The sequence below is a fragment of the Caballeronia sp. INDeC2 genome, assembly GCF_023631325.1.
Lineage (GTDB): Bacteria > Pseudomonadota > Gammaproteobacteria > Burkholderiales > Burkholderiaceae > Caballeronia.
This window is the reverse complement of the sequence record NZ_JALQDG010000021.1, coordinates 110,193-225,535: the sequence shown is the minus strand read 5'-3', so window position 1 is coordinate 225,535 and position 115,343 is coordinate 110,193. Positions and strand designations below refer to the sequence as shown.

Genomic DNA, 115,343 nt, shown 5'->3' with positions numbered 1-115,343 from the left:
GGCGCAGTGGCTCGGCGCGGCGAACTCGGCATCGGCGACGGTTCCGCCAGACGACGGCCCGCCCGATACCGACCGCAAGATCGAATCCGTGTCGTTGATCGCGCTGCGCGATCCGCAAGCCGGACCGGATGCGCCGAGCTTCGGCCTGCTCGTGATGGGCTCGCCCGATCCGCGCCGTTTCCACGACGGCATGGCGACGGACTTCCTCACGCAGATCGGCGCGCTCGCGAGCGCCGCGCTGTCCCGCTTGCTGCCGCACTGACCGTGAACGCCGCCGACGCCCCGAAGGAAGTCCCCTTGGGGGACGCCCCGAAGGAAGTCCCCTTGGGGGACGCCCCGAAGGAAGTCCCCTCGGGGGATTGCGCGCAGGAAGCCACCGAAGGCGGCGTAATCGCCGACTATCTTGCGATGCTGGAGCATCAGCGGCATCTGTCCGAGCACACGCTGCGCGGCTACACGCACGAGTTGAGCGAGCTGCGCGCGCTCGCCAAGGGCCGTCCGCTCGAATCGCTGACCGCCGCCGATATTCGCGGCGCGGTCGTGCGTGCGCACGCGGGCGGGCTGTCGTCGCGCTCGATCGCGCATCGGCTGTCGGCGTGGCGCGCGTTTTATCGATGGCTCGCCGAGCGTGTCGACATGCCCGCGAATCCCGTTGCGACCGTGCGCGCGCCGAAACGCGAAAAGACGCTGCCAAAAGCGCTTTCCGTCGATGACGCCAGCCGCCTCATGGACGCGCCGCAAGCCGGCACGACCGAAGCGCTGCGCGATCACGCGATCCTCGAACTCTTCTACTCGTCGGGCCTGCGGCTCGCGGAACTCGTCGGATTGGACGTGCGCCACGTCGATACGAAGGAACATACGTCGCAGGGCTGGATCGATCTGGAGAGCGCGGAAGTCACGGTGCTGGGCAAGGGAAAGCGCATGCGCAAGGTGCCCGTCGGCAGAAAGGCGATCGAAGCATTGCGCGCCTGGATCGATGTGCGCGGCGAGTTCGTCAAGCTCGATCCGCACGCGCTCTTTCTCTCCGTTCGTGGCAATCGCATGTCGCCCGGCGTGGTGCGCGAGCGAGTGAAGCGGCTCGCGCTGCTGGCTGGCATTCCGTCGAACGTGCATCCGCACGTACTGCGGCATTCGTTCGCCACGCATGTCCTGCAATCGAGCGGCGATCTGCGCGCGGTGCAGGAACTGCTCGGCCACGCGAGCATCACGGCCACGCAGGTTTATACGTCGCTCGATTTTCAGCATCTCGCCCGCGTCTACGATGCGGCGCACCCGCGCGCAAAGAAGCGCGATTGATCCCGACAGCGCCTTGCGCGCTGCACTCGTCACTGCAATGAACACCATTACGCTCAAACCGGCGAAGGACAAATCGCTCGTCCGCCGCCATCCGTGGATTTACGCGAACGCCATCGCGCGCATCGACGGCAATCCCGCGCCTGGCGCCACCGTCACCGTGCGCGCCGCCGATGGGCGCTTTCTCGCGCGCGCGTCGTACAGCCCGCACTCGCAGATCCGCGCGCGCGTCTGGACCTTCGACGAGAGCGAGCCCGTCGATCACGCGTTCTTCAAGCGCCGCGTGCAGCGCGCAGTCGCGCATCGGCAGACGATGGTGAAGGACACCGGCGCCACGCGCCTCATCTTCGGTGAAGCGGACGGCTTGCCGGGACTCATCGTCGATTACTACGTCGCGGATGTTGGCACGCACGCGCAGCTCGTCTGCCAGTTCATGGCGACGGGCGTCGAGGCGTGGAAGGAAGCGATTGTGCAGGCGCTGATCGCCGCGACCGGCTGCCCGAACGTCTACGAGCGCTCGGACGTGTCGATCCGCCAGAAGGAAGGCCTCGAACAGACGACCGGCGTGCTCGCCGGCGACGCGCCGCCCGAGACGCTCATCACGAACGAATGCGGCGTGCGCTATCACGTCGACGTGCGCAATGGCCACAAGACGGGCTTCTATGTCGATCAGCGCGACAACCGCGTGCTCGTCGCGCAGAACGCGCAAGGCCGCGAAGTGCTGAACTGTTTTTGCTACACCGGCGGCTTTTCTCTTGCCGCGTTGCGAGGCGGGGCGACGCGCGTGGTGTCCGTCGATTCGTCCGGCGAAGCGCTCGCGCTCGCGCGCGCAAACGTCGAGGCAAACGGCTTCGACGCGGAAAAAGCCGAATGGCTCGACGCCGACGCGTTCAAGACGCTGCGCCGTCTCTACGACGAAGGCCAGCGCTTCGATCTGATCGTGCTCGATCCGCCGAAGTTCGCGCCGTCGAAGGAAACCGTCGATCGCGCCGCGCGCGCGTACAAGGACATCAACCTGAGCGGATTCAAGCTGCTGCGTCCGGGCGGGCTGCTCTTCACGTATTCGTGCTCCGGTGCGATCGATTCGGACCTCTTCCAGAAGATCGTCGCGGGCGCGGCCGCCGACGCGCGTGTCGATGCGCGGATCCTGAAACGTCTGGGCGCGGGCGTCGATCATCCGCTTTTGACGGCGTTCCCGGAAGGCGAATACCTGAAAGGGCTGCTGTTGCAAATCGCCTGATCGACCTAATCTAGGCGCGATCCATTGCGGCACGAAGCACGGAAGCGTCGGCTCGGCAAATATGTTTCAATAGTCGATTCAGTGCGATCTACGTATTACAGACAAGGACACAGGCGACACCATGATCCCCGTAACCATCCTGACCGGCTTTCTGGGCAGCGGCAAAACCACGCTGCTCAAGCGCATCCTGAACGAGAAGCACGGCATGAAGATCGCCGTGATCGAGAACGAATTCGGCGAAGAGAACATCGACAACGAAATTCTCGTGCAGGAAACGAACGAGCAGATCATCCAGATGAGCAACGGCTGCATCTGTTGCACGATTCGCGGCGATCTGGCGCGCGCGCTCGAAGATCTCGCGAACCGTAAGAAGGCGGGCACGCTCGACTTCGACCGCGTCGTGATCGAGACCACCGGTCTCGCAAATCCGGGTCCGGTCGCGCAGACTTTCTTCATGGATAACACCGTCGCCGACGAATTCCTGCTCGACGCGATCATCACGCTCGTCGACGCGAAGCACGCGAATTCGCAGCTCGATCAGCACGAAGTGGTGCAGCGTCAGGTCGGTTTCGCGGATCGCCTCTTCATCACGAAGTCCGATCTCGTCTCCGCCGACGAACTCGAAGCGCTGAAGCATCGCCTGCTGCACATGAATCCGCGCGCGGCCATCAAGGTTGTGAATTTCGGCGATGCCGACATCAAGGAAATCTTCGACCTGCGCGGCTTCAATCTGAATTCGAAGCTCGAAATCGATCCGGATTTCCTCGCGGAAGACGATCATGATCACGCGCACGACCACGCGCATGACGACGATCACGATCATTCGACCTGCGGTCATGATCACGAGCACGGACATCATCATCACCATCACGCGCACCACGACGACAAGATCAAGTCGTTCGTGTATCGCAGCGACAAGCCGTTCGATCCGAACCGCCTCGAAGATTTCCTCGGCGGCATTCTGCAGATTTATGGCGAGCGCCTGCTGCGCTATAAAGGCGTGCTCTATATGAAGGGCGTCGATCGCAAGGTCGTCTTCCAGGGCGTGCATCAGATGATGGGCAGCGACCTCGCCGGCAAGTGGATGCCGATCGAGAAGAAGAACAGCAAGATGGTGTTCATCGGCATCGAGCTGCCGAAGGATTTGATCACCGACGGCCTAGACGCCTGCCTCGTGAAGTGATCTGGCACGCATCTCGCTCAGATCGTGCAATTCACGCGAGGCGAGAACATGCGCCGAAATTGAAACGCCGCACGCGAATGCCTCGCGCGCGGCGTTTTTCCTGATCGACTTTCGATGCGCGTATGTATTCGCGGGCACGAACCGACATCGCTTTTTGCACGTCCAAGCGTTATATTTTTGAAATTCCGGCGCGAATTGACAAGGTTTTCCGTAGGTTTAGCCGGAATTTGCGGTTCAGTTACAATACAGCCCCACTGGAGAAGGGCAATTTCGCTGGCTGCGCGTCTACAGGCGCTCGCCGGCGGAAGTCAGGAGAAGGGATGTCCCGTCGGGACGATGCCTCGATTTGCCGGGGGAAGGCAAATCAAGACAAAGCACCGGGGCCGGAAATCCCGGGCCATGCGAATGCGCCCGGTCATCCGGAGCATCATCCAAGATCGGTTTCCAGAGGAGTTCGGCCCCGCATCGGCGTGTCGCGCAACCCAGGCGTCCTGATGCGCTTCATGCGGGTAACGCAAGTGCGGGCGTTGCGAAGACATCGCCTTACATTGAAGAAGCAAGCAGATGACAACGAAACTCTTGACCGAAGCCGAAATCCTGAAGATGAGCGAGAAGGACTACATGAACGAGGATCAACTCGCCTTCTTCAAGAACCGGCTCGAGCAGTTGCAAGCGGACATTCTGAAGAATGCCGGCCAGACGACCGAAAATCTGCGGGAAACGGTTATCGTGCCGGACCCGGCGGATCGCGCGACCATCGAGGAAGAACATGCACTGGAACTGCGCACGCGTGATCGCGAGCGCAAGCTTCTGAAGAAGGTGCAGCAATCGCTCGCGCGCATCGATTCGGGCGACTACGGCTGGTGCGAAGAGACCGGCGAACCGATCGGCATTCCGCGCCTGCTCGCGCGCCCGACGGCCACGCTCTCGCTCGAAGCTCAGGAACGCCGCGAACTGCGCCAGAAGCTTTTCGGCGACTGAAATCGCCGCTGGCAGGCGAGCGTCGCGGGACCGGCCCGCCACGGGGAAGACGCCGCCGCAAAAAGTTGCACACAAGCATTCGCATCAGGAAAAGGGCACCCATCGGACGGGTGCCTTTTTGCTTTCCGACAGGTAAAAGGCGGCGGGCGCCGGCACCGCACGCCTTGATAAATCTCCCACCGCCCTAAAATGGACTCGACGCGCCCCGCAAAAGCTTGATCGCGGCCGGCGCGAGCGCGGCGCCGTCCGCCCGGGGCCTCGAGCCCAGACGGAACCCCGCGCCGTGCACTCCATCGAATTCTCGACTGCGTGGTGGCCGGTCGCTCGACGACGAAGCCGCCCGCGTCCTTCTGGTTTTCACAAGGAACGCACATGGAACAATTTCACGGCACGACCATCGTCTCCGTGCGCCGCGACGGCAAGGTCGCGCTGGGCGGCGATGGTCAGGTGACGCTCGGCAACATCGTCATGAAAGGGGGCGCGAAGAAAGTGCGCCGCATCTATGGCGGCAAGGTGCTGGTCGGCTTCGCCGGCGGCACCGCCGACGCGTTCTCGCTGCTCGATCGATTCGAAGCGAAGCTCGAGAAACATCAGGGCAATCTGACGCGCGCCGCCGTCGAACTGGCGAAGGACTGGCGCACGGACCGCATGCTGCGCCGGCTCGAAGCAATGCTGATCACCGCCGACAAGGATACGACGCTCGTCATCACCGGCAACGGCGACGTGCTCGATCCCGAACACGGCATCGCCGCGATCGGCTCCGGCGGCGCATACGCGCAAGCCGCGGCGCAGGCGCTCGTCGAGAATACGGATCTCGCGCCGCGCGATGTCGTCGAGAAGGCGCTCACCATCGCCGGCGACATGTGCATCTACACCAATCACAATCGCGTCATCGAGACGATCGAATAAAGGACCCAAGCGATGACCACCATGACTCCCTCCGAAATCGTCTCCGAACTCGACAAGCACATCATCGGCCAAGGGCGCGCGAAGAAGGCGGTTGCCGTCGCGTTGCGCAACCGCTGGCGCCGCCAGCAGGTCGCCGAGCCGCTGCGCCAGGAAATCACGCCGAAGAACATTCTGATGATCGGGCCGACGGGCGTCGGCAAGACCGAGATCGCTCGCCGTCTCGCCAAGCTCGCGGATGCGCCGTTCATCAAGATCGAGGCGACCAAGTTCACCGAAGTGGGCTATGTCGGGCGCGATGTGGACAGCATCGTGCGCGATCTGATCGAAATCTCCGTCAAGCAGACGCGCGAATCCGAGATGAAGAAGGTGCGCACCAAGGCGGAAGATCGCGCCGAAGACCGCATTCTCGACATTCTGTTGCCGAGCGCGCGCCCGGTCGGTTTCGGCGCGGCCGAGTCGAGCAGCGAAGGCGATAACGCCACGCGTCAGACCTTCCGCAAGCGCCTGCGCGAAGGCGCGCTCGATGACAAGGAAATCGAACTCGACGTGGAAATGCCGCAGGTCGGCATGGACATCATGGGGCCGCCGGGCATGGAAGACATGACCGAGCAGATCCGTTCGATGTTCGCGAACATCGGCGGGGGCAAAAAGACGCGGCGCAAGGTGAAGGTGAAGGAAGCGCTCAAGCTGCTGACGGATGAAGAAGCCGGCAAGATGCTGAACGACGAAGAGGTCAAGAGCAAGGCGGTGCAGAACGTTGAGCAGAACGGCATCGTGTTCCTCGACGAGATCGACAAGATCGCGTCGCGCAGCGAGGCGGGCGGCGCCGAAGTATCGCGCGCGGGCGTGCAGCGCGACCTGCTGCCGCTCGTCGAAGGCACGACCATCAATACGAAGTACGGGATGATCAAGACCGATCACATCCTGTTCATCGCGAGCGGCGCGTTCCATCTGGCCAAGCCGAGCGATCTGATTCCGGAACTGCAAGGGCGTTTTCCGATTCGCGTCGAGCTGGATTCGCTCTCAGTCGGCGACTTCGAATCGATCCTGAATTCGACCGACGCGAGCCTCGTCAAGCAATACAAGGCGCTGCTCGCAACCGAAGACGTCGAGCTCGATTTCACCGACGAAGGCATCCGGCGTCTCGCGGAAATCGCCTTTTCGGTGAACGAAAAAACCGAGAACATCGGCGCGCGCCGGCTTTATACCGTCATCGAAAAGCTGCTGGAAGAAGTGTCGTTCGCGGCTGGAAATCATGCGGGCCAGCCGGTGCGGATCGACGCGGCATATGTTGACCGCGCGCTCGGCGATGTGGCGCAGGACGAGGATTTGTCGCGCTACGTGCTGTAACGTGTGCTGTGTTGTGCAGGAACGAACCGGGCTCACGAGCCCGGTTTTTTCGTCTGATGCAAAAGCAACAGGCGAAAAAAAGCCCGCCTAGGTTGGCGGGCTGAATCCATATCAGGAGGAGACATGGAGGAGACAGTTCCAATCATACACAGACAGTTGATGCGACGCAATAGATTTTTCGGTACAAACCCCTATAGCTTCCGTGTGTGGTATCTGCGCGTCACTTCTCGAACTTCGGCCGCCGATGACAGAGCAAGAAACGGCGCGTAACCTCGTCGGCGTGGCTCTACAGTGGTTCCGTACCAACGAGCCATCGAGGTCCGCCATGAAACCCATAGCCGATTCTGTTTTTTCATCCGACGACAACCGCTGGCAAGCGGTCGTCGATCGCAACGAGCGCGCCGACGGCGCCTTCTTCTTTGCCGTGCGCACGACCGGCGTATTCTGCCGGCCGTCGTGCGCATCGCGTGCGCCGCGTCGCGAAAACGTCGAGTTCTTCCCGACGACCGACGCCGCCGTCGCAGCCGGTTATCGCGCGTGCAAGCGCTGCCAGCCGACGAGCCTGCCGCGCGAACTGGCGATCGTCGAGCGCGCGTGCAAAGTGCTCGACGCCGATCCGCAGCAGCGCATGACGCTCGCGCAATTGAGCGACGCCGTCCACATCAGCCCGTTCCATCTGCAACGCCTGTTTTCGCGGATCGTCGGCATTTCGCCGCGGCAGTATCAGGCGGCGCAACGCGCGGGCGTGCTGCGCGACGCGTTGCAGCGCGGCCGCGACGTCACGCGCGCGACGCACGACGCCGGCTTCGGCTCGCCGTCGCGCATGTACGAAGTCGTGCCCGCGGAACTGGGCATGACGCCGTCGGCGTACAAGCGTCGGGGCGCGGGACTGACCGTGCGTTTCGCGACCGCCGCGACGCAACTCGGCACGGTGCTCGTCGCCGCCACGGACAAAGGCGTCTGCAAGATCGCGTTCGGCGACGATGCGAACATGCTCGCCGGCCAGCTCGCCATCGATTTCGCGCAGGCCGAACGCGTCGAGGATGCCGCGAAGATGGAGCCGTTCATCGCGCAGATTCGCGCGTATCTGCAAGGCACGCGCGAGCGTTTCGACTTGCCGCTCGACATCGGCGCGACCGCGTTTCAGCGGCGCGTGTGGGACGCATTGCGCCGCATCCCGTACGGGCAGACGCGCAGTTATGCCGATATCGCCGAATCGCTCGGATCGCCGCGCGCGGTGCGGGCGGTCGCGAATGCGTGTGCGTCGAATCCGGTGGCGCTTGCGATTCCGTGCCATCGCGTGATCGGCAAGGACGGCGCGATCTCGGGTTATCGCTGGGGTAAGCCGCGCAAGGAAGCGCTGCTCGATACCGAGCGCGCGCGCAACGAAGCCGACAAAGTCGCTTGATGCAAGGGCGCTCGCCGTCGATATGACGCGCGAGCGCTTCAATTTCCCCTCGCGAGCCGCCCGAACCGGCTCCATCACGCGCCGCCATGCGCGCAGCGAATCTCCTGAAAACCCCGCAATCCCTTTCCAGGCTTGGGCGCAAGCACGCCTTGTATCGAAATGTTAAAGTGCCCGCTACCCTAAAAATACGACCGGGCGCACGCCGCTCGCGCTCCTCGCAGATCGCTTCAATGGCAAACAAGAATTCCGCTCACACCAAAGCCGGCGCTTTCGAGCGCAGGCTCGCAGCGCTCGCGTCTGGCCCGCATGCCGACGCGTTGCGTCGAGGCTTGCGCGGCATCGAGAAAGAAAGCCTGCGCGTGACGCCGCAAGGCAAGCTCGCGATGACGCCGCATCCGCGCGCGTTCGGCTCGGCGCTGACGCATCCGCTCATCACCACCGATTACTCCGAGGCGCTGGTCGAACTCATCACGCCCGCCGAATCCGACGTGTCGATCACGCTCGATCGGCTCTACGCGCTGCATCGCTTTGCCTACGCGCACATGGGCGACGAGCTGCTGTGGAACGACTCGATGCCCAACTCGCTGCCGCCCGAGGACGAGATTCCGTTCGGGTATTACGGCACGTCGAATATCGGCAAACTGAAGACCGTGTACCGGCGCGGGCTCGCGCTGCGTTATGGCCGCACGATGCAATGCATCGCAGGCATCCATTACAACTATTCGCTCGATGAAGGCGTGTGGCGCGCATGGCAGGCGCTCGACAACGCGAACGGGCTGTCCGCGAAAGATTTCCAGTCCGAACGCTATTTCGCGCTGATCCGCAATTTCCGCCGCACGAACTGGCTGTTGATGTATCTGTTCGGCGCGTCGCCGGCGCTGAACAAGCGCTTCGTCGAGGGCAAGGCGCATCATCTCGAACCATTCGACGCCGACACGTTCTATCTGCCGCACGCGACCAGCCTGCGCATGAGCGATCTCGGCTACGCGAACAATCCCGCGCAGGCCGATCTGCTGCCGAGCTACGACAATCTCGACGCCTATCTCGACGTCCTCGCCAAAGCCGTGAGTCAGCCGTATGCGCCGTATGAAGCCATCGGCACGCGGCGCGACGGCGAATGGGTTCAGATCAACGCCAACGTCCTGCAGATCGAAAACGAGTTCTACTCGACGATCCGCCCGAAACGCGTTGCGCATTCGGGCGAGCGTCCGCTGCACGCGTTGGCCGAGCGCGGCGTGCAGTACATCGAGGTGCGTTGCCTCGACATCGATCCGTTCGAGCCGACCGGCATCTCGCTCGAAACCGCGCGCTTCCTCGACGCCTACCTCCTCTACTGCGCATTGGAGGACAGCCCCCTGCTGCCGTACGACGCGAACATCGAGGCGAATGGCAATTTCAGCACGGTGGCGAAGGAAGGGCGCAAGCCCGGCCTCACGCTGCAACGCGACGGCGCGAGCGTGCCGATGCAGCACTGGGCCGACGAGCTTTTCGATGCGATCGCGCCCGTCGCGAAGACGCTCGACGCGCTCAACGGCAACGGCGAGCACACGCGCGCGCTCGAAGCGTTGCGCCCGCGTGTCGCCGATGCATCGCTCACGCCGTCCGCCCGCGTGTTGCAAACGATGCGCGACAAGCAGCAAACCTTCGACGAATTCGCGCTCGACATCAGCGCACGCCACGCGGAAGATTTCCGCGCACGGCCGCTTTCCATCGACGAAGAACGTGCGATGGAAGAGCTTGCTGCAAAGTCGCTCGTGGAACAGGCGGTGGTCGAAAGTACTGACACCGAATCGTTCGACGCATTCATCGCGGCGTATCAGGTCTACACGCTAAACGCCGCGAGCGCATAAGCATATTTTTCCGCATCGACGCCCTCGCGTGCCGGCAACGCTTACCGGCTTATGCAACAGAGGGAAACGCGTCATCACGTCATCCGATTTGACGGGTCAAAATATGGCCGACTTTTCGACGATCGGGGGAGCAATGAAAAAGAAGTTCTTCGGCGCTGGCGCGCTGGGGGTGATGTCGCTCGCGCTCCTGAGCGGCTGCGCGGTGCAGGATCAGGTCAGCAGCACCGTCATGGAACAAGCTACCCAGCCGCTCACTTGCATGAGCAAGGCCGAATGCGACGCGTGGTGGGCGCGCGCGCAAGTGTGGGTGACGAACCATTCGGAGTACAAGCTGCAGACCGTCACGGATTCGATCATCCAGACGGCCGGTCCGTCGAGCGGCAAGCGCGCACTCGCGTATCAGATCACCAAGACGCCGACCAACGAAGGAACCGCGACCATCGGTTTCGCCGCGCATTGCGACAATCCGCTCGGCTGTCAGCCGAATCCGTGGGAAGCGGGCGCCGACTTCAAGCAGTTCATTCGGAACGGTCCTGGACTGCGCAAAACGGCGACGCCGCAGGCAGGCGCAATGCCGCCGGTTGCACCCGCGCCCGCACCGGCACCGAGCGGGGTGCAGGTCAGCCCCCTGGAACAACCGGCCCCGCTCAATCTCGAAAGCCAGCCGGGCCAGTCGGTGACGCCGCTCACGCCGCAGTAATTCAATGTCCCATCGAGGCTGACGCGCCCTTCTTCGGCCGCGTCAGCCAGACCATTGCGGCCAGCACGAGAAACGCATAGAACGAGATGCGGAAGAAGTCGTTGGTCGACATCATGTACGCCTGCGCCGACACCACGCGATCCAGTTGCGCCGTCAGCGCCTGCCCCGACAAGCCGAGCCCCGAAAGCAGATCCGAGTAAGCCGTCGTGCCCGCCGAATACGGCGTGACCGATTCGGCGAGCCGCGCGTGATGGCGGATCATGTCGTTCTCCCAGAAGGTCGTGCTGACCGCCGTGCCGATCGCGCCCGACAACGTCCGCAGAAAGTTCGACAAGCCCGCCGCGCCCGCCAGCCGTTCGTCGGAGACGCTGGAAAGCGTGATCGTCGTCATCGGAACGAAAAAGCAGGCAACGCCGATGCCCTGAATCAGCCGCGGATAGATGATCTGATGGAACGGCGTATCGAGCGTGAAGGTCGAGTTCCAGTGCGACACGAAAGCGAACGTGAGAAACGCAAAACTCGCGACCACGCGCAGATTCAGCCGATGCATGTTCTGCCCGATCATCGGGGACAGCACCAGCGCGAGAACGCCGACCGGCGCGGTCGCGAGACCGGCGAGCCACGGCGTGTAGCCGAGCACGGTTTGCAGCCACAGCGGGAGCACCACGACCGAGCCGAAGAACGCAAGAAAGCCGAGCGACGTGATGAGCACGCCCATCGCGAAATTGCGGTCGCGGAAAAGCGAAAGGTCGATCACCGGCTCCTTTTCGGTCAGCTCCCACGCGAACATGAGCGCGAGCGACACCGCCGACACGATCGCCAGCGACACAATGAAGCTGGAACTGAACCAGTCGCGGTCCTTGCCGAGGTCGAGCATCATTTGCAGGCTCGCGACGCCGATCACGAGCAGCGCCAGCCCGACGCCGTCGATGCGCTGCTGCGTCGTCTTCGTCTCGTGACCGCGCAACAGGAAGAACGCGATGGCCGCCGAAAACACGCCGATCGGCACGTTGATATAGAAGATCCACGGCCAAGTGAAGTTATCGGTAATGTAGCCGCCCATCACCGGGCCGAAGATCGGCGCGACGATCACGGTCATCGCCCAGAGACCGAGCGCGAGGCCGCGCTTTTCCGGCGGGTAGCTGCGCATGAGGATGGTTTGCGACAGCGGAACCATCGGACCGGAGACGAGCCCTTGCAGCAGCCGGAACGCGATCAGCGATTCGAAGTTATGCGCGAGGCCGCACAGCGCCGACGCGATCGAAAACAGCAGCACGGAAATCGTGAACAGCTTCACTTCGCCGACGCGCCGCGCGAGCCAGCCGGTCAGCGGCACCGCGATCGCGGACGCGACGGAGTACGACGAAATCACCCACGTGCCTTCGCTCGTTGCGACGCCCAGGTTGCCGGAGATGGTCGGGACCGCGACGTTCGCGATCGACGTGTCGAGCACTTCCATGAACGTACCGAGCGCAAGGCCCATCGTCAGAAGGGCGAGAATGCCGCCTGTGAGCGGCATGGGCGCGGGCGGCGTGGCGGGCGTGCTGGTCGCGGATGTGGACATCTTCTTGGGTTCTCCGGCGCGTGGATGGCATTCAAAGTGCGCGTCGCACGCAAGTTATTTCTTGTCTCGGCATTCTCTGCCCAGACAGTGATATCCGCGCAAGTAAAAACCGTGTTCGTCGGATTAATCAGGGTAAATCGTCATCGAGCGCGCATGGCGCGCAATCTCCCGCCGGCGTGTTGCCGATGATGCGCGCGAGCATCCCGATCAACAGATCTAGCTCCTCGCGGCTGAAACCGCGCAACTGCTCGTTGAGCACGGCCGCGCCGATCACAGGCAAGCGTCCGGCCGCGTCGCGTCCGCGCTCCGTCAAACTGAGCTCGACGATTCTCCGGTCCGCCTCGCTGCGCGCGCGGCTCACGAACCCTTTCTTTTCGAGCCTGTCGAGCATACGCGTCATCGAGCCGCTGTCGTAGGCCATTTCGCGCGACAGTTCCAGCGGCGTGCGCGCCCGTCCGGACGCCAGCAGCAGCATCACGCCGATTTGCTGCGATGTGAGGTCGAGCGGCTTCAGCGCCTGATCGGTTCGCATGACGAGCGCGTTGCGCGCCTTGGCCAAGTAATAGCCGAGGCTCGTTTCGAGCTGAATCGTGGCGGGATCGTAAAGCGGTTCGCTGTTCATGCGACATGGGTCACGGCTGGTGCGGGTCTGCGACGCTACGTCGCGTCTCGATAAGGCAACACATCCAAAAAAGCAATCAGCAGTATCTTGAAAAGTAGTTGCACAGTCAATATTATTCTATGCAACGAGTTACGCGCTTGATGCGCCGCCCGAGACTATGTTCTGACCGCCAGCCGTCGTTCGCCGACGCCCGAGAGACCTTTCCAATGACCCGCTTTGTTCGCACCGCCCGCCGACGCTTCGGCCCCATCAGCAGCATGATCGCCAATGCTTCCCGTCACTTCGTCCCGCCGAAGCTGAGTTCGTGGAAACTTGCGCTGTATCTGATCGTGTTCCTGCTGCCGGGCGGTTCGTTCGTCGTGCTCGGCATGGGATGGTTCGAGAACAGGCATCGGCGCAAGGCGGCGGCGTCCGCGCCGAAGAAGACGACTTCGCGCTCTCTGCTCGGCGCGCCGTGCCCCGGCGGCGGCGCTGGCGGCGCGTGACTTCACCTTCACCGTAACGCGTCGTAACCGATTCCCGCTGCGGCGTAACACCCGCCTTACGGCGAACCCGTTACGCTAACGTCTGCCTGACGAGCGCGCATGACAAGCGCCCGTCGCGTTCCTTTACCATTTCGGCTTGCCGCGTCCGTCGCATCGAACGGAGCGGCGCCGACAGGAATTTCGACAAGCAGATGCCGCATCGCCCCGCCTTCTCCGCTTTCTCCGTCACGCGCCCGCTGACCGCCACGGCGCTCGCCGCCGCGCTTGCGATGTTCATCGCCGGTTGCGCGGTCGGCCCCGATTATCAGCGCCCCACGACGACGATCCCGGCCAGTTACAAGGAAGCGCCCGAGGGCTGGAAGGTCGCGCAACCCGCCGACCAGACCGATCGCGGCACCTGGTGGACCGTCTATAACGACGAGCGCCTCAACGAACTCGAAGCGCGTCTGAATCAGTCGAATCAGAGTATTGCGCAGTTCGCGGCCGCGTACCGGCAGGCGCGTGCGCTCGTCGGCGAAGCGCGCGCGGCCTATTTCCCGACGATCGGCGCGTCGGCTTCCGCATCGCGCTCCGGAACGGGCACCGGCAACCGGTCGACCAACAGTTCCAGTTTCGGCCAGCAGGGTTCGGTGAATAACCAGTTCAACGTCGCGCTCGACGCATCGTGGGAACCGGACCTTTGGGGCAGCGTGTCGCGCACCGTCTCCGCGCAGAAGGCGGGGCAGCAAGGCGCCGCCGCCGATCTCGCCAACGCGCGGCTGTCCGCGCAGGCCACGCTAGCGCAAGACTATTTCCAGTTGCGCGCGCTCGACGCGCAGCAGAAGCTTCTCGACGAGACCGTCGCGGCCTACGAGCAATCGCTCAAGCTCACGCAGAATCAGTACGCGCAGGGCATCGTCGCGCGTTCGGACGTGATTCAGGCGCAGACGCAATTGCAATCCGCGCAGGCATCCGCCATCGATAACGGCGTCTCGCGCGCGCAGTTCGAACATGCGATCGCGGTGCTCGTCGGCGAGCCGGCTTCGACCTTCTCCGTTCCGCCGATTCCGCTCGACGCGACGCCGCCAACCGTGCCCGTGCAAATGCCGTCCGCGATTCTCGAACGGCGGCCGGATATCGCGTCGGCCGAGCGCAAGGCGGCCGCGGCGAACGAGCAGATCGGCATAGAAATGGCCGCCTATTTCCCGACGCTCACGCTCTCCGCGCAAGGCGGCTTCGAAAGCTCGGTGCTGTCGCAATTGCTGCGCGCGCCGTCGCGTTTCTGGACGCTCGGGCCGGACATCGCCGCCACCATTTTCGACGGCGGCCTGCGTTCCGCGCGCACCGAAGCCGCGCGCGCCGCCTACGATCAGAACGTCGCGACGTATCGGCAGACGGTGCTGACCGCGTTTCAGGACGTCGAGGACAATCTCGCGTCGCTGCGCATTCTGGAAAGGGAAATCGTCGTGCAGCAGCAGGCCGTCGAATCGGCGCAGCAGGCGCTCGCGATCATCAACAATCAGTACAAGGCGGGAACGGTCGCGTTCATCAACGTGCTGACCGCACAGACGACCGCGTTCACCGCGCAGCAGAAGCTCGCGAACATCGCGGGTCAGCGGATGGTGTCGTCCGTGGGACTGGTGAAAGCGCTCGGCGGCGGCTGGGATGTAGCGCAGATGGATCGCGAGACGGGCGGCGTGGAAGCGCCCGCCGCCAGCGCCGTGAGCGCGACGCAAACCGCCACTCGTTAGCGCATGAAGGTCAGCGCGACCGTGTCCGGGTCGGTATGGCGGCCGAGCAGGTTCAGAAGTCCGGCAAGGTTTTCACGCTGATCCGGCGCGGCCGTTGCAGTGCCTTGGAACGATGTCGATTCCTGCGAGATCGAGCCGCTGCCGTTGAGCATGAGCGGACCTTTGCTCGTCGAAAGATCGATCGTCGCGGATGCGCCCTGCGCCTGCAACGCCACGCGATACGAGCCGAGCGGCTTCACGCGCGAAACGCGCGAAGCCATATCGTCTAGCGTGACGACCACTTGCCCGTACGCGTTGCGGTTCAGCAGGCGGAACTCGGTCCACGAAAGCCGCACGCTGCCGTCGAAGTCCAGCGTGTTGAACGGCGCGCCCAAGCCCGCGAGCAGCGTCGCGGGCACGGCGATCTGGCCTGACGTGACGGTTGCGCCGCGCGTGCTGGCGTCGACGGTCACGGCATCGGGCATCGCGTCGGTCTGGCGCATCGTCATGTGCACGCGGCCCGTGAAAAGCGGCAGGAAGGATGTCGTCCATTCGATGCACCCAGGCAGGAGCGTCGCGCCCGCGCCATCGGTGCCCGCCGCGAGCATCAGCGTGGCCGAGCCGCTCCACAGCGATCCCGCCGGATCGACCAGATTCACGTGTCCGCCCGTCGCCTTCGAGAACTGCGGCACGATCCACGCGGCGGGCATCATCGCGAGCAGCGTGCCGCCGACCGATATCACGATCACGAAAAGCGCCGGCAAGGCGAGCCGCAAACGTCGCGTCCAGTAGCTCATTTCACGCCGGCCGGTTGCAGCGATGCCGTCAGATCCACCTGGCCATCGGGTTTAAGCGCGGTGACGTGCGCCTCCGACACCTGCACCTTGAACTGCTTGCGCGCGTCGTCGAGCCACATCGTCCAGTTGGGGAACGACGCATTCTTCAATTGAATCTGCACCGCGGCGCCGATCACCTGGATCTGCGTCGGCTGCATGCCGTTGTCGGCGAGCGACTTCGCGAGCGCGTCGCGCAACGCGCCGCCCGTGGGCATCACGCCTTCGGCGGCGGGTGCGAGCGAGCGCGCGTCGTTGGCCTGCGCTGTCATCGTCGCGAGTTGGCGCTGCATCGCGGGCAAGCTCTCGCGCAACCGCGCGCGGCCTTCGTAAGCAGGCGCCCAAAGCAGCAGATACACGAGCGCGAGCCCGAGCGCGAGGCCGCCCCACATCAGGAGCGTCTTTTCGCGCGGCGTGCGCGCTTCCCAGAAATCCGACAGTGAACGTGCGATTTCCGCTTTCATTGGCCGCTCCTGATCGTCCATTTGCCGGTGTTGCTATCGATCGAACCGTTCAGGCCGTTTGCGGCGAGGCGCTTCGTAAGATCGGGATCGACCTTCGTTTCCGGCTTGAACGTCACTTCGAGATGACGATCGCGATAATCGAGCCCCGCAACGCCGTTCACCGGCACGGGCCCGAGCGAGCGCGCGAGTCCGTCCGCGAGCGACAGAAAATCCGACGGCGACAGCTCGCCCGACGCCACGCGCAGGCGATCGAGATTGCGCGTCATCTGATCGGGCGCATCGAGCACGACGGTCGTCTTCGGAAACGCGTTGAGCAGCAGCTCGGTTTCCTGCGCGCTGATGGCGTCGCGTTGACGCGCGAGTTGCAGCCACTGCACGTTGATGCCGATGATCGACACGACGATCGACGCCGCCACGAGCGCGATCGGCACGCGCAGCCGCCGCATCGTCGCCCGGTCGAGCCGCCACGGCTGCGCGGCGAATTCGAACTGGCACAGGTCGAATCGGCTCGCCACCGCATTGCGCGCGAGCGCCTCGAACGTGACCGGCTGCGCGCCGGCTACCGCGGCCGCGGCATTGCGCGAGCCCGACAGGCGCGGCTCGTCGCCGGGAAGATCGGAGAGCGAATAGAGCGTCGCGGGATGATCGCCCGCGAGCGCCGCGAGTGTCGCGGAAATGGAATCGGCGGGCAGCGCGAGACCTTCGCCGAGCGCCGCGCGTTCGCCGCGCGCAATCGCGATTTCGATGCGCGGCGCGCCGAGCGCCGCCGGCGAAGGCGCGGCCAGCTCGCCGATCAGCGCGGGCGCGGTCGACACGACCTGACCGAGGAGACCCGCGATGAACGGCGTCGGCCGCACTTCCGCGGCTTCATCGACGGACACCGCTGCCGGAACCGGCAGACAACGCATTGCGGGCACGGCCTTCACATTGCGATGCCCCACGCCCGAAAACGCGCCCAGCACGAAGCGGAACCAGCCGCGATCGATGACGGCGAGCACGCGCTTGCCGTCGGCGAGTGCGACCGGATCGACCGCGATGTGGCACGTCTGCGGATCCTGAATCAGCTGATCTTCGACGACGTTCGGCAGCGCCTGCCGCAGACGCGGCCCCTTGAGCGGCGGCACGGAAGCGGCGAGCAGCAGCGTGTCGCGCGCGGCGACGATCAGCACGGTCGCGCTTGCACGCGGCAGAAGCCCGAGCGCCGCACGGCCGGCGCGTTGCGGCTCGCCGCGCTTGTCGAGCAGCAGAAACGGCATATCCGGCAGATGCCACTCTTCCGAGCGCACCGCCGGATCGCGCGGCGGTAATAAAACGATCAGTGTGCTCAATGGCCACTTCCTCTCATCAATGACTGCGGCACCTATCTACAGCGAGTCGCGCGTGTAGACGATGCGCGTCGTATGCGTCGTCGGATCGCGATACACGAGCGTCGTGCGCTCCAGTTGCGCGCGTTCGTGTTCGACGCGCCCGTGGATCACGAAATACTTCGTGGTGACGTCCATCTCGTTCGGATCGATCGACACCGTCTTGACGCCCGCGCCCGTCAGCGCAAGCTGCACGTTGCCGACATCGTGGAAGAACACCGTCTCCCGGCGCGCGACGAACGCCTGTCCCTGCGACAGGTTCATCCCCGGCACCACGGCCGCCACCACTTCGGCGGGCGCGGTGTTCATGTTCACGGCGGTCGTCGTCGGCAACACGGTGATGAACGGGCGCAGCTTCGCGACCGCTTCCGGCGAGAAGCCCGGCACGTCGAGCAGCGAATCGACGGTGATCATCTGCAAAGGCGCGACGGGCGCGTTGCTGTCCGCGTCCTTCAGGCCGGGATCGTCGGTGAAATTGCCGCCGCCCGTGCCGCCGCCTTGCGCGATCGCCGCGAGCGTCGTCGCTTCGTTGTTCGTGCCGGCCGCCGTGGTCGCGCTGTTGCCCGTCTGCGTCTGGAAGCGCGTCGCCGAGCGCGCGAGGCCCGCGCGCATCTGCAGCGCCACCGTCTTCGCGAGCGAGCCGTTGATGCCGAGCATCGCGAGCAGCCGCTGGAACGCCTGAATCTGCGCGACGTTGATGGTCAGCACGCCGGGCGTCGGCGTCGAGACCAGATTGCGCAGATTGAACTTCGCCTGCGCGTCCTCGATCGAGCCGGACAAATACGTCGATGCGCCCTGCTGCGCGCGCACTTCGCCGATCTGCCCGAGGAAATCCGACAGCTTCGTCTTCGCGATCGGCACGCCCCATACGCCGCCGAGATACGTGACCGTGGGCGAGGTATCGGCTTCCGAGCGCAGGATGAGGCGCGTCCAGTCGAGCGCGCTGCGCGAAATCCACTGCGCTTGCGCGAGCAGCCGCTGATTCTCGATGCGGCGAATCTGCACCTGCTGACGCCACAGCATGCCCGACACGAGAATCGCCGCGAGCGACACGACCAGCAGCGCGCTGATGATCGCGACGCCGCGTTGCCTTTTCGGATGCCGGGCGCGCATGTTCATTCTCCGACCAGGAACACGCGCGTGAGCGGCGTCGCGAGCGTGCGCGCGCCGACCGCGACCTGAATGCCCGACACCGCGCGCGCGAGCGGCGCGTTGCCGAGTTGCGGCACCTTCAGGTTGTTGTCGTTCTGGTTGATCTGCGCGAACACGTCGCCCATGCGCGTCGTCCAGCCTTTTTCGGGAATGTAGACGCGCGTCGCGAGCGATGCGACGCCGCCCATCAACGGAATCGAGCTCCAGCCGTCGCCCGTATCGCCGGACTGGAGCGCGCGCCGCACTTCGCCGACATTCGACAGCGGCGGCGACGCAAAGCGCACGATGCGCCCGTTCGACAGGCGGTAGCGGACGACCTGAAGCCGGGGCGGCGTGCCCGGTGCGAACACGCCGCGCACGATCTGCAGCGAGCCGTTGCCGATCTGCACGGCGGGCTGGCCGGCTTCGTCGTCGGTGGCGGCCCGGCGCGCGTCGATGCGCATCTGGTCGAACAACTGCGCGACGACGCGCTCGTCTTCCATCGCGTTCTCGATCGTCGCGCGGCCGCGGATCACCGAGTCGAGTCCGCGCCAGGACAGCACCGCGAGCACCGCGAGAATCGCGATGGCGATCAGCATTTCCAGCAGCGTAAAGCCGCGCTGCCTTCTGCCGCGGTCAGAGCGAGCGGTTCGTTTCATTCGCCACCACCGTGACCATTTGCGCCAGATTGCCGGAGCGGCCCGGCGTCGAGACGAACATCTCGACGCGCCGGAAAATAGGATTGGGCGTCTGGCTCACGCGCTGCGTGCACAGGAGCTTCAGATTGCCCTGCGAGCAGTCGAAGCTGCGCGAGCCGATCGGCGGAAACTGACGCGAGAGCCGCAGTTGCGCGAGCTCGTTGTCCGCGCTCCAGCCCGCGAGCAGCCGCCGATGCAGGTCCGCTTCGCCCGTCGCGAGCGAGCCGACCGCGCGCACCGATGCGGCGAGCGCCACCGCGATGATCGCCAGTGCGACGAGCACTTCGATCATCGTGAAGCCGCGCTGATGTCGACGACGTTGATGCATCACCGCACCTGATAGCGGCCGTTGCCGCTCCCGACGATCGTCACGCGGCCTACCGCCGAGAACAATGTAATTTCCATCGGCGCGTCGATGGCTTCGGTGCCGAACACGAGCCGGTTCACCGATTTGTCCGAGTCGAGGAACTGAATCGACACGCCGGTCACGCCGCCTTCCCAGCGCCGCTGGCGCAGGAGATCGTCGCGCAGCGGGCGCCAGCCGTCTTCCGTGCGGATGTCGAAGCGAAAACCGCCGTCGAGCGGCTGCCACGCGATCGGCCGCGCGCGCACCTGCGCCTCGTCGCCCGCCGATTCGAACAGCAGCGCGAGACGCTGCGCTTCCTCGTTGAGATCGGTGCGCGGGTTGCGCGTGAGTTGCAGCGACGCGAGCGACACCAGCAAGCCCGCGATCACCAGCACGACGAGCATTTCGAGCAGCGTGAAGCCCGCGTTCCGTCGCGTATGTCGGTGCCTGTTCACGCCGCGTTCCTTCTTCTACCGTCCGATAGTCATTGCCACGAGCCGACATCGGCATCGTTGCCTTCGCCGCCGGCCTTGTTGTCCGCGCCGTAGCTGAACACGTCGATTTCGCCGTGCACGCCCGGATTCAGATACTGATACTGACCGCCCCACGGATCGGCCGGCAGGCGTTCCAGATAGCCGCCGTCCTTCCAGTTGTTCGGCACCGGCTCGGTCGTCGGCTTTTCGACCAGCGCGCGCAGTCCTTGCTCCTGCGTCGGATAGCGGCCGTTATCGAGGCGATACAGCTTCATCGCCTGCATGATAGTGCCGATGTCCTGCTTCGCGGCGACGCGGCGCGCCTCGTCCGGGCGGCTCATGATCTTCGGCACGATCAGCGCGGCGAGAATGCCGAGAATCGCGATCACGACCATGATTTCGATCAGCGTGAAGCCGCGCTGACGGCGTCCTTGCGCCTGAGCCTGCTGAATTCGCACGCTGCGTTGTGTCCACAATTGCATGACTGCTACCTCTTGAATTGAAAATATCGTTTCCAGGCCTCATGCCCGGTGATGATTGGAAAAACCGTGCGGCTTCCTGTCGGCGGAAGCCGCCGGTCATTCTATCGATCCGCTTTCGTCGCGTGATTTATGCGCGAACGAGGCATCGCGTCGCGCTCAGCGCACCCAGATCGTCGGCCCGGGCGGATTCTGCGGCAGGAAGATCTCCGATTTCACGCCGTTGCGATCGATGATGATCGAACGCGCGCGCACTTCCGAGAGCTTCACGCCCTGCGTGAGCGGCCCGCCCAGCGACACGGCTTTCGCCGCTTCGCCGCCGTAGCTCACGATGGCCGCCGCGCCGCCCTGCAACGCGAGAATCCCGAACAGATGCACATCCGAATTGGCCTGACGCTCCAGCCGTCCACCGAAAATGGTTGCGGCCTGTTCGACCGACGGCGCGCGCGTCGCGGCTGCGGCGGGCAGCGGCGCGGTCTGCCGCGAAGTCAGCGTGACGACCCAGTACGTCACCGTCACGCAGAAGAGCGCGAGCGCGGCGAGCGTCAGTAAGCGAGTTTGAAGGGCGTTCATCACTGCACCAGATTATTCAGTTCGATGATCGGCAACATCACGGCGAGCACGATCACGAGCACGACGCCGCCCATCGCGAGAATCAGCAGCGGTTCGAGCAGGCTCGTGAGGAACATCGTGCGCCGTTCGAGTTCGCGCGCTTCGCCTTCGGAGGCGCGGTCGAGCATCGTGGTGACGTCGCCGGTCGCTTCGCCCGAGCGGATCAGGTGAACCAGCACGGGCGGAAACGTCTTCGTGTTGCCGAGCGCGCGCGACAGCGACGAGCCTTCGCGCACGCGCACGATGGCGTCGTCGACGTTCTCGCGCATCGCCGTGTTGCTGAGCGTTTCGCCGGCAGCTTGCAGCGCGCGCAGGATCGGCACGCCCGCGGCGGTCAGGATCGCGAGCGTGCTGGCGAAGCGCACCGTGTTATAGCCGCGCACCAGCTTGCCGATGAGCGGCGCGCCGAGCAGCCAGCGATCGAACGACATGCGCGGGCCGGGCCGCGCGAGGATGCTCTTCACCAGCCACGCGAAAATCACGACGCCGATCAGCACCGCCCACCAGTAACTTCGGACGAAGGAGGAAAGCGCCATCATCATGACGGTCAAGAATGGCAGCGCCTGCTTCGTGCTCGCAAACACGTTCACGACCTGCGGCACGACATAGCTCAACAGGAAGGTGACGATGCCGAACGCGATGATCGTCACGATGCCCGGATACGTGAACGCCAGAATGATCTTCTGCTTCAACGCATTACGCTGTTCGATGTAGTCCGCGAGACGCGACAGCACGAGGCCGAGCTTGCCGGTGTGCTCGCCCGCCGCGACGAGCGCGCGATAGATCTCCGGAAAGTCCTTCGGATGCTGCGCGAGCGCGTTGGCGAAGGAATGGCCGCCGAGCACCTCGGCGCGTATCGCGGCCATCAGTTCGCGGATGTAGTCGCGCTCCGACTGCTCCGTCAGCACCGCGAGCGTCTCGCCGAGCGGCAGACCCGCGATCAGGAGACTCGCGAGTTGCCGCGTGAGAATGGCTTGCTCACGCTGCGACAGACGCCGCCCGAGCGACAGCCGCTGCTGGCGCTCGCCGCGCGTTCGCGTACCCGCCGCCTCGACGACGAGCGGCGTCAGCCCCTGCGTGCGCAAATGGCTGCGCGCGGCGCGGGCGCTGTCGGCATCGAGCACGCCTTTCTGCGTCTTGCCCGCGTGGTCGATCGCTTCGAAACGAAAAGCCGGCATACCGTTACTCTCCGCCCGTCACGCGCAGCACTTCTTCCAGCGACGTCACGCCGGCGGCGAGCCAGCGGTCGCCGTCCTCCCGCAGTGTGCGCATGCCAAGCTTACGGCCCGCGTCGAGAATCTCGGCATCCGCCGCGTTGCGATGGATGAGCGGGCGGATTTCGTCGTCGATCAGCAGCAGCTCATAGACACCGCGACGGCCGACGTAACCCGACTGGCCGCATCGCTCGCAGCCGACCGGATGGTAACGCTTCGTGCCGTCTTCCTCGACGCGCTCTTCCTTGCAGACCGGGCAAAGCTGGCGCACGAGCCGCTGCGCGAGAACGCCGAGCAGCGACGACGCCAGCAGATACGGCTCCACGCCCATGTCGGTGAGACGCGTGACGGCCGATGCGGCGTCGTTCGTGTGCAGCGTCGCGAGCACGAGGTGACCGGTGAGCGATGCCTGCACCGCGATCTGCGCGGTTTCGAGATCGCGGATTTCACCGATCATGATGATGTCCGGATCCTGGCGAAGAATCGAACGCAACGCGCGCGCGAAGGTCATGCCGATGCGCTCGTTCACCTGCGTCTGTCCGATCCCCGACAGGTCGTATTCGATCGGATCTTCCACCGTCATGATGTTGGTGGTCGTGGTCTCCAGCCGCGACATCGCCGCATAGAGCGTGGTCGTCTTGCCGGAGCCGGTCGGGCCGGTCACGAGCACGATGCCGTGCGGACGGCCGATCAGCTTGTCGAAGTGGACGAGCGTGTCGCGCGCCATGCCGAGCTTTTCGAGATTCAGGCGTTGCGCGTCCTTTTCCAAGAGACGCAGCACCGCGCGCTCGCCGTGGCCGGTCGGCAGCGTGGAAACCCGCACGTCGACGGGGCGTCCGCCCACGCGCAACGTGATGCGGCCGTCCTGCGGCAAGCGTTTTTCGGCGATATCGAGCTGCGCCATGATCTTGATACGCGAGATCAGCGCGCCGTGCAGCGCCTTCTTCGGACGAACGACATCGCGCAGCGTGCCGTCGACGCGAAAGCGCACCACCGACGCATTTTCGAACGGCTCGATGTGAATATCCGATGCCTGCTCGCGCGCCGCCTGCGTGAGGAGCGCGTTGATCATGCGGATGATCGGCGCATCGTCTTCCGACTCGAGCAGATCCTCGACTTCGGGAATGTCCTGCATCAACCGCGACAGATCGACTTCGCCTTCCACTTCGCCGACCACCTGCGCCGCGCTGCCGTCGTTGCGCGCGTACGCCGAATTGATCGCGGCGGCGAGTTCATCGGCAGGCTTGCGCACGATCGACAGCGCGCCGAAATTACGCGCGACTTCGGCGAGCGCCGCGTCGGTCGTGCGCTCGCTGATCCATACCTCGATGCTGTCGGCGTGCTGGTGCGCGAGCAGAATCTGCCCGCTGCGCGCGAAGCCGTAGGGCACGAGCCGGGCCGCCAGCGGCGACGCCGCGCTGCTCGCGCTCTCGACTGCATCGTTGACCGTACTCACGGTCGGACTCCTTGTTGGCCGTTCGTCGCCGCGTTACCCGGCAGGGTGTTGGTCGCGGCGTTGCCCGGCATGGCGTTGGTCGCGCCGTTCGCAGGAAGCGGATAACCCTGCGGCGGCATCGTCGATTGCGGCGCGGATTGCATCGGCTGCGGCGCCGGACCTGCATCCGGGTTCTGCGGCAGCGTCGTGCTCGGGCCGGGGCCGCGCGTCGTATTGCTCCAGTCCAGCAGATTTTGCGCCGGCGCGCCGCCGCCTTCGCTCGGACCGAGCGGCTTCGGCGGCATCACCGGCACGTTCTGATCCTTGATGAGACGGTTGTCCGTCGTCGAGCCGTACTGCTGCTGGCGCAGATACTCATAGCGCGTGTTGGCGATCTGCGTGGACGTCGCCTGATCTCGCACGATCACCGGTCGCAGGAACACCATGAGGTTGGTCTTCGTGCGCGTCTTGCTTTCGCTTCTGAACAGGCTTCCGATGAACGGAATGTCGCCGAGCAGCGGGATCTTGCTGTTGTTGTTGTTGTACTGATCCTGCATCAGGCCGCCGAGCACGACGATCTCGCCGTCGTCCGCGAGGATGGTCGACTGCACCGAGCGCGTGTTGATCGTCACGCCGCCCGGATCGTTCTTCGTGGTGGTATCGACGCTCGAATCTTCCTGATAGATCTGCATCTTGAGCACGCCGCCGTCGGTGATCTGCGGCTTCACGTGCAGCGTCACGCCGACATCGCGGCGGTCGAACGTGTTGAACGCGGTGACCGAGGTCGCGGCGTTCGCGGTCGGCGTAGCATACGAGCCGGTCACGACCGGCACGTTCTGGCCGACGACGATCTTCGCTTCCTCGTTGTCGAGCGTGATCAGGTTCGGCGTCGAGAGGATGTTCGCATCCGCGGATGTCGACAACGCCTGCAACAGTCCGCCGAGCCCGAACAGATTGCCGAAGCGGTGCAGCAAGCCGATGTTGAGGCCCTGCGCGAGCAGGCCCGTGGTCGATGTGATGGCCGACGGATTCTGCGCGATCGCGTTGCCCTGCAAGGTCAGATCGACGATGTTCGTGTTGCCCTGACCGAAGCTCGTGCCGCCGTAAAGCGCGTTGTTGCCGCCGTTCGAGAGCAGGAGGCCCTGCCACTGGATGCCGAGGTTCGCGCCGGTAGTCGCGGACAATTCGACGATCAGCGCCTCGATGTAGACCTGCGCGCGGCGGGCGTCGAGCTGGTCGATCACGGCGCGCAAGTTCCGATAGACCGGGTCCGCGGCGGTGATGATCAGCGAGTTCGTGGCGGCGTCGGCCTGGATCATGCCGCCGCCCTGGTCGCTGCCGGAATCGTTGTCCTTGTTCGACGAGAAGCTCGAGTCGCGGTTGCCCGCGCCGCCCGTCATCGGATTATTGCTGCTGCCCGTACTGCCGCCCAGACCGCCGGGCAGAGGCGGCGTGCCGGACGTGCCGGTGGACATCGACGAATTGCCGAGGCCGCCGCCGCTCTGGCCGAACGAGTTCGCGTTCGAGTTGGAACCCGACGTGTTGTCCGAGTTGTTGTTGCCCTTGCCCATCATCGCGCGCAGCGTCTTGGCGAGGCGCGTCGCGTCGGCATTGCGCAGCGCGACGACGTGCATGTTACCCGGCTGCGACGTGGGCGAATCGAGCTTCTGCGCCAGTTGCTTCGCCGCGGCGAGGCGCGAGGCGCTGGATGCGCGGAACATCAGCGAATTGGTGCGCGCATCGGGCGTGACGGTGACTTTGAGCGTCGCGTCGGTGCTGCCGATCGCGCCGGGATCGAGCAGCTTGTTCATCTGCTCGGCGACGTCGATGGCGTTCGCGTTCTTCAGCGTGACGAGATCGACGGAGCGGCCCGCCGCCGTATCGACGCCCGCGATGATGCCCGCGATGCGGCGCACGTTGTCGGCGTAATCCGTGACGACGAGCGTGTTGTTCGCCGGATAGGCCGCGATCGTGTTGTTCGGCGAGATCAGCGGGCGCAGCACCGGCAGGAGATTGTTCGCCGATTCGTTACGCAACTGAAAGACCTGCGTGATCACCTGATCGCCGCGCGCGGCCGGCGTGTTGCCGACATACGTGGGGACGCCCTGCAGCTTGGCGTCGGCTTCGGGCACGACCTTCAGGACGCCGTGATCTTGCACGAGCGCGAAGCCCTGCATGCGCAGCGACGACTGGAGCGTCTTCAGCGCCTGGTCCTCGGGAACCGAGTTCTCCGAGACCAGGTTGAGTTGCCCCTTCACGCGGGGATCGACGATGATCGTTTTGCCGGTAGCGGCGCCAATCGCTTTCGCGACCTGGTCGATGTCCGCGTTGACGAAATTCAACGTCACTTGCGCGTGCGCGGCTTGCGCGACGATAAGTCCCGCCGCCAGCAGTGCCGTCGCGATACGACGCAGTGCCATAGGTTGTCTTCTCATGAATGTGATGTCAGAGCCGGGTCTCTGGGGAGCCAGCTAAGGCAGCACCGCTCGTCAGCCGAGAGCGCTGCCGACCGCGACGTGGCACGAACAGGGCCGGCCCTTCGCGGACATTTTTTAAAAAATATGACGATAACAGCTCAATGTAACGAAATTGTGCCAATTCGTTCCGGGTCAGGCGACCCCCGGCTATCAATTTCGATACGGCCCAGCGCTCTCAAGTCTTTCGAATAACTTGCCGATAAACCGTACCTGGGGCGGTCCCGAAGGTCGGCCGATGCACGCGGGAGCCGAATTGTACCCCGTCCAGAAGTCTTATTATTCATACATTTAGAACACGTCCGATTGACGGTCCGGCGGTTTCCTGTTCTTGCGGCCTTCCGGCCGTCAACCGGGCGTATGTCTGATAGCCAACTTATGGTCTGAATCGTCAGCCGGTATGATACGGTCGGTTCCGCATTCCGGGCGGTTGCGAAATGGGCGGGTTTTCCCCATGCAGTCCGGCCGCGGGCGTTGATTTGTTGGCGTTGGCGCCAAGGCGCCGCAACGGCGGCATGACGTTCCGCGTGTGCGGATGGAGTAGAGGGAAGATGAAGAGAATACTGCGACTACTTGCGATTTGCGGGCCGCTCATGGCGGCCGCCTCCGCACACGCAGACTGCTTCGACGAAGCGGCGAAGTACCAGAAGGTCAATCCACTCATCCTGCGCGCCATCGCGTGGCAGGAATCGCACAACAAGCCCGACGCCATCAACAAGAACGCCAATGGCTCGGTCGACTACGGGCTGATGCAGATCAACTCGATCCATCTCAATACGCTGGCCCAGTACGGCATTTCCAGCGGCACGCTGATGGAGCCGTGCAAGAGCGTGTATGTCGCCGCCTGGCATCTGCGGCAGAAGATGAACAAGTACGGCAACTCGTGGCAGGCAGTCGGTGCTTACCATTCCGAAACACCCGCGCTGCGCGACAAGTACTCGGCGCAGATCATCGAGATCCTGCGTCGCTGGAAGCTGCTCCAGGCCGCGCGCTGAGCTTCGGCGCGCTCATCATGCGCGCCGCGTCCCGCGCGCATTTGATGCAAAATCCCCTATTCGATCGCTCGCGCCGCCGAACGGCAGCGCCGGCTCGCGCTCGCGCGCTCCCCTTCCTCCGTCACGCTCCACTGCGATGAACCAGACGCCATTGCCCATTACCGTGCTATCGGGATTCACCGGCGCGGGTAAGACCACGCTCGTCGATGCCTTGCTCGCCAACGCCGATGGATTACGCATCGGCGCCGTGACATGCGGCAAGGCCGCGTCGAACGCGGATCGCGAAACCACCGAACTGCCCAACGGCTGCCTCGTGCTGACGCTCGGCGACCAGTCGATGGAAGCGCTCGAAAGCGCGATCACGTGGATCGCGCAACAGCAGCGCTTCGATGCGATCGTCGTCGAATCGCCGGGCGTCGCGCATCCGATGACGATCGCCGAGCATCTAGCGTTCGGCGATGACGACGACGCGACGCTCGCGGGCCGCGCGCATCTCGATACGTTCGTCACCGTGATCGATGCCGCGACTTTCCTGCGCGACTATGCGTCTTCGGATTCGCTCTCCGAGCGCGGTCTCTCGCAAACAGGCCACGACGATGAAGACGATCAGACGGTCGTCGAAACGCTCATCGAACAGATCGAGTTCTGCGATGTCGTCGTCATCAACAAGATCGACCTCGCCAGCGTGGAGGACGTGGAAAGGATCGCGCGCATCTTGCACGGCCTCAATCCGCGCGCGCTTCAGGTGCGGGCGCAATCGGGCGACGTGTCTTCCGGCGACGTGCTGAACACCGGCCGCTTCGACTTCGATGCGACCGCGAGCGCGCCCGGCTGGCTCGCGATTCTCAACGGCGAGCATCCGTCGAGCGACGAACCCGATGCATCCGGCGTCGGCCATGTCGTGTATCGGGCGCGGCGGCCGTTCCATCCCGAACGCCTGTGGAACCTGCTGCATCAGGAATGGCCCGGCGTGCTGCGCGCGAAGGGCTTCTTCTGGCTCGCGACGCGAAGCGATGTCGGCGGCTCGCTATCGCAAGCGGGCGGAACGGTCCGGCATGGTCCGGCGGGTTTGTGGTGGGCGGCGCAGGAGCGCAGCGAATGGCCGACAGACGACCCCGAGCTCGAAGCGGAGATCGTCGCGGAATGGTATGGCGATCCGGATGACAACAGCATCGGCGATCGACGGCAGGAGCTGGTGCTGATCGGCGAGAATCTCGATCCCGACGCGTGGCAGACCCGGTTCGACGCATGCCTTCTGACCGACGACGAATGGGCGCTCGGCCCCGATGGCTGGCATCGCTTCGCCGATCCGTTCCCTGCGTGGGAAGTCGAAGAGCACGACCACGATCATGACCACGACCACGACCACGATCATGGTCCCGATTGCGGTTGCGAGGATCATCGGCATTGATGGTCCCAACGGCTCGATGCAACGTCGAGCCGTCAAGCAAAACGCGCAGCCGAAAAAAAACCCGCCGAAGGCGGGTTATGTACAACTGGCTACTTCGAGTAGCCGCACAATCGGCAAGATGCTTACCGCTTGTTCACTGCGTCCTTGAATGCCTTGCCAGCCGTAAACTTGACCGTCTTTGCGGCCGGAATCTTGATGGACTCGCCAGTCTTCGGGTTGCGGCCGGTGCGCGCTGCGCGCTTTCCCGAGCCGAAGCTGCCGAAGCCGATCAACTGAACCGCGTCACCTTTCGATACAGCCTTCTTGATCACTTCGAGCAACGTGTCCAGCGTTTCGCCGGTTTGAGCCTTGCTGGCGCCGGTCTGAGCGGCTACGGCGTCGATCAATTCCTGTTTGTTCATTAAGGTTCCTTTATCAGTTTAGGTTGACACGAACAGCGCGAACGCGCCGATTATACGTGCGCAAGCCGTGCAGTCGAGTAGGGACGGCCTTCTGGCGCGCCCGCCCGACGAATCGGCGTGGTCATGCGCCATCTCACCGGCATTGCTCCACTCCGTCGCCTTCGCGCCGCCTCTATACGCGGCGCTTGGTATGATAGCGCAGCGCAAACCCAATCAGGATAAGGGTTTCAAAGATTTACCCTTATATTTTTTGGGCTCCCGGCGGTTTTTCTGACGCAGAACAACTGGGTCCGATCCATGCTACGCGAGCTGATCATCGAATACGGCCTGCCGTTGGTTTTTGCCAACGTTCTGCTCGAATGCCTCGGCTTGCCGCTGCCAGCCTTGCCCACATTGGTTTTGACCGGCGCGATCACCGTCTCCGCGAGCTTCGCATCGGGCCTGCCGTCGAGCTTTCCATCGGCGGCATGGGGACCGCTCGCGGCGATCGTCGTCACGGCCAGCATTGCCGCGCTCATCGGCGACACGCTCTGGTTCTGCCTCGGACGACGCTACGGCAGCCGCGTGCTCGCCTTCATGTGCAAGGTCTCGATCTCGCGCGATACCTGCGTGAACCGCAGCCTCGACTTCTTCGGGCGCTTCGGCGTGCGCATTCTCGCCTTGTCGAAATTCATCCCCGGCTTGTCGACGCTCGCGATTCCCGTCGCGGGCGCGACCGGAATCGGCTTTGGCAGCTTTCTGTTTTATGACGCGCTCGGCGCGTTGCTGTGGTCAGGCATTGGCGTCGCGTTCGGCGCGATGTTCGCCGATCTCGTCGATCGCATGCTCGCCTGGCTCGACCTCTTCGGGCGCGGCGTGATCGCGCTCGCGATCATCGCGCTCGCGCTCTATCTCGCGATGCGCTGGTGGCAGCGCGTGTCGCTGTTGCGCAGGCTGCGCATGGCGCGCATCGATATCGCGATGCTGCGCGCGCTACTCGATCGCGAACCGCCGCCGCTCGTCATCGACGTGCGCCGCCGCGAACGGCGCGCGATGGATCCGTTCGCCATTCCCGGCGCGCTGCTGCTGCACGACGACGCCGCGGCGCAACTCGCCGGCATCGCGCGCGATCGCAAGCTCGTGACGTATTGCGATTGCCCGAGCGAAGTGTCGGCCGCGCTCGCCGTCAAGGACCTGGTCGCGCATGGTTTCACCGATGTCGCGCCGCTGCTCGGCGGCCTCGCGGCGTGGCGGGCCGCGGGCTACGCGCTCGAGCCGCTGATGATCGAAGACGCCGTGAACGGCGCCACACACGGCATGGCCAAGTCGTCTTCCGCTTGATGTCTTTTCCTCCTATCGCATGACCGAATCTGAGCTTTTCGCGCCGCACGATCTTCCCGCGCGCTGGCGGCGCACGCGCGTTTTCACGTTCGTCGATACGACCTTCAGCGCCTTCCTTCCGCTCTGGCAGCGCTGGCGCGACGATGAAGAACGTTGCGACCGGCTGCATGTCGTGGCAGTTGCGACGCGCAAGGCGCTGGACGATCCACCTTCGACCGACGACGCATCGCCGCTCGCGTCCGAGCTCGCGCGCGCATGGCCAATGCGCGTGGCGGGCGTGCATCGCCTCGAGTTCGACAATGGCCGCGTGGTGCTGACGCTCGCCATCGGCGACGACGCGCAAGAGATGCTGTCCAAGCTCTGGCTGCGTGCCGATGCGTTTCATCTCGATCCCGCGGACGATCCGCGCAAGCTGTGCAAATCGCTCGCGCGCTTCGCCGGCGACGGCGCGACGGTCTGCGCGAACGCATCGGGTCCGCTTCATTCGGCGATGCGCCGCGCGCTGGAATCGTCGGGCTTCGAGTGCTTGTCGGAGGCGTCGGACACGCGGCTCGTTGCACGCTTCGCGCCGCGCTGGCGCGTGCGCCGCCACGAACCGCCGCTTCCCTGCGCCGCGACGATGCGCGAAGCCATCGTCATCGGCGCGGGCCTCGCGGGTTGCGCGGTGAGCGAGCGGCTCGCCGGGCGCGGCTGGCACGTCACGCTGATCGATCGTCACGCGTTGCCCGCGCGCGATGCATCGGGCAATCCGGCGGGCGTGTTTCATCCGATCGTCTGGCGCGACGACAGCGTCGCCGCACGCCTCACGCGCGCGGGCTTTCTCTACGCCTTGCGCCGATGGCAGGCGCTCGAAGAGGCCGATCACGACTTGCAGCGCAGCGGCGCGGGCCTGCTTCAGATCGCCGATACGCCCGGCGACGCCGATGCGCTCGCCGCCGCCATCGCGCGCTTCGCGTATCCATCCGACTACGTGCAGCCGATGACGCGCGAGGATGCATTGCGCATCGCGGGCGCCGATGTCGCGCGCGGCGGCTGGTTCTTTCCGCGCGGCGGTGCGATCTCGCCCGCGTCCGTTTGCGCGGCCCAAATCGCCGACGCCGCCGCCCGGATCACGCCGCGCATGAATACCGAAGTGACGTGCATCGCGCACGACGGACGCAACTGGAAAGCGTTCGATTCGAGCGGCGGCGAGATCGCCAGCGCACCGGTGATGGTGCTCGCCAATGCGCACGATGCCGCGCCGCTCGCCGGTCTATACGGCGCGCCGACGCGCAGCGTGCGCGGCCAGCTCACCGTGCTTCATCCATCCGCGCTCGATGACTTGCGTGTGCCGATTGTCGGCGAAGGTTATGCGGTGCCGCTCGGTGCCGATGGCACGCTCGTCGGCGCGACCTATGACATCGACGATCCCGACGGCGGCATCCGCGAAGACGGGCATATGGAAAACATCGAACGCGTCGCGGGCATGTTGCCGGAACTCGCGTGCGCGCCGAAACGAATCCGCGCGGGCCGCGTCGCGTTCCGCTGCGTGACGAGCGATCGCATGCCGATGATCGGCCAGCTCGCCGACGAAAACGCCGCGCGCCGCGATGCGCGTCACCTTTCGGGCGCGTGGCCGCTCGATCTGCCGCGCATGCCCGGTCTTTATGGCGCATTCGCATTCGGCTCGCGCGGGCTCGTCTGGGCGACGCTCGCGGCCGAACTGATCGCATCGCAGATCGAAGGCGAGCCGTGGCTCATCGAGCGCGAACTCGCCGATGCCATCGACCCAGCCCGCTTTTTGCTCAGGGCACTCCGTCATGGAGAGATGGGCGCGGCGTAGTTGTCCCCGGCGTGCTGTGGATAACCGGTTGAACAGCGGGCGAAAGTCTTGTGAACGCGATGTGCACGTAAACGGGACAAGTCAGCGATCACGTTTACGCGGCCAGAAGTTGTTCCGGGTTCACCGCATGGCGCCAACATGTTTACGGCCCGCTTCTGCTTTATCCAAATGATTGAATGAAAAGACGAAAGCCGGGTTATCCACAGAAGAGGCAGCTTCTTGTTAACTACTACTACGTTTATATACAGTAAACCTGTAAACACCTGACGGCGAGGCCATCGATCGGACGTAAACCGAAAAGCCGCAATGCCGCGAGAACGGCAACCGGTCAGCTTTTCCATCCGTGTTCTAGCTCGGCAGTCGCTTTTACTTCATAAGAATCATGAGCTTGGACTTTCTGTCAGGCGAACCGAGGTATGGCACAATCGCGCTTCTTCCTGCGTCGCGCCGTTCGGACGGCGACCGCTTCAATGGAACGATGGTTGCGCGCCAAGAATCTGATCAACGAAGCCGCGCCGTCGTTTGCTGTGTTCGGCCCGGCATTCGAGCGGGCGCCGCATGCGTTACCCGTGCCGCACGGATCCGAAATCTCCGGTGCGACATCGAGGGCATGCAAGGCGCATCGCAGTCAGCCGAACGCGTCGTCTAATCCGTGCACGTCCTGACCGTGACGCCGTGTTCGTTCGCATTTTCGTTTCGCCTGAATGAACCCACGCTCGCATAGCCGGGCAGATGCGCCTCGTCCGCGAGCGCGCGCCGTCGATGCGAGTCACGCAACGGAACGTGCACGCTCTGCTGCAGCAACGAAGGAGAAGCCAATACGATGAATTCGGCATTTTCATTTTTGCCCGCCTGGCCGCTCGAACCCGACGCCATTTTCTGGGCCGGTCTCGCGCTCGTCACGGCGGGACTCGCCGGAGAGCTGTTATGGCGCGCGTGGCGCTTGCCGCGCATCACCGGTTTTGCGGTGATCGGGCTGATCGCGGGCAACGCGGGCCTCGGCGTGATCGATGCAAGCGCGGGCGGCCTGTCGCGGCCGCTGCTCGATGTCGCGCTCGGGCTACTGCTCTTCGAACTCGGCGGACGGCTCGATCTGCGCTGGATCCGTCGCAATCCGTATCTGATTCTGTCGAGCATCGCCGAGTCGACGCTCACGTTCGGCCTCGTGCTGATCGCGCTGACGCTGCTCAACGTGCCGACGATGCCATCGATCGTAGTCGCCGCCATCGCAATGGCCACGTCGCCCGCAATGGTCATTCAGTTGAAGACCGAACTGCGCGCGGAAGGCCAGGTCACGCAACGTCTTCTCACGCTGACCGCGCTGAACAGCATGTACGCGGTGATCGTCGAGAAGCTCGCGGCGGGCGTGCTGCATCAGGAAATCTACGGCAACGCACTCGCGACCGTGTTGCAGCCGCTCTATCTGCTGATCGGCTCGCTCGTGCTCGCGTTCCTGCTCGCGCGTGCCTGCAATCTGCTGGTGCGGCGTCTGCCCGCGAACGACGAGCATTCGTTCGTCGCGCTCTTCGGGCTCGTGCTGCTGGCGATCGCGGTCGCGCACATCTTCAAGCTGTCGACGATTCTCGCGCTGCTCGCCGCGGGCATCATCGTGAAGAACGCCGACGAACGTCCGCAACTCTGGCCGTCGCACTTCGGCTCCGCCGGGTGGCTCCTGACTGTCATTCTTTTCGCGCTGACGCTCACGTCGTTCCACTGGCGCGATATCGCGCTCGGCGGCGTCGCGGCGCTCGGGCTGATCGTCGCGCGTTTCATCGGCAAGCTCGTCGGCGTGCTGATCTTCGCGAAGCCGAGCGGACTCGACTGGAAGCAGGGCGCGGCGCTCGGTTTCGCGTTGTCGCCGATGTCGGCGCTGGCGTACGTGCTCGTCGACGACATGTACGTGCTTTATCCGGACTACGATCCGACGCTGCGCGCGATCATCATGTGCTCGATCGTCGTACTGCAGATCGTCTCGCCCTTCGTGGTGTACCGTAGCCTGTCGGCCGTCGGCGAGCGGCGCGAGTAATCGCGCCCGCCCGGCTCAAGCATTGATCTTTCAAGAGGCGCCATGGCACTCGAACCTTTCATCAACTCCGAACCGTTCACGTTCGGCGTCGAGCTGGAGATCCAGGTCGTCAATACGCACGACTACGATCTGACCCGCGCCGCGTCGGACCTCATGCGTCTCATCAAGGACGAAAAAATTCCGGGCAACATCACGCCGGAAATCACCGAAAGCATGATCGAGCTTTCTACGGGCATCTGCACGACGCACGAGCAGGCCGTGACGGACCTTCGCAAGATCCGCGACACGCTCGTCGCCGCGGCGGACCAGTTGAACGTCGGGCTCGCGGGCGGCGGCACGCACGCGTTCCAGCAATGGAGCGATCGACAGATCTACGACGCGCCGCGCTTCCAGTACATTTCCGAACTGTACGGATACCTCGCCAAGCAGTTCACAGTGTTCGGGCAGCACGTGCATATAGGTTGTCCCGATCCGAATAGCGCGCTCTTCCTGCTGCACTCGATGTCGCGGTATATCCCCCATTTCATCGCGCTTTCAGCGTCGTCGCCGTACATTCAGGGCGTCGATACGGGCTTCCACTCGGCGCGTCTGAATTCGGTATTCGCGTTTCCGCTGTCGGGGCGCGCGCCCTTCGTGCTGACGTGGGACGGCTTCGAGGAATACTTCTCGAAGATGGTCAATACGGGCGTCGTCAACAGCATGAAGGACTTCTACTGGGATATTCGGCCGAAGCCCGGCTTCGGGACGATCGAAGTGCGCGTGATGGACACGCCGCTTTCGGTCGACAAGGCCGCCGCGATCGCCTGCTATATCCAGACGCTGTCGCGCTATCTGCTGCTCGACAAGCCGCTCACGCCGCGCGAGGACGACTACCTCGTCTACACGTTCAACCGCTTCGAGGCGTGCCGCTTCGGACTGGAAGGCACGTGCATCCATCCGCAAACGGGCGAGCGGCGCACCATCGGCGAAGACATTCTCGCGACGCTCGACGTGCTCGCGCCGCATGCCGAAGCGCTCGGCTCACAAGCCGCGCTCGCGGAAGTGGCGGACATCGCGCGCGGCGTGAATGACGCGACGTGGTTGCGCGGCGTAGTCGACAAGGAAAAATCGCTGCACGAGGCGGTCAGGCAGCAATGCCTTCAATGGCGCCGATGACGCCGCGCTTACGCTGACACGACAAGCGAATCACGACGAAAGGCCGCTTCGAGAAGGTTTCGAAGCGGCCTTTGTCTTTGGTCCGTATGAAACACGTGCATGACGCGCAAGGGGAATAAAGCGCTTGCGGCGGCGTTTGAAGAAGAACCGATTCGGCGTCTCTAAGGTTTACTTCAAGAAATCCGTATACATCCGTAATAGTGGTTAACAAGCCTTGCCCGACGCTGTGGAAAACGTCAAAAAGAGGTGCGGAGTCAATGTGCTAGCGAAGTGATAACCATGCGATCCGCGCGTGCGTCTCGACAAGGAATTCTGGACAACGGAAAGGTGCCTGGCGCGACGGCCAGTGTTATCAAGAATACGTACACGTCAAAGAAGACGCTTTTCCACGGGTTATCCACAGTTCTGCGTGGATAATTAAGGTGTACGTTTGTTCTATGTCGCTTAGAATGGCGACTTTGCTGGCATAGCGTTATAGTCGGCAGGAAAACAGCGCCACGAGCAGGACCATAAGAAGGCGCATAACGAAGAGGGTTGCAAAGTCCCCATTCAGGCATCGCTAATTGGCTTGGCACGCCTGAATTTTGAGACGGCGGGGACCTGGAACGAAGAGCAGTTCGCAAGGGGTTCGGAGTACATTCTGCGGGCGGCGTTTCGAACGAGGTGTTCGCGGTGGTTGCCGTGAACGTGCCGTCAGAACACATAAGCGGAACAACAAGCGAAAGACTATGAGTGAAGGCGTTTACGGAGAGCAGGCGACGGGGCGGGTGACCCACGGCCTGCTGAGGCTGAGCACCGCGATGCGCAGCCAGGCATGGGAATGGGCGGAAGGCGCGGGGCTGACGCCGACCCAAGGTGAAATTCTCGTTCTGCTGATGCAGCGCAAGGGGCCGATGCGCCTCGGCGAGATCGCACGTGAAACGGCGCTGACCGCCGCCACGACGAGCGATGCGGTGAGCACGCTCGAAGGTAAGGGTCTCGTCGAGAAGCGGCGCGCGATCGACGACGGCCGCGCACTCGCGGTGCGTCTGACCGCGCGTGGCCGCACGGCTGCGAAGAAGGCGCTGCAATGGCCGGACTTCCTCGCGAAGGCGGTCGGCACGCTGCGCGAGGACGAGCAAGTGGCGTTCTATCGCACGCTGCTCAAGACGATCCGTCAGCTCGAATCGCAGCAGCAGATTCCGGCGCACCGCATGTGCCTTTCCTGTTCGCACTTCGAGGCGAGCAAGAATCCGAAGAAGACGCCGCATCACTGCGCGCTTCTGCAGATCGACATGGCGGACACGGATCTGCGTCTCGACTGTTCGGTATACGAAGAAGCCGATCTCGCGACGCAGAAGAAGAGCTGGAAGGTCTTCGCCCAGGTCGCTTAATCGGGCGGACAGGCTGGAAAGCCATCTGGCGTCATCCGGCGCTGTGAGGCCGTGGCGAGTCGGTTAGACTGTGCCCGTCGCGTCTCGCCGCGAGGCGCGGCTCGTCACTACTTCGTTCCGAGAATGCCGCCGATGAAACATGAAGTCCTGGCGATTCGCCACGTCTATTTCGAAGATCTGGGCAGCCTCGAACACGTGCTCGGCGATCGCGGCCATCTCGTGCGCTATCTGGACGTCGGACGCGGCCGCATCGATGCGCCCAATCCGCTGGATCCTTCCTTGCTCGTCGTGCTCGGCGGGCCGATCGGCGCTCATGAGGACGCGCATTATCCGCATCTCGCGCCGCTGCTTTCGATGCTCGAAAAGCGCATCGCGGCGGGCTTGCCGACGATCGGCATCTGCCTCGGCTCGCAACTGATTGCGCGTGCGCTCGGCGCGCGCGTGTATCCGTCGGGCAAGCTGGAACTCGGCTGGTCGCCGCTCGAACTGACCGACGCGGGACGCGCGTCCGCGCTGCGGCATCTCGAAGCCGACGGCGCGCCCGTGCCGATGTTCCACTGGCACGGCGATACCTTCGATCTCCCCAAGGACGCGACGCTGCTCGCATCCACCGATCTCTGTGCGCATCAGGCATTTTCGTGGGGCGAGCACGTCCTCGCGCTGCAATGTCATCCGGAAGTGCTCGTCGAGCGTTTCGAGAGCTGGCTCGTCACGTATCCGGGCGATATCGCGCGCAGCGGCACGACCGTCGCCGCATTGCGCGAGGACACCGCGCGTCACGGCGCGAAACTCGAGCGCGCCGCCCGCGCGATGTTCGGCGAGTGGCTCGACCGCTTCGCCGTGGCGGACGCGCGCTGAACGTGTGATGGTATGAACCGTCGCGCCGCGTTTGGTGCGGTCTGCGTCCCTGCACGAAAGAAATCGCGGTGCTATTCTCGATCGCTCCTTCTAGCGACGAGTCACCGTCATGAGCGCGCTGTTCACTCCCACGACCCTACGCAGCCTCCATCTCCCGAACCGCATTTTCGTGTCGCCGATGTGCCAGTACTCCGCCGAGCGCGGCGAGGCGACGGCGTGGCACATGATCCATCTTGGCCAGCTCGCGTTGTCGGGCGCGGGCATGCTGTTCATCGAGGCGACCGCCGTCGAACCGGACGGCCGCATCACGCCGGGCGATCTCGGTCTTTGGGACGACGCCACCGAAGCCGCGCTGCGTCCGGTGCTCGCCGCGATCCGCGAATATTCGAAGATCGCGGTGACGATGCAGTTGTCGCACGCGGGCCGCAAGGCGTCGAGCCGCAAGCCGTGGGAAGGCGGGCAACTGATTTCCGTCGCCGATGGCGGCTGGATGACCTTCGCGCCATCGGCCATTCCGCATAAGCCGGAAGAAACGCCGCCGCTCGCGCTCGACGCCGCCGGCCTCATCCGCGTGAAGGAAGCGTTCGTCGCATCGGCGAAACGCGCGGCACGACTCGGTATCGACGGAATCGAAGTGCACTGCGCGCACGGCTATCTGCTGCATCAGTTCCTGTCGCCGATCGCCAATCAGCGCACCGATGAATACGGCGGCTCGCTCGAAAATCGCATGCGCTATCCGCTCGAAATCTTCGATGCCGTGCGCGCCGCGTTCCCCGCCGACAAGCCGGTCGGCGTGCGCGTTTCCGCAACCGATTGGGTCGAAGGCGGATGGAGCATCGAAGATACGATCGCGTTCGCGTCGGAGTTGAAGAAGCGCGGCGTCGACTGGATCGACGTGTCGTCGGGCGGCGTCTCGCCGTTGCAGAAGATCCCGTTGTCATCGGGCTATCAGGTGCCGTTCGCGCAAGCCGTAAAAGAAGCGACGGGCGTGAACACCGTTGCCGTCGGGCTGATCACCGAGGCGAAGGAAGCGGAAGAGATCGTCGCGAGCGGAAAGGCGGACTACGTCGCGATCGCGCGCGCGATGCTCTACGATCCCCGCTGGCCGTGGCACGCCGCCGCCGAACTCGGCGCGACCGTCGCCGCGCCGCCGCAGTACTGGCGCTCGCAGCCGCGCGAACAGAAGAATCTCTTCGGCGAGATCACCATCGGGCAACGCTGAAGCCCCGAACATCGTCCAGACGGTTGAGCATTCACGCACCGGGAGTGTAGGATACCGGTGTGTTGAGCGCGAGCGTTCAACCGAGCGAACGCGGCGCCTTCGAGGCCACCGCGTTTTTTTTCATCCCGATGTTCATCTCGAGCGCGCGGGAGCGAAGCGTTATTTAAGGATTCGTTCGATGAGTTCACGCAGGGTCACCGTTCGCCGCTCCGGCGTCCATGGCAAGGGCGTGTTTGCCGTGAAGCGGATTGCCGCGGGCGAGCAGGTGATGGAATACAAGGGCGAGCGCATTTCGTGGAAGGAAGCGCTGCGCCGCCATCCGCACAACCCCGAAGAGCCGAACCACACGTTCTACTTCGCACTCGACGACGGCCGCGTGATCGACGGCAAGATCGAAGGGAATAGCGCGAAGTACATCAACCATTCGTGCGCGCCGAATTGCGAGGCCGAGGAAGTCGAAGGGCGCGTGTTCATTCACGCGTTGCGCGACATCGAGCCGGATGAAGAGCTGAACTACGACTACGGGCTCGTCATCGACGGCCGTATCACGAAGAAGCTCAAGCAGGAATACGAGTGCCGATGCGGCGCAAGGAAATGCCGCGGCACGATGCTCGCGGTGAAGAAGGAGAAGAAGAAAAAGTAGGTCGCGCGCCCGCTGATTCGATTCGTAAGAGCCACGCGAGAACGTGGCTCTTTTTCATTGCTCGGCGGGCTTCGCTTCCTTGAGCGGCATGCGCACGATGAAGCGCGCGCCGCCGTCGGGCGCGTCCTCGTAATGCACGGTGCCGCCGTGCAGCACCATGATGTCGTGAACGATCGCGAGCCCGAGTCCCGCGCCGCCTTCCACGCTTTGCCCGTCGCCGCGGAAGAAGCGCTTGAAGAGATCCGGCTGCTGATCCGGCGGCACGCCGGGACCGTTGTCCTCCACGACGACTTCGCCAAAGCGGCGGCCGTTCGCGTCGGTCCATTCCGTGACCGTCATGGTCATGCGGGCGCCTTCGATGCGGAACGGCGGAATGTACTTGAGCGCGTTGTCGATCAGATTCGCAAGCACTTCGCGCGCAAGCACGACGTTGCCGCGCACGATCATCGGATGCTCGTTCTCGGGATCGTCGAGACGCTGGAAGCCGAGATCGACGTGCGCCGCGAGTGCGCGCGGCACCCACTCCGCGCCGGTTTCGAAGGCGAGCGCGGCGAGATCGAAATCGGCGAAGCGCGCCGCCTGTTCGCCCGGCTCGGCGCGCGCGAGAGACAGCAGTTGATTCGACAGACGCACCGCGCGATCCGCCGATGCGCGCAACTCCTTCACCGCCTCGACGGCCTTGTTGGGATCGCGCGAACTGAGTGCCTGCTCCGCGTGGAGCTTGACCGCGGTCAGCGGCGTACGAAGCTGATGCGCGGCATCGGCGATGAACTTGCGTTGCGCATCGAGCGCGGTCTGCAGGCGCACGAGCAGGCCGTTCATCGCGCTCGTGAGCGGACGGATTTCGCCGGGAACGTAGGTCTCGTCGACGGGCTCGAGCGAGATGTGCGTCTGCTGATTGAGCGCGTCGGCGAGATCGGTGAGCGGGTTCAATTGCTGATTCACGACGCGCCACACGATCACCCAGCCGGCGAGCAGCAGCAGCGCGAGCGGCATCATGATCGCGATCAGGAACTCCACGGCGATCCGATAGCGCGAGCCGACGCGCTGCGCCACTTCGACGACGATCGGGTTGCCCGTCGGCTGCGGCACGCGCACTTGCGCCGCGCGCACGGACACGCCCTGGAAGTGCGTCTCGAAGACATAGGCGTAATGGATGCGCCGCACGTTGGTGCCGGTGAGCGGCAGATCGGGTTCGCCGGCGATTTCCTCGTCGCCCGTGCTGATGCGGTAGATGAGCTGCTCGACGGGATCGGAGAACATCGCCTGCGCGAGCGGCGGCACGGTGACGGGCGCATCGACGCCCGCGAGCTGAATCTGCTTGGAAATGGCGGTCGCGAGATCCGCAAGCGAGCGGTCAACGACGTGTTGCGTGTACTGCCAGGCGAGCCAATAGGCCATGAGACCGCTCATCAGCGCGAGCAGGGACAGCGGCGCGGCGAGGCGGCGCAGCAGGGTGCGCCGCAGACTCGGGGGCGCCGGCGTCCGGGTGGCTTTCGATCGCGCCAGATCGAGCCAGTCTTCGCGGGCGAAACGCTGATCGCCCGCGCGGCGTGTGGGGAGTCGCAAGGCGGTCTACGGCAGAGGCGTCACGCCGCTTGCCGGATCTCCTGAAGCAGATAGCCGAAGCCCCGAACCGTCACGATCTCGACGCGCGTGTTCTCGAGTTTTTTGCGCACGCGATGCACATAGACTTCGATGGCCGTATCGCCGAGATCGCCGCCGAAGTGCGTGAGGTGATCCTGCAACTGCGCCTTGCTCACGACGCGGCCGTGGCGCAGCAACAGCATTTCGAGCACAGCGAATTCGCGCGGCGAGAGTTCGAGCGGACGCTCGTCGTTGAAGATGCGGCGATCGACGCCCGACAGACGCAAGCCGCCCAGCGTCACTTCGGGGCGCGGCACGTCGCCGTGCGGGCCGCTGCGACGCATCACCGCGCGGATGCGCGCTTCGAGCTCCTGCGGCTCGAAAGGCTTCAGCATGTAGTCGTCGGCGCCGCTGTTCAGGCCTTGAACGCGGTCGTGCAGCTCGTCGCGCGCGGTGAGGATGATCACCGGCGTGTGGCGGTTACTCTGGCGAAAACGCGAGAGCAGCGTCATGCCGTCGATGCCGGGCAAGCCGAGATCGAGGATGACGAGTTCATGGCGGTTTTGCGCGAGCGCCTGCTCGGCGAAGATGCCGTCATGCACCATGTCGACCGTGAAGCCGGATTGTTCGAGGCTGCTTTGGATGCCGCGCGCGATGGGGCGGTCGTCTTCGATCAGAAGGATTCGCATGGAGTCGCTCAAGTACAATGGGTTGAGTTCAAGCGGGCGGGGCGGTCGGTGACATGCTCACATGCACGACGGGGCGGCGCGGGCTCGAGCCGGTTAAATCTCATATCTCATGCGGCGTCGCGACCGTATCCCGGAAGCCGCGAGCGGCCGTACACCGAATGTATTTCTGCCCGGACATGGCTGTCATCCCGATCTACGAACTCGAAGCCGCGATCAACTACTGGCGCGGCCGCTCCCCGTCTAGCGGCGACGAACTCAGCCTCTGCAAGGAAGCGAGCGCGCTGTCCAGGCCCTATGCGCTGCTGATTGTACAGCGTCAGTCCGGCGTGCCGCCCGAGCAACTGGACGACGACGCGCGCGCCGCGTGGGAAGCTTACGAGCGCTTCAGGAATGGTATCCGAGACTGAAAGCTAGCTGACGGCCGAGCTTTCTTTTTCCTGTTCGAATGCTTGCATTTATCCCGTTTTCGCGGATTTCCGCGCGATTTTCGCCTTTTCGAGTGTCATGGTTGGTAACACGTGCGTTACCTTGTTTGCTTCCGTAAGCATTTCGTCAATTGCGCGCGAAACGGCCTTTTCGCGCAAGGGGCTTGTGAGCGGCGCGGCGTCGATGCGATAAAGTCGCATACACCAACGCTCTCGCGCACATCTGCCTCATGCTCGAACTCGACCATTTCGACCTCGCCCTGCTCGACGTGCTTCAACGCTTCGGCCGCGCCACGCATCAGCAGTTGGGCGAGCAAGTGCCGCTGTCGCCGTCGCAGATCGGGCGGCGGCTGCAACGGCTGGAATCGACGGGCGTGATCGAAGGGTATCGCGTCGTCTTGCGGCCGGAGAAGCTCGGTCTCGGCGTGACGGCGTTCACGAGCCTTAAGCTGAAACATCACGGCGATTCGATCATCGAGCAGTTTCAGCAACAGATCGAGATGTTGCCCGAAGTGCTCGAATGCCACGCGACCGTGGGTGATGCCGATTATCTGCTGCGCATCGTAGCGCCCGATCTGAACGCGCTGTCAGGCTTCGTGATGAAAAAGCTGATGCGCGTGCCGGGCGTCGACAGCGTGCGCTCGAACATCGTGCTCACGACGTTCAAGCGCAACGGCCCGTTGCCGCTCTCTCATCTGGCCGACGACGATTCCGGGCTGAGCAGATCCACGTAGGCGAGCGGCACGAGGTCCGTCTGCGCGACTCCGAGGCGCGCGAACATCGCGTGCGCTTCCTGTTCGCCGCCGGCTTCGTCGTCGTCCTGACCGAGCACCACTTCGAGCTCGATGAAATCGCCCAGGCCGTCCACGCGATCCAGATGAATGCGCGTCCGACCGACGAGATACACGTGCCGCTCCTTCGAGACGATGCCGCGCGTCGTCAGCGCCTGCGCGAGCAGCGCGTGCATCGCTTCCGGATTCGTCACCGGGCTGCGCGAGTAATACGAGACTTTCGGGCCGTCGCGGTCGTCGCGCTGATAGAAGATCAGCTCGGACGGCGTGCCGTCGTCGAACTGGCGCAGCTTGAGGCGTCCGGTCGGCACGTCGTAGAAGAAGTCCTGCTGGCGGAAAACCAGCGGCGCGTCGGTGGCGAGCGCGGCTGCCCGCTCGCGCAGCTGGTCGAACTGATGCGCGCGCGCCTTGATTTCGATGTTGCGTGCCATGAAGGCTCCTCGAACACGGTTGGATGGATGAGCGAGGGCCCAGCCTAGCAAACAATCGATGAAGGTCGCTTGAATGCACTTACGCGCGGACTCGGTATTTCCACCGAGATGTCATGTCAAACAGCCCATTGCGCGTCGATCAGCCGCAGCGCAGCCGCGATCGCCGGTTCCTCGCGGCGCTCCGCGAGCGCAACGAACGAAAGCTGCGTCGGCACGGTGACGCCTTCGACGATCGTCAGCGCGTGCGCATGCGCTTGCGCCAGCGCGATCGAATCCCGCACGAGAGAAAGACCAACGCCTGACTTCACGAGATCGAGCATCGACGGCTCCTGATCCACTTCCGCGACGATCACCGGCATCGCGCCCGCCTCGCGGAAGATGCGCGACAGAAGCCGGTTGTGCGCCGACTCGGGCGGCGTCCAGATCCACGGCAGCTTGGCGAGCGCCGCCCAGTTGCGCTTGCCCTTGTTCACGCGGTTGTGCCAGCCCGCCGGCGCAAGCACGCGATACAGAAACGGCGTGAGTCTGACGACGTGAAAGCGCTCACCGTCGCGCGTGCCGTCGATGGCCGGATCGCCGATGTAATAGCCGACGTCCAGATCGCGCGCCCTCACGCGCTCCAGAACCCAGCCCGACATGCCGTGCCGCAACGACGTTTCGATGCGCGGATGCGTCTCCACCAGTTGCCGCAGAAAGCCGCCGAGCCGCAGGAAGTCGGGATCGAGGATCGTGCCGATGCGAAGCGTGCCGCTCACTTCGTGACGCAGCGCGGCAGCGGCGCGTTGGACATCGGCTGCGGCGGCGAGCGCGCGTTCGGCGTGCGGCAGGAGCGCTTCGCCGTCGCGCGTGAGCAGCAAGCCGTGCGACGTTCGCGAGAACAGCACGACGCCCAGCATTTCCTGCAGATTCTTGATTTGCAGGCTGACGGCCGGCTGCGTGAGATGCAATTGCGCCGCCGCGCGCGTGAGATTGCCTTCGCGTGCGACGGTGAGAAAAGCGCGCAGGAGAACGTAGTCCATCGGCTGATATTAGCGCGTCTTATATCGCGGTTGAACATATCTGATTGGATTCGCGGCCGCGTGCGGAAGTACTCTCGGTCTAATCGCGAAAGAAAGCGACGTCACGACGCCTTTCGCGAACTCAATCGAATCATCGAAGCCGCGCAAGACGGCATCGACTGGAGACACGTCATGAAGCAAAACGCACGCAAGCTGGAAGGCGAATTCGACTACATCATCGTAGGGGCGGGCACGGCCGGATGCGTGCTCGCGAATCGCCTCACCGAAGATCCGAACGTGAGCGTGCTGCTGCTCGAAGCGGGCGGCAAGGACGACTATCACTGGATTCACATTCCAGTCGGCTATCTTTACTGCATCGGCAATCCGCGCACGGACTGGCTCTACAAGACGCAGGCGGAACCAGGTCTCGACGGCCGCGCGCTCGCTTATCCGCGCGGGCGCGTGCTCGGCGGATGCTCGTCGATCAACGGCATGATCTACATGCGCGGCCAGCGCGAGGATTACGACGACTGGGCGCACATCAGCGGCGATCCGAACTGGTCGTGGGATTCGGTGCTGCCCGTTTTCATGCGCAGCGAGGATCATCACGGCGGCGGCAATTCATGGCATGGCGCGGGCGGCGAGTGGCGCGTCGAAAAGCAGCGCCTGAAGTGGAAAATTCTCGAGACCTTCGCGCAAGCCGCGCAGCAAAGCGGCATTCCGGCGACGGACGACTTCAATCGCGGCGACAACACGGGCGTAGGCTATTTCGAAGTGAACCAGCGCGGCGGCATTCGCTGGAACGCTGCGAAAGCATTCCTGCGCGAAGCGATGAGGCGCCCCAATCTCACGACGATCACCGGCGCGCATACGCAACGCCTCGTGTTCGAAGGCGCGCGCTGCGTCGGCGTGGAATATCGCGGCGGCGATGTCGATTACATCGCGCGTGCGCGCTTCGAAGTGATTCTCAGCGCGGGCGCGGTGAATTCACCGCAGATTCTCGAACTCTCCGGCATTGGCAATGGCGCACGTCTGCGACGTCTCGGTATCGATGTCGTGAAGAGCTTGCGCGGCGTCGGCGAAAATCTGCAGGACCACTTGCAATTGCGCATGGCGTACAAGGTCAACGGCGTGCGCACGCTCAACACGTTGTCGGCGCATTGGTGGGGCAAGCTTTTCATCGGCATGCAATACGCGCTGATGCGAAGCGGACCGATGTCCATGGCGCCATCGCAACTCGGCGCGTTCGCCAAGTCCAATCCCGACGATGCATCGATCAAGCGCGCCGATGTCGAATATCACGTTCAGCCCTTGTCGCTCGAACGCTTCGGCGAGCCGCTGCATGCGTTCAATGCGTTCACCGCGTCGGTGTGCAACTTGCGGCCGACATCGCGCGGCAGCGTGCATATCGAATCGCCGGATGCGCACGCGGCGCCGTTGATCGCGCCGAATTATCTGTCGACCGAGCGAGATCGCGAAGTCGCCGCGAATTCGCTGCGCCTCACGCGACGCATCGTCAGCGCGCCCGCGCTGGCTCGATACGCGCCCGAGGAAATTCTGCCGGGCATCCAGTTCCAGACGCAGGAAGAACTCGTCGAAGCGGCGGGCAAGGTCGGCACGACGATCTTCCATCCGGTCGGCACCTGCCGCATGGGCACGGACAACGATCCGGGCGCAGTCGTCGACAGCCGTCTGCGCGTGATCGGCGTGCGCGGCCTGCGCGTCGTCGATGCGTCGATTATGCCGACGATCACGTCGGGCAACACGAATTCACCGACCTTGATGATCGCCGAGCGCGCGAGCGAGATGATCCGCGAGGACAGACGCGGCATCGAAGCGGAAGAAGTGATCGCGACGGCGCTTGCATGACGGATCGGTGACGCGTGAATGGCGCGTGCATGACGCCGCGCCATTGAATGCTTATACGCACGGCGCATAAGCAGCCGCCGTGCCCCTATTGCGTGCATGCGTCGAAACTCCAAGCAAATCGTTAGTAAGTGCAAATCCCAATGATTGCGCTGCATCATTGGCGCGACAATGGCCCCGGAATTAGTGATGCTCGGCATACCTCGTGCACACTTTGTGCGGGCGCAACAGCGATGCATGAAGCGAAGCAGTACCGGGATGGAGACAACGTTCGGGTGCGCGCGCGGAAAGAAAAAATAAGGCGCAGGCGAATACGGATTTGCCCAGCGCTTCACTTCGCATGGAAGGGGACATGATTCTCGGCGACACCATTCTTGAAACGCGAGGGCTCACGAAGGAATTCAAAGGCTTCACGGCCGTGAATGGCGTGAACCTGCGCGTTCGCCGCGGTTCGATCCATGCGCTGATCGGACCGAACGGCGCAGGCAAGACGACCTGCTTCAATCTCCTTACCAAGTTTCTCGAACCCACCGCGGGCCAGATCGTTTTCAACGGCACGGACATCACGCGCGAACGTCCGGCGCACATCGCGCGGCGCGGGATCATTCGCTCGTTCCAGATTTCCGCCGTGTTTCCGCACTTGACGGTGCTGCAGAACGTGCGCATCGGCTTGCAGCGGCAACTGGGCACGTCGTTCCATTTCTGGCGCAGCGAGCGTTCCCTCGATGCGCTCAACGATCGCGCGATGGATCTGCTCACGCAAGTCGGCCTCACCGATTTCGCCGATACGAAGACCGTCGAGCTTTCGTACGGCCGCAAGCGCGCGCTTGAGATCGCGACCACGTTGTCGATGGAGCCCGAACTGATGCTGCTCGACGAGCCGACGCAAGGCATGGGTCATGAGGACGTCGATCGCGTGACGGCGCTGATCAAGAAGGTGTCGGCGGGCCGCACCATCCTGATGGTCGAACACAACATGAACGTGATCGCGGGCATCTCCGACACCATCACCGTGCTTCAGCGCGGCGAGGTGCTCGCCGAAGGCAGCTACGCGGAAGTGTCGAAAAATCCGCTCGTGATGGAAGCCTACATGGGCAGCGCCGATGCGGCGCTCACCGGAGCGCATGCATGAGTACGATCGTGGAGGAGCGCCGCTCGCGCGAGGCGAACGGCGCGGCGGGCAATGTGCCCGCGCTGGAAATCTCGGGTCTGCAGGCGTGGTACGGGGAATCGCACATCCTGCACGGCGTGGACCTCAAAGTGAATCGCGGCGAAGTGGTCACGCTGCTCGGCCGCAACGGCGCGGGCCGCACGACCACGTTGCGCGCCATCATGGGTTTGACCGGGCGAAGGACGGGTTCGATCCGCGTGAGCGGACATGAAACCATCGGTCTCGCCACACACAAGATCGCGCATTACGGGGTCGGCTATTGTCCGGAGGAGCGCGGCATTTTTTCGAGCTTGTCCTGCGAGGAAAACCTTCTCTTGCCGCCGATGATCGGCAACCCGAGAGAGGCGATGCCGCTCGACGAGATTTATTCGATGTTCCCGAACCTGAAGGAACGCCGCGCGAGCCAGGGCACGCGTCTTTCGGGCGGCGAGCAGCAAATGCTGGCCGTCGCGCGCATTCTGCGCACGGGCGCGAATCTGCTTCTGCTCGATGAAATCTCGGAAGGGCTCGCGCCGGTCATCGTGCAGACACTCGCGCGCATGATCCTCATGCTGAAGTCGCGCGGCTACACGATCGTCATGGTCGAACAGAATTTTCGTTTCGCGGCGCCGCTCGCGGATCGCTTTTACGTGATGGAGCACGGGAATATCGTCGAGCATTTCGGCGCGGGGGAACTCGAAGCGAAGATGCCGGTGCTGCACGAATTGCTCGGGGTGTAATCGATCCCCGGGCGCGGCACATCGGAAGGGCAAGACCAGTAATACCGCATCAAATCAAAACTCATGGAGACTGGAATGAAAAAGAAGACCCTCGCGCGCCTCTCTACTCTGTGCTTTGCGGCTGCGGCGGCGAGTGTGGCGGTGATGAGCACGAGCGCCAATGCCGCCGACAGCAACACGGTGAAGATCGGCTTCGTCACCGACATGTCGGGCCTCTACGCGGATATCGACGGACAAGGCGGCCTCGAAGCCATTCGCATGGCGATCGCGGATTTCGGCGGCAAGGTGAACGGCAAGCCGATCGAGCTCGTGTATGCGGATCACCAGAACAAGGCGGATATCGCGGCGTCGCGTGCGCGCGAATGGATCGACCGCGACGGCGTGAACGTGATCATCGGCGGAACGAATTCGGCGACGGCGCTCTCGAGCGCGCAGGTAGCGGCGGAGAAGAAGACACCGTACATCAACATCGGCGCGGGCGCGGACAACCTGACCAACGAGCAATGCTCGCCCTACACGGTCCACTACGCCTACGACACCATGGCGCTCGCGAAGGGCACCGGTTCCGCGGTGACCAAGCAGGGCGGCAAGTCGTGGTACTTCCTGACGGCCGACTATGCATTCGGCAAGGCGCTGGAAAAGAACACGGCCGACGTCGTGAAGGCGAACGGCGGCCAGGTGCTCGGCGAAGTGCGTCATCCGCTGTCGGCGTCGGACTTCTCGTCGTTCCTGTTGCAGGCGCAGGGCTCGAAGGCGCAGGTGCTCGGCCTCGCTAACGCGGGCGGCGACACCATCAACTCGATCAAGGCCGCGAAGGAATTCGGCATCACCAAGTCGATGAAGATCGCCGCGCTGCTGATCTTCATCTCCGATATTCACAGCCTCGGCCTCGAAACCACGCAAGGTCTCGTCGCGACGGATAGCTGGTACTGGAACAAGGACGACAAGACGCGCGCCTGGGCGAAGCGCTACTTCGACAAGATGAAGAAGATGCCGGGCAGCCTGCAAGCGGCGGATTACTCGGCCGTCACGACTTACCTGAACGCGGTGAAGGCGGCGGGCACGACCGACAGCGACAAGGTGATGGCGCAGCTCAAGAAGGCGAAGATCGACGACTTCTACGCGAAGGGCTACATCCGCGAAGACGGTTCGATGATCCACGACATGTACCTGATGGAAGTGAAGAAGCCGTCGGAATCGAAAGAGCCGTGGGACTACTACAAGATCACCGCGACGATTCCGGGCGATCAGGCGTTCGGCACCAAGGCGGAATCGCGCTGCAAGCTCTGGAAGTAAGCGTTCGGTAGTGCGCAAGCGTCGCGCGGCGGGCGGCCGGAAGGGTCGCTTCGCCGTCGCGGCCGCGTCAACACGTTTCTGACGGCAGGTTCAATGGAAATATTCGGCATCCCGCTCGCCGCAATGATGAGCCAGCTACTGCTCGGGCTGGTGAACGGCTCGTTCTACGCGATCCTTAGCCTCGGGCTCGCGGTGATCTTCGGCTTGCTCAACGTCATCAACTTCGCGCACGGCGCGCTCTTCATGCTGGGCGCGATGCTCGCGTGGATGGGCTATTCCTATTTCAACATCCCCTATTGGGCGATGCTGCTGCTCGCGCCCATCGTGGTCGGCCTGTTCGGCGTGGTCGTCGAGCGCTCGATGCTGCGCTGGCTCTACAAGCTCGATCATCTCTACGGGCTTCTGCTCACGTTCGGCCTTACCCTCGTGATCGAAGGCGTGTTTCGCTCCATCTACGGTTCTTCCGGGCAGCCGTACGACGTGCCTTCGCTGCTTCAGGGCGCGACCAATCTCGGCTTCATGTTCCTGCCGAACTATCGCGCGTGGGTGGTGGTCGCGTCGCTCGCCGTGTGCTTCGCAACGTGGTTCGTGATCGAGAAGACGCGCATCGGCGCGTATCTGCGCGCGGGCACGGAGAATCCGAAGCTCGTCGAGGCATTCGGCGTCAATGTGCCGATGATGATCACGCTCACCTACGGCTTCGGCGTCGCGCTCGCGGCGTTCGCGGGCGTGCTGGCGGCGCCCGTGATCCAGGTGTCGCCGCTGATGGGCCAGTCGATGATCATCACCGTGTTCGCGGTCGTCGTGATCGGCGGAATGGGCTCGGTCATGGGCTCGATCCTGACGGGCCTGCTGCTCGGCGTGATCGAGGGCTTCACGCGCGTGTTCTATCCGGAAGCGTCCGCGACGGTCGTCTTCGTCATCATGGCGATCGTGTTGATGATTCGCCCGGCAGGACTCTTCGGCAAGGAAAAATGATGCAGAGAAAAGCGCTCTATGGCCTGTTGCTCGTCGGCCTGATCGTGGCGCCGTTCGTCGGCGTGTATCCGCTCTTCATGATGAAGGTGCTGTGCTTCGCTCTGTTCGCGGCGGCGTTCAACCTGCTGATCGGCTATACCGGGCTGCTGTCCTTCGGTCACGCGATGTTTCTCGCGACCGCCGGCTATGTCGCCGGGTATTCGATCCAGACGCTGAACGTCACGCCGGAGCTCGGCGTGATCGCGGGCACGGCGGCGGCGACGCTGCTCGGGCTCGTCGCCGGTCTGCTCGCGATCCGGCGCCAGGGCATCTACTTCGCGATGGTCACGCTCGCGCTCGCGCAGATGGTGTACTTCGTGTTCCTGCAGGCGCCCTTCACGCACGGCGAAGACGGTCTGCAAGGCGTGCCGCGCGGCAGGCTCTTCAACGTCGTCGATCTGGGTAACGACATCACGCTCTACTACGTCGTGCTCGTCGTGATGCTGCTCGCGTTCGCGCTGATCGTGCGCATCGTGCATTCGCCGTTCGGGCAAGTGCTGATCGCGATCAAGGAGAACGAGCCGCGCGCGATTTCGCTCGGCTACGACACGTCGCGCTACAAGCTGCTCGCGTTCGTGCTGTCGGCGGGACTCGCGGGCTTCGCGGGCGCGATGAAGACGCTCGTGCTCGGCTTCGAAACGCTCGGCGACGCCTACTGGACGATGTCCGGCCTCGTCGTGCTGATGACGCTCGTCGGCGGCATGAGCACCATGTTCGGGCCGTTGCTCGGCGCGGCGATCATCGTCGCGCTGGAAGACCGGCTCGGCGATATCGGCAGCGGCATTGCACGGGTGACGGGCGTCGCGTGGTTCAACTCGCTCGGCGAATCGGTGACGATCGTGACAGGCGTCATCTTCATCGCGTGCGTGCTGGCGTTTCGTCGCGGGATCGTCGGGGAGATCATCGCACGGGTTCGGCCGCTGCAAGGGTAAGCCGATTTAGTTCGAAATGCGAAATAACCGACAATTCAAAGAAGCACGCTGTATTGCAAGAAATACGCCCCGTTGAGGTGCTTTTATGCACCACTAGGGTAAATGCTAGGTTGTCGTGCAGTGTTGCGTTCTTTAACATGCGTTCTAGTTCTGTTGCACCCAGATTTTTGAGGTGGAGAACGAGGAGACATGAGGCACAAAGTGCCCGACCGAAAAGCGCTGTTGGATGAGTCCAACAGCGCTTTTTTTATTGCCGTCGATAATACGAATAAAATCCCCACGAGGGTAGTCAGGCGGGTTTTCCCGGGCACTCAAAACCCTTCAAAACGCTTGCTGGACGGCGGTTTCGTCCGCTAAACTGCATTTCCCGACCCGGTGGTCGGCGATTCAAAGCAGGCGCGACTCGGCGGCATATTCGCAGGCAAGTACTTCACGCATAAACACGATTTACGGGGCGCAAATCAATGAAGTTGGCTTTACGCGGCAAGGCGGTCGCAGCAGTTTTCATTAGTTTCTCGGCGGTATTCAGCAATCAGGTTTTGGCTGACGTGAAAATCGGCGTGACGGTCTCGGCGACGGGTCCGGCGGCCTCGCTCGGCATTCCCGAGAAAAACACAGTCGCATTGCTGCCCAAGGAAGTCGCCGGGCAAAAGGTGGAATACATCGTTCTCGACGACGCCACCGATTCCACCCAGGCCGTTAAGAACGCACGCAAGCTGACGAGCGAAGATCACGTCGACGCACTCGTCGGTTCGACCGTCGTTCCCAATTCGCTCGCGATGATCGACATCGCCGCTGAAACGCACACGCCGATGATTTCGATGGCCGCGGCCGCGAGCATCGTCGAACCGATGGACAGCAAGCGCGCGTGGGTCTTCAAGACGCCGCAGAACGACATTCTGATGGCCACCGCGATCGCGCAGCACATGTCGAATCACGGCGTAAAGACCGTCGCGTTCATCGGCTTTTCCGACGCTTACGGCGAGAGCTGGTTCAAGGAATTCTCGAAGGCCGCCGATCTGGCGAAGGTGAAGATCGTTGCGAACGAGCGCTTTGCGCGCAACGATGCGTCGGTGACGGGTCAGGTGCTCAAGATGATGTCGCAGAACGCGGATGCGGTGCTGATCGCGGGCGCGGGCACGCCGGCCGCGCTGCCGCAGAAGACGCTCAAGGAGCGCGGCTACAAGGGCAAGCTCTATCAGACGCACGGCGTCGCCAATAACGACTTCCTGCGCGTGTGCGGCAAGGATTGCGAAGGGACGTTCCTGCCCGCGGGACCGTTGCTCGTCGCGGAGCAGTTGCCCGACAGCAATCCCGTGAAGCAGGCCGCGCTCACGTACAAGAAGGCCTATGAAGGCGCATACGGCGCGGGTTCCGTGTCGACGTTCGGCGGTCATGCATGGGACGCGGGCCTCATTCTGCAGCGCGCGATTCCCGTCGCGCTGAAGAAGGGCCAGCCGGGCACGCCGGCGTTTCGCGAAGCGTTGCGCGCGGCCATCGAAGAGACGAAGAATCTGGCTGCGTCGCACGGCATCTTCAACATGAGCCCCAACGATCACTCCGGACTGGACCAGCGCGCGCGCGTGATGGTGGAGATCGTCGGCGGCAAGTGGAAGCTCTCGGGCAACTGACGGATTCGCACGTGAACTGATTCGAAGAAAAAAAGGCGCGTTAGCAAGACAACGCGCCTTTTTTTTCTGCGCTGCGCAGCAAGAACCCGACGCGAAGGAGAGGGCTCAAAGCCTCGATCGCGGCGGCGCAACGGTCAGGGAAAACCAGCCTTGGCACGCATTAACGCGGTAAATAGATTGGGGCGGCTCTTTGGCTGGCGCCAGGGAAGCGGCATCGATAACAACTCGCAGCAGCGCACCGCCGGGGTGCGTGAACCGCAAGTCGCGTTTGGAGACAAGCAATGAAGACGAAGAAAGCATGGATCATGACGGGCATCGCGCTCGCTATCGCGGGCAGCGTGCTCGCAGCGTCGGGCGCGGCGTTCGCCCAGGTGAAGATCGGCGTCACGCTCTCGGCGACGGGACCTGCCGCATCGCTCGGGATTCCCGAGAAAAATACCGTTGCGCTATTGCCGAAGGAAATCGGCGGGAAGTCGGTCGAATGGATCGTGCTCGACGACGGTTCCGACACGAGCCGCGCCGTGCAGAACACGCGCAAGCTGATCGATGAAGATCACGTCGATGCGATCGTCGGCTCGACCGTGACGCCGAACTCGCTCGCGATGATCGATGCAGCCTCCGCGGGCAAGACGCCGATGATCTCGATGGCCGCGTCCGCCGCCATCATCGCGCCGATGGATGCGAAGAAGGCGTGGGTCTTCAAGACGCCGCAAAACGACGCGCTGATGGCCGACGCGATCGCGAGCTACATGGAGAAGCACGGCGTGAAGACGGTGGGCTTCATCGGCTTCGCGGATGCCTACGGCGACGGCTGGTACAACGTGTTCAACACGGCGGCGGCGGGGCACAACTTGAAGATCGTCACGAACGAGCGCTATAACCGCACGGACACGTCCGTGACCGGCCAAGTCTTGAAGACGATGGGCGCGAACCCGGACGCGGTGCTGATCGCGGGCGCGGGCACGCCGTCCGCGCTGCCTGCGAAAGCGCTGAAGGAGCGCGGCTACAAGGGCAAGGTCTATCAGACGCACGGCGTCGCCAACAACGACTTCCTGCGCGTGTGCGGCAAGGACTGCGAGGGCGAGATCCTGCCCGCCGGTCCGGTGCTCGTGACCGAGCAACTGCCGCAGAGCAATCCGGTGAAGAAGTCGTCGGCCGCCTACAAGGACGCGTATGAGAAGGCGTATGGCGCGGGCACGCTGTCGACCTTCGGCGGACATGCGTGGGACGCGGGCCAGATGCTTCAGCGCGCAATTCCCGAGGCGCTCAAGAAGGGCCAGCCGGGCACGCCGGAATTCCGCGAAGCGCTGCGCGCCGCACTGGAAAACCTGAGGGACCTTCCGGTGTCGCACGGCATCATGAACATGACGCCGACCGATCACAACGGCTTCGACAATCGCGCGCGCGTGATGGTGCAGATTGTCGACGGCAAGTGGAAATTGCTGAACGACTGAGCTCGACAGGACGCGCTTCATTGCGCGTTCTTGTTTCTTAATTTCGAGACGAACGGGCGGCGCACCGGCAACGGCGCGCCGCTTTGACCATGTTCCGGCGGCTGTTCTCGCGTCGCCTGTTTGAAAGAAGCTTCGAAGAGGAAGTATGGACTTATCGATTGCGGCGATCCTCGCGCAGGACGGGATCACCACGGGTGCGATCTACGCCTTGCTCGCGCTCGCTTTGGTGCTCGTGTTCTCCGTGACACGCGTCATTTTCATTCCGCAGGGCGAGTTCGTCGCGTACGGCGCGCTCACGCTGGCCGCGCTGCAAACGCAGAAGCTGCCCGCGACCTGCTATTTGCTCATCGCGATGGGCGTCGGATGCTTTGTCGCGGAACTTGCCGGCATCGTTCGGCATCCTGCGCGATATCGCCAGATCGCGCGCTTGCTTGCAGTGCTTGCGGGCAAGTATCTGCTGTTTCCCGTCGCGGTTTGGGGAATCACGCAGGCGGCCTTCGCACAGCCTCTGCCGATGATCGTGCAGATCGCCCTGACGCTTCTCATCGTCGTGCCCATGGGACCGTTCGTCTATCGACTCGCCTATGAGCCGATCGCGGAGGCGAGCACGCTGTTGCTGCTGATCGTGGCGGTGGCGGTGCACTTCGCGATGGTCGGCCTCGGGCTCGTGATGTTCGGCGCGGAAGGCTCGCGCACGACGGCATTTTCGGACGCCACGTTCAATTTCGGCAGCGTGTCGATCTCCGGGCAGAGCTTGTGGGTCGTGGGGACGGCTGTCGTGCTGATCGTCGCACTGTACTTTTACTTCGACCGCTCGATCTCCGGCAAGGCCTTGCGCGCGACGTCGGTGAACCGGTTGGGCGCGCGGCTCGTCGGCATCGGCACGACGCAGGCGGGCCGCCTCGCGTTTACGCTCGCGGCAGGCTTGGGCGCACTGTGCGGCGTGCTCGTGGCGCCGATCACGACCATCTACTACGACTCGGGCTTCCTGATCGGCCTCAAGGGCTTTGTGGGCGCGATCGTGGGCGGTCTGGTGAGCTATCCGCTCGCGGCGGCGGGTTCGCTCCTCGTCGGTCTGCTCGAATCGTATTCGTCGTTCTGGGCGAGCGCTTATAAGGAGGTGATCGTCTTCACGTTGATTATTCCGGTCCTGCTGTGGCGAAGCCTGGCAAGCCCGCATTCGGATGAAGACGAGGAATAAGCCGATGAAATTCCGTTCTTTCTGGATCTTTTTGCTGATCGTGTTCGTTCTTCCGATCCTGCCCCGGCCGGTCGCCGTGCCCGAGTACTGGATCACGCTGCTGAACTATATCGGCTTGTATTCGATCGTCGCGATCGGGCTGGTGCTGCTGACGGGCATCGGCGGGATGACCAGCTTCGGGCAGGCCGCGTTCGTCGGCGTGGGCGCGTATGCGACGGCCTTTCTGACGACGCGATACGGTGTCTCGCCGTGGCTCGCGCTGATCGCGGGCGTCGTGCTGACGGCGTTCATCGCGCTGCTGCTCGGCCTCATCACGATGCGCCTCTCCGGGCACTTTCTACCGCTAGGAACGATCGCTTGGGGGCTGTCGCTGTTCTATCTGTTCGGCAATATGGAGTTGCTCGGAAAGTACGACGGCATCAACGGCATTCCCGTGCTCAACATTTTTGGCTGGGAGCTGGAATCGGGCCGCAGCATTTATTACCTGATTTGGGTTGTGGTACTGCTCGCGGTGATTTCTGTTCAAAACCTGCTTAATAGTCGCCCGGGGCGGGCGATCCGCGCGTTACGTGGCGGCGGCACGATGGCCGAAGCAATGGGCGTCAACACGGCCTGGATGCGCGTGGTCATCTTCATTTACGCAGCGGTTCTCGCCGCCATATCGGGCTTTCTATACGCCCATTTGCAGCGGGCTGTGAATCCGACGCCGTTTGGACTGAATCACGGCATCGAGTTCCTGTTCATGGCGGTAGTCGGCGGCGTCTCGCATGTGTGGGGTGCGATTCTCGGCGCGACGATTCTCACCGTTCTACAGGACTATCTTCAGACCCTTCTGCCCAAGCTGATCGGGTCGAACGGCAATTTTGAGATCATCGTGTTCGGCGTCGTGATGGTGCTGTTGCTGCAATACGCACGACAGGGCGTCTGGCCGTTCGTAGCGCGCCTCTTTCCGCGCGGGCCGCGCGCGCATGTGCCGGATCATGGCGACGCTTTGCCGCAGCGCAGCAAACCGGGCGCGGGCGAGCGCTTGCTGGTGGTCGAGAAGGCGCGCAAGCAGTTCGGCGGACTCGTCGCGGTCAACGACGTGAGCTTCCAAGTGAGGGCGGGCGAGATCATTGGACTGATTGGACCGAATGGCGCGGGCAAATCGACGACTTTCAATCTTGTGACGGGCGTTCTTCAGGCGACTAGCGGGTCTATCAGTTTCAACGGCGAGCGCATCGAGAAGCTGACTTCGCGAGAGATCGTCAAGCGGGGCATCGGACGGACGTTTCAGCACGTGAAGATGCTTCCCGGCATGACCGTGCTGGAGAACGTCGCGATCGGTGCGCATTTGCGTGGCAACACCGGGGTTTGGCGCAGCGTCGTGCGCTTGAACGCTGCCGAGGAGGCGCGGTTGATGAGCGAAGCGGCGAAGCAGATCAAGCGCGTCGGACTGGAAAAGCATATTTACAGCGAAGCCGGAAGTCTCGCGCTAGGTCAGCAGCGGATTCTGGAAATCGCGCGGGCGCTGTGCTGCGATCCGACTTTGCTATTGCTCGATGAACCCGCTGCAGGTCTGCGTTATCAAGAAAAGTTACAGTTGGCCGATTTGCTGCGTAAGCTTCGCGCCGAAGGGATGAGTATTCTTCTTGTCGAGCACGACATGGACTTCGTGATGAATCTGACGGATCGGCTCGTCGTGATGGAGTTCGGTACGAAGATCGCAGAAGGATTGCCGACGGACGTCCAAAAGGATCCAGCGGTCCTCGAAGCATATTTGGGCGGGGTGGAGTGATGGCGAAGGAATCAAACGCAGTTATAGATCCGATTCTGCAAGTGGATGGCCTGTCCGTGCGCTACGGCAAGGTCGAAGCATTGCACGATGGCAAGTTGACAGTCGGTTCGGGCCAAATTGTCTCGGTGATCGGACCCAACGGTGCAGGAAAGTCAACGCTCCTTAACGCGATCATGGGCGCGTTGCCGCAAACGGGGCATGCGAAAGGCGTGGTCCGGTATCTTGGCGAAGATGTATCGGCGGTGGCGATCGAGCGTCGCGTTGGACGTGGAATGTGTCTGGTGCCGGAAAAGCGCGAGTTGTTTGCGACTATGTCGGTGGAAGACAATCTCGTGCTCGGCGCGTATCGGCGCAAGAAGGCGGGGGAGCGAAACTTTCTTGATCAACTCGATCATGTGTTCGAGCTCTTTCCGCGACTAAAGGAGCGGCGAAAGCAGGCGGCCGGAACATTGTCGGGCGGGGAGAGGCAGATGCTGGCCGTCGGTCGCGCGTTGATGGGAAAGCCACAACTTCTCATGCTCGATGAACCCAGCTTGGGACTCGCACCGCTGATCGTGAAAGAGATCTTCCACATTATTAGCGCGCTTCGGCAGACCGGTGTCGCAACGTTGTTGATCGAGCAGAACGCACGCGCCGCTCTGCAAATCTCCGACTATGGCTACGTGCTCGAAACCGGTGAGTTCGCGTTGGAGGGAAACGCGGATTCACTTCAGCACAATCCGCAAGTCATTGAGACTTACCTTGGCCTGACGAAAAAAGTGGCTTAGACGCCTCGCTCGCGAGGTTTCGGAAGGCGTGTTTCACGTGAAACACGCTTTTTTTTCGCCCCTTGGCCGAGAGGCGGAATTCGGGCGACGGAAGAAGCCGTTATAATTCAACGCTATTCTCTCTTCGGGTTCGTGTCGTTCGTACACGAGATCTCATGCTTTATCCCACAGAATTTGATGTGATCGTCGTCGGCGGTGGTCACGCGGGCACGGAGGCGGCGCTCGCCTCAGCGCGCATGGGCTGTAAAACGCTTCTTTTGACCCACAATATCGAGACTTTGGGGCAGATGAGCTGCAATCCGTCGATTGGCGGCATTGGTAAAGGCCATCTCGTCAAGGAAGTCGACGCGCTCGGCGGCGCAATGGCCGCGGCTACCGATGAATCCGGGATTCAGTTCCGCATTCTCAACTCGTCGAAAGGGCCAGCAGTTCGGGCGACGCGTGCGCAGGCGGATCGGCTTCTGTACAAGCAAGCGATCCGGCATCGGCTTGAGAATCAGCCGAATTTGTGGCTGTTTCAGCAAGCCGTCGAAGATTTGATGGTCGAGGGCGACCGCGTCGTGGGTGCCGTCACTCAAGTTGGCCTCCGTTTCCGCTCACGCGCTGTTGTATTGACCGCCGGCACGTTCTTGGACGGAAAAATCCACGTCGGGTTGAACAATTACGTCGGTGGCCGAGCGGGCGATCCTGCTGCGGTGTCGCTTTCGGCGCGTCTGAAGGAGTTGCAACTGCCGCAAGGTCGCCTCAAGACGGGCACGCCGCCGCGTATCGATGGCCGTACGATCGACTTCTCGAAACTCGAAGAACAACCGGGCGATCTCGATCCGATTCCTGTGTTCTCGTTCCTCGGGCGCGTGGAGCAGCATCCGCGTCAGATGCCGTGCTGGGTCACGCATACGAATGCGCAGACGCATGACATCATCCGCTCCGGCCTCGATCGTTCGCCGATGTATACGGGCGTCATCGAGGGCGTCGGGCCGCGTTATTGTCCGTCGATCGAGGACAAGATTCATCGTTTCGCGTCCAAAGACGCCCACCAAATCTTCCTGGAGCCCGAGGGGCTGACGACGAACGAGTTTTATCCGAACGGCATCTCAACGAGCCTTCCGTTCGACGTTCAGCTCGAACTTGTCCGCTCGATGCGCGGTCTTGAGCACGCGCACATCCTTCGGCCCGGCTACGCGATCGAATACGACTACTTCGATCCGCGCGCGCTGAAGGCTTCACTTGAAACGAAGGCGATTAACGGTTTGTTTTTTGCCGGGCAGATCAACGGCACGACGGGCTACGAGGAGGCGGCCGCGCAAGGGCTCCTGGCGGGCATGAACGCTGGTCTGCAAGTTCGAGGTAAGGAGGCGTGGTCACCGCGTCGTGATCAGGCCTATCTGGGCGTTCTGGTGGATGATCTCGTGACGCGCGGCGTATCGGAGCCGTACCGGATGTTCACGAGCCGCGCAGAATACCGTCTATCGCTGCGTGAAGATAACGCCGATATGCGCCTGACGGAGATCGGGCGCGACCTGGGCGTCGTCGACGATGTCCGTTGGAATGCCTTCAGTCGCAAGCGCGATGCTGTTTCACGTGAAACACAGCGTCTTCGTTCGACATGGGTCAATCCAAAGACATTGCCGGCGGACGAAGCCACAGCATTGCTGGGAAAACCAATCGATCACGAATACAGTCTTGCCGACCTGTTGCGACGTCCCGGCATTTCATACGACGGAATCTGCCAGCTTCGTGAGGGCGCCTGTGGGCCCGAAACTGCACTCTCGGATGACCCGCTCCTGCTCGCCCAGATCAAAGAACAAATTGAAATCGGCGTCAAATATCAAGGCTACATCGAGCGGCAGGCCGACGAGATCGTACGTAATGGTGCGCAGGAAAACACGCGCCTGCCGGAAGGACTGGACTACAACGACGTACGTGGCTTGTCCTTCGAAGCCCGCCAGAAGCTGATTCAGCATCGCCCGGAGACGATCGGGCAGGCGTCTCGAATCTCCGGCATCACGCCGGCTGCGATTTCGCTGCTCATGGTGCACCTAAAGCGCGGCGCGGGCCGCCGTGGCCGCGATTCGTCTGGCAACGATTCAGCAACGGCGGTTCAATGACGGAGCGCAACTCATCCTTGGCGACGACACTCGAGAAGGGCGTCGCGGAACTCGACATTGCGCTGTCATCAACGCAGATCCAGAAGCTGCTCGATTACGTCGCACTTCTTGGCAAGTGGAACTCGGTGTACAACCTGACGGCGATTCGCGATCCACAGCAGATGCTGATCCAGCACATCCTTGATTCGCTCGCGATCGTCCCGGCTGTATCCGCACGGAGGCCGGCGACAGCACTGGACGTCGGCTCAGGCGGCGGTTTACCCGGCATCGTGCTGTCGATCGCACTTCCGGAATTGCGCGTGACGCTCAACGACATAGTTCATAAGAAAACCGCGTTCCAGTCCCAGGCGAAGGTGCACTTGCGTCTGAACAATCTGTCGGTTGTCACTGGCCGCGTCGAAAGTTTACGTCCGGGAATTGAAGTCTCCGGAAAATTCGATTTAATCGTGTCGCGCGCATTCGCAGAGCTCTCCGATTTCGTTACACTTGCGCGTCATCTGGTTGCCGACAATGGACGGATTCTGGCGATGAAGGGTGTCAGGCCCGATGCCGAGGCCGCGCGCGTTCCGGCCGGAGCCACGGTGCTCGGCATCGAACGCCTGAATGTTCCGATGCTCGATGCAGAACGGCATCTCGTCGAGATTGCCGTCGAGCCAACTTGACGGTCCGCTGCACGGTTTCCATCCGGCATTCCAGGCACGCTGATCTTCTGACAGCGAAGAAACGAGGACACTAAACGATGGCAAAAATCTTCTGCGTCGCAAATCAGAAGGGCGGCGTTGGAAAGACCACGACAGCGGTCAATCTCGCGGCCAGCCTCGCGGGGCTGGGTCAGCGCGTGCTGTTGATCGACCTGGACCCGCAGGGCAACGCGACCATGGGCAGCGGCATCAACAAGGCGACGTGCGAGAACACCGTCTATGAAGTGCTCGTCGATGGCGTCACCCTGCGCGAGGCGCGCACGCGCCCGGAAGCTGTGGGATATGACGTGCTGCCAGCGAATCGCGAGCTGGCGGGCGCCGAAGTCGAACTCGTGGAGATGGAAAATCGCGAGGGAATTCTCCGGGCTGCCATTGCCGAAGTAGTCGATGACTATGACTTTGTACTGATCGATTGCCCCCCGGCGCTCTCGCTACTGACGCTCAACGCGTTGTGCGCGGCGCACGGCGTCGTGATTCCGATGCAGTGTGAGTACTTTGCGCTGGAAGGGCTGTCGGACCTGGTGAACACCATCAAGCAGGTGCACGCGAATCTGAACCGCGACCTGAAGGTGATCGGCCTCCTGCGCGTGATGTTCGATCCCCGAATTACCCTGCAGCAACAAGTGTCGGATCAGCTGAAGCAACACTTTGGCAGCAAGTTGTTCGATGTCGTGATTCCGCGCAATGTTCGTCTTGCTGAAGCGCCGAGCTATGGGCTGCCCGGCGTTGTCTTCGACAAGTCGTCGCGCGGCGCGCAGGCGTATATCCAGTTCGGCACTGAAATGATCGAGCGTGTGCGCGCGCTCAACGTGAATTAAGCAAACCCATTCGATGCGGCAGAGAACGCCGACGGAGGAACCGAAATGAGCGCTGTGATGAAGAAAAAAGGTCTGGGCCGCGGCCTGGATGCATTGCTCGGCGGCAGCGTCGACATTACGGAAGCCGTGCGTGGCGAGGGTACCCCTTCGGTGCTGCCGCTCGATAAGCTGCAAGCAGGCAAGTATCAGCCGCGCACGCGGATGGACGAGGGCGCGCTCCAGGAACTCGCGGCGAGCATCCGCGCGCAAGGTCTGATGCAGCCGATTCTCGTGCGCTCGGTCAGCGACGATCGCTACGAAATCATCGCGGGCGAGCGACGGTTCCGCGCCGCGCGTCTTGCGGGGCTCGACGAAGTTCCGGTGCTCGTGAAAAACGTGGCGGATCAGGCAGCCGCCGCGATGGCGCTGATCGAGAATATTCAGCGTGAGGATCTCAACCCGCTGGAAGAGGCGCAGGGCATCCAGCGTCTGCTCGACGAATTCCGCTTTACGCACGAACAGGCGGCCGAAGCGGTCGGGCGTTCGCGCAGCGCGGTATCGAACCTGCTGCGCTTGCTGAACCTCGCAGCGCCCGTCCAGACGATGCTTCTCGCCGGCGATCTCGACATGGGCCACGCGCGCGCGCTGCTCGCCGTCGACGCCGCGACGCAGATTCAGCTCGCGAATCACGTCGTCAATCGCCGCTTGTCGGTTCGTGAAACCGAACGCCTGGTCGCAGTGACGACCAAGGAAGCTCCTGCCACAAAAGCACGCGCCGCAAACGACGGCGGACGTGATACGCGTCGCCTGGAAGAAGAACTGTCGGATCTGCTTTCCGCGAACGTAAAGATCAAGTTGGGCGGAAGAGGGCGCGGCAAGGTCACGATCGATTTCGGCACGCTCGACTCGCTCGAAGGCATCCTGAGCAAGCTGCGCGGCAGCATGGAAACGCCGACTCCGGCCGCCTGATTCACGCGCATCTTGTCCGAATTCAACGTCAAGCGGACACGTTCCGACCTTTTCGCGCGCATCTGGAGAGCCGTCTCGAAGGAGCCGGTTCTCGCCATCCTCGTCTTCGCGCTCGTCGTGCTGCAGATCGCGCGTCCGCGTCCGTGGACGTCGCTGCCCGGCCTCGTCGACTGGCAGACTGTGCTCACGCTCGCCGGCCTCCTGGTTCTGACCAAGGCGATCGAATTATCAGGATTCCTGATGTGGGCCGCGCACCGGCTCGTGCATCACATTCACGGCGAGCGGACCTTGGCGCTGCTGCTCGTCGCGCTTGCCGCAGGTTTGTCGACCGTGCTGACCAACGACGTCGCGCTGTTTGCCGTCGTGCCGCTCGCATTGTCGCTCCACAAGCTCGCACCGCTGCCGATCAAGCGGCTCGTCATCGTGATCGCGCTGTCGGTCAACGCAGGTTCGATTCTCACACCGCTCGGCAATCCCCAAAACCTCTTTCTATGGCAGACGAGCGGCGTCGGCTTCCCCGCGTTCGTCTGGGCGATGCTGCCGCTGTGCGCCGCGTTGATGGCGCTGCTCGGCATCGTCACGTTCGCGATGTTCCGCGCCGAACCGCTCGATCTGTCCGGCGATGTCGAAGAACATCGCGTCGATCGCGTGTTGTGCGGCGTGAGCGTGCTGGCATTCGCCGCGTTCGTGGCGCTGGCCGATGCGCATCATGCCGGCCCTGCGCTCGCCGTGCTCGCCATCCTCTTTCTGCTGTGGCGTCGCCAGGTCGTGCTCAAGATCGACTGGCTCTTGTTGCTCATCTTCGTGATGATGTTCATTGTGCTGCGCAGCGCGGCCGCGTTGCCGTCGATTCACGCGGGCATTGCCCATATCGGAATCGGCACGCCGACGCGTGCATATGCGGCCGGCGCCGTTCTCTCGCAAGCGATCAGCAACGTGCCCGCCGCCATCGTGCTCGCGGAGTTTTCGAAGGACTGGCGCGCGCTCGCGTTTGGCGTCAGCGTCGGCGGATTCGGCGTCGCCATCGGCTCGTTGGCCAATCTGATCGCCGTGCGATTGTCGGGCGAAAAGGGCATGTGGATGCCGTTTCACATGGTGTCGATCCCATTCTGGATCGTGGCGATGGCCATTGGCTGGGTGCTCGTTTGACGCTTCACGGACACTCTGCCAAGGACCGAGAATCTCCTTGCAATTGCAAGAAAAGTCTCGCTTTTGAGACCGATTTTTAAGGTTCGTCCGCTTGGCTTTTGACACACCTAAACTATTGAATCCCCGACAACAATCGCTTACAATCGCCCGGATTTATCAGCTAGGCCACCTCGAAAGCGCAAGGTGATTTCCCGGACTTTTGGTTGAAGGTTTGAAGACGGTGCGAGAGGAAAATCGAGCGCCGAACGCTCACGCAACCGGCGAGGCCAATGCCTCCGGAAATCGGCCGCGCAGTTCGTCTGCCGACGCGTGGGATGCCGAAGCGCAAGATAACAATATCGTTCCGCTCACGCGGGATCAGGCACAGAAGCTGTTTGGGCCCGAGGTGAGTCGTCCATCGCGTGTCACGCCGTTTAAGGTGGTGGCAGCGCAAATGGTTTTATCCCTGGGTGCGACGCTGTTGTGGTGGCTGTTCTACAAGCCGCCGGGCGATGCTGCGCTGTCCGCATTTCTGGGGGGAGCAATCTGCTGGCTGCCGAGCGCTTTGTTCGCCGCGCGCCTCAGAGCAAAAAGCGGCGCGGAGACGATCATGAGCTGGATGATCGGCGAAGCGCTCAAGATGGGCGCGACGATCGCCATGTTCGTGGCGGTCGCGTACTGGTACAAGAGTGCGTTGTGGTTGCCGCTGCTCGTCACGTACATCGTCGCCCTGAAGACATACTGGGTTGCAATGGCGCTGCGGTGACGATTCTTGACGTCTCAGGTAAGTGCCTGCAGCACGAGTTGTAAGTAGCATCACAGATGAACAGGTGCGGACCACGCTCCGCACTCGGGCCTCCCGACCCGGAGCCGCAACGCGATGCGGCGGCTCGGAAGCGGCAGGTATCGAAAGATTTTTGACAATTTGGGTGGCTTTAACGATATGGCAGCTAGCGAAGGAACGCACGCTCTGGATCCGTCCGAGTACATTGCGCACCACTTGCAGAATCTTTCCACGCACGCACAGACGTCGATTTTCGATATCCACGTCTGGAATCTCGACACGCTTTTCTGGTCGATCGTGTGCGGTCTCGTCACCATCATCATTCTCGGTCTTGCCGCACGCAAGGCGACCTCCGGTGTTCCCGGCCGGTTCCAGTGCGCCATCGAGATGCTGGTCGAAATGGTCGAAGATCAGTCGAAGTCGATGATTCACGGCAGCCGCCGCTTCATCGCTCCGCTCGCGCTGACCGTGTTCGTCTGGGTCGCCCTGATGAACTCGCTCGACTTCATCCCCGTTGATTTGCCGGGCCGCGTCATCGGCTGGCTGGGTCTGTCGGAAGCGCTGCCGCATCATCGCATCGTCCCGACGGCCGACCTGAACGGCACCATCGGCATCGCGCTCGGCGTGTTTGTGCTGATGATTTACTACAACTTCAAGATCAAGGGCGCAGGCGGCTTCGTGCATGAGCTGCTGTCCGCTCCGTTCGGCGCGCATCCGCTGCTGTGGATTCCGAACCTCGCGCTGAACATCATCGAGTTCGTCGCCAAGACGGTTTCGCTCGGCATGCGGCTTTTCGGCAACATGTACGCGGGCGAGCTGCTGTTCCTCCTGATCGCCCTTCTGGGCAGCATGTGGACGTTCGGTGCGGACGCTTCTGTGCTCGGCTTCATCGGCCATGTGGTCGCGGGCACGGTTTGGGCGATCTTCCACATTCTGATCGTGCTGTTGCAGGCGTTCATTTTCATGATGCTGACGCTGGTGTATATCGGCCAGGCGCATGACTCACACTGACGCGTTGCGGCACGTTCCGGAATCGTTCAGGTTTTAGGTCTTCGTTTTTATAAATCCAGTTCCAAAGTCTTTAATCAAAGGAGTGATCATGCAAGCTTTCATCGCCAACATCCAGGGTCTGACCGCCATCGGTATCGGCATCATCATCGGCCTGGGTGCAATCGGCGCCTGTATCGGTATCGGTCTGATGGGCGGCAAGTACATCGAAGCGTGCGCCCGCCAGCCGGAACTGATGAACCCGCTGCAGACCAAGATGTTCCTGCTGGCTGGTCTGATCGACGCGGCGTTCCTGATCGGCGTTGGTGTGGCAATGCTGTTTGCGTTCGCGAACCCGCTGCTCTCGAAGCTCGCAGGCTGAGGTTCCTCGGAACTCTGTGCGTCTGACTTTCAAAGACGCCTGAACGGAACGGGTGAGGCGCTGATCGAGCTCAACAAGCCGATGAGCGCCTTTTAACCGTTTCACCTCCGATCAAGCAACGTTTAAGGAAACACCGTGAATCTCAACGCAACCCTGTTTGCGCAAATGGTCGTGTTTCTGATCCTCGCGTGGTTCACGATGAAGTTCGTGTGGCCGCCGTTGATCAACGCCCTCGACGAGCGCTCGAAGAAGATTGCCGACGGCCTCGCCGCCGCCGACAAGGGCAAAGCGGAACTCGAAGCGGCGCACAAGCGCGTCGACCAGGAACTCGCGCAAGCGCGCAACGACGGCCAGCAACGCATCGCCGACGCTGAAAAGCGCGCCGCCGCAGTCGCAGAAGAAATCAAGGCCAACGCTCAAGCCGAAGCCGCGCGCATCGTCGCGCAAGCCAAGGCGGACGCCGAACAGCAAGTCGTGAAGGCGCGTGAAACGCTGCGTGCCGAAGTTGCGGCGCTGGCCGTCAAGGGCGCCGAGCAAATTCTGAAACGCGAAGTCGATCAGAAAGCTCACGCCGATCTGCTGAATCAACTCAAAACCGAGCTCTGATCATGGCCGAACTTGCAACCATCGCTCGTCCTTACGCAGAAGCGCTGTTCCGCGTGGCCGAAACTGGCGATCTCGCGGGCTGGTCCACCTTCGTCGAGGAGCTGGCACAGGTTGCGCGTCTGCCCGAAGTGGAATCGGTCGCTTCGAGCCCGAAGGTGAGCCGCCAGCAGATCGTCGATCTCCTGCTCGCCGCAGTGAACTCGCCGTTGGCTCAAAGCAATGCCCAGGCGAAGAATTTCGTCGGTATGCTGGTCGAGAACCATCGTCTGCCGCTGCTGCCGGAAATCGCCGTCCAGTTCGACGAGCTGAAGAACGCCCGTGAAGGTGCTGCCGATGCTCACATCGTGAGCGCGTTCCCCCTTGAAGGCGAACAGTTGAACGACCTCGTTGCAAGCCTCGAACGCAAGTTCCAGCGCAAGCTGAAGCCGATCGTCGAAGTCGATCAGTCGCTGATCGGCGGCGTTCGCGTGACGGTTGGCGACGAAGTGCTCGATACCTCGGTCCGCGCGCGCCTCGCCAGCATGCAGACGGCTCTGACCGCTTAAGCGATCAACCGTGTCTGAAGCTGGCACGCAACAGAATTGACTATCAGGAGCGAATAATGCAACTCAATCCCTCTGAGATCAGCGAGCTGATCAAGAGCCGGATCCAGGGCCTTGAAGCGAGCGCGGATGTTCGCAACCAGGGCACCGTGATCTCCGTGACCGACGGTATCGTGCGTATCCACGGCCTGTCGGACGTGATGCAGGGCGAAATGCTCGAATTCCCGGGCAACACCTTCGGCCTCGCGCTGAACCTCGAACGCGACTCGGTCGGCGCCGTTATTCTCGGTGAATACGAGCACATCTCGGAAGGCGACGTCGTCAAGACGACGGGCCGCATTCTCGAAGTGCCGGTGGGTCCGGAACTCATCGGCCGCGTGGTCGACGCGCTCGGCAACCCGATCGACGGCAAGGGCCCGATCAACGCGAAGGCAACGGACGCAATCGAAAAGATCGCTCCGGGCGTGATCTGGCGTAAGTCGGTGTCGCAGCCGGTGCAAACGGGTCTGAAGTCGATCGACTCGATGGTGCCGATCGGCCGTGGGCAGCGTGAGCTGATCATCGGCGACCGCCAGTGCGGCAAGACCGCGGTGGCCGTCGACGCGATCATCAACCAGAAGGGCAAAGACCTCTTCTGTATCTACGTCGCGATCGGCCAGAAGGCTTCGTCGATCATGAACGTGGTGCGCAAGCTCGAAGAAACCGGCGCGATGGCGTACACCATCGTCGTGGCGGCTTCGGCTTCGGAATCGGCCGCGATGCAATACCTCGCGCCGTACGCCGGCTGCACGATGGGCGAATACTTCCGCGATCGCGGTCAAGACGCGCTGATCGTTTATGACGACTTGACCAAGCAAGCATGGGCGTATCGCCAGATCTCGCTGCTGCTGCGCCGTCCGCCGGGCCGTGAAGCATACCCGGGTGACGTGTTTTATCTGCACTCGCGTCTGCTCGAACGTGCGGCTCGCGTCTCGGAAGACTACGTCGAGAAGTTCACCAACGGCGAAGTCAAAGGCAAGAGTGGCTCGCTGACGGCACTGCCCGTCATCGAAACGCAAGCCGGCGACGTGACCGCGTTCGTTCCGACGAACGTGATCTCCATTACCGACGGCCAGATCTTCCTTGAAACCGACCTGTTCAACGCCGGTATCCGCCCCGCAATCAACGCGGGCGTGTCTGTGTCGCGCGTCGGTGGTGCGGCTCAGACCAAGGTCATCAAGAAGCTGTCGGGCGGTATCCGTACCGACCTCGCGCAGTATCGTGAACTGGCCGCGTTCGCGCAGTTCGCATCTGACCTCGACGAAGCCACCCGCAAGCAGCTCGAGCGCGGCCGCCGCGTGACGGAACTGCTGAAGCAGCCGCAGTATCAGCCGCTGCAAGTGTGGGAACTGGCGGTCGCGCTGTTCGCAGCCAATAACGGCTATCTGGACGATCTCGAAGTCTCGCAAGTTCTGCCGTTCGAAAAGGGCATGCGCGAATTCCTGAAGACCAGCCACGGCGATCTGATTAAGCGCATCGAAGACAATAAAGACTTGTCGAAGGACGACGAAGGCGCACTGCATGCCGCGCTGAAGGACTTCAAGAAGTCGGGCGCTTATTGATCGGGACTGAGGAGCAACGCGCGATGTCGGCGTTGAAAATGCAACATCGCGCGGCTTCGATCAAGGAGTAAGCAATGGCTGGAATGAAGGAAATTCGCGGCAAGATCAAGAGCGTGCAAAACACGCGCAAGATCACGAAAGCGATGGAAATGGTCGCCGCATCCAAGATGCGCCGCGCCCAGGAGCGTATGCGTTCCGCCCGTCCGTATGCCGACAAGGTCCGCGCAATCGCATCGCACATGAGCAAGGCGAACCCGGAGTATCGCCATCCGTTCATGGTCGAGAACAAGGGCGCGAAGACGGCCGGCCTGATCCTCGTCACGACCGACAAGGGTCTGTGCGGCGGCATGAACACGAACATCCTGCGTGCGTCGCTGAACAAGATCAAGGAACTCGATCAGAGCGGTGTCCAGATCGAAGCGTCGGCGATCGGCGGCAAGGGTCTCGGGTTCCTGAATCGCCTGAGAGCCAAGGTCGTGTCACAAGTGACGCAACTGGGCGACACGCCGCATCTGGAAAAGCTGATCGGCGCGATCAAGGTGCAGCTCGACCTGTATTCGGAAGGCAAGATCAACGCGGTGTACCTGGCGTACACGCGCTTCATCAACACGATGAAGCAGGAAGCGGTGATCGAGCAGCTGCTGCCGTTGTCCGTGGATGATCTCGACGCGAAGAACGAAGACGGCGTGACGCCGAAGACCTCGTGGGACTACATCTACGAGCCGGACGCGCAGACCGTGGTGGACGAGTTGCTCGTGCGCTACGTCGAAGCGCTCGTGTATCAGGCGGTCGCGGAAAACATGGCGTCGGAGCAATCGGCGCGCATGGTCGCGATGAAAGCCGCGTCGGACAACGCGAAGACCGTGATCAACGAACTGCAGCTCGTCTACAACAAGAGCCGCCAAGCCGCGATTACGAAAGAATTGTCGGAAATCGTCGGCGGCGCCGCAGCGGTCTGATTTTGCTGACCGCGTGAAAGAACACAGTATCTAAAGGAAATGCGATGAGTACTACTGCTTTGGTAGAAGGCAAGATCGTACAGTGCATCGGCGCCGTTATCGACGTGGAATTCCCGCGTGCGCATATGCCGAAGATCTACGACGCGCTCATTCTGGAAGGCACCGAACTGACGCTCGAAGTCCAGCAGCAGCTGGGCGACGGCGTGGTGCGCACCATCTGTCTGGGTGCATCCGACGGCCTGCGCCGCGGCACGATGGTCAAGAACACGGGCAAGCCCATCAGCGTGCCGGTCGGCAAGCCGACTCTGGGCCGCATCATGGACGTGCTCGGCCGTCCGATCGACGAAGCGGGCCCGATCGACTCGACCACGCTGCGCTCGATTCACCAGCAAGCGCCTTCGTTCGACGAGTTGTCGCCGTCGACGGAACTGCTCGAAACCGGCATCAAGGTTATCGACCTGATCTGCCCGTTCGCGAAGGGCGGCAAGGTCGGTCTGTTCGGCGGTGCGGGCGTGGGCAAGACCGTGAACATGATGGAACTCATCAACAACATCGCGAAGGAGCACGGCGGTTACTCCGTGTTCGCGGGTGTGGGCGAGCGTACCCGTGAAGGGAACGATTTCTATCACGAAATGAAGGACTCGAACGTTCTCGACAAGGTCGCGCTGGTGTACGGCCAGATGAACGAGCCGCCGGGCAACCGTCTGCGCGTCGCGCTGACCGGTCTGACGATGGCCGAGCACTTCCGTGACGAAGGCCTCGACGTTCTCTTCTTCGTCGACAACATCTATCGTTTCACACTGGCGGGTACGGAAGTGTCCGCTCTGCTCGGCCGTATGCCTTCGGCAGTGGGTTATCAGCCGACGCTGGCTGAAGAAATGGGCAAGCTGCAAGAGCGCATCACGTCGACCAAGACCGGCTCGATCACGTCGGTTCAGGCCGTGTACGTTCCCGCGGATGACTTGACCGACCCGTCGCCGGCTACGACCTTCGGCCACCTGGACGCAACCGTCGTGTTGTCGCGTGACATCGCATCGCTCGGTATTTATCCGGCAGTGGACCCGCTCGATTCGACCTCGCGTCAGATCGACCCGAACGTGATCGGCGAAGAGCACTACTCGATCACGCGCGGCGTGCAGCAAACGCTGCAGCGCTACAAGGAACTGCGCGACATCATCGCGATTCTGGGAATGGACGAACTGTCGCCGGAAGACAAGCTGTCGGTCGCGCGCGCGCGCAAGATCCAGCGTTTCCTGTCGCAGCCGTTCCACGTCGCTGAAGTCTTCACGGGCTCGCCGGGCAAGTACGTGCCGCTGAAGGAAACCATCCGCGGCTTCAAGATGATCGTCGAAGGTGAATGCGATCATCTGCCGGAGCAGGCGTTCTACATGGTCGGCACGATCGACGAAGCCTTCGAAAAGGCCAAGAAGATCCAGTAAAGGTCGGGTGTCTCTACGGGCGTCGGTCTGACGGCTGACGTCCGCGAACTACACTCAACCCAGGAGTCGACATAAATGGCAACCATTAAGGTAGACGTCGTCAGCGCGGAAGAGCAGATCTTCTCGGGCGAGGCGAAGTTCGTCGCGCTGCCGGGCGAAGCGGGTGAGCTGGGTATTCTTCCCGGCCACACGCCGCTCATCACGCGCATTCGTCCGGGCGCGGTGCGCATCGAGGCGGAAGACGGCTCGGAAGAGTTCGTGTTCGTTGCAGGCGGGATTCTCGAGATCCAGCCGGGCATCGTGACCGTGCTCGCCGACACCGCCATCCGCGGCGCCGATCTCGACGAAGCGAAGGCCGAGCAGGCAAAGAAGCGTGCCGAGGAAGCGATTCAGAACAACACCTCGGAACTCGAGTACGCGACCGCGCAAGCGGAACTCGCGTATGCGACGGCTCAGCTCGCGGCGATCCAACGTCTGCGCAAGGCGCACGCGAAGCACTAAGCGTGACGCGCCCAGCGGCGTTCAGCAGTTCAAGAAAGCAGCCTTCGGGCTGCTTTTTTTATGCTCCAAATCGGCAAATCGCGCGGGCATATGTGCATATCGGTTATGTGTCTCGCTGCTACATGCCGCATAGGCCGTTGATTCGGATAAGGTTTGATCGACAGCCTCAAGACAGCGTTGCGGGGAAACACTCAATGCCCGCGCGCGTCTTTGCGATGCACAATAGCCTCCAATTAGCCTTCATCGGGCGGCGACTCACAATTGGCGGAGACCATCGATGGCAACTGTACCGACGCACGCCGGCGCGCAGATCGAACCGCGCGACGGCATTTCTCATGTTCGCGGCGCGACCGACATTCCGCTCAGTGAAGCAACCGTCTCGCGCTTTCTTCTGGAAACCGCGGGCCGCTTTCCTGATCGGCCCGCGGTGGTCTTTCGTGAACAGAGCATCCGCTGGACGTGGCGCGAGTTCACGAACCAGGTCGATGTGCTCGCGAGCGGGCTGCTCGCGCTCGGCATTCAGGCGGGCGATCGCGTCGGCATCTGGTCGCCGAATCGCGTCGAATGGCTGCTCACGCAATTCGCCACTGCGCGCGTGGGTACGGTGCTGGTCAACATCAATCCGGCGTACCGGCTGGCCGAGCTCGAATATGCGCTGAACAAGGTCGGTTGCAAGGCGATCATTGCGGCCGAGCAGTTCAAGTCGTCGAAATATCTGGAGATGCTCCAGGCGCTCGCGCCCGAACTCGCGGACGCCGCGCCCAATGCGCTCAATGCCGCGAAGCTGCCCGAGTTACGCACGGTCATCCGCATGGGCGACGGCAAGACGCCCGGCATGCTCAACTTCGACGATGTAATGCGCACAGGCCGCGACCGACTCGACCCGGCGAAGCTCGATGCGCTCGAAGCGACGCTCGGTCCGGACGACGCGATCAACATCCAGTTCACCAGTGGCACGACCGGTAATCCGAAGGGCGCGACGCTTACGCATCGGAACATCGTCAACAACGCGCGTTATATCGCGATGGCGATGCGCCTCACCGAGCAGGACTCGCTCTGCGTTCCGGTGCCGCTCTATCACTGCTTCGGCATGGTGCTGGCGGTGCTCGCGTGCGTGTCGACCGGTTGCACGATGGTGTTCCCTGGCGAGGCGTTCGATCCCGGCGCGACGCTCGCCGCCGTCCACGAGGAGAAATGCACCGCGCTGCACGGCGTCCCGACGATGTTCATCGCCGAACTCGATCACCCCGACTTCTTGAAGTACGACCTGAGCCGCCTGCGCACCGGCATCATGGCAGGCTCGCCGTGCCCGATCGAAACAATGAAGCGCGTCGTCTCGAAGATGCATCTGAGCGAGATCACGATCGCATACGGCATGACGGAGACGAGCCCGGTGTCTTTTCAGAGTTCGACCTCCGATCCGCTCGACAAGCGCACGACGACCGTCGGACGCATTCAGCCGCATCTCGAAGTGAAGATCGTCGATCCGTTGGGGAACATCGTGCCCGTCGGCGAGACCGGAGAACTCTGCACGCGTGGTTACTCGGTGATGAAAGGCTATTGGGCCGACGATACCAAGACGGACGAGGCGATCGTCGATGGCTGGATGCATACCGGCGACCTCGCGACGCTCGACGAAGAAGGCTATTGCAACATCGTCGGCCGCCTCAAGGACATGCTGATTCGCGGCGGCGAGAACATCTATCCGCGCGAGATCGAGGAATTTCTGTTCCGCCATCCGAAGGTCCAATCGGTGCAGGTTTTCGGCGTGCCCGATCAGAAATACGGCGAGGAAGTGTGCGCGTGGATCGTCGTGCGTCCTGGCGAACAGGCAAGCGAAGAGGAAATCCGCGACTTCTGCCAAGGACAAATCGCGCACTACAAGATTCCGCGCTATATCCGCTTCGTCGATGAATTGCCGATGACCGTCACCGGCAAGGCGCAAAAGTTCGTGATGCGCGCACGGATGGTCGATGAACTGAAGCTCGCGGAGGCCAAGACGGCCTGAGTCTCGCCACAATCAGATCACCAATGACAGAAGGGAGCGCCGCGGCGCTCCCTTCTGTCATTGGAAGAAACGTTCGAGCCCCGGATCCTCTCAAAAGGCGCAAACGTTTGTTCGGGCGAAAAAAAAGCGGGCCTGGAGCCCGCTAAAAACCACACGCTACGGGGTTAGCGCGAGGAGACCACACGTGGGATTTTTCGAATGCATTACATTCGAATAACGATCCCAACACCGATGCCCCAAAAAATGAGCGCTTGCCCACTGGCAGCTATCAGACCACGCAAAATTCGCACAGCGCAGCCCAATCCATCCGTGTTGAAACCGTTTGAAGAGATTGTGGGCGAATTGATTCGGAGTCGCCGTAACAAAGTGTTTCAGGTTGTAACCCTCGTCCGATAAGGCGGAGGAGAAATTTTCTCGCGCGAATCTCCTGATTCTCATGGATATATTGTCTGTTATTCGGATGATTTATTCGATCGGCCCGACCGGATCGATAAAATGCCGCTTTTCGGACTAGAGCGATATTTCACGTTTTCCGCGAAAATCGCACGTGTGCACGCATGAAAACGATGCGCATGCCGCCCGCAGCTTCAATCAACAAGAAAACGCCATGGAGACACGCATGACGATCGACGCAGCCTTGCTCCGCTATTACCGTGCCGTGGACGAGGCTTTTCCCGCTCTGCCGCCCGGCGCGGACGCCCGGACGGTGCGAGACCGCTTCAGCAACGTTGCTAAAGCTTACGCCCGCAAACGCGACGACGCCGTGACTGCGGAAAGCATCGAGATCGCTCTCGACGGCCGCACGCTCCTCGCGCGGGTCTACAAGCCGCAAGCCGTGCGTGGTCCGCTGCCGCTTATCGTGTACTTTCACGGCGGCGGCTGGGTGGTCGGCGACCTCGACACGCACGACGGGCTTGTCGCACGGCTCGCACAGGATTCGCAGTGCGCGGTGGCGAGCGTCGATTACCGGCTCGCGCCGGAGCATCCGTTTCCCGCGCCATGCGACGATGCGCTCGATGCGCTGGTCTGGCTAGCGGAGCATCGCTCGCGGCTCGGGTTCGCCACCGACCGGCTAGCCGTCGGCGGCGACAGTGCGGGCGCGCATCTGGCGGTCGTCGCGGCGCGCGGCGCGAACGAGCGCGTGGCCGGGCTCGTCGGACTGCAGTTGCTGCTCTATCCGGTAATGCGCCGCCAGTTCGAAAGCCCCAGTTGCATTGCCAATGCGAATGGCCCGGGCCTGACGAACGACGAAATGAAGTGGTACTGGACGCAATTTCTCTCGGGCGAAGCGCCAGCGGAGCACGACGTGCGCGCGTTCCCGCTCTCCGAGTCGTATGAGCGCATGCCGGCGCCCGCGCTCGTCGTCGCGGCGGCCTACGATCCGCTCTACGACGACGCTTTCGAACTCAAGCGCTTCCTGGAAGCCAACGGCGGCCTCGTCGAAATGATCGACGCGCACGACATGACGCATGGATTCGGACGGATGCATTCGCAATCGGAAGCGGCGCTCGGCTGGCTGCGCAAGATCGGCGCGCGAGCAGGCGAACTCGTGCGCGCCGAGCGTTGAGCGTTATTTCAGCCATTTGTCATAGACGGCCTGAAACTCGCCCGACGCCCGGGCGAGATGCAGCCACTGATCGACATACTGCTGAAACGGCACGTCGCCGCGCGGCAGCAGATAGGCCTTCTCGCCGAACTGGAATGGCTTGTCCGGATGCACCGAGCACAGACCGGGGTTGAGCTTCTGCTGAAGCAGCGTCTCGGATGCGTCCGTGACCATCACGTCCGCTTTGCCTTCGAGGATCTGCTTGAAGATCGTCACGTTGTCCGGGTACTCGATCAGCTGCGAGTGCGGGAAATACTGCTTCGCGAAGCGCTCGTTCGTGCCGCCCGGATTGACGATGGTGCGCACGTTTGGCTGATCGATCTGCGCGACGCTCTGGTACTTGTCGACATCGTCGCAACGGACGATGGGCGTCTTGCCGTCTTCCATGTACGGCGCCGTGAAGAACGCGCGCTTTTGCCGCTCGAGCGTGGTCGAGACGCCGCCCACGGCGATATCGCACTTGGCGACAAAGTCGTTCATCAGATTCGACCACGACGTTTTCACGTACTCCGCTTTCGCGCCGAGCGACTTCGCAAGACTCTCGGCCAGATCGATGTCGATGCCCTCGAACTGCCCGTCCGGGCGCAGGAAGGAGTACGGCTTGTAGTCGCCCGTCGTGCAGACGCGCAGCGTGTGACGCGCGAGGATATCGTCGAGCCGCGAGGGCGCTGTGACAGCGGCGGGCGCCGCGGGCTTCGCACCTGCGACGGTGCCGGCCTGAATCGTTTGAGCGTGCGCGACGCTCGTGAGCGTGAGCGACAGTACAAGGGCGGAAGCGGCAAGACTGACAGACCTGCGTTGCATCGATTCTCCTGGTTCTAGTTGTAGAGTCCCGTCGATGATACGAGGCCTTCGGGCCTTCGAACACTCGTCCGGAAGGCATAGGCCGCGCTGCATGAGACTTCCCGAATTGCCGGGCTCGGTCAACGAAAACGCCCGGCCCGTCCGGTAGAATGAACGATTCTCTGCCTTCAGCATCGAGCGACGTGGCACACACTCTTCTGAACGACACCTTCCTGCGCGCGCTCATGCGCCAGCCGACCGACTACACGCCGATCTGGCTGATGCGCCAGGCGGGACGTTATCTGCCGGAGTACAACGCAACGCGCGCCCGCGCAGGCAGCTTCCTCGGCCTCGCGAAGAATCCCGATTACGCGACCGAAGTGACGCTTCAGCCGCTCGAACGCTTTCCGCTCGACGCCGCGATCCTGTTCTCCGACATTCTCACCGTCCCCGACGCGATGGGACTCGGCCTTAACTTCGTGCAGGGCGAAGGTCCGCGTTTCGAGCGCACCGTGCGTACCGAGGACGACGTGAAGCGCCTTGCCGTGCCGGACATCGGCGCAACGCTCTCGTATGTCACCGACGCCGTGAGGCAGATTCGCCGCGCGCTTACCGACGCGCAAGGCCGTCAGAAGGTGCCGCTGATCGGCTTCTCCGGCAGTCCGTGGACGCTCGCGTGCTACATGGTCGAAGGCGGCGGCTCGGACGATCATCGAACGGTCAAGTCGATGGCTTATGCTCGCCCGGACCTGATGCATCGCATCCTCGACGTGAACGCGCAATCCGTGATCGCGTACCTGAACGCGCAAATCGAAGCGGGCGCGCAAGCCGTGATGATCTTCGACACGTGGGGCGGTGCGCTCGCCGACGGCGCGTATCAGCGCTTCTCGCTCGACTACATCGCGAAGGTGGTCGCGGGTCTGAAGCGCGAGCACGACGGCGCGCGTGTGCCGGTCATCACTTTCACGAAGGGCGGCGGCCTGTGGATCGAGGAAATCGCCGCGACGGGCGTCGATGCGGTCGGTCTCGACTGGACCATGAACCTCGGCAAGGCGCGGGAAAAAGTCGGATCGCGCGTGGCGCTGCAAGGGAACATCGATCCGAACGTGCTTTTCGCTCCGCCCGCCGCGATTCGCACCGAAGCGCGCGCCGTGCTCGACAGCTTCGGCAATTTTCCGGGCCACGTCTTCAATCTCGGCCACGGCATCTCCCAATTCACGCCGCCGGAGAGCGTCGCGGAGCTCGTCGACGAAGTCCATCGTCACAGCCGCGCGATGCGTGCGTCGCGATAGAGCGCGTAAAAAGTTGATGTTGCAGTGCGACATCGGTGTGAAGCGAAAGGTAATCAGGGTCTGGAGCATTCCGTCCGCATCGCCCACCTCAGGCGGCATTCCGCGATGTCAAGACTGAACTTATGCACATTTTGTTCGCTGCGGCGCGCCATCAGACGTATGGCCTCCGGCAACCAATAACGTGTCTCTATGTATGCTTCAAGCCAATGATTTTTAAGAGATTTCAGGAGCTTTGCCCGAAATGTGGGCCAGCGCACATAAGGGTTTCGTGACATTGTTTGCGGCGACCCCGGACGCACTTCTCAACAAAGTTATCCACAGGCCTGTGGAAAGCATCGGAAATCCAAAAATAATCGGCGGTTTACAGGCGATTCTGATGTTTCACTTTAACTTCTCCCCGCTCGCGCACGTTTCACTGTCGGACCGTTGTACGTGGAGTCGTTCGCGGTGAGCAGCATTTTCGTGCGCGTCGCGGTCGACCAGCCGATGCCCGTGCTGTTCGATTACCGCTACGCGCTGCCGGACGTGCCCGCCGTCGGCATGCTGGTGCAGGTGCCGTTCGGGCGACGCGAAGTCGTCGGGCTGATCTGCGAAATCGCTCATTCAAGTGACGTGCCCGCCGAAAAAATCCGCGCCGTCACCGCCGTCTGCGACGGCTGCCCGCCGCTCTCGGAAGCCTGGATCGCGCTCGCCAGCTTCGCCGCCGATTACTATCAGCGCGGCTTGGGCGAAGTCGCGCTGCCGGCGCTGCCTCAGGCGTTGCGCGATGCCTCGCGCTGGAACCGGCTTTTCGCCATCGAGCCACACTATCGGCTGTTGCCGGAGGGACGCGCGCAACTTCCCGACGCGTTGCCCGCGCGCGCGATCGCCCTTCGCCGCCTGGCCGACGCCCTCGCGCAACGACCATCGCTCGGCTTGTCCGATGCCCGCGCGTTGCATCCCAAAGCGAGCGTGACCTTCGACGACTGGCTCGCGCGCGGATGGATCGAGACGGCGACGGCGCACATCGTCGAAACCGTCGCGGATGACCAAGCGCTCCCGACCGGCGCCGCGCCGCTGCCCGTGCTGACCGGCGAGCAACGCGATGCCGTCGATGCAATCTCCGGCGCGCAAGGCTTCGCGCCGTTCTTGCTTCACGGTGTGACGGGCAGCGGCAAGACCGAGGTCTATCTGCACGCGCTCGCCGTCTTGCTCGCGGCCCGGCCGGACGCGCAAGCGCTCGTCCTCGTTCCCGAAATCAACCTGACACCGCAGTTCGAAGCCGCGTTTCGCGCGCGATTCGCGGCGCTCGCGGACGGTTCGATCGTCACGATGCACAGCGGCCTTGCCGAAGGCGAGCGCGTGCGCAACTGGCTGGCGTCACACACGGGCAACGCGCGCATCGTGCTCGGCACGCGCCTCGCGATACTCGCCTCGATGCCGAAGCTCGCGATCATCGTCGTCGATGAAGAGCACGATCCTGCGTACAAGCAGCAGGAAGGCTTGCGCTACTCGGCCCGCGATCTCGCGATCTACCGCGCGAAGCAACTCGACATTCCCGTCGTGCTCGGTTCGGCGACGCCGTCGCTCGAGACCTGGTGGCAAGCCGAGCAGGGCCGTTATACACGGTTGACGCTCACGCGCCGGGCCGTCGCGGAAGCGGCATTGCCGACCGTGAGGCTCATCGATCTCGAAGAGGAGCGACGGCGCGGCCGCGCATCGGTCGAAGGACTGGCGGGGCCGCTCATCGCCGCGCTGAAGACGCGCGTCGAGCGTGGCGAGCAGAGTCTCGTGTTTCTGAATCGACGCGGCTATGCGCCGATTCTGTCGTGCGACGCCTGCGGATGGGTCGCGGGCTGTCCGCGTTGCAGCGCCTACGCCGTGCTGCATAAGCCGGAACGGGCGCTGCGCTGCCATCACTGTGGCTGGGAATCGCGCATTCCGAAGTCGTGTCCGGACTGCGGCAACATCGATATCGCGCCGATGGGCCGCGGCACGCAGCGCGTCGAGGAAACGCTCGCGAGCGTGATGCCGGGCGCGCGCGTGCTGCGCATCGACGCCGATAGCACGCGCCGCAAGGGCAGCGCACAGGCGCTTTTCTCCGACGTCCACGCGGGCGAGATCGATATTCTCGTCGGCACGCAGATGATCGCGAAGGGCCACGACTTCCGGCGCGTGACGCTCGTCGGCGTACTCAATGCCGACACCGCGCTCTTCTCGCACGACTTTCGCGCGAGCGAACGGCTCTTCGCCCAACTGACGCAGGTGAGCGGTCGCGCGGGAAGGGCGGGCCTGCCCGGCGAAGTGATGATCCAGACGCGCTATCCGCGGCACGCGCTATATCAGGCGCTATCGCGCCAAGACTATGTGGGCTTTGCGAATTCAACGCTCGCTGAGCGGCGCGACGCACGCCTGCCGCCGTTCGTCTATCAGGCGATGTTGCGTGCCGAAGGCCGCACGCTGGAAGCGGCGCTCAAGTTTCTGGAGGAAGCGGCGGCGGCGTTCGCGCCTTTGCCCGGCGCGGACCGCGTGACCGTCTACGACGCGGTGCCGCTCACCATCGTCAAAGTGTTCAATGTGCATCGGGCGCAACTGCTGCTGGAAAGCGCGTCGCGGGCCGCGTTGCAGGCGTCGTTGCGCGCGTGGCAACCGGTGCTGCGCTCGCTCAAGGGCGTGCTGCGCTGGAACGTCGAAGTCGATCCATTGGACGTTTGAGCCGATAGAACGCGAGTCGCGTCTTCAGGCTACGTCCCGCGCTCGCCGGCCATCCCGGTCGGAAGCATCGTCGGATCGATGCACATGCGGCGACGCGCCCCGCACGAACAGCACGACGCAGACCGCGAACATCGCCCAAACGCTGGCTACCACCATCCAAGTGCTCATGCTCGTTGCTCTCCCCGAGATCGCGGTGCGCTGGATCGACCGCGAATGCCGCGCCGTGGCGGCGCATGGCGTTTATATCGGCGGGGAGCGAGCGTTTGCTTAGGGGTTGTCCCAAGAATATCCGACTAGGGAAACTACTAGGCCGCAAGCGCCAGCCGCCAGCCGGCGGTGCACCGCTCGGAGCCTTGTGGCATAAGGGTTTCATTGTGGTGCAACCCCAGAGAAAATCTCGGTTGCACCTTTTAAATCAGCGGAGTACGATTCGCCAACTTTTTAGTCATAGGCCGGGTTGGGCACGACCGGCAAACGAAGGAAACATGGCGAGCACAACCCTAGGCGTCAAAGTCGACGATCTGCTGCGTTCCCGGCTCAAAGACGCCGCGACGCGCCTCGAGCGCACTCCTCACTGGCTGATCAAGCAGGCGATCTTCGCTTATCTGGAGCGTATCGAGCACGGCCAGCTGCCGCCCGAGCTGTCGGGTGCGAACGGCGCGTCGGAAATGGCCGATGCCACCCCCGTCGATGGCGACGAAGACGGCGCGCCGCACCCCTTCCTCGACTTCGCGCAGAACGTGCAGCCGCAATCCGTGCTGCGCGCGGCGATCACGGCGGCGTATCGCAGGCCGGAGCCGGAGTGTGTGCCGTTCCTGATCGGCCAGGCGCGCCTGCCCGCGACCGTCGCCGCCGAAACCGAAAAGCTCGCGACGAAACTCGTCGAAGCGCTGCGCGCGAAAAGCTCGGGCGGCGGTGTCGAAGGGTTGATCCACGAGTTCTCGCTGTCGAGCCAGGAAGGCGTCGCGCTGATGTGCCTCGCCGAAGCGCTCCTGCGCATTCCCGACCGCGCCACGCGCGACGCGCTGATTCGCGACAAGATCAGCAAGGGCGACTGGAAATCGCACATGGGCCAGGCGCCGTCGCTGTTCGTGAACGCGGCGACGTGGGGCCTGATGATCACGGGCAAGCTCGTGACGACGAACAGCGAAGCGGGCTTATCCTCCGCGCTGACGCGTCTCATCGGCCGCGGCGGCGAGCCGCTGATCCGCAAGGGCGTCGACATGGCGATGCGCCTGATGGGCGAGCAGTTCGTCACCGGCGAGACGATCTCCGAAGCGCTCGCGAACAGCCGCAAGTACGAGGCGCGCGGTTTCCGCTATTCCTACGACATGCTCGGCGAAGCCGCGACGACCGAGGAAGACGCGCAACGCTACTACGCGTCCTACGAGCAGGCGATCCACGCGATCGGCAAGGCGGCGGGCGGCCGCGGCATCTACGAAGGCCCGGGCATTTCGATCAAGCTCTCCGCGCTGCATCCGCGTTACTCGCGCGCGCAGCAGGAACGCACGATGACCGAGTTGCTGCCGCGCGTGCGCTCGCTCGCGCAACTGGCGCGCCGCTATGACATCGGTTTGAACATCGACGCGGAAGAAGCCGATCGCCTCGAAATCTCGCTCGATCTGCTCGAAGCGCTGTGCTTCGATCCGGAACTGGCGGGCTGGAACGGCATCGGGTTCGTGGTGCAGGGTTATCAGAAGCGCTGCCCGTTCGTGATCGACTATCTGATCGATCTCGCGCGCCGCAGCCGTCATCGTTTGATGATTCGCCTCGTAAAGGGCGCGTACTGGGATACGGAAATCAAGCGCGCGCAAGTCGATGGCCTCGAAGGTTATCCGGTCTACACGCGCAAGATCTATACGGACATTTCGTATCTCGCGTGCGCGAAGAAGCTGCTCGGCGCGCCGGATGCCGTCTATCCGCAATTCGCGACGCACAACGCGTTCACGCTGTCGGCGATCTATCACCTCGCGGGACAGAACTACTATCCCGGCCAGTACGAATTCCAGTGCCTGCACGGCATGGGCGAGCCGCTCTACGAAGAAGTGACTGGCCGCGACAAGCTGAACCGTCCGTGCCGCGTGTATGCGCCGGTCGGCACGCACGAGACGCTGCTCGCGTATCTCGTGCGCCGCCTGCTGGAGAACGGCGCGAACACGTCGTTCGTGAACCGCATCGCCGATGAATCCATTCCGGTGAAGGAGCTCGTGCGCGATCCGATCGACGAGGCGCAGCAGATCACGCCGCTCGGCGCGCCGCACGCGAAGATTCCGCTGCCGCGTCAGTTGTACGGCAACGAGCGCTTCAATTCGATGGGCCTCGATCTCTCGAATGAGCATCGGCTGGCGTCGCTGTCGTCGGCGTTGCTGGCGAGCGCGCATCATCCGTGGCGCGCCGAACCGATGCTCGAAGGCGGCACGATCATCGAGAACGGCAAGCCGGCGCGCGACGTGCGCAATCCGTCGGACCTGCGCGATCTCGTCGGCACGGTCGTGGAAGCATCGCCGGAACAGGTGAGCGCCGCGATCGCCAACGCCGTGGCCGCCGCGCCGATCTGGCAGGCGACGCCCGTCGAAGATCGCGCCGATTGCCTCGCGCGCGCCGCCGATCTGCTCGAAGCGCAGATGCACACGCTGATGGGCCTCGTCGTGCGCGAAGCGGGCAAGTCCTTGCCGAACGCCATCTCGGAGATTCGCGAGGCCATCGATTTCCTGCGTTACTACGCGTCGCAGATTCGCGCCGAGTTCTCGAACGACACGCATCGTCCGCTCGGTCCGGTCGTGTGCATCAGCCCGTGGAATTTCCCGCTCGCGATCTTCATGGGCCAGGTCGCCGCCGCGCTCGCGGCGGGCAATCCGGTGCTCGCGAAGCCCGCCGAGCAAACGCCGCTGATCGCCGCGCAAGCCGTGCGTATTTTGCGCGAAGCGGGCGTGCCGGCGGGCGCGGTGCAACTGCTGCCGGGCGATGGCGAAACGGTCGGCGCCGCGCTCGTCGCTGATCCGCGCACGCGCGCCGTCATGTTCACCGGCTCGACGGAAGTCGCGCGCCTCATCAACAAGACGCTGTCGGAGCGCCTCGACCCGGACGGCCGTCCGATTCCGCTGATCGCCGAAACCGGCGGCCAGAACGCGATGATCGTCGATTCGTCGGCGCTCGCGGAGCAGGTGGTCGCGGACGTGCTGCAGTCGTCGTTCGATTCGGCCGGCCAGCGCTGCTCGGCGCTGCGCGTGCTGTGCCTGCAGGACGATGTCGCCGATCGCACGCTCGAAATGCTGACCGGCGCGATGAAGCAGCTCGCGGTCGGCAATCCGGATCGCCTGTCGACGGACGTCGGCCCCGTGATCGATGCGGACGCCAAGCGCGGCATCGACGCGCACATCGCCGGCATGCGCGACAAGGGCCGCAACGTCACGCAACTGCCGCTGCCCGATGCGTGCGCGCAAGGCACCTTCGTGCCGCCGACGCTCATCGAACTGGACAGCATCGACGAACTGAAACGCGAAGTGTTCGGCCCGGTGCTGCACGTGGTGCGTTACCGCCGTTCGAACCTTGATAAACTCCTCGACCAAATTCGCGCGACGGGTTATGGCCTCACGCTCGGCATCCATACGCGTATCGACGAAACCATCGCGCATGTGATCTCACGGGCGCACGTGGGCAACATCTACGTGAACCGTAACGTGATCGGCGCGGTCGTCGGCGTGCAGCCGTTCGGCGGCGAAGGTCTGTCGGGCACGGGTCCGAAGGCGGGCGGCGCGCTGTACTTGCAGCGCCTGCTGGCGAAGCGCCCGACCGGTTTGCCGAAGTCGCTCGCGAGCACGCTCGTCGTCGATCAGTCCGCGTCGAAGGACACGCCCGCCGCGGCGCTCACCGCGTTGCGCGACTGGGCGATCGGCGAACGCGATCCGCAGACGGCCGCGCGCTGCGACGGCTATCTGCAGCATGTGATGGCCGGCGCGACGGCGGTTCTGAACGGCCCGACGGGCGAGCGCAATACGTACACGCTCGGCGCGCGCGGCACGGTGCTGTGCGTGGCGGCAACGGCGAGCGGCGCGCGCGCGCAACTGGCCGCCGTGCTCGCGACGGGCAACCGCGCGTTGTTCAGCGGATCGGCGGGCGAGCAATTGGCGGCGTCGCTGCCGGCGTCGCTGAAGCCGTACGTGCAGGTGCGCCGAGCGGCGGAGGACTTCGACGCCGTTCTGTTCGAAGGCGACAGCGACGAATTGCTGTCGCTCGTGAAGGAAGTCGCGAAGCGCACGGGACCGATCGTATCGGTGCAGGGCGTGGCTGCGGGAGCGTTCGCCGACGCTGGCCACGATGGCGAAGACTACGCGCTCGAACGTCTGCTGACGGAACGCTCGGTGAGCGTGAACACGGCGGCGGCGGGCGGCAATGCGAATTTGATGACGATCGGTTGAGACACCCCTCGAGCGCTCGATTCAAACGAATTCAAACAAGCGGCAGCAGGCACGGCGATCCCGGCACAAGCTGCCATCCACACTGGAACCAGGAGAAGCTATGAAGCACACGATGACCAAGCTGGCAGCAGCCATGACGCTCGCCGGCCTGTCGCTCGCGGGGACCGCATTTGCACAGCAAGTCGAGGACGTGAAGGTCGGTTACGCCGGACCGCTGACCGGTGCGCAGGCGCACTACGGCAAGGACATGCAGAACGGCATCACCCTCGCTGTCGAAGATTTCAACGCTACGAAGCCGACGATCGGCGGCAAGCCGGTTCGTATCGTGCTGAACTCGGCCGACGACCAAGCCGACCCGCGCACGGGCACGACCGTCGCGCAGCGCCTCGTCGACGACGGCATCAAGGGCATGCTCGGCCACTTCAATTCGGGCACGACGATCCCGGCGTCGCGCATCTACGCGAACGCGGGCATCCCCGAAATCGCGATGGCAACGGCGCCCGAATACACGACGCAAGGCTTCAAGACGGCCTTCCGCATGATGACCTCCGACACGCAGCAAGGCTCGGTCGCGGGCGAGTTCGCGGTGAAGAACCTGAAGGTCAAGAAGATCGCGATCGTCGATGACCGCACGGCATACGGCCAGGGTCTCGCCGACCAGTTCGAGAAAGCGGCGAAGGCAGCGGGCGCGACGATCGTCGACCGTGAATTCACGAACGACAAGGCTGTCGACTTCAAGGCGATTCTGACCAAGATCAAGTCGATGAACCCGGACCTCGTGTACTACGGCGGCGCGGATTCGCAAGCCGGCCCGATGGTCAAGCAGATGAAGACGCTCGGCTTCCGCGCGCCGCTGATGGCGGGCGAAATGGTGAAGACCGACACCTTCCTCAAGATTGCGGGCGACGCGGCGGACGGCACGGTGGCATCGCTTGCCGGCCTGCCGATGAACGAAATGCCCGGCGGCGCGAACTACGAAGCGAAGTACAAGAAGCGCTTCAACGAAGACGTGCAGACCTACTCGCCGTACGCCTACGACGGCGCGATGGCGATGTTCACCGCGATGAAAGCGGCCAACTCGACGGACCCGGCGAAGTACCTGCCGTTCCTCGCGAAGACCGACATGCAGGGCGTGACGGCGAAGCACCTGTCGTACGACTCGAAGGGCGATCTGAAGAACGGCGGGATTACGCTGTACAAGGTCGTCGGCGGGAAGTGGACGACGCTGCAAAGCGTGGGCGGGAAGTAAGCGCTGTTGGTTTAGCTAAAAAAGCCTCGTGATTCAGGTCACGAGGCTTTTTTGTTTTCGGCGTCGCGTTTATAGCCCGTCACCATCGCCCGAACAAGATTCTCCCGCGTCCAAACGCTCATCAGCACCGCCGCCGCGATGTGCACGCAAACGCAAACCTCGAGCGCAACGGACAGCCACGCATGAATCTCCTGCGGCCAGTCCTCGCCCCAGAACGCGTCGAGTCTCATGATCCAGCCAGAGACCGCGAGCGCAAGAATCAGAAACCAGAGAAAGAGCGCCATCAACCCGCCGAGCGGATTGTGCGAAACGTGATGCATCGGCTTGCCCTTCGCAAGCGAACGCAGATAGTCGAAGAGATGCGAACGCGTCGGCCACCACGCTGAAAATCGCGCATGACGCGTTCCGATGAAACCCCACACGATACGCGCGACAACCAGCCCGGCCGCGACATATCCGAGCACGCGATGTGTGGAGTCCGTCGGCCCGAACAGATTCCACAAGACGATGCCCACGACGGCCCAATGCGTGAGCCGCACCCAAGCGTCCCAGACTCGCACGCGCGTCACGCGCGTCACGTTCACTCGACTTCCGACTTCACCACAGCCAGCGTCTTCGTGTCGTAATAGATCTCGACTTTCTTGCCGTTCTTGTCGTGGCCGTAGATCTCGTAGCAGTTGCCATCGACCTTGAACTTGCGAATCTTGTACCCTTGCGCCTCGAGTTGCGCCTTGGCATCCGATTCCTTCATCCATTCGCTCTTCGGATGCGCGGTGCAGTCGGCCTTCGCGAACGCCGCGCCCGAAAAGCCCATCGCCAATGACAACGCCAGAATCTTAAGCATCGCTAACTCCCAGGGTTTTCGAACTGGCTACTCTACTGCCGCCGGGAGTGAGCTGCAAGAAGATTGAAAGTTTGTCTCTTAGCGCTGTCCTTGCTGGCGAATTTGTTCGAGTGTCGCGCCCGGCGTGCTCTGATCCTGCGGAATGCGGATCTCGATCACCGCGGGCAGGCCGGATTTCTGCGCGCGCTCGAAAGCGGGCATGAACTGATCCGTCGTTTCGACGAGTTCCCCGTGCGCGCCGAATGCGCGCGCATACGCGGCGAAGTCCGGATTCGTGAGCCCCGTCCCATGCACGCGATTCGGATAATGCCGCTCCTGATGCATGCGGATCGTCCCGTATTGCCCGTTATTCACGACGATGAAAAGCACCGCAAGTTCATATTGCATCGCCGTGGCGATCTCGTTGCTCGACATCATGAAGCAGCCGTCGCCCGCAAACGCGATCACCGTGCGTTTCGGATAAAGCGACTTCGCGGCGATCGCGGCGGGCACGCCGTAACCCATCGCACCGCTCGTCGGCGCGCACTGCGACCGGAAATGCCGATACGAATAATGCCGATGCAGCCACGTCGCGTAATTGCCCGCGCCGTTCGTGAGGATCGAATCGGCGGGAATCGTTTCCGCGAGCAGGCGCATGATTTCGCCGAGCTGGACGTCACCCAGCATCGGGCGCGGCTTGCGCCATTCGAGATACGCGGCGTGCGCGGTTTCGGCCTCGCCATGCCACGCGATGTCCGCGGGCGGCGTCAGCGCCGCGAGCATCGACGCGATTTCGGGCATGCCCGAGACGATCGGCAGATCGGCGCTGTAGACGCGCCCGAGTTCCTCCGCGCCCTGATGCACGTGGATGAGCGTCTGCTTCGTCTTCGGGATGTCGAGCAGCGTGTAGCCGCCCGTCGTCGATTCGCCCATGCGCGGGCCGAGCACGAAGAGCACGTCGGCATCGCGCACACGCGCGGCGAGCGCGGGATTGATGCCGAGGCCGACATCGCCCGCATAGTTCGGGTGCTCGTTGGAGAGCGTGTCCTGAAAGCGGAATGCGCAGCCCACCGGCAACCGCCATTGTTCGACGAAGCGCGCGAAGTCCTGCGTCGCCTCGAGTGTCCAGCCGCTGCCGCCCGCGATCACGAACGGCTTCTTCGCGTTGGCGAGCAATTCGCGCAGCCGATCGATCTGCGCCGCGGACGGCGACGCCGCCACGCGCTGATAACGCGGCGCCGGCGCCGTGGCGGCGACCGCTTCGGTCAGCATGTCTTCCGGTAGCGCGAGCACGACCGGACCCGGACGGCCCGACATCGCCGTGTGGAACGCGTGACTCATGTACTCCGGCACGCGACGCGGATCGTCGATCTGCGCGACCCATTTCGCCATCTGCCCGAACATGCGCCGATAGTCGATTTCCTGAAACGCCTCGCGGTCCATGTGATCCCGCGCGCATTGGCCGATGAGCAGGATCATCGGCGTCGAATCCTGAAACGCGGTATGCACGCCGATCGACGCGTGCGTCGCGCCCGGCCCGCGCGTGACGATCGCGACGCCCGGCTTGCCCGTCAGCTTCCCGACCGCTTCGGCCATGTTCGCCGCGGCCGCCTCGTGGCGGCAGACGATCGTCTGAATCTGCGCGGTCTCGTCGTGGAGCGAATCGAGCACGGCGAGAAAACTCTCGCCGGGCACGCAGAACACGCGCTCGACGCCGTGATGCACGAGCGCATCGACGACGAGGCGCGCGCCGGTGGTTTGATTGTCGGGAGAAGCGGATTGCGCGGAGGGGACAGCGGACGCCATGCGAAGAAGTCTCCTGTGAGTGTCCGGAGCGTCGCACAGGCGAGCCGGACGGTGAGCGAACTGCCCTAAAGCTTACGCCGCCGGGCGAGCGTTCGAATAGAAGCGAAGCGGAATCTTTTTCCGGCGCGCGCGAGCGTTTCGCGCCGGGCGCCGCATTTCCATCAGCCGAAATACCCCTTTTTCTCACCCTTTATCCAGCGATGGGCGAAGGGTGAAGTTCGCAATAATGGCCTCACTGAAAAGCGGACACGGCAATGAGCCAAGTGAGGTCCGCTTGCTAAAGATTGCAGTTACACCTCATCGGGGGCAAGTTTGAACATTCGTAAATTCATCGGCGCGAACAGCCGCGACGCATTGCGCCAGGTTCGTGAAGCGCTTGGGCCCGATGCCGTGGTGTTGTCCAATCGCACGCTGGATGACGGGTCCGTGGAGATCGTCGGCGTCGCGGACAGCGATATCGCATCGATCTCGCCGGCCGCGAAGGAACAGGCCGTGCGTTCGGGCGGCACGTCGCGCGCCGCACTGGCGGCTGCGGCCGCCGCGATGCCGGCCAAACAATCCGCCGCGAATCCCTACGCGAGCGGCGACGTGTTTTCGTCCGTCTTCGGCGCGAACACCGACCTCGGCGATGAAGACGATCTCGCGCACGAACACGAAGCCGCGTCCGACGAAGACGCGCCGCGCACGATGGCCGAATCGAATCCCTGGCTGATCGAGCACGCGAAGCGCATCGCGCAGCAGGCGACGATGCCGTCGAACCGTCCGCTGACGGCGTCGGCCGCGATCGCACGCGGCATGGGCGTGCCGGTGCCGGTCGCCGCGCACGAAACGCGCGCCGAGAGAACGCCGGAAGCAGGCAAGTACGCGATTCGCCAGCAGGCGCAAGTACAGGCACAGGCACGCAGTCAATCGAAGGTCGAAACGCCCGACTGGGCGCGCGAAGCCGCGCAGGTCGCCGCCCGCCGCGCCGCGCAGAAGATCAACGCGAGCGCGCCGCACGCCGAAGCACCGGCCGCGAACGCCGCGCCGGCTGCTTCGGAAGGCGCGTTCGAGGGCCTGCCGGCGAACGCCGCGTCGGTCGTGACCGAAGCAATTCGTGCGCGCATGGAGCAGGTCGTCAACGAAACGGTGATGAACGAGCTCTCGTCGATGCGCACGATGATGGAAGAGCACTTCTCCGGTCTGCTCTGGGGCGAGCGCCAGCGTCGCAATCCGACGGGCGGCCTGCTGACCAAGCGTCTGTTCGCCGCCGGCTTTTCCGCGCAGCTCGTCCGCATGATGGTGGACAACATGCCGGAGATGGAAAGCGTGGAAGGCGCGCTCGAATGGGTGCAGCAGGTACTCGAATCGAATATCCCGGTGATGGATAGCGAAGACGCGCTGATGGAACGTGGCGGCGTGTTCGCGCTGATGGGCCCCACGGGCGTCGGCAAGACGACGACCACCGCGAAGCTCGCGGCGCGCTGCGTGATGCGCTTCGGCGCGAGCAAGGTGGCGCTGCTCACGACCGACAGCTACCGGATCGGCGCGCACGAGCAACTGCGCATCTTCGGCAAGATTCTCGGCGTGTCGGTGCACGCGGTGAAGGACGCCGCCGACCTGCAGCTCGCGCTGTCCGAGCTGCGCAACAAACATATCGTGCTGATCGACACGATCGGCATGAGCCAGCGCGACCGCATGGTCTCGGACCAGATCGCGATGCTGTGCGGCGCGGGTCATCCAGTGCATCGCATCCTTCTGCTCAACGCGACGAGCCACGGCGACACGCTCAACGAAGTCGTGCAGGCGTACAAGAGCGCCGCCGATCAGCCGCCGCTCGCGGGCTGCATCCTCACCAAGCTCGACGAAGCCACGAATCTCGGCGGCGTGCTCGATACGGTCATCCGCTACAAGCTGCCGGTGCATTACGTATCGACCGGGCAGAAGGTACCGGAGAACCTGTACGTCGCGACCAAGCGTTTTCTCATCAAGAGCGCGTTCTGCATTCCGCGCGACGGCTCGCCGTTCGTGCCGCAGGACGAAGAAGTGCCGGCGCTGCTCTCCGCACTGTCCGCGCGCGCCACGACCGAACTGCATGGGGTGCACTTTGGATAAGTTCGTGCTCGACCAGGCGGAAGGTCTGCGACGGCTGCTCACGCGCGCCGGTTCGCGGGTGGTGGCGGTGGCGGGCGGACCGGCGGGCATCGGATGCACGTCGGCGGTGGTGAATCTCGGCGCGGCGCTGTCCGTGCACGGCAAGGATGTGCTCGTCATCGACGAACACCGGGACGCGGGCTCGGCGAGCCGCATGCTGGGTCTGTCCGATGCAGGCGCGCTCGCCGCGGTGATGTCCGGCCGCCGCGCACTCGCCGATGTCGTCGAGCGCACGCCGTTCGGCTTCTCGCAGATCGCCGCGCCGCGCGACGAGCGCATCAGCCACGACGCCGCGCAGTGCCGCGCATTGCTCGATGGTCCCGCGGACATCGTGCTGATCGATGCCCAACTGGACCGTCACGGCGCGCTGTCGACGCTCGCGGCGCAGGCGCATGACTTTCTCATCGTGACGCGGGTGGCCGCGTCGGCGATCACCGAGGCGTATGCGTGCATGAAGCGCCTGCACTACGCCCATGCGATCGGCCAGTTTCGCGTGCTCATCAATCACGTGCAGAACCCGGCCGACGCGGCGGTCGCGTTCGACAACCTCTCGGGCGTCGCGAGCCGGTATCTGGCCGTGTCGCTCGTGCAGGCAGGGTATGTGTCCGAGGATGCGCGCGTCGCTCGGGCGAAGGAACTCTCACGCTGCGCAGTCGAAGCGTTCCCGGCCACGGCCGCGGCGCGTGACTACCGCGCGATCGCGGCGGAGCTCCTCCACTGGCCGATGCGCCCCGCGCCGTACATGCGCGCGGCGAGCGGCCAGACAGACGCGCGAATTCCGGTTGGCGAGTCTGAACAGGGCGGGCGGGAGGCGGCGCATCGCGTGGCTGCGCTTCACGACTTTGCAATGACCAGCACGGCGTCGATGTGATCAAGATAGGTGACCAAGATGTATAACGCCCAAGGCAAACTCTCACAGTCGGACGTCCTGACGAAATATGCGCCGCTCGTTCGCCGGCTGGGGCTTCAGCTCGTCGCGAAAATGCCGGCGAGCGTCGATCTCGACGATCTCATCCAGGCCGGCATGATCGGCCTGATGGACGCGGCGAGCCGCTACAAGGAAGATCAAGGCGCGCAATTCGAAACCTACGCGAGCCAGCGCATTCGCGGCGCGATGCTCGACGAACTGCGCGCGAACGACTGGCTGCCGCGCAGCATGCGCAAGACGTCGCGCGAAGTGGAATCGGCGGTGCACAAGGTCGAGCAGAACCTCGGCCGCTCCGCGAGCGAGACGGAGATCGCCGAGCACATGAACATGCCGCTCGACGAATACCAGTCGATGCTCCAGGATCTTCACGGCAGCCAGCTGATCTACTACGAAGATTTCGACCGCTCCGCCGACGACGAGCCGTTCCTCGACCGCTATTGCGTCGATCGTTCGGACCCGCTTTCGGCGCTGCTCGACGACAGCCTGCGCGGTGCGTTGATCGAAGCCATCGACAAGCTGCCGGAGCGCGAGAAGCTGCTGATGAGCCTCTACTACGAACGCGGCCTGAACCTGCGCGAAATCGGCGCTGTGATGGAAGTGAGCGAATCGCGCGTGTGCCAGTTGCACAGCCAGGCGGTCGCGCGCCTGCGCACGAAGCTGCGCGAGCAGGCGTGGACGAGCGTCGAGGCCTGATTCAGTTCGTTTCGAAGTCCCGTGTCTCGGCGAAGACGGTTTTGCCGTCGCCGAGACTCTTTGCGCGATACATCGCGCGGTCGGCCGCGCGCAGCACGGCGGTCATGCCGGACTGATGCGCGGCCGCAGCGCTCGAAAGCAGACACGCGCCGATGCTCGCCGATACGGACACCGGCCGCTCCTGCACCGATGTCATCGCGCCGAGCACCGCGTGAATGCTGTCGGCCACCGACAGCACCGCCGCGCGGTCGCGCACCTGATGCGCGAGCACGACGAACTCGTCGCCGCCCAGCCGCGCGATGGTGTCGGTCTTGCGCATGCTTCTCGCGAGCGACTGCGCGAACGCTTGCAGCAGCATGTCGCCGACGGCGTGCCCGTAGGTATCGTTCACTTCCTTGAAGCCGTCGAGGTCGATGAGAAGGAGCGCGGTGGCGTCGTCGCCATCGGCATCGCGCGCGCTCATGGCGCGATCGACGATCTGCTCGAGCGCGTATCGGTTGGATAGTCCGGTGAGCGGATCGGTCGATGCCTGACGCGCGAGATCGCGATTCGCGTTGCCGAGGCGATCGACGAGCACGCTCAAATACACCGACGCGCCCAGCACGCTCAGCCCCAGCCCGATCGCGGCGGGAAGATTGGCGCGCCACCACGGCTGCCAGATGCCGAGCGCCACGACGATGACGAGCGCCGTCGCGCACGACACGGCGAGCGTGCGCTTGCCGTAACGGCATCCCGAGCCGATCAGAAACCAGAACATCACCCAGATGAGCGGCAGCGCGATTGCACCGCCCGCCGCGAGCGCGAGCCCGAGAATGGTTTGATCGGCGATGGTCGTGACGGTGAGACGCTTCTCCGAAGGCGAGCGCATGCGGCTCACGATCAGAAGCGTCACCGCGCCGTACGATACATAGAGCGCGATGAGACGTGCGACCAGCAGTGCATCGTACGAAGGGCGCAGCCACGCGAAGATACCGTAGGCCAGAAGAACCGCCGCTCCCATCCAGACCCGCAGCGTGGCTTGCTCGCGTTCGGGATTCCGGTGCTCGGACCATGCGAAGGCATAAGGCCGGCATGCCGGTTGATGCGCCTGCTCCATACTGAACCCCTGGATGGTGATTTCTTTCTTTTATCTTGCTGTTATGTACTGCGGCCCCGTCGCGTGCATCGGCTGGATGGAGTGGCATCGAGTAGCGCCGAGCGAGCGATCCGCTATTTTGCAACGTTTTGCGAAGACGCTGTGTTTCGTGTAATAACGGCTTCCGGACTTCACTTTCCGATTAACCGCGATGCGTGACGAATCCCTTTCTCTTGCTGGCGAATGGCTGCCGGTCTGCAATAGCGACGACGTTCCCGAAGGCGGCGCGCGCGGTTTCGTCGTCGCCGATGAGCGGATCGTCGTGTGGCGCGACAGCATCGGCGCGGCGCATGTGTGGCGCGATTACTGTCCGCATCGGGGCGCGCAGTTGTCGCTCGGACAGGTGATGCGCGATCAGATCGTGTGCCCGTATCACGGCTGGCGTTACGACATCGAGGGGCAGTGCTTGCACATTCCGTCGAATCCGGCGTTGCGCCCACCGAAGCGTGCTTGCGCGACGACGTTCGTCAGCGAGGAGAAGTACGGAGTCGTGTGGATGTGCTTCGGCGAGCCGGCTTACCCGCTCGATTTCTTTCCGGAAGCGGCGATTCCCGGTGGCCGGCGCATCAATCTCGCGCCGCAGACGGTGAGGTCATCGGCGCCGCGCGTCGTCGAGAATTTTCTCGATATGGCGCACTTTTCGTTCGTGCATGTGGGGATTCTGGGTGAAGAGGCGCATACCGAAGTGCCGGATTACGACGTCGCGCAGACCGCGGATGGCGGGCTCGAGGCGCGGCAGTGTCGATACTGGCAGCCCGCGGGGATGCCGGGGCAGGGCGGCGGCGCGATGATCGATTACGTGTATCGCGTGAAGCGGCCGTTGGTCGCGAGTCTCACGAAGATGGCGTCGGGCGGGCAGGGCGCACTGCATATCATGCTGGCGGCGTCGCCGGTGACGCAAACGGAGACGCGCGCGTGGCTCGTGTCGATTCATGAGGACGACACGATGCATTCCGATCAGGCGCTTTACGATTTCAATATGGAGATCCTGATGCAGGACACGCCGATCGTCGAGTCGCAATGGCCCCGGCTTCTGCCGCTCGATCTCGATGCGGAGTTGCATCAGCGGTGTGATCGGATGGCGGTGGGGTATCGGAGGTGGTTGAAGGGGATGGGATTTGCGTGGGGGACGGTTCGCGCGGAAGCAGCCGAATGATCGCGCGTCGCGAAGGAGGATTGGCGCGCCCGGCTGGGATCGAACCAGCAACCCCTGCCTTCGGAGGGAGAAATCGCCCAGTTGCACACAAGGCCATGCGCAACTAACTTCTTGATTGTGCGAGATTTTATCTCAGAATGCCTTTCTTCATCTCAGTTTGTATTCCTTCGCCTTAGCCATGGGCTCCGCCACTTTTCCGCCGACTCGCCCGATCAATTAGGGCATTGGCATCCTGCGTGGCCTGTGCCACACGTGCCCATCGTTCGCTTAGCCAAGCGCCAATGTCGTCACCCTGAAAATCGGGTTCGAACTGGAGCTCGCCATCGATCACCCTAAAGCCTGTGACCTCACGGGTGATCAGGTATCCGCTAAGAAGTGGCCTTGAGTTGGGTTGCTCGAACTGGGCATGATACGGGCTGTATGGCATGTCACTCTCGGTCACAAGGATCAAGCTGTCCAGAAACTCTGGGCTGTTCAAGGCGTCGTAGTTATTCCAGTAGTCAACGTCGACGCCGAAGACCCAAGGCGGACAGCCTGCGGAATACTCACCATCGTCACCATCACACCAGTGCCACAGAAGTTGCTCCATTGTCCCTGCCGGATCGGCCATCCGGAACCAGTCATTCCATTCACCGCGATCCAGCACACGGCAACCTAGTTGCTCGATCTTGTCAAACCAACCGTCGAAGGACGCCCGCCGTTCTGCCGACGTTGCATTTTTCCATTTTTTTCGCCTGCCATTCTTTGACCAAGGGACCTCGCCTTGGCGAACATTGTCAAGGCCTTCGGCAAAAGTCCTATTGGCCTCGTGCCGGTTCTTCAGCAACACCTTGATATTGTCCAGCTCTCTTTGTTCCGCCACGGCCCTCTCGGCATCAATCAAGCCACTTTCATTTTGGACAAACTCGACGAGTTGCCCAAGGCCAAATTCAAAAACGAACTGATCCGTTAGTCTGCCACGGCCCTTGTCATAGCCCTTGCCTGCCAGTAAGGCGAAGTGCCAATCCTCTACCCCAGGCTTCGTTTCACAGAGCATATCAGCCAGCACCCCTCGTCGGAGCCCCAGCTCCTCTTCTACGGTCTCCTGCGTTTCAGTTTCCTTTCCAGTCGGCTTCAAGATGGTGGTCGCCAGATTGATAGTCAACGCCTTTCTCGCCTTTCGCTCCTCTGCAGCAAGCCCCGCGCTTTGCCAGCCCATCTCGAAACCCCCTCCTCATGCGCCATTTGAACTGAACGCTTGAGCGTCGAACATTTGAAATCAGACTACCTGATTCATATGGAGCGCGCAAATGCCGATCGAGGAAACTGGTTCTGCCAGCGATTTTCGCGTGACGTTCGCACAGCTAGACCCGTGCGCACTGATCTCGCCCAAGGAGTTCGCCTGCCTCCTCGGCATTACACCAGGGGCCTTCTATCAACGAAACATGCAGGGGGAGTTTCCCCGCCCGGCCATGAGCCGCAACCGTTGCGTCCGCTGGCGCGCTGCGGATGTCCGCGAATGGCTGAATGGGCTCAACACGATTGCAAAACGACGCGGTCGCCGACGTCGATCGGTCGAGCAATAAGATCGTTGCGACACTGGGTGTAGCCATGGATCGCGATGGCGAGTTGCTACCTGCTCCATCCGTAGCTGTTGACGATGACCTTGATGCTGGCACGCAAGGCCGTCTGTCGCCAAATCGTCATCCGCAACGAGACTTCTTCGTCGCGGACATTCTCGATGCTGCGCCAAAGGATGATCTTGCAAGCATGGAACATCCGCTGTTCGCCTTAAGGGCAGGCGATAAGCGCGTGCGTGTATATGAGCGAAACGGCACGACCGTCACTATCAAGCCGGGACCCGACGGCTGCGCCACGATTCACGACAAGGACCTGTGGATCTACTGCATAAGCCAGCTGGTAGAGGCAATCAACCGGGGCCGAAAGGATGTGGAGCGTGTCGTGCGCTTAACTGGCTACGATTTCCTTGTGGCGACAAACAGACGTACCGACGGTGACAGTTACAAACGACTAGGCGATGCGCTAGCACGGCTTAGCGGTACGCGCGTTGAGACAAACATAGCAACGGACGGACGGCGCGAGCGGTCAGGCTTCGGGCTGGTTGAATCGTGGCGCATCATCGAGCGCGACCACGACAACCGCATGGTAGCCATTGAGATCACGCTACCTGATTGGCTATGGCGGTCGGTGAAGGCCAAGCACGTGTTGACCCTCAGCCACATCGGATGTATCGCTTCACCCTGGATGATGAGGGGGAAAAGGTGAATCCCTCGTTGACGTTGCTACGCTTGCTACACACGCGAGCCTTGAGCCAAGGTCGGCCTGACCTGGTCGTGATGCATGACGGGGATTACCTGTACAACTCCATTGTTGAACTCGGACGGAAGACATTTCCATCCATGCGCACTCGGGTGTCGCCGTATGTTTTCAGGCATCAGACGGCAGCCGACATAAAAAATGACGACAGTTTGTCCCTTGCTGACGTGGCAAGATTCATGGGGCATCTCAGCGACTATTCCGCAGGCAAGTATGGGCACCCTGTGCATTCGAGCAAGGGGCGCCTGCCGAAGGCCGTCGTTGTCGCATCGAGGCCGATTAAGCATTCGCCGAAGGTCGATCGGTTGGCCCGATTCCGTATTGCCAGTGCGAAGCGGCGCGGCTACAAACCAAACTGATCACGATGCGCCGGTTGCCCTCAATGCGTTGTTTTTGCGTCGATTCTGCGTCGATGCAGTGAGTCGAACAGATTTGGGGACGCGCATCTACGCAGGGTTGCGTCATAGTGCGTCGATTTCGACGCATTCGCATGTGCGACCAAATAACCCCGATTCGGCGAAAGTTGTTCGCTGGCGTAGCCGCGGTAACATATATGAACAAATAACTGACCGCCGGGGAGAATGCTAGATGAGTGAACGTGATGACTTGCTCGTTTCCGTCGCGAACGAGATCAAGACCTACCGGAAAGGGAATCTCCCCGAACCGACACCTGAGCATGTCGATCGTTGGCTTAGGCAGTTCACGCCCGGCCAACAGTTGCCGTTCCTGCGCGAGTTTGAGCACGTCATCAAGCAGACCTTCATCACCCGAAAGAACGTGAAGGACTTCCTGCGTCACCTAGCTACCAATCAGAAGCTGGCCGGGAGCGACCCGAAAGCGTACTGGTCATCGGCGAACTTTCTGAGCATCCAGCGGAACGGGCAAAGTCAGAAGGCGATGCTGAGGCTCTTCGCAAAGTGCCTCGAAGAGGAATTTGGCCTCGACCTGGACGACTGCGGAAAGGGTGGGGGCGACTTCATCTAGCCGACACGCCGAATTTCGGCTCGCCAGTAGCTGCCCCGTTTCCAGATTCCTGCCATCTCTACTCCAGACATTAAGTAATTCTTGTTGCGTCTGGACTATTCTCAACTCCGCCCGATTTCCGCCAAATGGCGCATAAGGCGGGGTTCCTGGCGGCGTTCGAAATGAAAAAAGGCCCTTGGCGTTCGCCTCAGGGCCTTGATTTCTCTAGGTTTTATCAACCTAGCATCACTTCAAATTCTGGCGCGCCCGGCTGGGATCGAACCAGCAACCCCTGCCTTCGGAGGGCAGTACTCTATCCATTGAGCTACGGGCGCATCGGGGAGAGGCCTTGCGTGAGGGAAGCGCCAAAAGACAAACGGCAGCTGCAAGGCCCAACGAATCCGAGAGGATACCTGCTTTCCATGACTTCGTCCATCGCGTGGGCTTGGACGCGTCGCGCGAAGCATCACGCGATTCGGGTAAACGCCCGCACCACCGCCTTCGCCGCCTCGCGCCGACAGTTAAGCGTTCCGTCTATAATCGACCGTGCCTTTCCCCAAGGCGCCCAAGCGCAATGCGGTAGCTGTCACGCTGTCACTGAACCGACTCACACCAAAAAACGGGAGACGAGACAAGCATGAGCGAAGCACCCCACGGAGCCCCGATCAAGACACCCGGCCAACTCATCGCCGCGATCATCGCGGGATTCGGCATTCCGGTCGCCATCATCATTCTGCTCGCCGTGTACGTGAACAACTCGACCCGCACCGGCGCGGGCACGGACATCGAGCAGTCGGTGAGGGAGCGCATCGCGCCCGCCGCGCAAGTCGATATCCGCGACGCCAACGCGCCGCGCGTCTACAAGACCGGCGAGGAAGTTTTCAAGGCAGTCTGCTCAACCTGTCACGCAGCGGGCACCGCAGGCGCGCCCAAGTTCGGCGATGCCGGCGCATGGGCCCCGCGTATCGGCGAAGGTTACGACACGCTTCTGCACAACGCGCTCAACGGCAAGGGCGCGATGCCCGCGCGCGGCGGCACCAGCCCCGACGACTACAGCGACTTCGAGATCGCGCGCGCGGTCGTCTATATGGCGAACGGCAGCGGCGGCAAACTGGCCGAACCGGCGCAACCCGCGCCGGGCGCGGCGGCGAGCGCGGGCGCATCGGGGGCAACTGCGGCCTCGGCTCCGACAGGCGCGAGCGCGAATGAGAACGCCCAGGCCGCGGCAGCCGTCGCGGCGCTGGCATCGGTGCCGCAGACTGCATCGGCGGCACCGGCAGCCGGCGGTCAAAGCGCGGATGCCGCTCAAGCAGGCAAAGCGCTCTACGAGCAAGTCTGCCAGGCGTGTCACGCGGCCGGCGTGCTCAACGCGCCGAAGTTCGGCGACAAGGCCGCATGGGCGCCGCGCCTGAAGGAGCCGATGGACACCGTCTACAACTACGCACTGCACGGCAAGGGCGCGATGCCGCCGAAGGGCGGATCGAACGCATCGGATGCGGATGTGAAGGCGGCCGTCGATTACATGGTGAACGCGGCGAAGTAAGGTGCCATGACGTCGAAGCCCCGCGCGTGTTGCGGGGCTTTTTCATGCGCAAGACGAAGAACGTCAGTTCTTCTGCAACATCTGCTTGAGCATCGCCATCCGATCCTTCGGCGACAGCGGTTTCTCCTCCGCCGTCGGCGGCGGCGCATCGTCGAGCAGCATCTCTGGGATAAACCGCGACGGCTCGCACACCACCGTCTCCCGCGCGCGCTTTCTCTTCTTGCACCAGTTCAGATGCAGACTGCGCTGCGCCCGCGTGATCGCGACATACATCAGCCGGCGCTCTTCCTCGATGCGCGAATCGTCGACGGGCGCATCATCGTCGGAGGCGCCCCGATGCGGCATGATCCCTTCTTCCACGCCGACCAGAAACACGTGCGGATACTCGAGTCCTTTCGACGCATGCACCGTCGAGAGCCGCACCGCATCCGGATCTTCTTCCTTGCCTTCGAGCATCGACATCAGCGCGACGGTCTGAATCAGGCCGAGCAGGTTCTTGCCTTCATCGGCGAAACCGTCGGCGGTGTCGTAGCCGGTCTGCTCCGTTCCCGGCGCGGCTTCCGGCTTCGTGCCCTTGCGCTTCAACCATTCGAGAAACTCGAGCACGTTCTGCCATTTCGACTGCGCCTGCCGCTCGTCGTACGCGTCGTAGAGATACGACTCGTAGTGGATGGCTTCCATCATGTCGTCGAGCACTTCCGTCGCGGGATCGCGCGCCGCGCGGTCCGACAATCGGCGAATCCATTCGCAGAACGTGCGTAGCGGCTCGACCTGCCGCGCCGACAGACGCGCCTCGATGCCGCCCATGAATACCGCCTCGAACAGCGACACCTTCGACGCGCCCGCGAACGCGCCGAGCGCTTCGAGCGTCGTATTGCCGACGCCGCGCCTTGGCGTCGTGATCGCGCGGATGAACGCGGGATCGTCGTCGGGATTCGCGATCAGACGCAGATACGCGATGAGATCCTTGATCTCCGCCTTGTCGAAGAACGACTGCCCGCCCGACAGCACATAAGGAATGCGCTCGCGCCGCAGCACTTGTTCGAAGATGCGCGCCTGAAAGTTGCCGCGATAAAGAATGGCGTAATCGCGGAACTGCGTGCGCCGCTCGAACTTGTGCGCCGACAGCCGGAACACGACGGATTCCGCCTCGTGCTCCTCGTCGTTGCAGCCGGTGACGGTGATCGTGTCGCCCATGCCGTGCTCGGACCACAGCTTCTTCTCGAACAGCTTCGGATTGTTCGCGATGACGTTGTTCGCCGCCGTCAGGATGCGCACCGTCGAGCGATAGTTCTGCTCCAGCTTGACGACGTGCAGCTTCGGGAAATCCTTGCCGAGCTGCGCGAGGTTTTCGAGCGTCGCGCCGCGCCAGCCGTAGATTGCCTGATCGTCGTCGCCGACGGCCGTGAACGCCGCGCGCGGCCCGGCGAGCTGCTTCAGCAATTCGTACTGACAGGCGTTGGTGTCCTGATATTCATCGATCAGCAGATAACGCAAGCGGTTCTGCCACTTGTCGCGCACCTGCTCGTTCTCGGCGAAGAGCTGCGCGGGCCGCAGGATCAGATCGTCGAAATCGAGCGCCTGATACGCGTGCAGCGTCGCGGCATAGCTGCGATAGACGATCGCCGCCTGATGCTCGTCCTCGTTGCTCGCGAGCACGGATGCCTGATCCGGCGAGACCATCGCGTTTTTCCACAGCGAGATGATCGACTGGATCTTGCGAATCAGACCCTTGTCCGTCGTGCCGAGCTGTTCCTGCACCATGCCGAAGCAGTCGTCCGAATCCATGATCGAAAACTGCGGCTTCAGTCCGACGTGTTCCGCTTCCTGACGCATGATCTGCACGCCGAGCGAGTGGAATGTGCAGATCGTCAACTGATTGACGGGAATCTTGCGGCCTTCCTTGCCGGGCGTCGTGAGCGTCTTGCCTTCGAGCAGTTTCGCCGTGCGCTCGCGCATTTCGAGCGCGGCCTTGTTCGTGAAGGTGAGCGCGGCGATGTGTTTCGGCTCGAAGCCGCGTCCTTCGATCAGATGCGCGATCTTCTGGGTGATCACGCGCGTCTTGCCGCTGCCTGCGCCCGCGAGCACAAGACAGGGACCATCGAGATAGCGCACGGCTTCGCTTTGCGCGGCGTTCAGACCTGCGGACATCGTTTTGGGCTTTTGGAGTTTGAGGCGCGCTTTGCTGTTACCCGCGCGCGGAAGGAGAGCGCGATGTTAACACGATAGCGGCGGCGCGGTTCCGGCCCTCGTTCGTGCCACAATATCCGATCGAATTTCCAGGACGATGCCCGCATGAGCACAGCACTAAGAGTCGGCGTAATGGGCTACGGCCTTGCCGGCGCGACGTTTCACGCCCCCGTCATCGAGCACTGCGGCCGGGCGGAAGTCACGGCCATAGCGACGAGCCAGGCCGAGCGCGCACAGGCGGATTATCCGAACGCGCAGGTCGTTCCGGATTTCGACGCGCTGCTCGCCGTCGACGGGCTCGAATGCGTCGTCGTGGCGACGCCGAACGACACGCACTTCGATCTCGCACATCGCGCGTTGTCGGCGGGCAAGCATGTGGTCGTCGACAAGCCGGTCACGCTTTCCGCCCGCGACGCACGCACGCTCGCCGATCTCGCCGCGCAACGCGGTCTCGTGTTCGCGCCGTTTCACAACCGCCGCTGGGACGGCGATTTCATGACGGTGCGCGCGCTCGTCGAAAGCGGACGGCTTGGGCGCATCACGCATTACGAATCGCATTTCGACCGTTTTCGCCCGAAAGTGCCGCAGCGCTGGCGCGAGGAAGCGGAGCGCGGCGGCGGCCTGCTGTTCGATCTGGGGCCGCATCTGATCGATCAGGCGCTGACGCTCTTCGGCGCGCCGCAGACGGTGACGGCGTTCGTGAAGGCGCATCGCGATCACGCGCACGCGCCGGATTACGTGCATCTCGTGCTCGGCTACGACGACAAGGAAGTGATCCTGCATGCGAGCGCGCTGGCGGCGCTGGAGCCGCCGCGTTTCGCGATCCACGGCACGCGCGGGAGTTACGTGAAAAACGGGCTCGACACGCAGGAAGATCAGTTGCGTTCCGGCATGCGGCCGGGCAACCCGGAGTTCGCGAAGAATCCGCCGGGCGTGCTGCGCGAAGTCGATGGCGATCACGACCTGCGTCATGAGTTCGCCACGAAGGATGGCGCGTATATCGAGTTTTATCGGGCGCTGGCGGCGTCGATTCGGGATAGCAAGGCTTTTCCGGTTTCGCCGCAGGACGCGGTGGATACGATGACGGTTATCGAATTGGCGATTCAGAGCGATAAGGAAGGGCGGCGCGTGCCGTTTCGGCAACTCGGCTGAACAGGGTTCAGCGGGCGTGTCCGGTGTCCATCAGACCCGCCCGAATCCGTTTGACAACCCCAATTCGGTCGCGTAAATTCTGCCGCACGCGTCGGGAGAGCGCGTGGTTTCGTTCATGCAGCGAAGACCGCGCCGCCGAAGGGGCATACCCGCAAACTCTCAGGCAAAAGGACCGACGGCGTCGAGGAATTCGTTTCCTCGCACTCTGGAGAGCGGCAGCGGCTTCGTCATGAAGCCAGTTGCCCACCGAAGGGGCGCGCGACGAACCGCGGCACGACCGTGCACGGTTCGCGCAATCTCTCAGGTACCGAGGACAGAGGGGTCACGCATCGCATCCGCTTCGCGGCATACGGCTTGCGCGCTGCTTCCGGGCAGCACGTAAGGCATCCGCTTAGAGCGAAATCTGCGCTGCGTGGCCTTTTTTGTTTCGCGAACCGAGGCCCCGATGACCGACCTTCAACACACGCCCCTGCACGTCGCCCACCTCGCGCTTAATGCGCGCATGGTCGATTTCGGCGGCTGGGACATGCCCGTCAACTACGGTTCGCAGATCGACGAGCATCGCGCCGTGCGCACCGACGCCGGCATGTTCGACGTCTCGCACATGCGCGTCGTCGATTTCGAGGGCGACGCCGTCCGCGATTTTTTCAAGCACGCGATCGCCAACAACGTCGACAAGCTCACGACGCCGGGCCGCGCGCTCTACTCGTGCCTGCTCAACGGCGACGGCGGCGTGATCGACGATCTGATCGTCTACTACTTCTCCGAAACGAATTTCCGCGTCGTCGTGAATGCGGGGACGGCGGAGAAGGACATTGCCTGGTTCGGGCAATTGAACGCCGAAGGCAAATTCAATCTCGCCATTACGCCGCGCCGCGATCTCGCGATCATCGCCGTTCAGGGTCCGAACGCGCGCGAAAAAACCTGGCAAGTGCTGCCGGACACGCGCGCGCAAACTCAGGACATCAAGCCGTTCAACGCGGCCGTTTTTCCGTCGACGGAATACGGCGAACTCATGCTCGCGCGCACCGGCTATACCGGCGAAGACGGATTCGAGATCGTCGTTCCGGCGACGCACGTCGAGGCGCTTTGGAACGCGCTCGCCGCCGTGGGCGTGAAGCCCGCCGGACTCGGCGCGCGCGACACGCTTCGCCTCGAAGCCGGCATGAATCTGTACGGTCAGGACATGGACGAGACGGTCTCGCCGCTCGACGCCGGCCTCGCATGGACGGTCGATCTGAAAGCGCAGCGCGATTTCGTCGGACGCGGCGCGCTCGAAGCGAACGGCTCGAAGGCGAATTTCGTCGGACTCGTGCTGATCAAGGAAAACGGCAAGGCGGGCGGCGTGCTGCGCGCGCATCAGAAAGTGGTCACGCCGCACGGCGACGGCGAGATCACGAGCGGCACCTTTTCGCCGTCGATGCAGGAATCCATCGCGTTCGCGCGCGTGCCGGCGGCTGTTGCGGTCGGGGACACGGTGCAGGTCGTCATCCGCGACAAGCAACTTCCGGCGCGCGTGGTAAAACTTCCGTTCGTGCGCAACGGCAAGGTGCTCGTCGAGCTGTCGTAACGCCGTAGCGCCCGTTCCCTCCGATCAAGAACCTCACGAAAGCATCACAAGGAGCATCCAATGAGCATCCCGGCCGATCTGAAATACACCGAATCGCACGAATGGGTCCGCACCGAATCCGACGGCACGCTGACCGTCGGCATCACCGATCACGCGCAGGAAGCGCTCGGCGACATCGTGTTCGTCGAGCTGCCCGCGGCGGGCAAGAGCGTGACCGCGGGCGATGCGATCGCCGTCATCGAATCGGTGAAGGCGGCATCCGACATCTACGCGCCGGTCTCGGGCGAGATCGTCGCATCGAACGACGCGCTCACGTCGGCGCCCGATCAGGTGAACGGCGCGCCGTACGAAAGCTGGCTCTTCAAGATCAAGCCGGCGGGCGACGCCGGCCTGGAAAAGCTGCTCGACGCCGAAGGCTACGGCAAGTCGATCGGCGAATAACTCATCTCAATGACGATTGCGGCTCGATGGCGAGCCGCAATCGCAGGACAAAACATGAAGCTCGAACACCCGGATCGCCTGATGAACCGCACATCCCTGTCACTCGCCGCGCTCGAATGCCACGACGCATTCGGGCAGCGGCACATCGGCCCCGATGAAGCGGACCAGCGCGCGATGCTCGATGCGCTCGGTTTCGCGTCGCGCGCGGCCTTCATCGACGCGGTGATTCCTGAATCGATCCGCCGCAACGAAACGCTGCCGCTCGGTGCGTTCACGCAGCCGAAGAGCGAAGCGGAAGCGCTCGCGTCGTTGCGCAAACTGGCGGACGAGAATCTGGTGTTTCGAACCTGGATCGGCCAGGGTTACTACGGCACGCACACGCCGGCGGTGATCCTGCGCAACGTGCTCGAAAATCCGGCGTGGTACACGGCTTACACGCCGTATCAGCCGGAGATTTCGCAAGGCCGTCTGGAAGCGCTGCTCAACTTCCAGCAGATGGTGATGGACCTGACCGGCCTCGCGATGGCGAACGCATCGCTGCTCGACGAAGCCACCGCCGCCGCCGAAGCGATGACGCTCCTGCAACGCGTCGGCAAGCCGAAATCGAACGTGTTCTACGTCGCCGACGACGTGCTGCCGCAGACCATCGAAGTGGTGAAGACGCGCGCGAAGCCCGCGGGCATCGACGTGAAGGTCGGTCCGGCCGCCGACGCCGCGAGCGCGAACGCGTTCGGCGTGCTGCTGCAATATCCCGGCGCGAATGGCGATGTGCGCGACTATCGCGCGCTCGCGGAAGCGATCCATGCGGCGGGCGGCCATGTCGTCGCGGCGGCGGATCTGCTCGCGCTGACGCTCATCACGCCGCCGGGCGAATGGGGCGCGGATGTGGCGATCGGCAATACGCAGCGGTTCGGCGTGCCGGTCGGCTTCGGCGGCCCGCACGCGGCGTACATGGCCGTGCGCGACGAATTCAAGCGCCAGATGCCGGGGCGTCTCGTCGGCGTGACCGTCGATGCGCAAGGCAACTCCGCGCTGCGCCTCGCGCTGCAAACGCGCGAGCAGCATATTCGCCGCGAGAAGGCGACGTCGAATGTCTGCACGGCGCAAGCGCTGCTTGCGATCATGGCCAGCATGTACGCGGTCTATCACGGTCCGCGCGGGCTGAAGACGATCGCGTTGCGCGTGAACCGCGTAACGTCCATTTTTGCGGCGGGCGTGAAGAAGCTCGGCTACACGATCGCCAACGACACGTTCTTCGACACGATTACGATCGACAGCGGCACGAGCACGACCGCGCTGCATCAGGCTGCATACGCCGCGCATATCAATCTGCGCCACGTGAGCGCGACGCAAGTCGGCGTATCGCTCGATGAAACCACCACGCGCGACGACCTGCTCAAACTCTTCGCGCTGTTCGCCGAAGTCGCGGGCAAGACCGAAACGTTCGATATCGACGCACTCGATCAGGCCGCGTCCGATTCGCTGCCGGCGCAATTGCATCGCACGAGCGATTACCTCACGCATCCGGTTTTCAATCGCCATCATTCCGAACACGAAATGCTGCGCTATCTGCGCAGCCTCGCCGACAAGGACCTCGCGCTCGACCGCACGATGATCCCGCTCGGCTCGTGCACGATGAAGCTCAACGCGACATCGGAAATGCTGCCCGTCACGTGGCCCGAGTTCGCGCAGATTCACCCGTTCGCACCTGCGGAACAGACGGTCGGCTATCGCACGATGATCGATCAGCTCGAACAGATGCTCGTCGCGTGCACGGGTTACGCGGCGGTTTCGCTGCAGCCGAACGCGGGCTCGCAGGGCGAATACGCGGGCCTGCTCATCATCCACGCGTATCACGAATCGCGCGGCGAAGGGCATCGCAACGTGTGTCTGATTCCGGCGTCCGCGCACGGCACGAATCCGGCGTCGGCGCAGATGGCGGGCATGCAGGTCGTCGTCGTCGCGTGCGATGCGAACGGCAACGTCGATATCGAAGATCTGAAGGCGAAGGCCGAAAAGCATTCCGCGAATCTCGCGGCGATCATGATCACGTATCCGTCGACGCACGGCGTATTCGAGCGCAACGTCCGGGAGATTTGCGACATCGTGCACGCGCACGGCGGCCAGGTGTACGTCGACGGCGCGAACATGAACGCGATGGTCGGCCTGTGCGCGCCCGGCCAGTTCGGCGGCGACGTATCGCATCTGAATCTGCACAAGACGTTCTGTATTCCGCACGGCGGCGGCGGGCCGGGCGTCGGTCCGGTCGCGGTCGGCGCGCATCTGGCGAAGTTCCTGCCGAATCAGGCATCGACCGGATATAAGCGCGACGACGCGGGCATCGGCGCGGTGTCGTCGGCGCCGTATGGCTCGGCCGCGATCCTGCCGATCTCGTGGATGTACATCGCGATGATGGGCGCGCAAGGTCTCACCGCCGCCACCGAAAGCGCGATTCTTGCGGCGAACTATGTCGCGAAGCGTCTCGCGCCGCACTATCCGGTGCTGTACAGCGGCGCGGGCGGGCTCGTCGCGCACGAATGCATTCTCGACGTTCGGCCGATCAAGGAATCGAGCGGCATCTCCGTGGAAGACGTGGCGAAGCGCCTGATCGACTACGGCTTCCACGCGCCGACGATGAGCTTCCCCGTGCCCGGCACGCTGATGGTCGAACCGACGGAATCGGAATCGAAGGAAGAGCTCGACCGTTTCATCGACGCGATGATCGCGATCCGCGAGGAAATTCGCGCGGTGGAAGAAGGCCGCGTCGATCGGGAGGACAACGTGCTGAAGAACGCGCCACACACGGCGACGGTCGTCGCGGCCGACGACTGGACGCACAAGTACACGCGCGAGTCGGCGGCCTATCCGGTGAAGTCGCTCGTGGCGCGCAAGTACTGGTCGCCGGTCGGTCGCGCGGACAACGCGTATGGCGATCGCAACCTGATGTGCTCGTGCGTGCCGGTATCGGAATACGCGGACGAGTAAGGCTTCGCGCAAACCTGAGAGAGGCGCCGCCCGAAAGCGTAAAGCATTGTCGGGCGGTTTTGCGGCACGTTCCAGAACAGCTAACATCTCACCCCGGACCAAAAGCCAAAACAGGGAGTTCACATGGCGCTCAAGGTGCGAGAGGTGAAAGGGACGATTCGCGCGTGCGCGGCGCGCGCGATGCTCGGCGCGTTGCTCGCCGCCGCATCGTCGGCGCAGGCCGCGATGAATTTCTGCGCCGCGCCCGCGATGCAGACGAGCGAGCGCACCAACGCCGATCCGGGTGTGAAGGCGCTGGTGAAGATGGTGCAATCGCACGTGAACGATCAGCCGAAGGCGCGCGCGAAACTGCACACCGAAGGCACGCTGCCGCACGAAGGCATCTACGACGAGAGCGTCGAAGCGGAGAAAGATCTCGGCCTGATGCGCGATGCCGCGCTTGCGTGGCGCGCGACCGGCGACGAGCGCTATTTGCGGCTCGTCGACCGCTTCCTGCTCGCCTGGACGACGACCTATCAGCCGAGCTTCAATCCGATCGACGAGACGAACTTCGAATCGCTGATCCTCGCGTACGACTTGACAGCGAGCGCCTTGCCGGTCAAGACGCGCAACGCCTCGAACGCGTTCATCACGAAGATGGTGAACGGCTATGTCGCCGACATGGACAAGCAGCCCCGGCCGCTCATGGGCAATTACCGGAACAACTGGCAGAGCCATCGCGTGAAGCTGGTGGCGATGGGCGCGTTCACGATCGACGACCGCAAGCTCATCAACGCGGCGCAGCGGCTTTTCGTCGAGCATATCGGCGACAACATCGCGCCGGACGGATCGACGGTCGATTTCGCCGAACGCGATGCGCTTCGTTACGTGACCTACGATCTTCAGCCGCTCGTGACGGCGGCGCTCGCCGCGCGGCGGCACAACCGCAACTGGCTGCCGGAGCGCGCGCAGTCGGGCGCGACGCTCGCCGAAGCGCTCAACTGGCTCACGCCGTACGCGCTCGGCACGAAGACGCACGATGAATTCGTGAAGTCGTCGGTGCAGTTCGACGCCAAGCGTCGCGAGGCGGGCTTGCCGGGCTTCTCGGGTCAATGGGATCCGAAGAACGCGGCCGAACTCTTTCATCTGGCGGCGCGGTTGGACGGCCGCTATGCGCCGGTCGCGCTGCGGCTCGCACCGACCCCGCCCGCGTGGCTCGCGGTGTGTCTGCCGTTGCCGGCGCGCTAACTCTTACAGGCAGGAGCAGTCATGGCAGTCAGCGTTTTCGATCTCTTCAAAGTCGGCATCGGACCTTCGAGCTCGCACACCGTGGGACCGATGCGCGCGGCGTTGATGTTCGCGCAAGGGCTCGAGCGCGACGGGCTGCTGGAACCGGCCGCATCGGTGAAATGCGAGCTGTACGGCTCCCTCGGCGCGACGGGCAAGGGCCACGGCACGGACCGCGGCGTCATGCTCGGCCTGATGGGCGATGCGCCCGATACCGTCGATGCGTCGACCATCGTCCCGAGACTCGAAGCCGTGCGCACGTCGAAGACGCTCGCGCTGCTGGGTAAGCGCAAGATCCCGTTCACGATCAAGGAAAACATCGCGTTCTATCGGCAGGCGTTGCCGGAGCATCCGAACGGCATGAAGCTCTACGCGTTCGATGCACACGGCGCGTTGCTGCGCGAAGCGACGTATCTGTCGGTGGGCGGCGGTTTTGTGGTGACGGCGGGCGCGGCCAACACGGCGGTGCTGACGGCGCACGAGCAGTTGCCGTATCCGTTCCAGACCGGCGACGAGCTGATGAAAATGTGCGCGGAGTCGGGCAAGTCGATTGCGCAACTGATGTGGGAAAACGAGCGCGTCTGGCGCAGCGAAGACGAGATTCGCGCGGGCCTTCTGCGCATCTGGGACGTGATGCAGGATTGCGTCGCGCGCGGCTGCGGAATTGGCAATCCGGATGCGGAAGGGCACTTGCCGGGACCGTTTCAGGTGAAGCGGCGCGCGCCGCAGTTGTACAAGGCGCTGGCGGGCAAGCCGGAGCAGGCCTTGCGCGATCCGCTTTCAATGATCGACTGGATCAATCTCTACGCGATCGCGGTGAATGAAGAGAACGCGATCGGCGGACGCGTCGTCACGGCGCCGACCAACGGCGCGGCTGGGATCATTCCGGCGGTGCTGCATTACTACGACCGATTCGTGCCGGGGTCGAATACACAAGGCGTCATCGATTTTCTGCTGACGGCGGCCGCGATCGGCATTCTGTACAAGATGAATGCTTCGATCTCCGGCGCGGAAGTGGGATGTCAGGGCGAAGTCGGCGTCGCCTGTTCGATGGCGGCGGGCGCGTTGGCTGCGGTGCAAGGCGGAACGCCGGCGCAGGTGGAGAACGCGGCCGAAATCGGCATGGAGCACAACCTCGGGCTGACTTGCGATCCGGTCGGCGGGATGGTGCAGATCCCGTGCATCGAGCGTAATGCGATGGGTTCGGTGAAGGCCGTCAACGCCGCGCGTATGGCGATGCGCGGGGACGGGTCGCATTACGTTTCGCTCGATTCGGTCATCAAGACGATGCGGGAGACCGGCGCGGATATGAAGACGAAGTACAAGGAAACGTCGCGCGGCGGGTTGGCGGTGAATATTGTGGAGTGTTGAGATTCGACGCCTTCGAGCAAGCGTCACTCCAACGACTGAAACATTCGTTGAAAGGCGATCGAGGCGCTCAATGAAGCGGTTAGCATCGGTAGAACAAGAACGACTCTACCGATGGCTATCGCGAACCCATGCGCTCGGTGGAAATACTACTGGGCTCAAGAACACGCGCGACTCAGTCCGGCGCGACTGTGCGAAGACGAGATAATTCGCGCGACGACCACCGACGAGCGGTTTCTCGCACCGTACGTGTTTCGCGTCGCGGAAGCAGCCCAGCAGCTCTACGCCGTTGCGACATCGCGGCCCGAGCGCCAGTCAAACAGCGATTTCAGGGAACGGCTGACTCGCATCATCGCCGAGATCGCCGGCGAATTCGGTCTCGCACACCGCTCCGAAGTCGAACTGCCGATTTCGGGCGGCTTGATTGCGGATCACGTGATCGAGACACCGACGCCGTCGATCATCATCGCCGCGACCAGCGCGAAACGGTTGCTCGAAGGCGAACTCATCCACATGCAGTATCGCGCCATGCACATGCCGGGACATGTGCTTGCCATTGCGGAGAATCAGCAGGCAGTGGGCAAGACCGAGTTCGAGCGCGCGAACTACTACACATGGAAGACCGTGGTCTTCGATGCGCGGAACCTTCGGAGTCTGATCGGTTCCGTGCTTCATTGAGACGGGCAGCGATTCGTGTAATCACGCCCCAATCAAATTCACCACCTTCACATTCCTGGTATCCGGCACCTCGGCATAAGACAGCACCTTCAACTGCGGCAGACTCCTGCGCAGAAACCGAGCCAACATCGCACGCAGCGAATGCTGCACGAGCAACACCGGCGGCAAGCCCAGATTCTGCTGACGCATGATCGCGTTCTGCGTCGAGTTCATCAGCGTCTGCGCGAGCCCCGGTTCCAGCCCGGGATTCGTCCCCGTCGACAAAGCCTGCGACAACACACGCTCCAGCGTCGGATCGAGGCCCATCACCTGCAGATCGTCGGTGCCCGGATACCACTGCTGCGTGATCGCGCGGCCCAGCGCGAGACGCACCGCCGCCGTGAGATCGTACGGATCGGTCATGCGCGGCGCGTGTTCCTGCAACGCGTCGAGGATCGTGCGCATGTCGCGGATCGGCACGCTTTCGTCGAGCAGATTCTGCAAGACTTTCTGCAGCGTCGTGAGCGAGAGCACCTTCGGCACCAGATCGTCCGTGAGCGACGGCGTGTCCTTGCCGATGCGCTCCAGCAGCGCCTGCACTTCCTGACGCCCGAGCAACTCGGCCGCATGCGTCACCACGAGATGATTCAAATGCGTCGCGACGACCGTGCTCGCATCGACGACCGTGTAGCCGTACACCTGAGCCTGCTCGCGCAGATTCGTGTCGATCCACACCGCCGGCAGGCCGAATGCCGGATCCTGCGTCTGCGTCCCCGGCAGCGCCGCCGAAACCTGGCCCGGATTGATCGCGAGCCACTGGCCGGGGAACGCCTCGCCGACACCGACCTCGACGCCCTTCAGCGCAATGCGATAGCCATTCGGCCGAAGTTCGAGATTGTCGCGAATGTGAATGACCGGCGGCAAGAATCCGATCTCCTGAGCGAACTTCTTGCGAATGCCCTTGATGCGCTTGAGCAATTCCCCGTCGCTGTTGCGATCGACGAGCGGAATCAGTCTATAGCCCACTTCCAGCCCGAGCGGATCGATGAGCGATACGTCCTCCCAGCTCGCTTCGGCATTCTCCGCCGACGCGGCCGCGGCGCTCGCCGCGAGCGGCGTGATATCGGTGACGGCGCTCGTTTTCTTCTTCGCCTCGGCGCGCTTGTTCATCGAGCGCGCGGCGTAGATGAGACCGCCGCCGAGCAGCATGAACGCGAAGTGCGGCATGCCCGGAATCAAACCCATGATGCCGATGATCACGCCCGTGATCATCAGCACGCGCGGGTTCTGGAACAACTGTCCGGTCAACTGCGTGCCGATGTCCTCTTCGGTCGCGACGCGCGACACGATCACGCCCGCCGCCGTCGAAATGATGAGCGACGGAATCTGCGCGACCAGGCCGTCGCCGATCGTGAGCAGCGTGTAGTTGGTCGCCGCGTGCGCGAAGTCCATGTCGTGCTGGAGCATGCCGACGATCAGTCCGCCCACCACGTTGATCACCATGATCAAGAGGCCCGCGATCGCGTCGCCGCGCACGAACTTGCTCGCGCCGTCCATCGAGCCGTAGAACTCGGCTTCCTGCGCCACACCCTGACGGCGCTTCTTCGCGGTTTCCTCGTTGATGAGGCCGGCGTTCAAATCGGCGTCGATGGCCATCTGCTTGCCGGGCATCGCGTCGAGGGTGAAGCGCGCGCCCACTTCGGCGATCCGCCCCGCGCCCTTCGTGATCACCATGAAGTTGATGATCATCAGAATCACGAACACGACGATACCGACCGCAAAATTCCCGCCGACGAGAAAGTGCCCGAACGATTCGATCACCTGACCGGCGGCGTCGGGGCCGGTGTGGCCTTCGAGCAGCACGATACGCGTCGACGCGACGTTCAGCGACAGTCGCAGCAGCGTCGAGAAGAGCAGCACGCTCGGGAACGCCGCGAAGTCGAGCGGCTTTTGCGTGTACATGCTGACGAGCAGCACCATCACCGCGAGCGCGATGTTGAAGGTGAACAGCAGGTCGAGCAGGAACGCCGGCAAGGGCAGAATCATCATGCCCAAGATCATGCAGATCAGGATCGGGCCGGCGAGGGCTCGCAAGTTCTGCGTGCCCAGCGCGTCGGGCCGTTTGGCGAAAAATCCAGCGCGCGCGTTCATGCTGCGGCTCCATTGTCAGTGTTGTCGCCAGCCAGGGCCTCCGCGGCTTCCTGATCGGCGTCGGCGTCGGATACGCCGCCTTTGTCGAGTTCCTTCGGCACGTCGAGATCGGACGGTTCGTCCGGCTTCAGGCCGCCATCTTCCTTGTAGCGCTTCAACTGGTAGACCCACGCGAGCACTTGCGCGACGGCGCCGTAGAGCGCGCCCGGAATCTCGCGATCGATTTCGACGTTGTGGTACAGCGCACGCGCCAAGGGTGGCGCTTCGAGCAGCGGCACGTTGTGCTCGCGGCCCAGTTCGCGGATGCGCCCCGCGACCAGATTCACGCCCTTCGCGACGACCTTCGGCGCGCGCATCTCGCCGTCGGCGTACTTCAGCGCGACGGCGAAGTGCGTCGGGTTCGTGACGATCACATCGGCGGTCGGAATCGCCTGCATCATCCGGCGACGAGCGGCCGCGCGCTGTTGCTGGCGAATCTTGCCCTTGATGTGCGGATCGCCTTCGTTTTCCTTGTGCTCGCGCTTCACTTCTTCCTTGCTCATGCGCAGCTTCTTCGCGTGCGAGTAGAGCTGATACGGCACGTCGACGGCCGCGACCAGAAACAGTCCGCCGATCGCCATGCCGCAGCACACGAAGATCAGGTGCATCGCGTCGGCGAGCGCAAGGTCGAGCGGCTTCGTCAGCAGGCCGAGCACTTCGGCCTTCCGGCTCCAGATCGCCGAGCCCGCCATGCCGCCGACGACGATCGTCTTCAGCATCGACATGCCGAGCTGAACCGGCCCTTGCACCGAGAAGATCTTGCCGAGACCGCTGATCGGATTCAGGCGGCCGAAGTTCGGCGCAAGCGGCTTCGTCGTGATGAGCCAGCCGCCGAGGGCCATCGGCGCGGCGAGCGCGGCGAAACACGTCATCAGCAAAACCGGCAGCACCGCGAACAGACCTTCTTTGCTTGCGTTCGCCGCGCCGATCATCATCTGGCGCGAGTCGAGCACGGTCGCGTGATCGAAGGTGAACGCGCCGCGCAGAATCGCCTGCAAATGCTGGCTGATCGGCCCCGACAAACCCCACACGCCGAAAAATCCCGCCGCGAGCAGCGCGAACGACGCGAGTTCCCGCGAACGCGCAACCTGGCCTTCCTCCCGCGCCTTTTCCAGGCGCTTGGGAGTGGCTGATTCGGTTTTTTCGAGATCGCTTTCTTCTGCCACCGGGCCTTACTCCGTTGCTTCCATCGTTTGCATGTGCGAGCGGCGCGAAGCCGCTTCTGGATGAAAGCGATTATTGCGGAAGGCGTCGAGCGGCCATCGACGGATAAGGCCGGAGAAAAGGGGGTTATTCGGTAGATGAAAGCGCGGGAAACGAAAGCGGCGCGTGCCTCGCAAGGAAGCACGCGCCGTTCGGGCAAGCGAAGAAAACGGCGATCAGGCGCCGGGCACGCGGCCGTCCGGGCCGTAGAAGCCGCTCTTCGACGGCGCGACCTGCAAGGCGGCGAGCGCCTTGCGGTTGTATTCCATGCGCGTGCGGATCAGCACACCGTTGTTATTGTTGCCCTGTTTCGCGCGACGGGCGGCGGCGGTGAGCAGCGCCCATTGCGCGGCGATCGCGCCGTCGTCCGCGGCGGCGGCTTCCATGCCGACGAAGCCGCCGGGAAAACCGAGCGCGTTCAACTGCTCGTCGCGCGCCTTTTCGAGAGCGGAGATGCGCTCGGTGAGCGCCGTCTT

At 63.2% G+C, this 115,343-nt stretch carries 100 protein-coding genes, 1 tRNA gene and 2 riboswitches (2 of these 103 cut by a window edge); of the genes, 71 read left to right on the top strand and 30 right to left on the bottom strand.

The window, feature by feature from the left end; all coding sequences use genetic code 11:
• From NCS28_RS13835 to NCS28_RS13790, 10 genes are all read left to right on the top strand, one after another.
• A protein-coding gene (locus tag NCS28_RS13835) for a DUF484 family protein (RefSeq protein ID WP_250514333.1) crosses the window boundary here: on the top strand, nt 1-262 show its 3' portion. 458 nt of this gene lie to the left of the window's left edge; only the last 262 of its 720 coding nucleotides appear in the window; its start codon lies beyond the left edge, outside the window; the stop codon is at nt 260-262.
• 146 nt (nt 263-408) lie between these two features.
• Nucleotides 409-1,296, top strand: coding sequence for a tyrosine recombinase XerC (gene xerC / locus NCS28_RS13830; protein ID WP_250514427.1), 888 nt, complete (start codon nt 409-411; stop codon nt 1,294-1,296).
• Between the two features lie 37 nt (nt 1,297-1,333).
• Nucleotides 1,334-2,533 carry a class I SAM-dependent rRNA methyltransferase gene (locus tag NCS28_RS13825; protein WP_250514332.1) on the top strand — a complete coding sequence of 400 codons (1,200 nt, stop codon included), beginning with the start codon at nt 1,334-1,336 and terminating at the stop codon, nt 2,531-2,533.
• Between the two features lie 121 nt (nt 2,534-2,654).
• On the top strand, nt 2,655-3,716 hold the full coding sequence (locus NCS28_RS13820) for a CobW family GTP-binding protein (RefSeq protein ID WP_250514331.1): 1,062 nt from the start codon (nt 2,655-2,657) through the stop codon (nt 3,714-3,716).
• A 564-nt stretch (nt 3,717-4,280) separates the two neighbouring features.
• Nucleotides 4,281-4,697 (top strand): RNA polymerase-binding protein DksA, encoded by a 417-nt coding sequence (gene dksA / locus NCS28_RS13815; RefSeq protein WP_035499449.1) that lies wholly within the window; start codon nt 4,281-4,283, stop codon nt 4,695-4,697.
• 372 nt (nt 4,698-5,069) lie between these two features.
• Nucleotides 5,070-5,606, top strand: coding sequence for an ATP-dependent protease subunit HslV (hslV, locus tag NCS28_RS13810; RefSeq protein ID WP_061116637.1), 537 nt, complete (start codon nt 5,070-5,072; stop codon nt 5,604-5,606).
• Between the two features lie 12 nt (nt 5,607-5,618).
• On the top strand, nt 5,619-6,956 hold the full coding sequence (gene hslU, locus NCS28_RS13805; protein ID WP_250514330.1) for an ATP-dependent protease ATPase subunit HslU: 1,338 nt from the start codon (nt 5,619-5,621) through the stop codon (nt 6,954-6,956).
• Between the two features lie 325 nt (nt 6,957-7,281).
• The gene (gene ada / locus NCS28_RS13800) at nt 7,282-8,364 is read left to right on the top strand and encodes a bifunctional DNA-binding transcriptional regulator/O6-methylguanine-DNA methyltransferase Ada (protein ID WP_250514329.1); all 1,083 of its coding nucleotides are present in this window, start codon (nt 7,282-7,284) and stop codon (nt 8,362-8,364) included.
• A 230-nt stretch (nt 8,365-8,594) separates the two neighbouring features.
• On the top strand, nt 8,595-10,214 hold the full coding sequence (gene gshA, locus NCS28_RS13795) for a glutamate--cysteine ligase (RefSeq protein WP_250514328.1): 1,620 nt from the start codon (nt 8,595-8,597) through the stop codon (nt 10,212-10,214).
• Nucleotides 10,215-10,347: 133 nt separating this feature from the next.
• Nucleotides 10,348-10,914 (top strand): hypothetical protein, encoded by a 567-nt coding sequence (locus NCS28_RS13790; protein ID WP_250514327.1) that lies wholly within the window; start codon nt 10,348-10,350, stop codon nt 10,912-10,914.
• Between the two features lies 1 nt (nt 10,915).
• On the opposite strand, the gene NCS28_RS13785 is transcribed toward NCS28_RS13790, so the two are convergent.
• Both NCS28_RS13785 and NCS28_RS13780 read right to left on the bottom strand, forming a co-directional pair.
• Nucleotides 10,916-12,478, bottom strand: a complete 1,563-nt coding sequence (locus NCS28_RS13785) for a DHA2 family efflux MFS transporter permease subunit (RefSeq protein ID WP_284504844.1) — start codon at nt 12,476-12,478, stop codon at nt 10,916-10,918.
• A 127-nt stretch (nt 12,479-12,605) separates the two neighbouring features.
• Nucleotides 12,606-13,100, bottom strand: coding sequence for a MarR family winged helix-turn-helix transcriptional regulator (locus NCS28_RS13780; protein ID WP_250514326.1), 495 nt, complete (start codon nt 13,098-13,100; stop codon nt 12,606-12,608).
• A gap of 206 nt (nt 13,101-13,306) precedes the next feature.
• On the opposite strand from NCS28_RS13780, the gene NCS28_RS13775 reads away from it, so the two are divergent.
• Nucleotides 13,307-13,585: a hypothetical protein gene (locus NCS28_RS13775; protein ID WP_250514325.1), complete on the top strand. Its 279-nt coding sequence runs from the start codon at nt 13,307-13,309 to the stop codon at nt 13,583-13,585.
• Nucleotides 13,586-13,776: 191 nt separating this feature from the next.
• Complete coding sequence (locus tag NCS28_RS13770) at nt 13,777-15,315, top strand: efflux transporter outer membrane subunit (RefSeq protein WP_250514324.1); 1,539 nt, start codon at nt 13,777-13,779, stop codon at nt 15,313-15,315.
• On the opposite strand, the gene NCS28_RS13765 is transcribed toward NCS28_RS13770, so the two are convergent.
• From NCS28_RS13765 to gspD, 12 genes are all read right to left on the bottom strand, one after another.
• Nucleotides 15,312-16,091, bottom strand: a complete 780-nt coding sequence (locus NCS28_RS13765) for a type II secretion system protein N (protein ID WP_250514323.1) — start codon at nt 16,089-16,091, stop codon at nt 15,312-15,314. The two genes, NCS28_RS13770 and NCS28_RS13765, sit on opposite strands and share 4 nt — an antisense overlap.
• Nucleotides 16,088-16,591 carry a type II secretion system protein M gene (locus NCS28_RS13760; protein WP_250514322.1) on the bottom strand — a complete coding sequence of 168 codons (504 nt, stop codon included), beginning with the start codon at nt 16,589-16,591 and terminating at the stop codon, nt 16,088-16,090. Before NCS28_RS13760 ends, NCS28_RS13765 begins: the two co-directional genes overlap by 4 nt.
• On the bottom strand, nt 16,588-17,919 hold the full coding sequence (gene gspL, locus NCS28_RS13755) for a type II secretion system protein GspL (RefSeq protein ID WP_250514321.1): 1,332 nt from the start codon (nt 17,917-17,919) through the stop codon (nt 16,588-16,590). Before gspL ends, NCS28_RS13760 begins: the two co-directional genes overlap by 4 nt.
• Nucleotides 17,920-17,955: 36 nt before the next feature.
• The gene (gspK, locus tag NCS28_RS13750; RefSeq protein ID WP_250514320.1) at nt 17,956-19,074 is read right to left on the bottom strand and encodes a type II secretion system minor pseudopilin GspK; all 1,119 of its coding nucleotides are present in this window, start codon (nt 19,072-19,074) and stop codon (nt 17,956-17,958) included.
• Nucleotides 19,071-19,745, bottom strand: coding sequence for a PulJ/GspJ family protein (locus tag NCS28_RS13745; protein WP_250514319.1), 675 nt, complete (start codon nt 19,743-19,745; stop codon nt 19,071-19,073). The genes gspK and NCS28_RS13745 overlap by 4 nt, the downstream gene beginning before the upstream one ends.
• Complete coding sequence (gene gspI, locus NCS28_RS13740; RefSeq protein ID WP_250514318.1) at nt 19,723-20,112, bottom strand: type II secretion system minor pseudopilin GspI; 390 nt, start codon at nt 20,110-20,112, stop codon at nt 19,723-19,725. Before gspI ends, NCS28_RS13745 begins: the two co-directional genes overlap by 23 nt.
• Nucleotides 20,112-20,585, bottom strand: a complete 474-nt coding sequence (locus tag NCS28_RS13735; RefSeq protein ID WP_350029784.1) for a GspH/FimT family pseudopilin — start codon at nt 20,583-20,585, stop codon at nt 20,112-20,114. The genes gspI and NCS28_RS13735 overlap by 1 nt, the downstream gene beginning before the upstream one ends.
• Before the next feature lie 29 nt (nt 20,586-20,614).
• Nucleotides 20,615-21,085, bottom strand: coding sequence for a type II secretion system major pseudopilin GspG (gspG, locus tag NCS28_RS13730; RefSeq protein ID WP_250514317.1), 471 nt, complete (start codon nt 21,083-21,085; stop codon nt 20,615-20,617).
• Between the two features lie 156 nt (nt 21,086-21,241).
• Entirely contained in the window at nt 21,242-21,655 is a 414-nt protein-coding gene (locus NCS28_RS13725; RefSeq protein WP_250514316.1) for a general secretion pathway protein GspC, read from the bottom strand.
• Nucleotides 21,655-22,872, bottom strand: a complete 1,218-nt coding sequence (gene gspF, locus NCS28_RS13720) for a type II secretion system inner membrane protein GspF (protein WP_250514315.1) — start codon at nt 22,870-22,872, stop codon at nt 21,655-21,657. Before gspF ends, NCS28_RS13725 begins: the two co-directional genes overlap by 1 nt.
• Before the next feature lie 4 nt (nt 22,873-22,876).
• A complete protein-coding gene (gene gspE, locus NCS28_RS13715) occupies nt 22,877-24,364 on the bottom strand; it encodes a type II secretion system ATPase GspE (RefSeq protein ID WP_250514314.1) in 1,488 nt (495 codons plus the stop codon).
• Nucleotides 24,361-26,763, bottom strand: a complete 2,403-nt coding sequence (gspD, locus tag NCS28_RS13710; RefSeq protein ID WP_250514313.1) for a type II secretion system secretin GspD — start codon at nt 26,761-26,763, stop codon at nt 24,361-24,363. The genes gspE and gspD overlap by 4 nt, the downstream gene beginning before the upstream one ends.
• Nucleotides 26,764-27,368: 605 nt before the next feature.
• Between gspD and NCS28_RS13705 the strand changes: the two genes are divergently transcribed.
• Both NCS28_RS13705 and NCS28_RS13700 read left to right on the top strand, forming a co-directional pair.
• Nucleotides 27,369-27,812 (top strand): lytic transglycosylase domain-containing protein, encoded by a 444-nt coding sequence (locus tag NCS28_RS13705; RefSeq protein WP_250514312.1) that lies wholly within the window; start codon nt 27,369-27,371, stop codon nt 27,810-27,812.
• Nucleotides 27,813-27,948: 136 nt separating this feature from the next.
• A complete protein-coding gene (locus NCS28_RS13700; protein WP_250514311.1) occupies nt 27,949-29,223 on the top strand; it encodes a GTP-binding protein in 1,275 nt (424 codons plus the stop codon).
• Nucleotides 29,224-29,345: 122 nt separating this feature from the next.
• Here the strand turns inward: NCS28_RS13700 and NCS28_RS13695 are convergent, their stop codons facing one another.
• Complete coding sequence (locus NCS28_RS13695; RefSeq protein ID WP_008352404.1) at nt 29,346-29,624, bottom strand: HU family DNA-binding protein; 279 nt, start codon at nt 29,622-29,624, stop codon at nt 29,346-29,348.
• Between the two features lie 297 nt (nt 29,625-29,921).
• On the opposite strand from NCS28_RS13695, the gene NCS28_RS13690 reads away from it, so the two are divergent.
• From NCS28_RS13690 to NCS28_RS13655, 8 genes are all read left to right on the top strand, one after another.
• Complete coding sequence (locus NCS28_RS13690) at nt 29,922-30,944, top strand: VTT domain-containing protein (protein WP_250514310.1); 1,023 nt, start codon at nt 29,922-29,924, stop codon at nt 30,942-30,944.
• Nucleotides 30,945-30,963: 19 nt separating this feature from the next.
• Nucleotides 30,964-32,766, top strand: coding sequence for a bifunctional tRNA (5-methylaminomethyl-2-thiouridine)(34)-methyltransferase MnmC2/FAD-dependent 5-carboxymethylaminomethyl-2-thiouridine(34) oxidoreductase MnmC1 (mnmC, locus tag NCS28_RS13685; RefSeq protein ID WP_250514309.1), 1,803 nt, complete (start codon nt 30,964-30,966; stop codon nt 32,764-32,766).
• Nucleotides 32,767-33,589: 823 nt separating this feature from the next.
• A complete protein-coding gene (locus NCS28_RS13680; RefSeq protein WP_250514308.1) occupies nt 33,590-34,792 on the top strand; it encodes a cation:proton antiporter in 1,203 nt (400 codons plus the stop codon).
• A 42-nt stretch (nt 34,793-34,834) separates the two neighbouring features.
• Nucleotides 34,835-35,947, top strand: coding sequence for a YbdK family carboxylate-amine ligase (locus tag NCS28_RS13675; protein WP_187608108.1), 1,113 nt, complete (start codon nt 34,835-34,837; stop codon nt 35,945-35,947).
• Between the two features lie 728 nt (nt 35,948-36,675).
• Nucleotides 36,676-37,320: a MarR family winged helix-turn-helix transcriptional regulator gene (locus NCS28_RS13670; protein ID WP_250514307.1), complete on the top strand. Its 645-nt coding sequence runs from the start codon at nt 36,676-36,678 to the stop codon at nt 37,318-37,320.
• Nucleotides 37,321-37,452: 132 nt separating this feature from the next.
• Nucleotides 37,453-38,178: a glutamine amidotransferase gene (locus NCS28_RS13665; protein ID WP_250514306.1), complete on the top strand. Its 726-nt coding sequence runs from the start codon at nt 37,453-37,455 to the stop codon at nt 38,176-38,178.
• Nucleotides 38,179-38,287: 109 nt separating this feature from the next.
• The gene (locus NCS28_RS13660; RefSeq protein ID WP_250514305.1) at nt 38,288-39,400 is read left to right on the top strand and encodes an NADH:flavin oxidoreductase/NADH oxidase; all 1,113 of its coding nucleotides are present in this window, start codon (nt 38,288-38,290) and stop codon (nt 39,398-39,400) included.
• A gap of 178 nt (nt 39,401-39,578) precedes the next feature.
• Nucleotides 39,579-40,043 carry an SET domain-containing protein gene (locus tag NCS28_RS13655; protein WP_061116610.1) on the top strand — a complete coding sequence of 155 codons (465 nt, stop codon included), beginning with the start codon at nt 39,579-39,581 and terminating at the stop codon, nt 40,041-40,043.
• Nucleotides 40,044-40,097: 54 nt separating this feature from the next.
• On the opposite strand, the gene NCS28_RS13650 is transcribed toward NCS28_RS13655, so the two are convergent.
• Nucleotides 40,098-41,552: a sensor histidine kinase gene (locus NCS28_RS13650; protein ID WP_250514424.1), complete on the bottom strand. Its 1,455-nt coding sequence runs from the start codon at nt 41,550-41,552 to the stop codon at nt 40,098-40,100.
• An 80-nt stretch (nt 41,553-41,632) separates the two neighbouring features.
• On the bottom strand, nt 41,633-42,319 hold the full coding sequence (locus NCS28_RS13645) for a response regulator transcription factor (protein WP_035499390.1): 687 nt from the start codon (nt 42,317-42,319) through the stop codon (nt 41,633-41,635).
• Nucleotides 42,320-42,495: 176 nt separating this feature from the next.
• On the opposite strand from NCS28_RS13645, the gene NCS28_RS13640 reads away from it, so the two are divergent.
• Nucleotides 42,496-42,726 carry a DUF3717 domain-containing protein gene (locus NCS28_RS13640; RefSeq protein WP_250514304.1) on the top strand — a complete coding sequence of 77 codons (231 nt, stop codon included), beginning with the start codon at nt 42,496-42,498 and terminating at the stop codon, nt 42,724-42,726.
• A gap of 248 nt (nt 42,727-42,974) precedes the next feature.
• Entirely contained in the window at nt 42,975-43,478 is a 504-nt protein-coding gene (locus NCS28_RS13635) for an Lrp/AsnC family transcriptional regulator (RefSeq protein WP_250514303.1), read from the top strand.
• Here the strand turns inward: NCS28_RS13635 and NCS28_RS13630 are convergent.
• Together NCS28_RS13630 and NCS28_RS13625 are read right to left on the bottom strand one after the other, a co-directional pair.
• Nucleotides 43,436-43,966 (bottom strand): class IV adenylate cyclase, encoded by a 531-nt coding sequence (locus NCS28_RS13630; RefSeq protein ID WP_250514302.1) that lies wholly within the window; start codon nt 43,964-43,966, stop codon nt 43,436-43,438. The genes NCS28_RS13635 and NCS28_RS13630 overlap by 43 nt on opposite strands.
• A gap of 116 nt (nt 43,967-44,082) precedes the next feature.
• Nucleotides 44,083-44,985: a LysR family transcriptional regulator gene (locus tag NCS28_RS13625; protein ID WP_250514301.1), complete on the bottom strand. Its 903-nt coding sequence runs from the start codon at nt 44,983-44,985 to the stop codon at nt 44,083-44,085.
• A 171-nt stretch (nt 44,986-45,156) separates the two neighbouring features.
• Between NCS28_RS13625 and NCS28_RS13620 the strand changes: the two genes are divergently transcribed.
• From NCS28_RS13620 to NCS28_RS13490, 27 genes are all read left to right on the top strand, one after another.
• Entirely contained in the window at nt 45,157-46,833 is a 1,677-nt protein-coding gene (locus NCS28_RS13620; RefSeq protein WP_250514300.1) for a GMC family oxidoreductase, read from the top strand.
• Between the two features lie 349 nt (nt 46,834-47,182).
• Nucleotides 47,183-47,962, top strand: coding sequence for an ABC transporter ATP-binding protein (locus NCS28_RS13615; protein WP_008352429.1), 780 nt, complete (start codon nt 47,183-47,185; stop codon nt 47,960-47,962).
• Nucleotides 47,959-48,720 (top strand): ABC transporter ATP-binding protein, encoded by a 762-nt coding sequence (locus tag NCS28_RS13610; protein WP_250514299.1) that lies wholly within the window; start codon nt 47,959-47,961, stop codon nt 48,718-48,720. Before NCS28_RS13615 ends, NCS28_RS13610 begins: the two co-directional genes overlap by 4 nt.
• A 75-nt stretch (nt 48,721-48,795) precedes the next feature.
• Nucleotides 48,796-50,016, top strand: coding sequence for an ABC transporter substrate-binding protein (locus NCS28_RS13605; RefSeq protein ID WP_250514298.1), 1,221 nt, complete (start codon nt 48,796-48,798; stop codon nt 50,014-50,016).
• Between the two features lie 93 nt (nt 50,017-50,109).
• On the top strand, nt 50,110-50,994 hold the full coding sequence (locus tag NCS28_RS13600; protein ID WP_250514297.1) for a branched-chain amino acid ABC transporter permease: 885 nt from the start codon (nt 50,110-50,112) through the stop codon (nt 50,992-50,994).
• Complete coding sequence (locus NCS28_RS13595) at nt 50,994-51,965, top strand: branched-chain amino acid ABC transporter permease (RefSeq protein WP_250514423.1); 972 nt, start codon at nt 50,994-50,996, stop codon at nt 51,963-51,965. Before NCS28_RS13600 ends, NCS28_RS13595 begins: the two co-directional genes overlap by 1 nt.
• Nucleotides 51,966-52,429: 464 nt before the next feature.
• Nucleotides 52,430-53,596, top strand: a complete 1,167-nt coding sequence (locus NCS28_RS13590) for an ABC transporter substrate-binding protein (protein ID WP_250514296.1) — start codon at nt 52,430-52,432, stop codon at nt 53,594-53,596.
• A gap of 281 nt (nt 53,597-53,877) precedes the next feature.
• Nucleotides 53,878-55,050 (top strand): ABC transporter substrate-binding protein, encoded by a 1,173-nt coding sequence (locus NCS28_RS13585; RefSeq protein WP_250514295.1) that lies wholly within the window; start codon nt 53,878-53,880, stop codon nt 55,048-55,050.
• 145 nt (nt 55,051-55,195) lie between these two features.
• Nucleotides 55,196-56,251 carry a branched-chain amino acid ABC transporter permease gene (locus NCS28_RS13580; protein WP_250514294.1) on the top strand — a complete coding sequence of 352 codons (1,056 nt, stop codon included), beginning with the start codon at nt 55,196-55,198 and terminating at the stop codon, nt 56,249-56,251.
• A gap of 4 nt (nt 56,252-56,255) precedes the next feature.
• Nucleotides 56,256-58,028: a branched-chain amino acid ABC transporter ATP-binding protein/permease gene (locus tag NCS28_RS13575; RefSeq protein WP_502801186.1), complete on the top strand. Its 1,773-nt coding sequence runs from the start codon at nt 56,256-56,258 to the stop codon at nt 58,026-58,028.
• On the top strand, nt 58,028-58,795 hold the full coding sequence (locus tag NCS28_RS13570) for an ABC transporter ATP-binding protein (protein WP_250514292.1): 768 nt from the start codon (nt 58,028-58,030) through the stop codon (nt 58,793-58,795). Before NCS28_RS13575 ends, NCS28_RS13570 begins: the two co-directional genes overlap by 1 nt.
• Before the next feature lie 155 nt (nt 58,796-58,950).
• The gene (gene mnmG / locus NCS28_RS13565; protein WP_250514291.1) at nt 58,951-60,903 is read left to right on the top strand and encodes a tRNA uridine-5-carboxymethylaminomethyl(34) synthesis enzyme MnmG; all 1,953 of its coding nucleotides are present in this window, start codon (nt 58,951-58,953) and stop codon (nt 60,901-60,903) included.
• Nucleotides 60,900-61,565, top strand: a complete 666-nt coding sequence (gene rsmG / locus NCS28_RS13560; protein ID WP_250514290.1) for a 16S rRNA (guanine(527)-N(7))-methyltransferase RsmG — start codon at nt 60,900-60,902, stop codon at nt 61,563-61,565. The genes mnmG and rsmG overlap by 4 nt, the downstream gene beginning before the upstream one ends.
• A gap of 77 nt (nt 61,566-61,642) precedes the next feature.
• Nucleotides 61,643-62,422: a ParA family protein gene (locus NCS28_RS13555; RefSeq protein ID WP_250514289.1), complete on the top strand. Its 780-nt coding sequence runs from the start codon at nt 61,643-61,645 to the stop codon at nt 62,420-62,422.
• Nucleotides 62,423-62,467: 45 nt separating this feature from the next.
• Nucleotides 62,468-63,370 carry a ParB/RepB/Spo0J family partition protein gene (locus NCS28_RS13550; protein WP_250514288.1) on the top strand — a complete coding sequence of 301 codons (903 nt, stop codon included), beginning with the start codon at nt 62,468-62,470 and terminating at the stop codon, nt 63,368-63,370.
• A gap of 12 nt (nt 63,371-63,382) precedes the next feature.
• The gene (locus NCS28_RS13545; RefSeq protein WP_250514287.1) at nt 63,383-64,519 is read left to right on the top strand and encodes an SLC13 family permease; all 1,137 of its coding nucleotides are present in this window, start codon (nt 63,383-63,385) and stop codon (nt 64,517-64,519) included.
• 211 nt (nt 64,520-64,730) lie between these two features.
• The gene (locus NCS28_RS13540; RefSeq protein ID WP_250514286.1) at nt 64,731-65,264 is read left to right on the top strand and encodes an ATP synthase subunit I; all 534 of its coding nucleotides are present in this window, start codon (nt 64,731-64,733) and stop codon (nt 65,262-65,264) included.
• Nucleotides 65,265-65,441: 177 nt separating this feature from the next.
• Entirely contained in the window at nt 65,442-66,293 is an 852-nt protein-coding gene (gene atpB, locus NCS28_RS13535; RefSeq protein WP_250514285.1) for a F0F1 ATP synthase subunit A, read from the top strand.
• An 88-nt stretch (nt 66,294-66,381) separates the two neighbouring features.
• Nucleotides 66,382-66,651, top strand: a complete 270-nt coding sequence (gene atpE, locus NCS28_RS13530; RefSeq protein WP_007180033.1) for a F0F1 ATP synthase subunit C — start codon at nt 66,382-66,384, stop codon at nt 66,649-66,651.
• Between the two features lie 135 nt (nt 66,652-66,786).
• Complete coding sequence (locus NCS28_RS13525) at nt 66,787-67,257, top strand: F0F1 ATP synthase subunit B (RefSeq protein ID WP_250514284.1); 471 nt, start codon at nt 66,787-66,789, stop codon at nt 67,255-67,257.
• A 2-nt stretch (nt 67,258-67,259) separates the two neighbouring features.
• Complete coding sequence (locus tag NCS28_RS13520; RefSeq protein WP_250514283.1) at nt 67,260-67,802, top strand: F0F1 ATP synthase subunit delta; 543 nt, start codon at nt 67,260-67,262, stop codon at nt 67,800-67,802.
• Nucleotides 67,803-67,858: 56 nt separating this feature from the next.
• Nucleotides 67,859-69,400 (top strand): F0F1 ATP synthase subunit alpha, encoded by a 1,542-nt coding sequence (gene atpA, locus NCS28_RS13515; RefSeq protein ID WP_250514282.1) that lies wholly within the window; start codon nt 67,859-67,861, stop codon nt 69,398-69,400.
• Between the two features lie 74 nt (nt 69,401-69,474).
• Entirely contained in the window at nt 69,475-70,359 is an 885-nt protein-coding gene (atpG, locus tag NCS28_RS13510) for a F0F1 ATP synthase subunit gamma (protein WP_250514281.1), read from the top strand.
• A 44-nt stretch (nt 70,360-70,403) separates the two neighbouring features.
• The gene (gene atpD, locus NCS28_RS13505) at nt 70,404-71,798 is read left to right on the top strand and encodes a F0F1 ATP synthase subunit beta (RefSeq protein ID WP_250514280.1); all 1,395 of its coding nucleotides are present in this window, start codon (nt 70,404-70,406) and stop codon (nt 71,796-71,798) included.
• A gap of 75 nt (nt 71,799-71,873) precedes the next feature.
• The gene (locus NCS28_RS13500) at nt 71,874-72,299 is read left to right on the top strand and encodes a F0F1 ATP synthase subunit epsilon (protein WP_250514279.1); all 426 of its coding nucleotides are present in this window, start codon (nt 71,874-71,876) and stop codon (nt 72,297-72,299) included.
• A 277-nt stretch (nt 72,300-72,576) separates the two neighbouring features.
• The gene (locus tag NCS28_RS13495) at nt 72,577-74,307 is read left to right on the top strand and encodes an AMP-binding protein (protein ID WP_250514278.1); all 1,731 of its coding nucleotides are present in this window, start codon (nt 72,577-72,579) and stop codon (nt 74,305-74,307) included.
• Between the two features lie 619 nt (nt 74,308-74,926).
• Nucleotides 74,927-75,874 (top strand): alpha/beta hydrolase, encoded by a 948-nt coding sequence (locus NCS28_RS13490; protein ID WP_250514277.1) that lies wholly within the window; start codon nt 74,927-74,929, stop codon nt 75,872-75,874.
• Nucleotides 75,875-75,877: 3 nt separating this feature from the next.
• Here NCS28_RS13490 and NCS28_RS13485 read toward each other — a convergent pair whose 3' ends face one another.
• Nucleotides 75,878-76,717, bottom strand: a complete 840-nt coding sequence (locus NCS28_RS13485; protein ID WP_250514276.1) for a transporter substrate-binding domain-containing protein — start codon at nt 76,715-76,717, stop codon at nt 75,878-75,880.
• Nucleotides 76,718-76,899: 182 nt separating this feature from the next.
• On the opposite strand from NCS28_RS13485, the gene hemE reads away from it, so the two are divergent.
• The 4 genes from hemE to NCS28_RS13465 all read left to right on the top strand — a co-directional run bounded on the left by hemE (nt 76,900) and on the right by NCS28_RS13465 (nt 86,349).
• On the top strand, nt 76,900-77,988 hold the full coding sequence (hemE, locus tag NCS28_RS13480) for a uroporphyrinogen decarboxylase (RefSeq protein ID WP_250514275.1): 1,089 nt from the start codon (nt 76,900-76,902) through the stop codon (nt 77,986-77,988).
• A 447-nt stretch (nt 77,989-78,435) separates the two neighbouring features.
• Nucleotides 78,436-80,682, top strand: coding sequence for a primosomal protein N' (locus NCS28_RS13475; protein ID WP_250514274.1), 2,247 nt, complete (start codon nt 78,436-78,438; stop codon nt 80,680-80,682).
• A gap of 485 nt (nt 80,683-81,167) precedes the next feature.
• Nucleotides 81,168-85,100 (top strand): trifunctional transcriptional regulator/proline dehydrogenase/L-glutamate gamma-semialdehyde dehydrogenase, encoded by a 3,933-nt coding sequence (putA, locus tag NCS28_RS13470; RefSeq protein ID WP_250514273.1) that lies wholly within the window; start codon nt 81,168-81,170, stop codon nt 85,098-85,100.
• A 100-nt stretch (nt 85,101-85,200) separates the two neighbouring features.
• Complete coding sequence (locus NCS28_RS13465) at nt 85,201-86,349, top strand: branched-chain amino acid ABC transporter substrate-binding protein (RefSeq protein ID WP_250514272.1); 1,149 nt, start codon at nt 85,201-85,203, stop codon at nt 86,347-86,349.
• A gap of 38 nt (nt 86,350-86,387) precedes the next feature.
• Here NCS28_RS13465 and NCS28_RS13460 read toward each other — a convergent pair whose 3' ends face one another.
• The 3 genes from NCS28_RS13460 to NCS28_RS13450 form a co-directional block, all read right to left on the bottom strand.
• Nucleotides 86,388-86,909 carry a cytochrome b/b6 domain-containing protein gene (locus NCS28_RS13460; protein WP_250514422.1) on the bottom strand — a complete coding sequence of 174 codons (522 nt, stop codon included), beginning with the start codon at nt 86,907-86,909 and terminating at the stop codon, nt 86,388-86,390.
• A 20-nt stretch (nt 86,910-86,929) separates the two neighbouring features.
• Nucleotides 86,930-87,193, bottom strand: coding sequence for a PepSY domain-containing protein (locus NCS28_RS13455; protein WP_250514271.1), 264 nt, complete (start codon nt 87,191-87,193; stop codon nt 86,930-86,932).
• 78 nt (nt 87,194-87,271) lie between these two features.
• The gene (locus tag NCS28_RS13450) at nt 87,272-88,978 is read right to left on the bottom strand and encodes a thiamine pyrophosphate-binding protein (RefSeq protein WP_250514270.1); all 1,707 of its coding nucleotides are present in this window, start codon (nt 88,976-88,978) and stop codon (nt 87,272-87,274) included.
• Nucleotides 88,979-89,290: 312 nt separating this feature from the next.
• Here NCS28_RS13450 and flhF point away from each other — a divergent pair, with 312 nt between their 5' ends.
• Genes flhF through NCS28_RS13435 form a run of 3 tightly spaced genes read left to right on the top strand, consistent with a single transcriptional unit; the run spans nt 89,291 to nt 92,732 of the window.
• Complete coding sequence (gene flhF / locus NCS28_RS13445; protein ID WP_250514269.1) at nt 89,291-91,072, top strand: flagellar biosynthesis GTPase FlhF; 1,782 nt, start codon at nt 89,291-89,293, stop codon at nt 91,070-91,072.
• On the top strand, nt 91,065-91,982 hold the full coding sequence (locus NCS28_RS13440) for a MinD/ParA family ATP-binding protein (RefSeq protein WP_250514268.1): 918 nt from the start codon (nt 91,065-91,067) through the stop codon (nt 91,980-91,982). The genes flhF and NCS28_RS13440 overlap by 8 nt, the downstream gene beginning before the upstream one ends.
• A gap of 18 nt (nt 91,983-92,000) precedes the next feature.
• Nucleotides 92,001-92,732: an RNA polymerase sigma factor FliA gene (locus tag NCS28_RS13435; protein WP_061116573.1), complete on the top strand. Its 732-nt coding sequence runs from the start codon at nt 92,001-92,003 to the stop codon at nt 92,730-92,732.
• Nucleotide 92,733: 1 nt separating this feature from the next.
• Here NCS28_RS13435 and NCS28_RS13430 read toward each other — a convergent pair whose 3' ends face one another.
• Complete coding sequence (locus NCS28_RS13430) at nt 92,734-93,828, bottom strand: GGDEF domain-containing protein (RefSeq protein WP_250514267.1); 1,095 nt, start codon at nt 93,826-93,828, stop codon at nt 92,734-92,736.
• A 190-nt stretch (nt 93,829-94,018) separates the two neighbouring features.
• Between NCS28_RS13430 and NCS28_RS13425 the strand changes: the two genes are divergently transcribed.
• On the top strand, nt 94,019-95,023 hold the full coding sequence (locus NCS28_RS13425; protein ID WP_250514266.1) for a Rieske 2Fe-2S domain-containing protein: 1,005 nt from the start codon (nt 94,019-94,021) through the stop codon (nt 95,021-95,023).
• 172 nt (nt 95,024-95,195) lie between these two features.
• Here NCS28_RS13425 and NCS28_RS13420 read toward each other — a convergent pair whose 3' ends face one another.
• A complete protein-coding gene (locus NCS28_RS13420) occupies nt 95,196-96,221 on the bottom strand; it encodes a hypothetical protein (protein WP_250514265.1) in 1,026 nt (341 codons plus the stop codon).
• A gap of 91 nt (nt 96,222-96,312) precedes the next feature.
• Between NCS28_RS13420 and NCS28_RS13415 the strand changes: the two genes are divergently transcribed.
• From NCS28_RS13415 to NCS28_RS13400, 4 genes are all read left to right on the top strand, one after another.
• The gene (locus NCS28_RS13415; RefSeq protein ID WP_250514264.1) at nt 96,313-96,588 is read left to right on the top strand and encodes a helix-turn-helix transcriptional regulator; all 276 of its coding nucleotides are present in this window, start codon (nt 96,313-96,315) and stop codon (nt 96,586-96,588) included.
• Nucleotides 96,530-97,288, top strand: coding sequence for a replication initiator protein A (locus NCS28_RS13410; protein ID WP_250514263.1), 759 nt, complete (start codon nt 96,530-96,532; stop codon nt 97,286-97,288). The genes NCS28_RS13415 and NCS28_RS13410 overlap by 59 nt, the downstream gene beginning before the upstream one ends.
• Nucleotides 97,249-97,698: a site-specific integrase gene (locus tag NCS28_RS13405; RefSeq protein ID WP_250514262.1), complete on the top strand. Its 450-nt coding sequence runs from the start codon at nt 97,249-97,251 to the stop codon at nt 97,696-97,698. Before NCS28_RS13410 ends, NCS28_RS13405 begins: the two co-directional genes overlap by 40 nt.
• Before the next feature lie 229 nt (nt 97,699-97,927).
• A complete protein-coding gene (locus NCS28_RS13400; protein ID WP_250514261.1) occupies nt 97,928-98,323 on the top strand; it encodes a phosphoribosyltransferase-like protein in 396 nt (131 codons plus the stop codon).
• 238 nt (nt 98,324-98,561) lie between these two features.
• Here the strand turns inward: NCS28_RS13400 and NCS28_RS13395 are convergent.
• Nucleotides 98,562-98,637: transfer RNA gene (locus NCS28_RS13395), tRNA-Arg, on the bottom strand.
• A 302-nt stretch (nt 98,638-98,939) separates the two neighbouring features.
• Here NCS28_RS13395 and NCS28_RS13390 point away from each other — a divergent pair.
• The gene (locus tag NCS28_RS13390; RefSeq protein ID WP_250514260.1) at nt 98,940-99,845 is read left to right on the top strand and encodes a c-type cytochrome; all 906 of its coding nucleotides are present in this window, start codon (nt 98,940-98,942) and stop codon (nt 99,843-99,845) included.
• A gap of 63 nt (nt 99,846-99,908) precedes the next feature.
• Here the strand turns inward: NCS28_RS13390 and NCS28_RS13385 are convergent, their stop codons facing one another.
• The gene (locus NCS28_RS13385) at nt 99,909-101,996 is read right to left on the bottom strand and encodes a UvrD-helicase domain-containing protein (RefSeq protein WP_250514259.1); all 2,088 of its coding nucleotides are present in this window, start codon (nt 101,994-101,996) and stop codon (nt 99,909-99,911) included.
• Nucleotides 101,997-102,140: 144 nt separating this feature from the next.
• Between NCS28_RS13385 and NCS28_RS13380 the strand changes: the two genes are divergently transcribed.
• The 7 genes from NCS28_RS13380 (at nt 102,141) to NCS28_RS13350 (ending at nt 111,495) form a co-directional block, all read left to right on the top strand.
• Nucleotides 102,141-103,187: an oxidoreductase gene (locus NCS28_RS13380; RefSeq protein ID WP_250514258.1), complete on the top strand. Its 1,047-nt coding sequence runs from the start codon at nt 102,141-102,143 to the stop codon at nt 103,185-103,187.
• A gap of 82 nt (nt 103,188-103,269) precedes the next feature.
• Nucleotides 103,270-103,372: riboswitch (glycine riboswitch) on the top strand.
• A 10-nt stretch (nt 103,373-103,382) separates the two neighbouring features.
• Nucleotides 103,383-103,514, top strand: a riboswitch (glycine riboswitch).
• Between the two features lie 118 nt (nt 103,515-103,632).
• Nucleotides 103,633-104,757 (top strand): glycine cleavage system aminomethyltransferase GcvT, encoded by a 1,125-nt coding sequence (gene gcvT, locus NCS28_RS13375; RefSeq protein WP_250514257.1) that lies wholly within the window; start codon nt 103,633-103,635, stop codon nt 104,755-104,757.
• A 60-nt stretch (nt 104,758-104,817) separates the two neighbouring features.
• Nucleotides 104,818-105,198 (top strand): glycine cleavage system protein GcvH, encoded by a 381-nt coding sequence (gcvH, locus tag NCS28_RS13370; RefSeq protein ID WP_250514256.1) that lies wholly within the window; start codon nt 104,818-104,820, stop codon nt 105,196-105,198.
• A gap of 54 nt (nt 105,199-105,252) precedes the next feature.
• Complete coding sequence (gcvP, locus tag NCS28_RS13365; RefSeq protein ID WP_250514255.1) at nt 105,253-108,183, top strand: aminomethyl-transferring glycine dehydrogenase; 2,931 nt, start codon at nt 105,253-105,255, stop codon at nt 108,181-108,183.
• Between the two features lie 123 nt (nt 108,184-108,306).
• A complete protein-coding gene (locus tag NCS28_RS13360) occupies nt 108,307-109,410 on the top strand; it encodes an alginate lyase family protein (RefSeq protein WP_502801185.1) in 1,104 nt (367 codons plus the stop codon).
• 21 nt (nt 109,411-109,431) lie between these two features.
• The gene (locus tag NCS28_RS13355; RefSeq protein WP_250514254.1) at nt 109,432-110,820 is read left to right on the top strand and encodes an L-serine ammonia-lyase; all 1,389 of its coding nucleotides are present in this window, start codon (nt 109,432-109,434) and stop codon (nt 110,818-110,820) included.
• A 111-nt stretch (nt 110,821-110,931) separates the two neighbouring features.
• Complete coding sequence (locus tag NCS28_RS13350) at nt 110,932-111,495, top strand: hypothetical protein (protein WP_250514253.1); 564 nt, start codon at nt 110,932-110,934, stop codon at nt 111,493-111,495.
• A gap of 21 nt (nt 111,496-111,516) precedes the next feature.
• Here NCS28_RS13350 and flhA read toward each other — a convergent pair whose 3' ends face one another.
• The 3 genes from flhA to NCS28_RS13335 all read right to left on the bottom strand — a co-directional run.
• On the bottom strand, nt 111,517-113,625 hold the full coding sequence (flhA, locus tag NCS28_RS13345) for a flagellar biosynthesis protein FlhA (protein ID WP_250514252.1): 2,109 nt from the start codon (nt 113,623-113,625) through the stop codon (nt 111,517-111,519).
• The gene (gene flhB, locus NCS28_RS13340) at nt 113,622-114,830 is read right to left on the bottom strand and encodes a flagellar biosynthesis protein FlhB (RefSeq protein ID WP_250514251.1); all 1,209 of its coding nucleotides are present in this window, start codon (nt 114,828-114,830) and stop codon (nt 113,622-113,624) included. Before flhB ends, flhA begins: the two co-directional genes overlap by 4 nt.
• Nucleotides 114,831-115,043: 213 nt before the next feature.
• Nucleotides 115,044-115,343 carry the 3' portion of a flagella synthesis protein FlgN gene (locus tag NCS28_RS13335; RefSeq protein ID WP_250514250.1) on the bottom strand. 135 nt of this gene lie beyond the right edge of the window, so the window shows 300 of its 435 coding nt (coding positions 136-435); its start codon lies off the right edge, out of view; its stop codon occupies nt 115,044-115,046.

Excerpts from the sequence above, each read along its gene's own strand:
- xerC (WP_250514427.1), top strand. The coding sequence starts at position 409 with ATGCTGGAGCATCAGCGGCATCTGTCCGAGCACACGCTGCGCGGCTAC.
- NCS28_RS13825 (WP_250514332.1), top strand. The coding sequence starts at position 1,334 with ATGAACACCATTACGCTCAAACCGGCGAAGGACAAATCGCTCGTCCGC.
- NCS28_RS13820 (WP_250514331.1), top strand. The coding sequence starts at position 2,655 with ATGATCCCCGTAACCATCCTGACCGGCTTTCTGGGCAGCGGCAAAACC.
- dksA (WP_035499449.1), top strand. The coding sequence starts at position 4,281 with ATGACAACGAAACTCTTGACCGAAGCCGAAATCCTGAAGATGAGCGAG.
- hslV (WP_061116637.1), top strand. The coding sequence starts at position 5,070 with ATGGAACAATTTCACGGCACGACCATCGTCTCCGTGCGCCGCGACGGC.
- hslU (WP_250514330.1), top strand. The coding sequence starts at position 5,619 with ATGACCACCATGACTCCCTCCGAAATCGTCTCCGAACTCGACAAGCAC.
- ada (WP_250514329.1), top strand. The coding sequence starts at position 7,282 with ATGAAACCCATAGCCGATTCTGTTTTTTCATCCGACGACAACCGCTGG.
- gshA (WP_250514328.1), top strand. The coding sequence starts at position 8,595 with ATGGCAAACAAGAATTCCGCTCACACCAAAGCCGGCGCTTTCGAGCGC.
- NCS28_RS13790 (WP_250514327.1), top strand. The coding sequence starts at position 10,348 with ATGAAAAAGAAGTTCTTCGGCGCTGGCGCGCTGGGGGTGATGTCGCTC.
- NCS28_RS13785 (WP_284504844.1), bottom strand. The coding sequence starts at position 12,478 with ATGTCCACATCCGCGACCAGCACGCCCGCCACGCCGCCCGCGCCCATG.
- NCS28_RS13780 (WP_250514326.1), bottom strand. The coding sequence starts at position 13,100 with ATGAACAGCGAACCGCTTTACGATCCCGCCACGATTCAGCTCGAAACG.
- NCS28_RS13775 (WP_250514325.1), top strand. The coding sequence starts at position 13,307 with ATGACCCGCTTTGTTCGCACCGCCCGCCGACGCTTCGGCCCCATCAGC.
- NCS28_RS13770 (WP_250514324.1), top strand. The coding sequence starts at position 13,777 with ATGCCGCATCGCCCCGCCTTCTCCGCTTTCTCCGTCACGCGCCCGCTG.
- NCS28_RS13765 (WP_250514323.1), bottom strand. The coding sequence starts at position 16,091 with ATGAGCTACTGGACGCGACGTTTGCGGCTCGCCTTGCCGGCGCTTTTC.
- NCS28_RS13760 (WP_250514322.1), bottom strand. The coding sequence starts at position 16,591 with ATGAAAGCGGAAATCGCACGTTCACTGTCGGATTTCTGGGAAGCGCGC.
- gspK (WP_250514320.1), bottom strand. The coding sequence starts at position 19,074 with ATGAACATGCGCGCCCGGCATCCGAAAAGGCAACGCGGCGTCGCGATC.
- NCS28_RS13745 (WP_250514319.1), bottom strand. The coding sequence starts at position 19,745 with ATGAAACGAACCGCTCGCTCTGACCGCGGCAGAAGGCAGCGCGGCTTT.
- gspI (WP_250514318.1), bottom strand. The coding sequence starts at position 20,112 with ATGCATCAACGTCGTCGACATCAGCGCGGCTTCACGATGATCGAAGTG.
- gspG (WP_250514317.1), bottom strand. The coding sequence starts at position 21,085 with ATGCAATTGTGGACACAACGCAGCGTGCGAATTCAGCAGGCTCAGGCG.
- NCS28_RS13725 (WP_250514316.1), bottom strand. The coding sequence starts at position 21,655 with ATGAACGCCCTTCAAACTCGCTTACTGACGCTCGCCGCGCTCGCGCTC.
- gspF (WP_250514315.1), bottom strand. The coding sequence starts at position 22,872 with ATGCCGGCTTTTCGTTTCGAAGCGATCGACCACGCGGGCAAGACGCAG.
- gspD (WP_250514313.1), bottom strand. The coding sequence starts at position 26,763 with ATGGCACTGCGTCGTATCGCGACGGCACTGCTGGCGGCGGGACTTATC.
- NCS28_RS13705 (WP_250514312.1), top strand. The coding sequence starts at position 27,369 with ATGAAGAGAATACTGCGACTACTTGCGATTTGCGGGCCGCTCATGGCG.
- NCS28_RS13700 (WP_250514311.1), top strand. The coding sequence starts at position 27,949 with ATGAACCAGACGCCATTGCCCATTACCGTGCTATCGGGATTCACCGGC.
- NCS28_RS13695 (WP_008352404.1), bottom strand. The coding sequence starts at position 29,624 with ATGAACAAACAGGAATTGATCGACGCCGTAGCCGCTCAGACCGGCGCC.
- NCS28_RS13690 (WP_250514310.1), top strand. The coding sequence starts at position 29,922 with ATGCTACGCGAGCTGATCATCGAATACGGCCTGCCGTTGGTTTTTGCC.
- mnmC (WP_250514309.1), top strand. The coding sequence starts at position 30,964 with ATGACCGAATCTGAGCTTTTCGCGCCGCACGATCTTCCCGCGCGCTGG.
- NCS28_RS13680 (WP_250514308.1), top strand. The coding sequence starts at position 33,590 with ATGAATTCGGCATTTTCATTTTTGCCCGCCTGGCCGCTCGAACCCGAC.
- NCS28_RS13675 (WP_187608108.1), top strand. The coding sequence starts at position 34,835 with ATGGCACTCGAACCTTTCATCAACTCCGAACCGTTCACGTTCGGCGTC.
- NCS28_RS13670 (WP_250514307.1), top strand. The coding sequence starts at position 36,676 with ATGAGTGAAGGCGTTTACGGAGAGCAGGCGACGGGGCGGGTGACCCAC.
- NCS28_RS13665 (WP_250514306.1), top strand. The coding sequence starts at position 37,453 with ATGAAACATGAAGTCCTGGCGATTCGCCACGTCTATTTCGAAGATCTG.
- NCS28_RS13660 (WP_250514305.1), top strand. The coding sequence starts at position 38,288 with ATGAGCGCGCTGTTCACTCCCACGACCCTACGCAGCCTCCATCTCCCG.
- NCS28_RS13655 (WP_061116610.1), top strand. The coding sequence starts at position 39,579 with ATGAGTTCACGCAGGGTCACCGTTCGCCGCTCCGGCGTCCATGGCAAG.
- NCS28_RS13645 (WP_035499390.1), bottom strand. The coding sequence starts at position 42,319 with ATGCGAATCCTTCTGATCGAAGACGACCGCCCCATCGCGCGCGGCATC.
- NCS28_RS13640 (WP_250514304.1), top strand. The coding sequence starts at position 42,496 with ATGGCTGTCATCCCGATCTACGAACTCGAAGCCGCGATCAACTACTGG.
- NCS28_RS13635 (WP_250514303.1), top strand. The coding sequence starts at position 42,975 with ATGCTCGAACTCGACCATTTCGACCTCGCCCTGCTCGACGTGCTTCAA.
- NCS28_RS13630 (WP_250514302.1), bottom strand. The coding sequence starts at position 43,966 with ATGGCACGCAACATCGAAATCAAGGCGCGCGCGCATCAGTTCGACCAG.
- NCS28_RS13625 (WP_250514301.1), bottom strand. The coding sequence starts at position 44,985 with ATGGACTACGTTCTCCTGCGCGCTTTTCTCACCGTCGCACGCGAAGGC.
- NCS28_RS13620 (WP_250514300.1), top strand. The coding sequence starts at position 45,157 with ATGAAGCAAAACGCACGCAAGCTGGAAGGCGAATTCGACTACATCATC.
- NCS28_RS13615 (WP_008352429.1), top strand. The coding sequence starts at position 47,183 with ATGATTCTCGGCGACACCATTCTTGAAACGCGAGGGCTCACGAAGGAA.
- NCS28_RS13610 (WP_250514299.1), top strand. The coding sequence starts at position 47,959 with ATGAGTACGATCGTGGAGGAGCGCCGCTCGCGCGAGGCGAACGGCGCG.
- NCS28_RS13605 (WP_250514298.1), top strand. The coding sequence starts at position 48,796 with ATGAAAAAGAAGACCCTCGCGCGCCTCTCTACTCTGTGCTTTGCGGCT.
- NCS28_RS13600 (WP_250514297.1), top strand. The coding sequence starts at position 50,110 with ATGGAAATATTCGGCATCCCGCTCGCCGCAATGATGAGCCAGCTACTG.
- NCS28_RS13595 (WP_250514423.1), top strand. The coding sequence starts at position 50,994 with ATGCAGAGAAAAGCGCTCTATGGCCTGTTGCTCGTCGGCCTGATCGTG.
- NCS28_RS13590 (WP_250514296.1), top strand. The coding sequence starts at position 52,430 with ATGAAGTTGGCTTTACGCGGCAAGGCGGTCGCAGCAGTTTTCATTAGT.
- NCS28_RS13585 (WP_250514295.1), top strand. The coding sequence starts at position 53,878 with ATGAAGACGAAGAAAGCATGGATCATGACGGGCATCGCGCTCGCTATC.
- NCS28_RS13580 (WP_250514294.1), top strand. The coding sequence starts at position 55,196 with ATGGACTTATCGATTGCGGCGATCCTCGCGCAGGACGGGATCACCACG.
- NCS28_RS13575 (WP_502801186.1), top strand. The coding sequence starts at position 56,256 with ATGAAATTCCGTTCTTTCTGGATCTTTTTGCTGATCGTGTTCGTTCTT.
- NCS28_RS13570 (WP_250514292.1), top strand. The coding sequence starts at position 58,028 with ATGGCGAAGGAATCAAACGCAGTTATAGATCCGATTCTGCAAGTGGAT.
- mnmG (WP_250514291.1), top strand. The coding sequence starts at position 58,951 with ATGCTTTATCCCACAGAATTTGATGTGATCGTCGTCGGCGGTGGTCAC.
- rsmG (WP_250514290.1), top strand. The coding sequence starts at position 60,900 with ATGACGGAGCGCAACTCATCCTTGGCGACGACACTCGAGAAGGGCGTC.
- NCS28_RS13555 (WP_250514289.1), top strand. The coding sequence starts at position 61,643 with ATGGCAAAAATCTTCTGCGTCGCAAATCAGAAGGGCGGCGTTGGAAAG.
- NCS28_RS13550 (WP_250514288.1), top strand. The coding sequence starts at position 62,468 with ATGAGCGCTGTGATGAAGAAAAAAGGTCTGGGCCGCGGCCTGGATGCA.
- atpB (WP_250514285.1), top strand. The coding sequence starts at position 65,442 with ATGGCAGCTAGCGAAGGAACGCACGCTCTGGATCCGTCCGAGTACATT.
- atpE (WP_007180033.1), top strand. The coding sequence starts at position 66,382 with ATGCAAGCTTTCATCGCCAACATCCAGGGTCTGACCGCCATCGGTATC.
- NCS28_RS13520 (WP_250514283.1), top strand. The coding sequence starts at position 67,260 with ATGGCCGAACTTGCAACCATCGCTCGTCCTTACGCAGAAGCGCTGTTC.
- atpA (WP_250514282.1), top strand. The coding sequence starts at position 67,859 with ATGCAACTCAATCCCTCTGAGATCAGCGAGCTGATCAAGAGCCGGATC.
- atpG (WP_250514281.1), top strand. The coding sequence starts at position 69,475 with ATGGCTGGAATGAAGGAAATTCGCGGCAAGATCAAGAGCGTGCAAAAC.
- atpD (WP_250514280.1), top strand. The coding sequence starts at position 70,404 with ATGAGTACTACTGCTTTGGTAGAAGGCAAGATCGTACAGTGCATCGGC.
- NCS28_RS13500 (WP_250514279.1), top strand. The coding sequence starts at position 71,874 with ATGGCAACCATTAAGGTAGACGTCGTCAGCGCGGAAGAGCAGATCTTC.
- NCS28_RS13495 (WP_250514278.1), top strand. The coding sequence starts at position 72,577 with ATGGCAACTGTACCGACGCACGCCGGCGCGCAGATCGAACCGCGCGAC.
- NCS28_RS13490 (WP_250514277.1), top strand. The coding sequence starts at position 74,927 with ATGACGATCGACGCAGCCTTGCTCCGCTATTACCGTGCCGTGGACGAG.
- NCS28_RS13485 (WP_250514276.1), bottom strand. The coding sequence starts at position 76,717 with ATGCAACGCAGGTCTGTCAGTCTTGCCGCTTCCGCCCTTGTACTGTCG.
- putA (WP_250514273.1), top strand. The coding sequence starts at position 81,168 with ATGGCGAGCACAACCCTAGGCGTCAAAGTCGACGATCTGCTGCGTTCC.
- NCS28_RS13465 (WP_250514272.1), top strand. The coding sequence starts at position 85,201 with ATGAAGCACACGATGACCAAGCTGGCAGCAGCCATGACGCTCGCCGGC.
- NCS28_RS13455 (WP_250514271.1), bottom strand. The coding sequence starts at position 87,193 with ATGCTTAAGATTCTGGCGTTGTCATTGGCGATGGGCTTTTCGGGCGCG.
- NCS28_RS13450 (WP_250514270.1), bottom strand. The coding sequence starts at position 88,978 with ATGGCGTCCGCTGTCCCCTCCGCGCAATCCGCTTCTCCCGACAATCAA.
- NCS28_RS13435 (WP_061116573.1), top strand. The coding sequence starts at position 92,001 with ATGTATAACGCCCAAGGCAAACTCTCACAGTCGGACGTCCTGACGAAA.
- NCS28_RS13430 (WP_250514267.1), bottom strand. The coding sequence starts at position 93,828 with ATGGAGCAGGCGCATCAACCGGCATGCCGGCCTTATGCCTTCGCATGG.
- NCS28_RS13425 (WP_250514266.1), top strand. The coding sequence starts at position 94,019 with ATGCGTGACGAATCCCTTTCTCTTGCTGGCGAATGGCTGCCGGTCTGC.
- NCS28_RS13420 (WP_250514265.1), bottom strand. The coding sequence starts at position 96,221 with ATGGGCTGGCAAAGCGCGGGGCTTGCTGCAGAGGAGCGAAAGGCGAGA.
- NCS28_RS13415 (WP_250514264.1), top strand. The coding sequence starts at position 96,313 with ATGCCGATCGAGGAAACTGGTTCTGCCAGCGATTTTCGCGTGACGTTC.
- NCS28_RS13410 (WP_250514263.1), top strand. The coding sequence starts at position 96,530 with ATGGGCTCAACACGATTGCAAAACGACGCGGTCGCCGACGTCGATCGG.
- NCS28_RS13405 (WP_250514262.1), top strand. The coding sequence starts at position 97,249 with ATGTATCGCTTCACCCTGGATGATGAGGGGGAAAAGGTGAATCCCTCG.
- NCS28_RS13400 (WP_250514261.1), top strand. The coding sequence starts at position 97,928 with ATGAGTGAACGTGATGACTTGCTCGTTTCCGTCGCGAACGAGATCAAG.
- NCS28_RS13390 (WP_250514260.1), top strand. The coding sequence starts at position 98,940 with ATGAGCGAAGCACCCCACGGAGCCCCGATCAAGACACCCGGCCAACTC.
- NCS28_RS13385 (WP_250514259.1), bottom strand. The coding sequence starts at position 101,996 with ATGTCCGCAGGTCTGAACGCCGCGCAAAGCGAAGCCGTGCGCTATCTC.
- NCS28_RS13380 (WP_250514258.1), top strand. The coding sequence starts at position 102,141 with ATGAGCACAGCACTAAGAGTCGGCGTAATGGGCTACGGCCTTGCCGGC.
- gcvT (WP_250514257.1), top strand. The coding sequence starts at position 103,633 with ATGACCGACCTTCAACACACGCCCCTGCACGTCGCCCACCTCGCGCTT.
- gcvH (WP_250514256.1), top strand. The coding sequence starts at position 104,818 with ATGAGCATCCCGGCCGATCTGAAATACACCGAATCGCACGAATGGGTC.
- gcvP (WP_250514255.1), top strand. The coding sequence starts at position 105,253 with ATGAAGCTCGAACACCCGGATCGCCTGATGAACCGCACATCCCTGTCA.
- NCS28_RS13360 (WP_502801185.1), top strand. The coding sequence starts at position 108,307 with ATGGCGCTCAAGGTGCGAGAGGTGAAAGGGACGATTCGCGCGTGCGCG.
- NCS28_RS13355 (WP_250514254.1), top strand. The coding sequence starts at position 109,432 with ATGGCAGTCAGCGTTTTCGATCTCTTCAAAGTCGGCATCGGACCTTCG.
- NCS28_RS13350 (WP_250514253.1), top strand. The coding sequence starts at position 110,932 with ATGGCTATCGCGAACCCATGCGCTCGGTGGAAATACTACTGGGCTCAA.
- flhA (WP_250514252.1), bottom strand. The coding sequence starts at position 113,625 with ATGAACGCGCGCGCTGGATTTTTCGCCAAACGGCCCGACGCGCTGGGC.